Source organism: Methylobacterium brachythecii, from assembly GCF_014196345.1.
Lineage (GTDB): Bacteria > Pseudomonadota > Alphaproteobacteria > Rhizobiales > Beijerinckiaceae > Methylobacterium > Methylobacterium brachythecii.
Window position 1 is genome coordinate 274,680 of the sequence record NZ_JACIDN010000001.1, and the last position, 109,167, is coordinate 383,846.

Consider the following 109,167-nt stretch of genomic DNA (forward strand, 5'->3'; position numbering starts at 1 on the left):
TTGCCGCCGCAGCGTCTTGGTGCTTTCGGCCACGACCGGCGGATGGGCCTCTTCCTCAGAGTCGAAGTCGTCCTCATCGTCGTCCGGAGGGGCTGCCAGGACCGCGTAGGCCGCCTCGATGTCGGCCGGGCTGCGGCCACCATTGTGGCTCGCCGCGCCGTGGTCCTTGAGCCGGTGCTTGTAGCGGCGCAGGCGCTTCTCGAGCTTGTCCGCGGTCTGGTCGAAGCTCGCATGCGGATCATGGGCCGAGCCCGAGGCTTCGAGCGTCAGTCCCGAGGCGAGATGAACGACGCAGTCGGTGCGGTAGGCGGTGCCGTCTCGTCGGAGGGTGACATGGCCGGTGCAGGAGCCGCTCATGTGGCTGTCGAGATATTTCGAGAGCGTCGCCCCCATCCGATCGTCGACCCGGCTACGCAGCGCCTCGCCGAGGTCGACGCCGTGACCCGTAACCCGCAGACCTGCCATCGACATCTCCGTTTGACCAAAGACGATCAAACTAAGGATGCGTCGGAGGCGAAGTCAACGCGACCGGTCAGCGGGGCCGAGCACCCGGCTCAGGCGCTCAGCTGCGCGCCGGCCTGGGCCGAGCGCTCGCGGCGGCGTTCGATCGACGATGGAATTCGCAAGGATTCCCTGTACTTGGCGACCGTACGGCGGGCGATCTCGATCCCCTCGTCGTGCAGCCTCTGCACCAGCGCATCGTCCGAGAGGACGTCGTTCGCCTCGGCATCGACGAGCTGTTTGATCCGGTAGCGGACGGCCTCGGAGGAATGCGCGGCCGCGCCCGCCGCGCCGGGGATCGCGGCGGTGAAGAAGTATTTCATCTCCAGCGTGCCGCGGCTGGTGCCGATCGACTTGTTGGACGTCACTCGCGAGACCGTCGACTCGTGCATGCCGATCGCTTCGGCCACCGTCTTGAGGTTCAACGGGCGCAGATGCGTGACACCGTGGACGAAGAAGCCGTCCTGCTGGCGCACGATCTCCGTGGCGACCTTGAGGATGGTGCGCGCGCGCTGCTCCAGGGAGCGGGTCAGCCAATTGGCGTTCTGCAGGCATTCCGAGAGGAAGGTCTTGTCGCCGTCGGCCACCGCGCCCTTCGAGACGCGGGCGTAATAGGTCTGGTTGACCAGGACCCGCGGCAGCGCCTCGGAGTTCAGCTCGATCAGCCAGGACCCGTCTGGCGCGGCGCGCACGAACACGTCCGGAACCAGCACCTCGACCGCGCTCGTGCCGAAAGCCCGGCCCGGCTTCGGATCGAGCCGGCGGATCTCGGCCAGCATCTCGACGAGATCCTCGTCGTCGACGCCACAGAGCCGGCGGAGCGCCGGGAAATCACGCTTGGCAACGAGATCGAGCCGCGAAACCAGCGCCTGCATCGCCGGATCGAACCGGTCCTGCTCGCGGAGCTGGATGGCCAGGCATTCGGCGAGGTCACGGGCGGCGACGCCCGGCGGATCGAAGGTCTGAACGAGCTTCAGCATCCGCGCGACCTGGTCGAGGCTCGCACCGAGGCGGTCGGCAACGAGATCGAGCGATTCGCGGCAATAGCCGGCCTCGTCGACCGCATCGATCAGGAAGCCGCCGATCAGCCGGTCCTGCGGGTCGCGGGTGGCGAGGTCGAGCTGGGCGACGAGGTGCTCGCGCAGGGAGATTTCGGCGGTGAGGCTCGCCTCGAAATCGGGGAGTTCGCCGTCGAAGCTACCACCGGTGCTGCCATAGGGAGCCGGTGTCAGCGAGAGCGTGTCGCCTCCGCCCTGCTCGCGCGGCATCGGGGTCTCGTCGGCGAAGACGTTGTCGAGGCGCGTGTCGAGGGCGCCTTCCATGCTGGCCTGATCCGGCGCCGTGTCGCCGTTTAGCCAGGAATCCGCCTCGCCGCGCTCGGTTGCCTCGAACCGCTCGGGCTCCGCTTCGCCGCGATCGGTACCCTCTCCGACGGGATCGCCCTCGATCCGCTCCAGCAGCGGATTGCGCTCCAGCTCGGCATCGACGTAGGCGGCGAGATCGAGATGCGAGAGCTGCAGGAGCTTGATTGCCTGCAGGAGCTGAGGCGTCATTACCAGGGCTTGGCCCTGGCGCATCTCGAGCCGTTGCAGCAGACTCATCGGGAAGCCCGATTCTCCGTTGGCGAGCGATCGAGGTTCAGCCGGTCACGAGGCTGAGTCTCCCATCGGCACAATTCTTGCTTCATCCAGCTCTTCAAGGCTTAGACCCAACTGCATCGCGCGTCAAAGCGTGATCGCGGCCGAATGCCCGAATGCCGCGCGCGGCGGTAAAGCAGCCACAGAGCCAGACCCTGCGACCGCGCGTCAGCCTCGACCGCTGGCTCTCAAGAAAGGGTTTTCGGGATCGCGCCGTCCGGCCATTTGCGCGGGTTTCGGCTCGCGTGGTTCAGCGAGCCTTACCGCGATCGACGTGACTGGCGGTCATCGACCGCGGGCTACCAGGGCGTGAAGCTCAGTTCGCCGAAGTGACGAGGGTCCGCGCCGAACCGGAACGCAGTCTCGATCAATCCGTGGACTTCACCGATCGTCACGAGCCTGGTGTGGGAGCCCTTCCGCTCCACATCCGGAAAATCCATCAGGACGATCCGCAGGTGGCGCGCATCCTCGACCTCGTCGGGAATGCCGGCCTCGAAATAGAACTGCACCGTCCGGTCGCGGTCGTCGATCAGGCCGAGGAAGTTGCCCTCCACGCCGCGCCCGTCCGACCAGAGCCGGCAGGCCTCATCGAGAGCGATCGTCCTGGCCCGATCCGCGGGCAGCGCGTTGCCGCAATCGTTCCAGAACGCCTTCATGTCGTGACTACAGGCGGAAATCTTCGCCGAGATAGAGGCGGCGCGCCTCCGGATTCGCGACGATCTGCTCCGGCGTCCCCTCGGTGAGGATGCGGCCGGAATGGGCGATGTAGGCGCGGTCGATCAGGCCCAGCGTCTCGCGCACGTTGTGGTCGGTGATCAGCACGCCGATGCCGCGGCGCTTGAGATGACCGACGAGATCCTGGATATCGCCCACCGCGATCGGGTCGATGCCGGCAAACGGCTCGTCGAGCAGGATGAAGCTCGGGGATGAGGCCAGGGCCCGGGCGATCTCGCAGCGCCGCCGCTCACCGCCGGACAGTGCGATCGAGGGCGACTTGCGCAGGCGCGCGATGTCGAACTCTTCCAGCAGCGAGTCGAGCTTGCGGGCGCGCTCCTTGCGGTCGGGCTCGGCCACCTCCAGCACGGCGCGGATGTTGTCCTCGACCGTCAGGCCGCGGAAGATCGAGGCTTCCTGCGGCAGGTAGCCGATGCCGAGCCGGGCGCGCTGGTACATCGGCAGGTGGGTGATCTCCATGCCGTCGAGGCTGATATGGCCGCGATCGGCCACCACCAGCCCGGTGATCATGTAGAAGATCGTGGTCTTGCCGGCGCCGTTGGGGCCGAGCAGCCCAACGGCCTCGCCGTTGCGCACCGTGAGCCCGGCTTCATGCACCACCGTGCGTGCGCCGTAGCTCTTGCGCAGGCCGGTGACGTGCAGAATGCCGGGACCGCCGATCCCGTCGTGATCGCCCTGCCGCGTCTCCGCCTCGGGCGGCGCGCTGATGGCCCGATCCTGCCCGCGTCCGAGCAGACGCCGGACGAAGGAGCTCGCCTTCGGAAGGGCACCTTCGCCGGCGCGCAGAGGCAGCACGGCCGGAATGGTCGACAGGCCCGTCACGCTCAGTTCGCCTGCGCCCGCGATTTCGGCCCGGATTTGTCGCCTGCCGGCCGCTCCGGCGCGGGCGCCGCGGCCTCGGCCGGCTTTGGCTTGCCGGCGGTCGCGGGGGGCTGCTGGCAGCCCTTGGAACTCTTCCCGCCACCGTTGGCATCGGGCTTCTCGCCCGGCACGAACATCGCGGAGACGCGGCCGTTGCTGCCCGGGTCCATGTTCGCGCGGCCCGAATCCATGTCGTAGACGAGGCGCGAGCCGCGGGTGACGTTGCGGCACTGGCTGAGCACGACGTTGCCGGTCAGCACGATGCGCCGGGCCACCTGATCGAAGGTGGCGTTGTCGCCGGTGGCGACCTGATCCTTTTGCACGACAGTGACGGGACCGGCGCAGTCGACCTTGCGGATGCCGTTCTCGGCCATCTCGGCCTGACTCTTGCCGGCCGAGTCTTCGCCGCCCTTCGCGTCGTTCTTGCCGCGTTTGTAGAACACCGTGAGCGCCGAGCAGCGAATGGTGGCATCGCCCTGCACGGCGATGACGTTGCCGGCGAAGATCGCTTTGTTTTCCTTGTCGAACACGTCGAGCCGGTCGGCGTCGATCTTGATCGGCTCCTTGCCGCTGCCGCCCAGAGCACCGAGCGCCGAATCGGCCTTGTCCTTTGCCAGGGCCGGCCCCGCCAGCGGACTGAGCGCGAGGCCAAAGGCCAGAGCGAGAGAGATCACGCGCAGGCTCATCGCACGGCCTCCGAGTCCTTCGGCCCTTCCGCGGAGGAGGTGCGCACGCGCTCCGCGGCATCACCGTCCTCGGCGGCCGGCTTCTTGCCGCCCTGGAACTCGGCGTGGACGTTGCCGATGAAGGAGATCACCTTGCCGCTCTCGACCACGTCGAGGCTGTCGGCGGTGACGGAGCCGCTCGGCACCGAGACGGTCACGGTTTCGGAAGACTTCACCGAGCCGGCCTTGAAGTCGACGGAGGCGGATTTGAGCCGGGCCTCCTCGCCCTTGTCGGTCCAGAGGCGGATGTTCTCGTGCAGCGTCAGGGATTCCTTGCTCGAATCGAACAGCCCGCCCTTCGCCTCGAGATAAGCGAGGCCGCCCTTGTCGTCGGTGGCGATGTGGCCCTTCATGGCCTGGAGCTCGATCAGCGAGGGCTTCCGCACGTCCTGGAGCGCGGAATCGGCCGTTACCTCGTAGCCGCGCTCGCCCTTCTTGAAGCCGGATAGCTTCGGGTTCTCCATCGTCACCTTGGTGCCCTGCACGCTGATCGGGCCGACGCTGACGTTGGGGATGCTGCCCGCGAACGGGTTCCAGACCACCGCCGCGATGGCGAAGATGGCGACGCCCGCCATAACCGGGATGACCCGGCGCAACACCCGGACGCGTGCCGAATGACGCACGGCGCGGCCATGCGCCTGCGTGCGACGGGCATTCTCGTTTGCCGCGCCCGCGTGCATCTCGATGGTGTCGGCCACCTGCATCGGCTTCCTGAGAGGCTCCGTCCGGGGGGTGCGTCCTCTCCCACACCGACGGGTCGGGGCACGATCAGGGCAATGCCGACGGGCGGTGGCGAAGTTATGGCCTTCGCGATGGGCCATAATCAATGTCGGCAAAGTGCGCGGAAGCACATCCGCGCGTCACTGTGTGTTTCGTGACGCCGACGTGCAGCGGCTAGGTATGCGCGAAGATGTCGGCCTCGGCCCAGCCGGCGAGGTCGAGCCGGGCGCGGGTCGGCAGGAAATCGAAGCAGGCCTGGGCGAGATCGGTGCGGCCCTCGCGGGCGAGCATCGTGTTCAGCCGGTCGCGCGCGGCGTGGAGATAGAGAACGTCGGAGGCCGCGTAATCGAGCTGGGCCTGGCTCAGTGTCTCGGCGCCCCAATCCGAGGATTGCTGCTGCTTGGACAGCTCGACGCCGACCATCTCGCGGACCACGTCCTTGAGGCCGTGCCGGTCGGTATAGGTGCGCGCCAGCTTGGAGGCGATCTTGGTGCAGTAGACCGGACCCGGCATCACGCCCAGCGCCCGGTAGAGCACCGCGAGATCGAACCGCGCGAAGTGGAAGATCGTCTGGACGGCAGGGTCGGCGAGGACGCGTTTGAGATGGACCGGCTCGGGGCCGCCGGGCACGATCTGCACGACCTCGGCATTGCCGTCGCCGCGCGAGATCTGCACGACGCAGAGCCGGTCGCGATGCGGGTTGAGGCCGAGCGTCTCGGTGTCGATGGCGATGGCGGGGCCGGGATCGAAATCGGCGGGCAGGTCGCCGCGATGCAGTCGGATGGTCGGCTGGGCAGGCATGATCGATCGACGGTCGCTGGCGCGCGGCATGCGCATCCCGAGCGCCTATCACCCAGGGGAGCGACCGGACAAGTCTTGTAGCAGACGCCCGCGCGGGGATTTCGTGTAGCAGACGCCCGCGCGGGGATTTCGTGCCCCGCGCGGAAAGAGGATGATCGCAGACTACTTCTGCTTGGCGATGATCTGATCCTTGATCCCCGCATAGACGCCCTCGGGGATGATCTTCTTCTGCACCAGCTCGTCCTTGCCCTTGTAGGGGCGGCCCTTGACGATCGCGGCCGAGCGGACGTCGCCGATGCCCTTGAGCTTGCTCAGCTCTTCGGCGGTGGCGCTGTTCAGGTCGAGCAGCGGAGCCTTTGCGTCGGCGGCCGGGGCGGCGGGCGCAGCCTTCATCATCGCCGAAGGCGGAGCCTTCGCCGGAGGCGTGGCAGGGGCGGCGGACTGGGCGAGGACGGGCGTGGCGGCGAGGCAGGCCAGGACGGCCAGCGAGCGGATGGCAGACGAAATCATGATGGTCTCCCGACGGCGGGCATAGGGACGCCGCGCCGAACCATGCCGATTTAGGCGGCTGTGCTTGAACCGCGTTTGAACGAAACGCCCAGTCGCCGTCGCCGCGATGTAACCGAATGCCCGGCCGCTCCGTATGGGTTGCAAGGAGCCGCCCCGGCTCGCCCCGAGCCTGCTGGAGAGCCCCGTGAACGCGATCGTCCGTACCTTCATCGACGGCCCGGAGCGCCTGTCCCGCCCGCTGGTTTTCCTCGGACCGCTCGCGGCGCGTCTCGTCGTTGGCTGGGTTTTCCTCTGGAGCGGTTGGACGAAGCTCCACAACCTGCCGCAGATGATTCAGAACTTCTCGGATTGGGGCATCCCGTTTCCGGAGATCATGACGCCGTTCGTCTCGGGCGTAGAATTCGTCGGTGGCCTGTTGCTGTTGCTCGGCCTCTTCACCCGGATCGCGGGGCCAACCCTCGTTATCGTGATGATCGTGGCCGTCGTCTCGGCCAAGCTCGACCAGATTGATTCTCTCGAGACGTTGCTCGGCTTCGAGGAAGTTTCCTACATGGCCCTATTCGGTTGGCTCGGCGTCGCAGGCCCCGGCCCGGTCTCGCTCGACTACCTGTTGCAGCGCATGGCCGGCTCCAAGACGGCTGCGGATTCGGCCGCGCATCTTCACGCGGACCCATCTAGCCAGTCGGAGCCTGCGCGGGTATAAGCCGCGCCTCGAACCCCGAATTCCATTCGCGGTGCCGGCTTTCCGCCTCGACGAAGGTGGATCGCCAAGGCGCCGCTTTTTGCCTTGAGAAAACCCGATGGCCGTTCCGAAGCGTAAAACCTCCCCCTCCCGGCGCGGCATGCGCCGCTCGGCCGACGCCCTCAAGGCGCCGACCTATGTCGAGGACAAGGATTCGGGCGAGCTGCGCCGTCCGCACCACATTGACCTGAAGACCGGCATGTATCGCGGTCGCCAGGTTCTCAAGGTGAAGTCGGCCGAGGCCTGATCAGGCTCGATTGGAAGCCGGTGCGTTACGCGCACCGCTTCCCGCCGAAGGCGCCGGCCGCCCGCGCATAGAGCTCCGCTGCCGCCCGCGTCCGTTCCGAGCGCGCCACACGCAGCGCCGGATCCGTATCGACGATCAGCTGTGCCAGGAAGCCCGCCATCGGCCTGCCCGCTGCGAAGCGTCGAGCGGGCTCATCCGTGCCGTCCTGCGAATGGACGACGACGAGCGCGCGGCACTGAGTGTCCGCTGCTCTCTGCTCTTCCGTCCCACCCTGGCCCATGGCCGTCGCCTCTGCGCGCTGCATAGAGACAACTGCGCAAGGTCGAGGCCAGCCGCAAGGATTCTTTAGGTATCCTTGCGAAAAGGTTACCGGCCCGCCCGCCTACTTCTTGGCGAGAGCGTCAAGCCTAGCCTGCATCTCGAGCATCTGACGCTTCAGATCGTCGAAATCCGAAGCGGCCGGGCTGGCCGCGGCGGCCTGCGCTGCGGTGGCGTCGGGCTTCGCGCCGGTGGCGGCGAAGCTGCCGGTGAACATCTTCATGGCATCGCCGAAGAAGCTCATATTGGTGCGCACCTGCTCCTGCAGGGCCTGCTGGAAGGCGCCAGGCCCGAAGCTCTGGAAGCTCTGCGCGAACTTCTCCCGCAAGCCGTCCTGGTCCTTGGCGAAATTCGTCATGGAGAATTCGAGGAAGCTCGGCACCATGATCCGCATGCTGTCGCCATAGAAGCGGATCAGCTGGCGCAGGAATTCCACCGGCAGCAGATTGTCCTCGCCGGCCTTGTTCTCCTGCTCGAAGATGATCTGCGTCAGCACCGAGCGGGTGATGTCGTCGCCGGAGCGCGCGTCGTAAACGACGAAGTTCTCGCCGCTCTGCACCATGCCCGCGAGATCTTCGAGGGTGACATAGGTCGAGGTGCCGGTGTGATAGAGCCGGCGATTGGCGTATTTCTTGATGACGGTCTGGTGAGACTTGCCGCTCTCCGCCATCCCCGCGGCACTCCCCGCTCCGTTCGCCATGGCGCGCATCGACCCGTTGCCTCAAAAAATTGGCGGGCCTGCACCGGCTTTCCCGCAATGCGGAACCTTAAGGCACTCTCGGGGCGGCGAAAACAGCAAACTCGCCGACTCTCCCGCACAATATCGCTGAGTTCGAATTGTATTCAATTCGACTGCCGCTTCTGCCCGCAAGTCTCCTTGACATCGTAGAGACGAAGCCCTTTTTCCTCAGGGATTGGCAGGCGCCTCGATACTCGAAGCAAGACGCGCCGCGATGAGGAGACAATCGAGATGGCAAGCGAAGATATCGTCATCGTCGGAGCGGCCCGGACCCCGGTGGGTTCGTTCGCGGGTGCGTTCGGCTCGATGCCGGCCCACGAGCTCGGTGCGATCGCGATCAAGGCCGCGCTCGAGCGCGCCAAGGTCTCGCCCGACGAGGTCGACGAGGTGATCTTCGGCCAGGTCCTCACCGCCGCCGCCGGCCAGAACCCGGCTCGCCAGGCCGCCATGGCCGCCGGTATCCCGGAGAAGGCGACGGCCTGGGGCCTCAATCAGGTCTGTGGCTCGGGCCTGCGCACCGTCGCAGTCGGCATGCAGCAGATCGCCAGCGGCGATGCCAAGATCATCGTCGCGGGTGGCCAGGAATCCATGTCGCTCTCCCCGCATGCGCAGTATCTGCGCGGCGGCCAGAAGATGGGCGACCTCAAGCTCGTCGACACCATGATCAAGGACGGCCTGTGGGATGCCTTCAACGGCTACCACATGGGCCAGACCGCCGAGAACGTCGCTCAGGCCTTCCAGCTCACCCGCGAGGACCAGGACAAGTTCGCCACCGCCTCGCAGAACAAGGCCGAGGCCGCCCGCAAGGAGGGCCGCTTCAAGGAGGAGATCGTCCCGGTCACCGTGAAGGGCCGCAAGGGTGACACCATCGTCGAGGACGACGAGTACATCCGTGACGGCGCCACCATCGAAGCGATGGCCAAGCTCAAGCCGGCCTTCTCGAAGGAAGGCACCGTGACCGCCGCCAACGCCTCCGGCCTCAATGACGGCGCCGCGGCGCTGGTGCTGATGTCGGCCTCCGAGGCCGAAAAGCGCGGCCTCACTCCGCTCGCCAAGATCGTGTCCTGGGCCACCGCCGGCGTCGACCCGAAGATCATGGGCACGGGTCCGATCCCGGCCTCTCGCAAGGCCCTCGAGAAGGCTGGCTGGAAGCCGTCCGACCTCGACCTGATCGAGGCGAACGAGGCCTTCGCCGCGCAGGCGCTCGCCGTGAACAAGGACATGGGCTGGGACACCAATAAGGTGAACGTCAATGGCGGCGCCATCGCCATCGGCCACCCGATCGGTGCCTCCGGCGCCCGCGTGCTCATCACCCTGCTGCACGAGCTCAAGCGCCGCGACGCCAAGAAGGGCCTCGCCACGCTCTGCATCGGCGGCGGCATGGGCGTCGCGATGTGCGTCGAGCGGCCCTGAGCCGGCTCGCAGGAGGAGGCTTCGGCCTCCTCCACGCATCAAAGAAAAATTGATGCAAAACGCTTTGAGGCCCGCTGAAATTTAAATGCCGTGCCAACGGCAGTGGTCCCGGGCAAGAGATCGGCAGCTCTTGGCGCACGTGGCGCAGCGGGCAAGTCCGACGAATTCAATCAAAAACGACGGAGGAAACCATGGCTAGTGGACGCGTCGCCCTCGTGACGGGCGGAACGCGCGGCATCGGCGCCGCCATCTCGAAGGGCCTTCAGGCCAAGGGCTACAAGGTCGCCGCCAATTACGGCGGCAACGACGAGGCCGCCAACGCCTTCAAGGCCGAGACCGGCATCCCCGTCTTCAAGTTCGACGTCGGCGATTACGCCGCCTGCGAGGCCGGCATCAAGCAGATCGAGGCCGAGGTCGGCCCGGTCGACATCCTCGTGAACAATGCCGGCATCACCCGCGACGGCGCGTTCCATAAGATGAGCTTCGAGAAATGGCAGGCGGTCATCAAGACCAATCTCGACTCTGCCTTTACCGTCACGCGCCCGCTGATCGAGGGCATGCGCGAGCGTAAGTTCGGCCGCATCATCCTGATCTCGTCGATCAACGGCCAGAAGGGCCAGGCCGGCCAGACCAATTACTCGGCTGCCAAGGCCGGCGTGATCGGCTTCGCCAAGGCACTCGCCCAGGAGAGCGCTTCGAAGGGCATCACGGTCAACGTGATCGCGCCGGGCTACATCGCCACCGACATGGTGATGGCGGTCGCCGAGGACATCCGGAACAAGATCATCTCGACGATCCCGGTCGGCCGACTCGGCGAGGCGGAAGAAATCGCTCGCGCGGTGGAGTACCTCGCCGACGATTCCTCGGGCTTCATCACCGGCTCGACGCTCACCATCAACGGCGCGCAGTATATTACCTGATGTGAGTTGCCCCTGAGCGCAGAGCGCTCAGGGGCGTCCGCCGCACGCGCGGCGGCGCGCAGTCGCGCTTGCCTACGCGCTCCGCGCTTCGGGGCCTATCGAGCCGTCATTGCTTCGCTGCGCTGGCAATAACGGTGATTAGCCGTTGTCGACCTTGATGAAATCGATGAAGGCTCGCAGCGGCGGCGGCATGTGCTGCCTCTGGGCGTAGTAGAGGCGTGGCCCCGAGAACGGCGGCAGCCAGTCTTCGAGCAGCGGCACCAGTGCGCCCGTCGCCAAGCCCTCTGCCAGATACTCCTCGAACGTGCAGATCAACCCCAGCCCGGCGATGGCCGCCTGAGCTTCCAGCTCGGCTGACGTTGCGATGAGCTGCCCGGACGGCACGATCCGTATCGTCTCCCCATCCCTCTCGAACTCCCATTGGGCGGTCACCCGGCTGGCGAAGCGATGCCGGATGCAGGCATGGGCCAGCAGGTCGCGCGGGTGCTCGGGTACGCCCCGCGCCGCGAGATAAGCCGGTGAGGCTGCCAGCACGTAGCGCTGCATGCGCGGGCCGATCGGCACTGCGACCATGTCCCGCTCGACGCTCTCCTCGTAACGGATGCCGGCGTCGAATCCTTCGGCAAGGACATCAATGAAGCTGTCGTTGTTCTCGACCTCCAGGCTGATCCTCGGATGGGCCAGTAGGAAACGGCTCACGATCGAGGGCAGGATGTGGCGAGCGACGACGGTCGGCGCGTTGAGCCGCAGTGTTCCCGCCGGGACATCGGGTGAGCCGTTCACGGCTTCGAGCGCGCTGCCGATCTCGCGGATGGCCGGGGCGATACGTTCGAGGAGCTGGGCTCCTGCTTCGGTTGGCGTCACGCTGCGTGTCGTGCGGTTGAGGAGGCGCGAGCCGAGCCGTGCCTCAAGCCGGCGCAGGGCCTCGCTGAGCGCGGAGGCCGACATGCCTTTCAGCCTGGCCGCTCCTCGAAAGCTGCGGGCGCGGGCGACGGCGACGAATGCGTCGAGATCCGCGAGATCGGGATCGGGCATTGTGCGAAATTCCGGACAAGGCGTGCGGCTGAGGCCGGCTTATCGCACGACTGGCCTCGATGCATATCCGCTGCAACGGCTCATGGAGGCATGAGCCAGCGGAGAACGATCATGAAGCACAGGCAACTCGGCAAGACCGGCCCCGGGGTCTCGGCCCTCGGGCTCGGAGCGATGGGCATGTCGGATCTCTACGGGCCGTCCGACCGGGCGGAGAGCATCGCGACGGTCCACGCCGCGCTCGAAGCCGGGATGACGCTGATCGATACCGGCGACTTCTACGGCATGGGGCATAACGAGATGCTCATCGGCGAGGCCCTGAAGGGGCGCCGCGACGAGGCGCAGATCAGCGTGAAGTTCGGCGCCCTGCGCAACGCCGGCGGCGGCTGGAGCGGTTACGACGCGCGTCCCTTGGCCGTGAAGAATTTCCTCGCCTACACGCTGCAGCGGCTCGGCACCGACCACATCGATATCTACCGCCCGGCCCGGGTCGATCCGAACGTGCCGATCGAGGAGACGATCGGCGCCATCGCCGAAGAGGTGAAGGCCGGCCGCGTCAGGCATATCGGTTTGTCGGAAGCCGGATCCGAGACGATCCGGCGTGCGGCCGCCGTCCACCCGATCAGCGACCTGCAGATCGAGTACTCGCTGATCTCGCGCGGCATCGAGGACGACATCCTCGCCACGTGTCGTGAACTCGGCATCGGCATCACGGCCTACGGCGTGCTCTCGCGCGGCTTGATCAGTGGGCACTGGCAGAAGGGACAGGGCCAGGGCGACTTCCGTGGCATGAGCCCCCGCTTCCAGGGTGAGAACCTCGATGCGAATCTCGCCCTCGTCGAGGCTCTCCGCGCGATCGCCGAGGCGAAAGGTGTCAGTGTCGCGCAGGTCGCCATCGCCTGGGTCGCTGCGCAGGGTGAGGACATCGTGCCCCTGGTCGGGGCGAGGCGCCGGGATCGGCTGCAGGAAGCCCTCGGCGCCGTCGCGTTCAGCCTGAGCGCCGAGGATCTCGCGGCGATCGAGGGGGCCGTACCGAAGGGCGCCGCAGCAGGCTCGCGCTACCCCGCCGCGCAGATGGGCCATCTCGATAGCGAGAGGCCGCGCGGCTGATTCATCACTGGCGCGGCATCGGGCGCCAGTCCGGCGGCGCCATCTCGAAACCGGCGAAGTCGAAGCCGGGCGAGACGGTGCAGCCGACCAGCGTCCAGGCGCCGAGGCTCGCCGCCGTCTGCCAGTGACCGGCCGGCACGACGAGCTGGGGGCGCTGGCGGCGCAGGATGTCGGGGCCGAGATGGTGAGCCTCGGCATCGTGCCCGTTGCCGCTCATGGTGATGACCATCGGCGCGCCGGCATACCAGTGCCAGATCTCGGCGGCGTCGACCCGGTGCCAGGCCGAGACCTCACCGACGTCGAGCAGGTAGTAGATCGCCGTGCCGACCGAGCGCCCCTCGATCGTGCGGGGATCACGGAACGTCTCGCGATAATGGCCGCCTTCCGGGTGCGGCTTCAGGCCGAGGGTCGCGATCACCTCGATGACGCTGAGCCCCTCGATCATCGGCGATCCTCCCATTCCGGCACCAGCCAGCCCCTGTAATGCACCAGGAGCCCGACGAGGGGCAGGAGCAGGGCGACATCGAAACTGAAGCGACCGTGCTCGTCCACACGTTCGCTCGCCCGCGTCGCCGGACTCAGGGATCGCGGCAGTGGCAGGGGGCCGAGCCGCCAGCCCGTGACCGTCATGTCGAGGCCCTGCGCATGGGCGTTCACCGCGAGATCCATCGAGAACGGGCCGAAGCGCTCTCGAAACAGGCTGCGCCCCTCGCCGCCTGGCGCAAGGCTCATCACACTCGAGAAGCGTTCGCTGCCGAAGCGCCGCGTCCAGAGTTCGGTGCCTCTTTCCGGCCGGATCGTCACGCGCACCGGGCAGGCCGTCGTCGTGTGCGGCAGCCGAAAAAAGGTCGCGAGCAAGCCGACGGCGAGCCCGCTGCCTCGCGTCACCTCGGCCTCGCCCGCGAAGGTCAGTCCGCCAGTCGCGCCATGCAGCACGCGGATCGGGGCCGGCATCGCGGCGAAGCCGGCCCCGATAGCCCGCTCGAATAGGGGCTGGGGATGCCAGACATCAACGCGGCTCTCGATCCGTAGCCGGCGCATTTCAGCCTCGATTGCGGCGAGGGGCAGCAATCCGACACAAGCGCGTGCGCCGGACGGAACCGGAGCCGCGGCCGGATCGGCCATGCGCCGGATCGCCGCCAGGGCCGGCAACGTCGGCACGGAGGGACCGTCCCCCGCCTGTGCCACAAGGCTCCACGTTGCCTGGATCGGTCGGTCGTCGCGGTCCCGTCCCAGCGCCTCGACGACCATGCCGCCGCGATCGCTGCCGAAGCGGTCGAGCGCACCGGCCATGGCGAGGAAAGGCCGAGCGAAGGGAATCAGCGAGGGCAGAAGCCGCAGCCGCACCGGCAGGCTGGCGAGCCAGAGGCCGAGATGCAGGAGGCTCAATTCGAGCCCGGCGCGAAACACGACGCTGCGTGCCTGGGGCCATCGCGCCGGCACGATGTCGAGGTCGGGAGTTTCGCAGAGCGCCGCCCAACGGCGGCCGAGACCGGGAACGCCGATGCGCGTCAGCAATCCCCACCCGGGCCGTTGCTCCCACGCCCCGTCGCGAAACACGCGGACCGGCTGCCCGGCATAGGACAGGATCGCCCGCATCACCGAGAGCCCGCGCGGCGCGCGATTGCCCGGCACGATCGCCACGGAGACGGCCTCGACGCGGCGCCAGCCGGCGGTCAGGGCATCGAGCGCGGCGTTCGAGAGGGCCGGCGTCGAGCTGGCGCCCGTCAGTGCGGCGACACCGGCAGCCCGCGCCTCTCCGTCGAGCCGGTCGAAATCCGCGACGAAATCGCGGGCGTCGGCGAGGTCGAGATACGGCAGTCCGGCCGCGATGGCCGCGCGTGCGAGACGAGGCTCCGTACCCTGGAACGGGCCGGCCGCATCGACGACGAGGCGCAGGCAGAGTGCCGTCAGCGTTTCCGAGGTGACCGCGGCCGCATCGAGCCGGACGGCCCGCACCCGGCCGGCCGGGTGAAGCCGCGCCGTCGCCTCCGCCTTGCCGAGGTCGCGACCCGCGACGACCACCGGAACCGTCGTCGTCGCGACGAGGCCGGCGACGAGACGCGAGCCGAAGGCGCCGCTTCCACCGACGACCAGCACGGCCGGCTCGCGGGAAACGTCGCTCACTCGGAGATGGCGCCCTGCGGGATGTTGAACTGGCGCGGCGGCGCGGCGGTGCGGCCGGCTGGCGCCGTCCCACCGGCAGCTGCGCCGGCCGGCTCCTTGCGCGGCGCCTTCGGCTTCTTCTCTTTCTTCGCGTCTTTCTTGGCGACCGGCACAGGAGCCGCCTTGGCGGCAGGAGCGGTGCCGCATTCCTTGAAGCGCATCTGTGCGAGCGGTGCGTTCGCGTCCGACACGATCTCGAAGGAATCCGGAAGGGTGCCGAGCTGGGCATCCCAGCGGACCGGGCCGCCGAGCAGGCTCTCAAGCGCAGCCGGGGACGCCCCGCGGCGCAGTGAGGCGAGATCGCGGCCATAGGCGGTGGCGATCTTGTCGCCGATCACGAGCTGGACGACGCGGGTCACGTCCGGAGTCAACGGCCGAAGCGGGTTGTCGACCGTCACGGCACCGGTCCGGGTCACCCAGACCGAGAACTCCTTGGGCCCGTCATAGAGCACCGACTGGCCGGGGTCGCAGGCCACGGGAGGGCCGGAAACCGCTGCCGGGGTAGGAGGCGCTGCAGGCAGCAGCGGCGGCACGGCAGCCGCTCCCTGCGGCTCGCCGCCTCCGGTGCGAAGCGGCGGCTTGCCGGCATCAGGCTGCTCCGCTTGGGGTGCGGGTTTGGGCTTCGGTTTGGGTTTCGGGCGCGGCTTCGGATTCGCGGGCTTGGGCTGTGTCTGCTCGCCGGCCGGCGGAGAGGCGGCCTCCGGCTCCTGCGCCATGGCCCTTGCGGCCAGCAGCAGGGACGCCGCGACCAGCGCGGCCTTCAGGGGAACGCGCGCGATCATCGTCCCAGGCGCCCGCGCGATGCCTTCGGGTTCGTCCTCGATGGGCCGTCGATGAGCTTGGCTTCGATCATCTCCGCCTCGACGGATGTCGCATCGATCAGGTGACCGTCGCTCTCCCGGACCTCGGTCCAGTCGGCGTCGACGATCGGCTGGCTGCGGTCGATCGGGCTGCGCGGGGGCGGGCGCAGACTCCGGATCAGGAAATCCTCGCCGCCCTCGGCAAGGTCATCCTCCCGTTGCATCCGCAAGGGAGGACGGCGCGATCGTGCGGAAATCGCCGAGGCGAAGGCCAAGGCGAGACCGGCAACCGCAACCGCGCCGAGGATCAAGAGCGTTTCCATGGCCGCGATCAGCGTTACCCCACCTCGCCGGCCGTTGCACCCGCAGATCGTCGCAGGAAGCGTGGCCGCCATAGAGGAACGGTCCTTGCGTCGCAGGCCCGACGATGAGAACACCGCCGCCCCACGATGCGCGGGGCCGGCCGGAGCGGATGGGATGATCCGATGCCACTCGACGACCGCCTCGGGCGTGCCCCCTCTCTCGGCGAAGATCCGGTGACCGTGATGCGCGACGATCGCCCCACCATGCGCACGCCCTCCGTCACCGCGGAGGCGCTGGAAGCCGAGCTCTTGGAGCTGGTGGCGCAATCGCGCGCCCAGTCCGCCGACGATCCCTTCCGCAATCCGGTGCTCGCCGTGACGCTCGCGATCACGCGCCGTTTCGACCGCGAGGAGATCGGCGAGGATGATCTCGACGCGCTGTTCCAGAGCCTCCGTCGACATGCCCTTGACGAGCGGGCGGGCAGGCTGCGCGCCTATGTCGGCCTCGGACCGGATGCCGCCTCCGGCGCCGAGGCGGACCTCGCCGGGCGCCTCGTGGCGGGAATCGCGAGGCGCGAGGGCGACCTGAAGGTGTTTCGTGATCTGGTCGGGCGCACCGCCTTCGCGGCGGTCTTCACCGCGCATCCCACCTTCGGCATGCCGAAAGCCGTCGCGGCGACCCTTGCCGAGGCCGCCTCGACGACGGATCGAAACGCCCGCTCCGCGCTCGTCGAGAATGCGGCCGGTCTGTCGTCACGGCCGGATGCGAGCATCAGCCTGGACGACGAGTTCGAGCAGGCCTGCATCGCGGCTAATCACGGCCGGAGCGCCCTCGACCTGTTCAACGGTGCGCTCCTCGACGCCGCCCGCGAGCGCTGGCCCGACCGCTGGACCGAGATCGTCCCCAAGCCCCTCGCCATCGCCTCCTGGGTCGGCTGCGACACCGACGGCCGAACGGATATCGGCTGGTGGGACACGCTGCGGTACCGCCTGATCTCCAAGCGCATGCAGCTCGACCGCGTCATGCGTGACCTGCCCGACGTGCCCGCGACGAAGGTCGTGCGTGAGCTGACGGCCGGCGCCCTCGATTCCGTAAAGCGCCAGCTCGCCGGCGCGCCGCTGCTCGGCACCAAGCCCTCGCTCGAAGCCGTGCATCGCTTCGCGCTGGCTCTGATCATCGAGCGGGAGCGCGCGCAGGTGGATTCCGGCCCGCTGCTCGCCGGTCTCACCGCGGCGATCAGTGCCGCCGAGACCGACGAGGACCGGCGCGCCATCGCAGTGCTGCGCTCCGGCATCGCGGCGCATGGCTTGTCCAACGCCCTTCCGCATTTCCGGCTGAACGCCAGCCAGGTCCACAACGCGGTGCGCCGTGTGATCGACCTCGAAGGCGAGCCGACCGACACCGCGCACCGCCGCTCGCATCTCTCGACGATCAACACGCTGCTCAACGACGTGCAGCCGGTCGTGGTGGATTTCGGCGCGCTCGCCGCCGAACGCGCCTCGGCCGCACGACTGATGATGACGATCGCGCAGATCCTGAAACACGTCGACGGCACGCACCCCGTCCGCTTCCTGATCGCCGAGACCGAGACCGGCTACACCCTGCTCTCCGCGCTTTGGCTGGCGCGCCATTACGGCATCGCCGACCGGCTCGAGATCACGCCGCTCTTCGAGACCGCGAGCGCCCTCGAACAGGGTATCCGCGTCCTCGACGATGCGCTGCGCAACCCGCATTGGCGCCGCCATCTCAAGCGGCTCGGCCGGCTCTGCGTGCAGTTCGGCTACTCGGATTCAGGTCGCTACGTCGGCCAGCTCGCGGCGACCTTCTGGATCGAGCGACTGCGCCTGCGCATCACCGAGCTGATGGTGCAGAACGAGCTGACCGACGTCGAGCTCGTGATCTTCGACACCCATGGCGAGTCGATCGGCCGCGGTGCCCATCCGGCCAGCCTCGCAGACCGCCTCGCCTATCTCGCCCCCGAGGGCGCCCGCGAGAAGAACCAGGCCGACGGGATCAAGGTGCGGCTCGAATCGAGCTTCCAGGGCTCGGACGGCTACCTGATGTTCGGCTCGGCGGAGCTTGCCAGCGCCAGCGTCGCCCGCATCGCCGAGCATGTCTTCGCCGACGAACTGAGCGACGAGGACGCCTTCGCCGACTACGTCATGAACGATGCGCCGCGGGCCGGCGGCGCGGGCCGCGATCCGATCTACGCGGAGGCCGACTTTGCCGCCGAGTTCTTCCGGGCTGCGCGCCAGTCCATGGAAGAGTTGGTCGAGGATCCGGGCTATGCCGCGCTCCTCGGCACTTTCGGGCCGGGGCTGATCGACAAGACCGGCTCACGTCCTGCGGCACGCCAGTCCGACAGCGGCGGCCCTGTGATGATCACGCATCCGCGCCAGCTCAGGGCGATCCCCAACAACGCGATCCTGCACCAGCTCGGGTTTCTGGCGAACTCCCTGCACGGCATCGGCCGCGCGGCCTCGCGCTCGCCGGATCTCTTCCGGCTGATGCGGGAGGAATCGGTGCGGTTCTCGCGGGCTTTCCGTCTCGTCCAGCATGCGGCGAGCGTCGGCGATCTCGACGTGCTGCGCGCCTATATCGACACCCTCGATCCGGCGGTCTGGCTGGAGCGGGCGCGGCGCACCCGCCGTGACGCACGGCGCGACGAACTGATCGTCGTCGCCGGTGCGCTCGAACGCCTCAACCTCGCCCCGGACCTGCGCCGGTTGTTCGGGCGGCTGACCACCGACTGGCTCTCGCTGCAGACCGCCGCCCCCGACCTCGCCACGATGCCGGTGCGGCTGACCCTGCTCCACGCGATCCGGCTCGCCCTGATCCACCGGATCTGGTTCCTGGCCGTGCACATCCCGAGCTTCCGGCCGCAATCGGGGATCACGCGCGAGGCGCTGCTGGAGCGCTTCCTGCGCCTCGACATCGACGGCTGCCTCACTCTGCTCGACGAGGTATTTCCGATCACCCCGGACCCAACGCTCGGCCTGAATTTCGGCGAGCCACCCGGCCCGCGTGACGTCGGCACCTACGAGGCCGAGCACGCCACGCTGTTCCAGCCGATGCGCCGGCTGTTCCTGCGGGTGCGGGAGATCTCAGGCATGATCCAGCATGAGGTCGGAGCGTTCGGGTGACCATCATCACCCGTCATTCCGGGCCGCCGTAGGCGAACCCGGAATCCACCCGCGATGCGCGGCCGAAACCCATTGTCGAGGTCAGTCGTGGATTCCGGGTTCCGCTTCGCGGCCCCGGAATGACGGTGGTCAAATCTTCAAGTTCTCCAACGGCACGGGCGCCGCATGCGAGCGCCCCTCCAGCAAGCTATCGAGCAGCGCCAACACTTCGGGCCGGCCGCAATTCGCCGCCGGCTCGAAGGGTGTCCAGGTCTGGGTGAAATCGAGCCGCTCGAAGACGTCCCGGTAGCGTCTGAGTTCGTTCGGCGTCAGCGGCACGCCGCGCACGAAGGCCTTGTGGGCCGAGATCGTAAGCGCCCGGCGGAAGTCGGCCGGATCGAGCTCGAACTTGAAGGCATCGCCGCAGAAGCAGATCTTTCGCCCGCGATCGAACAGCACGGCGTGCCCATCGAAATGGCCGGCCGTGCGGTGCAGCTCCAGCCCCGGCAGCGGCTCCAGAAAGTCGTCGTAGGGCCAGGAGACCTGGAGCGCTGCGCTCCAGGTGAAGTCCGCAGCGGGCAGGCACAGCTCCGGGTCGAAGCGGTCCTGCAGCTGCACCAGCGCCCCATAGGAATGCGGGTGCGAGGCCGAGAGCACGTGCATCCCGCCGAGCCGCGCGATCTGCTCCAGGGCCGCCTCGCTGAAGACCGGGCAACCCTCGAAGCCCATGTTCCCGGCATCGGTCTGGACCAGGTAGGCGCTCGGGCCGATGCCGCTGACGGGATCGTTCCAGAAGCGCCAGACGCCCGGCTCCAGCTCCTGCCAGTGGCAGGGGAATTCCGCCTGCGCTTGGCGCTCGGTGAGGAAGCGCCAGCCCTTCTGCGGCACCACGTGGCGCGCATCGAGGCACATCGGACAGTACGGCGGCACCTCGAAATGCCGCTGCCAGAACCCGCAATTGTCGCAGGTGAAGCCCGGGAGCTGGAGCGCTCCCGCGAAGGGCAGGTAGCCGGGCACGGTCGGATCTTTCCGTCGCTACAGAAACCGGTGAAGCGCATCCCAGACGCGATCCGGGCGGCCCACACACCCTTATCCGCCGCCGCTGGGCAGGGCGAGAGGCACGGCGTTGCCAGTCCGCCTGCCCCATGCCAGGAGGCCCGCACCTGAGAAGCACGGCGCGGAGGCGACATGAGCGAACGGATGCGTGCGGGTTTGGATCTCGCCGCACCGGCTGGCGCCCGCCCTGCCCTGGTGATCTTCGATTGCGACGGTGTGCTGGTCGATTCCGAGCCGCTGAGCCTCGCAACGCTCACCGCCGGCCTGAACCGCATCGGCGTCGATATCGACGTCGAGACCGTGCGCCGACGCTTCGCCGGCACCTCCATGACCTCGATCATGGAGCACATCGCCCGCGACTATCCGGCCGTCACCGTGCCCGATGGCTTCGTCGACGCGGTGAAGATGGAGACGCTCGGGGTGTTCGATCGGGAGCTGCAGGCCATGACCGGCGCGGCGGAGGCCATCCAGGCGCTCGAGATCCCGACCTGTGTGGCGTCGAGCAGCGACCCGGTCCGTCTGCGCCACTCGCTGACGCTCACCGGCCTGCTGCCGCTCTTCGACGGTCGCTTATTCTCCTCGGCCATGGTCGCGCGCGGAAAACCGTTTCCCGATCTCTTCCTCCATGCCGCCGCCGAGATGGGTGCTGCGCCGGAAGACTGCCTCGTGATCGAGGACAGCGTGCCCGGCGTGATCGCGGCACGGGCCGCCGGGATGCGCGTCATCGGCTTCACCGGGGGCGGCCATTGGGGTCACGACCGGGATGGCAGGGATCTTGCTGAGGCTGGTGCGGGGCACGTCTTCCGCGATTATCGGCAGCTCGGCAAGCTGATCGGCGGATTGCCGACGGGGCTCCAACCGTCTCTTGCTTAGAGGCGGTTCGTCGTCCGTCTGTTGTCTAGTCTTGGTATGATTCCAGACGAAACCGCGTACTTGTAAGTTGGATCTGTTCGAGCCTTGACTGGCGCCGGGTTTCTTTCGCGATTGCAACAAACTTCGAAAGAACATTCCGTTGACCAAGGGAACCCGAATAGGCACCCTGATGTTGTGTGAGATCGTCATACCGCGGTGATTTGAAGTGGATAGCTTGCGCCGCGTCATCAAACGCTAAAGCATCACGAGGCGCCCGACGCCCCGTGGTCCTTCATCGAGGAGGACTTCCCGTGCTCCGTGCAACGAGCTTGAGACGTATTGTGAATATTTCCCGCCGGCCGGCCCAACTCTGTCGACGCTGAAGCTTTGCGAGACTTCGCCGTCCCGCACCCCGCTTTTTCGTCGTTTTTGGCCTTTGAAAGGTCGCCGGAGATCATTGATCCGATGTCAGCGTCAACCACGACTTCTATCAAGCCTGCCTTGAAGTCCCTGACCGACCCGACCCCGCACGACCGCATGACCGCGCGTGTGATCGAGGTTGGCGAAACCACTGCCGGCATCGCCGTACCGGAGCATGGCGGCGTGCGCTTCTACTCGTCCGAGCGCGGCTTCGACACGCTCGACGGCACCCTGTTCCGCAGCTTCGAGCAGGCGACCCGGGCTGCCCGCGAACGGTCGCGCCCGGGAGCCAGATCCGCCCGTCAGCCGCTGCTACAGGCCGTCTGATCGCCTGCGGGCGGGTCCGCAGAACGAAAAAAGCCGCCGGCCGAGATCATCGGTCCGGCGGCTTTTTGTCGGGAGCGGCCCGAACCGGCCTATTTGCACTCCTCACGCGCCCGCTTCACGGCATCGGCGAAGCCGCCCATCGCGTATTCGTCGCTCGTCGGCTTACCGCGTGCCGAGATGGTGTGAACGGTGGCGGTCTGCGCCTTGCCCATTTCCGCGACGATCCGGGCTTCCTCTGCTTGGTTCTGCACCCAGGCATTCTCGTCCTTGACCACGAGGCCAAAGCGCGTGCTGCCCAGCGCGATGTAGGGATCGGTCTTGGCCGCCGTCGCCCCCGGCTTCGCTTGGGCGGCGGCCGGCTTCGGCTTGAAGCCGAACATCACCGCAATCTCGTTCTGGACGTTCTCGCCCTTGCGGACGGTGACGAAGAGGTAGGCAGTGTCGCGCGCCAGGGTCTTCGGCGTGCGGGTCTGCGGCTGGGCGATGGCGTAGCAGACGCGGCCCTTGGCTTGCTGGCCGTTGGTGAAGACGTTCCAGTCGCCGAACGTCACCACCGGCGTGGCCTGCTGCATGCCCGGCGGCAGCGCGGGTCCCTTCGCGGCCGCCGCGGGCTTCTCGGCGCGTGAGTGACGGCCACGACGCCGGCCGCGGCTCGGCGCTTCCTCGGCAGCGGCGGGAGCCGCCTCCTGCGCTCGGGCGCCATCGACTGGGGCCGTGGCGCTCAAGCCCGCGACGGCGAGCAGGCCGGGCAGCGCGAGTCCGAGCAAGCCGGCAGAGGCGCGGCGGTAGAGATGAAGCATCGGCAGGGTTCCGGAACGCGAACGATCGCGCAACGGAACGTGCGCAACGGTGCGATTTTACGGCGAAACGCCGCGCTGTCGCCGTGGCGGCACAGATTTATCCACGCAGGGCCGCCGTTTGCCGGGCGGTCGGCCGTTCAGGCCGCCTGGATCTCGGCCGGCAAAGCGGAGGCTGCGAGCGCTGCGGCCTGCACCTCGATCGCGGGAAGCGCATCGGTCGAGATCGCGATGACCGAGACCTGTGCGGTCTTAGCCGAGCGCTTGCTGGCCGGTGGGTTGTAGGGCGTGTTGTAGGCCTTGCGGATGGAAGCCCAGTAGGCCTCGCGCTCAGTCGCCGAGATCCGGCTGAGACGACCCTCGATGACGGCCATGGCGGCTTCGGCGAGCGCCGGGGTCTCTTCGGGGGTGATCCAACTCTCGACGGCCATGGGCACGGTCTCCGCTACGCTTCCGCACACCCATACGGAGCGGCAGTTAGCTGAACCATGAACGCGCCGGCTTTCCACAGGTTGCCGGCGAGATTTTTTTAGGCATCCAGCGCCGCGAGCCAGCGTTCCGCCTGGGCCTTCACGTTCACCGGTGAGGTGCCGCCGTAGCTGGTGCGGCTCTTCACCGAGTTCTCGACGCCGAGGACATCGTAGATCGCATCCGTCAGGCGCGGCTCGACCTCCTGCATCGCCGGCAGCGTCAGCTCTTCGAGCCCGATGCCCTGGCCCGAGGCGAGGCCGACGAGGCGGCCGGTGACGTGATGCGCCTCGCGGAACGGCATGCCGAGCTCCCGCACCAGCCAATCGGCGAGATCGGTGGCGGTGGCGTAGCCGGAACCCGCGGCGCGCTTCATCACGTCGGCCACCGGCTGGAGGTCGCGCACCATGCCGGTCATCGCAGCGAGGCAGAGCGAGAGCGACTGCAGGGCGTCGAAGGTGCCTTCCTTGTCCTCCTGCATGTCCTTCGAATAGGCGAGCGGCAGCCCCTTCATCACGATCAGCAGGCCGGTCAACGCGCCGATGATCCGGCCGGACTTTGCGCGGATCAGCTCTGCCGCGTCCGGATTGCGCTTCTGCGGCATGATCGACGAGCCGGTGGTGTAGCCATCCGACAGCTTCACGAAGTTGAATTGGGCCGAGGTCCAGACCACCAGCTCCTCGGCGAGGCGCGACAGGTGGATCGCGCAGATCGAGGCGGAAGAGAGCGATTCCAGCGCGAAATCGCGATCGGCGACGGAATCGAGCGAATTCGCCGTCGGCCGGTCGAAGCCGAGCGCCGCCGCCGTGGCGTGCCGGTCGATCGGGAACGAGGTGCCGGCGAGTGCCGCCGCGCCGAGCGGGCACTCGTTCAACCGGGCACGCGCATCGCGAAAACGGCCGCGGTCGCGGCCGAGCATCTCGACATAGGCGAGGCAATGGTGGCCGAAGGTCACCGGCTGGGCCGATTGCAGATGCGTGAAGCCGGGCATCACCGTGCCGGCATGCTTCAACGCCGTCTGGGCCAGCGCGCGCTGCAGGTCGGCGGCTTGGGAGTCGAGGGAATCCAGGGTGTCGCGCACCCAGAGCCGCATGTCGGTGGCGACCTGGTCGTTGCGCGAGCGGGCCGTGTGCAGGCGTCCGGCCGACGGGCCGACGATCTGCGTCAGGCGGCTCTCCACCGCCATGTGAATGTCCTCGAGCGCCCGGTCGAAGACGAATTCGCCGCGCTCGATCTCGGACTCCACCGTCTTGAGCCCGGCCTGGATCGCTGCCACATCGTCCTTCGGGAGAATTCCGGCCTCGCCCAGCATCGCGACATGCGCCAGCGAGCCGCGGATGTCCTGGGGGGCCAGCTTCTTGTCGAACCCGATGGAGGCGTTGATCTCCTCCATGATCTCGGCGGGGCCGCTTGCGAACCTTCCGCCCCACATCCGGTTGCTCATGTCTGACGTCACCTTCCTGCCGGAGCACCGATCCTGATGACGAACCGCATGCCTCTCGTCGCGGGTGGCCTCGCCGCCGCGATCCTCGCTGGGCTCGCCCTATACGGGACCGGCTCGAAGATCGGCAACCTCGCCGCGGCCGAGCCGTGCCCGGGCGCGGCCGCCACCGTGAAGCGGATCGCCCCGCTCTCGCGCGGCGATGTCGCGGCCCTGGAGACGGCGGGCGAACCGAAGCCGGCCGCCGCCCTGCACTTCAAGGGCCCGGACGGCGCCGACATCGATCTCGCGGCGCTCAAGGGTAAGGCGCTGCTGGTCAATCTTTGGGCGACATGGTGCGCCCCCTGCAAGGCCGAGATGCCGGCCCTCGACCGGCTGCAGGCCGAGTTCGGCGGCGAGCGTTTTCAGGTCGTCACGATCAACATCGAGACCCGAAACCTCGACAAGCCGCGCAAATGGCTCGCCGACGCCGGTATCAAGGCACTGGCCTATTACGGAGATCCGGCCGGCAAGGTGCTGCCCGCCGTCCAGCAGCAGACCGGCTCGACCGGCCTGCCGACGACGATGCTGGTCGATGCCGGAGGCTGCGAGGTCGGCGTGATGAAGGGGCCGGCGGAGTGGGCGAGCGAGGACGGCAAGGCGCTGATCCGGGCGCTGATCGGGGGGGCGAGCTAAGGGGCGAGACCTGAGCCGATTGGGTCCAGGGCTGGCTCAGTCACACGCCGTCGCCCAGGGTGGCCAGAAGCTCGTCCAACTGTCCGAACTGCTCGGGCGCCGCGTCTTCCATGCCGACGAACGACTGGTCGAGCGCTTCCTTCGAGGGATAGAGTTCCTGCAGGACCAGCCGCGTGCGGCCGTCTTCCTCCTCGAAGGTCACCGTGGTCACGGCGCCCTCGTCACCGCCTTCGTCATTGGTCCAGACCAGGCGAGCGAGCGGCGACACCTCGAGATACTTGCCGAAGAAGGCTCTGGAATTCGCGACGTCGTGCCCGAATACGATGCGGTAGCTGCCGCCGGTGCGAACATCCATCTCGCAGGACAGCATGGGCACGGGGCTCGACTTCGGCGCCCACCAGAGCTTGAACAGTTCTGGCTTGGTCCACGCGTCGAAGACGAGGCGAACCGGGGCATCGAAGCTGCGCGTCACGGCGAGTTCGCGCTCGGACCTGCGTTCGACCGCCGTGCGGCCGTCACCCATCCTAGTTCCCATCGTTCGTCTCCTTCCGTTTGAGAGCCGCGACGACGTGGTCCAACGCGTCGAAGCGTTCATTCCAGATCCGTCGCCGGCCTTCGATCCAGGCCGCTTCTTCGTCCAGCCCGCTCAGGCCGAGCCGGCAGGTCCGCACGCGCCCGATCTTCCGCGTCGTGACCAGCCCCGCCTGCTCCAGGACGCCGACATGCTTCTTCATGCCCGTGAGGGTCATGTGGAATTTCTCGGCGAGCTCCGTGATCGAAGCATCCGCACTGCCGAGCTGCTCCAGGACGCCGCGTCGCGTGGCGTCCGAGAGTGCCGCGAAGGAGGCGTCGAGGCGCGCCGTCGAAAACTGTACCATATGGTTCAGTGTCTAGCGCGCAGAGGGGCGCCGCGCAAGGGCGCTGAGACCGGTCGCCGAGCGATTTGAGGGTACGAGCCCTCCGAACGGCCACCGAAGGTCGAAACCGGATGGGACCAGACGTTAAACGACGGTCACCCGCGGCATGACGGTTCGATTCCGCGACGGCGGATTGATCCTCCGGGTGATCGGCGGTCAGGTCGTCTCGTCATGCAGACAGCTTTCATGCCCATCTCGGGCCGCCAAGCCTGCAGCACTGGATCAACGACGGCCTTGATGGCCGTGTTCTTCCTACCGGTCGGACAGGATGCGGCGCGATCGCACAAAGGTGGCCGGCTCCAATCTCTGCTCATTGCTCAGGCAAGCTTGTCCCTTGGGTAACGAGCCTGCAAAAAAATCCAGCCGCGCCCCCTACGAGATCGGGCCGAGGATACGTGAACCGTAAGAGCACGACGCGAAGTCGCATCGTCGGGAGTAGAGGTTCACATGGATCAGGCCAGCATGACGCCCCGTCGCGGGCACCATCCGAGAGGAGCCGGCAGCGGCGCCGGGCTCTCGCAGCACATCCTGCCGAGCGCGGCGACGATGATCGGCGTCTGCACCACCTTCATCGGCCTCGTGAAGATCATCGAGGCACGCATCGGACCGAGCCACGTCGACGAGTATGCCGCGCTGACCGCAGTTCTGTTTCTCGCGAGTGCGGGCTCGTCCTACCTCTCGATGCGCTGGCCTGCCGAGAGCCGCCTCTCGATCCTGTTCGAGGCGGCCGCGGATGCCTGCTTCGTCCTGGGCTTGGTCAGCTTGTCGGTCATCTCGGTGCTGTTCGCCTACGAGGCGGTGTGACGCCGCGTCGACATCGGGCAGACACCGCGCCGTCGTTCGATTCCGCGACCGGCGGCCTTGCCCGCTGGCCGATCAGCGGGCAGGTCGTCTCGTCATGAAGCCACCGCCCAAGCCCGTTCGCGCGCTGTCCAAGCGCGCCCGCCGTCCCCTCTCCGCGCTGCGCTCATTCCTCGTGAGCGAGGCGGCTGGTGGCCTCGTGCTGATGGCGGCGGCCGCCGCGGCGTTGATCGTCGCGAATTCGCCGTTGGGCGAGGCCTATTCCCACGCGCTGCACGTCTATCTCGGGCCGCTGAGCCTGCAGCACTGGATAAATGACGGTCTGATGGCCGTGTTCTTCCTGCTGGTCGGATTGGAGATCAAGCGCGAGGCCCTCGACGGGCGCCTGCGGACCTGGCCGGACCGGGCGCTGCCCGGTCTCGCTGCTGCGGCCGGCATGGCGGCCCCGGCTCTGGTCTATCTCGCCTTCAACCTCGGCGCGGGCACGGAGCGCGGCTGGGCGATTCCCGCTGCGACTGACATCGCCTTTGCGCTGGGCGTGCTGGCGCTGCTCGGGCCGCGGGTGCCGGTGTCCCTCAAGATCTTCCTCAGCGCCGTCGCCATCGTCGACGATCTCGGCGCGGTGGTGGTGATCGCGCTGTTCTACACGGGCAGCCTCGACGGGATGATGCTCGCGGGCGCGGGCGCCGTGCTGCTGGCTTTGTTCGTGCTCAACCGGCGCGGCGTTCGGGCGCTGTGGCCTTATCTCGCGCTCGGGATCGTGCTGTGGGCGCTGGTGCTGCGCTCGGGCGTCCACGCCACGGTGGCTGGCGTGCTGCTCGCCCTGTTCATCCCGATCCGCCCGACGCCCGGCACGCCCGAGGACGCGGCGTCGCCGCTGCACCGGCTGGAGCACGGGCTCCATGCCTGGGTCGCCTTCCTGATCGTGCCGATCTTCGGTTTCGCCAATGCCGGCGTCCGGCTGATCGGCCTGCCGCTCGATGCGCTGGTCGATCCGGTGACGCTCGGCGTGGCGCTCGGGCTGTTTCTCGGCAAGCAGGTGGGCGTGCTGGCGAGCGTCGGCCTCGCCGTGGCGACCGGGATCGCAGCCAAGCCCGGCGGCGCGAATTGGGGCCAGATCTACGGCGTCGCCCTGCTCTGCGGCATCGGCTTCACCATGAGCCTGTTCATCGGCGGCCTCGCCTTCAGCGGCGGCCTGCACGAAACCGAGGTGAAGCTCGGCGTGCTGCTGGGCTCGCTGCTTTCGGGACTGGCCGGCGCCGCGGTTCTCGTGCTCGCCTCGGGGCGCTCCCCGCACGAAACGAAAAGGGCGCCCGTGTGAGGGGCGCCCGCGATCGTTTCGTCGTGACGGCTGCTTATTCGCAGACTTCGACGCGCTTGTATGTGAACTCGGCCTCGTCGAGCCAAACCTTGCGGCGCTCGTAGTGGCAGACCGGTCCGCGGCGGCGCGGCGCGACATAGACCGGAGCGGCCTCTTCCTCGACATAGACCGGGCGCGGACGCGGCGGGGGCGGGCTGTTGAGCGCGGCGCCGAGCGCGACGCCGCCCAGAAGGCCGGCGGCCGCACCGCCGATGATGGCGCCGGTATTGTCGCGCGCATGGGCATGGCCGATGGCGACGAGGCTCAGCGCGCCGATGAGGGCGGCGCGAAATCCGTGATGGACGAGGCCGAAAGAAGTGGGGGCACGCACGATCGCTATCTCCCGATGACGTAGCGCGAAACTAAGCAGCATCGCACTTAACAATCGGCAAACGAGACCCGCGCACGGCACAGATTTCGCCGCGCTCGGAAGGGACTCCGGACGGCGGTTCCGCATGTGCCGGGCGGCACGCGAAACCGGCGCGGAGTGCTCCATAGCCGTTGCCAATCATCGATGGCATCGCTCCTCTGTTAGGACGGGGCGCACGGGTGCCGGCGAGGCAAAGGGCGCGACATGAGAACGAAGGTCCTGCCCCTGCTGGTCTCGGCGCTGCTGATGGGCGCGAGCCCGCTGCGAGCGGCGCAGGCGCCGTCCCTCATGCTGGTCGGCCTCGACGGAAAGACCTTCTTCGACCCCGCCGGCGACCGCAACGGCCCGAACGGCGCCGATGCCGTCGCCTTCGTCGACGTGCGCGACGAGGCGCACCCGCAGGTCGTCACGACGATGCTGCTCGACAATTCGGTCTACGGACCGCCGACCAACCTGCAGATCACGCCGGATGGCCGGCTCGGCCTCGTGGCGAGCTCGGTGAGGATGCGGCAGGAGGAGCCCAAGGAAGAACCCAAGGAGGGCGAGGCGAAGCCGGGCGAGGGTCCGGACCGCCCCTGGTACGCGCAACCCGACGACCGGCTCCACGTCCTCGACCTGACCACCGACCCGCCACAGCTCGTCGAGACCATCACCGTGGGGCGCCAGCCCTCTGGCCTCGCCATCAACGGCGCGGGCGATCTCGCCCTGGTGGCCAACCGCGAGGGCCGGAGCGTCACCGTGCTCTCGATCACCGGCACCAAGGTGACGCCGATCGGCACGGTGGATGTCGGCGACGAGGCGGCGGCGGTGGCGATCTCGCCGAACGGCCAGCGCGGCTTCGTCGCCAAGAACAAGGCCGGCAAGATCGGCGTGCTGAAGATCGAGGGCACCAGCGTCACCTACGATCCGGCGCAGGACATGCCCGTGGGCGCGGGCGTCTACGGCATCGAGGTGACGCCGGATGCGCGGCTCGCCCTCACCGCCAATACCGGCGCCACGCCCTCCGACGGCAATGCCGACAGCGTCAGCGTGATCGACGCCAATCTCGGCACGCCGAAGGTGGTGGACTGGCTCGGCGTCGGCGACACGCCGGAATCCCTCGACATCGCCCCGGACGGCCGCCATGCCGCCCTCGCCGTGGTGCGCGGTTCGGCCGCCCCGCAATCGAGCCCGAATTTCGGGCCGAAGGGGCTCGCCGTGCTGCTCACCATCGATGCCGACGGCTCGGTGCACGTGACCGGCGCGGCCGAAGCCGGTGCGGTGCCGCAGGGCGTCGCCTTCTCGCCCTCGGGGCGCTTCGTCTATGTCGGCAACTACGTCGACCGCACCCTGCAGGTGTTCCGCGTGGAGGGGGATGCCCTCGTCGCCACCGGGATCAAACTGCAGCTCCCGGGCCAGCCGGCCTCGCTAAGGGGACGGGCGCGCGGCTGACACCGCGCCGTCATTGCGAGCGCAGCGAAGCAATCCAGGGCGGACGCGCTGACGTATGCGGGCGTAATCCCCCGCCTCACGCCAGCCCGGCGAGATCCTTCACCATCGCCACCGGCGGCAGGTCCGGATACTCGTCCGGCATGCCCTGGCGGTTCACCCAGACCGGGATGAACCCGAAGGCGGAGGCGCCTGCGACATCCCAGCGGTTCGAGGAACAGAACATGACCTCCGCCTCCGTGCCGCCGAGGCGGTCGAGCACGAGCTGGTAGGCCTTCGGCGACGTCTTGAAGACCTGCACGTCGTCGACCGAGAGCACGGCATCGAGCCGGTCGGCGAGGCCCGCGGAGGACACCGCGCGGTCGAGCATGGCCTGGTTACCGTTGGACAGGATCGCGATGCGCAGGCCCGCTTCGCGAAGCCGAGAGAGAACGTCCGGCACTTCCGGATAGGCATCCAGAGCGCGGTAGGCATCGAGCAGCGGCTGGCGCAGAGCCGGGTTCACCGTCGGATGCCGGGCGAGGGCGTAGTCGAGCGCCTGCTCGGTGAGCGACCAGAAGCTCTCGTAGCGGCCGATCAGCGAGAGCACCCAGCTATATTCGAGCTGTTTCACCCGCCACAGCGCCGAAAGCGAGGCCGCCTCGGGGCCGACCCTCTCCGCGTGACGCTGGACCGCCGAGTGCACGTCGAGGAGCGTGCCATAGGCGTCGAAAACGACGCATGATTTGCCGGCGAATGAGATTTCGTGAGGCATGGACGTGTTCATCGAACGAGCCTGGGTGTGCACCGGTCAGCCTAACACACCCACTCCCCGGGGCGAGCGGAGCCGTCATTGCGAGCGCAGCGAAGCAATCCAGAGCCAACGCGCCGAGGTCGCGGGTGTGGACCTGGATTGCTTCGGCTTCGCCTAGCAATGACGGTCGAGTCTATATTTTGCCGGCAAGATGTAGCGCGATCCCGGCGCAGGAGCAGGCGAGCAGCGTCGGGATCATGCCGAGCTTGAAGCGGAACACCGCGAGCACCGCCGCCGTCGTCAGGAGCAGCGCGGGGATGTTCACGCTCGCCGGCACCGGCCACTCGATCGCGAGGCCCAGACCGGGATGGAGCACCCGAACCTCTGCGAACAGCGTGTGCTGGCCGAACCAGACCGCGAGGTTCAGGATCACGCCGACAACGGCCGCGGTGATCGCCGCCAGCGCGCCCGAGAGCGCCCGGTTCCCGCGCAGGGCCTCGACATAGGGTGCACCCGCGAAAATCCAGAGAAAGCAGGGTACGAAGGTCACCCAGGTGGTGAGCAATCCGCCGAGGATGCCGGCGAGATACGGGTTCAGCGCGCCCGGCGATCGGAAGGCGCCGAGGAAGCCCACGAACTGCGTGACCATGATCAGCGGCCCCGGCGTGGTTTCGGCCATGCCGAGCCCGTCGAGCATCTCGCCGGGCTTGAGCCAGCCATAGGTTTCGACGCCGGCCTGGGCCACGTAGGCAAGGGCGGCATAGGCGCCACCGAAGGTCACCACAGCCATCTTCGAAAAGAACACGGCGATCTGCGCGAAGGCGTCGTCGGGGCCGGCGAGCCCGACGAGGAGCGCGACCGGCACAAGCCAGAGTGCCGCCAGGACGCCTCCGATGCGCAGCGACCAGGCGAGATCGGGCCGGGCATGCTCCGGCGCGCCCTCGCCGAGCAGGCTGTCGGCATCGGACGGACCCGCGACGCCGGAGCCGCCATGGCCGCCGCCGGCCGCGAAGGCCGGCGATCCGAGCCGGGTGCCGGCATAGCCCGCGGCACCAGCGGCCAGCACGATCAACGGAAACGGCACCGAGAGGACGAAGATCGCGACGAAGGCGAGCGCGGCGATGGCGCGCATCACGCCGTTGCGCAGGGCCCGCGCGCCGACGCGCATGACCGCCTGCAGCACCACGGCCAGCACGGCGGATTTCAGGCCGAAGAGCAGCCCCGCGACGATCCCGGTCTGGCCGAAGGTCACGTAGACGAGGCTCAACGCCATGATCGCGAGGGCGCCCGGCAGCACGAACAGGCCGCCGGCGATCAGCCCACCCGCCGTGCGGTGCATCAGCCAGCCGATATAGGTGGCGAGCTGCTGGGCCTCGGGGCCGGGCAGAAGGGTGCAGTAGGACAGGGCGTATAGGAAGCGCTCCTCCCCGATCCAGCGCCGCTCGTCGACGAGGATGCGATGCATCACCGCGATCTGGCCGGCCGGGCCGCCGAAGCTCAGAAGCGCGATCCGCGCCCAGACCCGCGTCGCCTCGGCAAGCGTGACGCCATGGGGCGGGGGCGGTCTCATACGGCGCCCGCGTGGATCTTTCGGACCCACCGCACCACTCCCCGGACGGGTGGAGCGATAGCGGAACCCGAGCCGGGGCCCAGCAGGCAGACGCCGCGAAGCGTCCGAACCGTTGCGCCATCCGCAACGAGCCGCTGACGCGGCCGGTCTTCCGCTGGGTCCCGGCTCGCCATCCGCTGACGCTCCAGGCGTCCGGGAAAGGGCGGCTTGACCGATCCGATCATCCGGAAGCGGCTCAGGCGGCCAAGCCGCCGGCTTCCGTGCGGAGCCAGGCCGCGCCGCAGGCCTTGGCCAGCTCGCGAACGCGCAGGATGTAGCTCTGGCGCTCGGTCACCGAGATCACGCCGCGCGCGTCCAGCAGGTTGAAGACGTGGCTCGCCTTGATGCACTGGTCGTAGGCCGGCTGCACCATCTTGTGGCGCTCGCCCTCGCCAGGATCGCCGGCATCGAGATAGCTCCGGCAGGCCTTCTCTGCGTCGGTGAACTGGCGGAACAGCATCGTTGTGTCGGCGGCCTCGAAATTGTGCCGCGAGTATTCCTGCTCGGCCTGCAGGAAGACGTCGCCATAGGTGACCTTTTCCGCGCCCTCGCCTCCGTTGAAGTTCAGGTCGTAGACGTTCTCGACGCCCTGGACGTACATGGCGAGGCGCTCGAGACCGTAGGTCAGCTCGCCGGCGACCGGCGCGCATTCGAAGCCGGCGACCTGCTGGAAATAGGTGAACTGGCTCACCTCCATGCCGTCGCACCAGCATTCCCAGCCGAGGCCCCAGGCGCCGAGGGTCGGGCTCTCCCAATCGTCCTCGACGAAGCGGATGTCGTGCAGGCGCGCATCGACGCCGATGGCCTCGAGGGAATCGAGATAGAGCTCCTGCAGGTTCGGCGGGTTCGGCTTCAGGATGACCTGGAACTGGTAGTAGTGCTGCAGCCGGTTCGGGTTCTCGCCGTAGCGGCCGTCCTTGGGCCGGCGCGACGGCTGGACGTAGGCCGCCTTCCAGGGCTTGGGGCCGAGCGCCCGCAGGGTCGTGGCCGGATGGAAGGTGCCGGCGCCCACTTCCATGTCGTAGGGCTGCAGGATCACGCAGCCCCGCGCCGCCCAGAAGCGCTGGAGCGTGAGGATCAGGCCCTGGAACGAGGTCTTGGGCGAGAGATCGGCGTCGCTCGACATGCGCGGTCCGGTTTTTTGCGAAGACGGCGCCGGTTTACGGGCGGGGGAGGGGCTGTCAAGCAAAGGCGCCGGGCGCGCCCTGCTCCGAGAGCCTGCACTGCTCCTGTAGCCAGCGAATGAACAGCTCCGTGAGCCGAGCCTCGGCCTGCGGCGTCGAATAGGCGAAGTACGATTTGCCCTTGGTGACCAGGTCGGGCAGCGGGCAGCGCATGCGGTACAGGTCGGGCGTGCCGCCGAAGAACTGCGAGGGCGCGATCGTCAGGCCGAGGCCGTCGCGGACGGCGTGAAGCGCTACGTGGAGATGGTCGAAGCGGTGGCCGCCTTCTACCAGCGGGTTTCCGAGCCCGGCCTGGGCGAACCAGGCCTCCCAGTCTCCCGGGCGGCTCGACGAGGCGATGGCCGTGTGTCCGCCGATATCGGCCGGCCCCCGCACGGGTTTATGCTCCAGCAGCGAGGCTGCGCCGACGGGCGTCAGCCTCTCTTCGAGCAGTGGCACCGGCGCGCCGATCCGGGCCGTGCTCTGCACGAGTTCGCCGCGGCTGATGACGAGATCGTGCCGGGAGAGATCGGCCTGCTGACCCGTCACGCTCGTCGAGATCCAGACGGACATGCCGTCATGCGCCGCCTCGAAGGCCTTGATGCGCGGCAGCAGGAAATACATCGCGAAGGTGGCCGGCGCCTCGACCGAGATCACCTTGCGCGTGCGGTCGCGGCGTACATAGGCGCAGGCCTCGGCGATGCCGCGCAGCGACTCGCCCACCCTGTCGGCGAGGATGCGGCCGTAGGGCGTGAGCTCGAGAGTGCGCTTGTGGCGTGAGAACAGGCTCTGGCCGAGCCAGTCCTCGAGCGCGACGATCTGCTTGCTCACCGCGCCGTGGGTGACGCCGAGCTGCTCGGCGGCCTCCGTCAGGTTTCGTGACCGCGCGGCGATGGCGAAGGCCCTGAGGGCGTTGAGGGGCAGCTCTCGTTCTCGCACGTCGATCGTCCTGGGGCGGTCCGGACCGCACTCCCATACTTCTACTAAATCTCACCTGTCAGTGCGATCTATTCGATCGATTCTCACAGGTGAGCTGCTATCTCGGCCGCATCCGGACCGTCACGCGTCCGCAGAACCACCGTCGCAATCGGGCGTCAGACTCACGCTCCGAGGTGCGAAGTAGATCGGACGACAGCATGGCTCTCTCGGCACCCGGCTCCCTCGCACAGGGGGGCGACCTGATCGAAGCGAACGGACGCAGCTACGCGCGGCCCCAGCGGCCGACCATCGTGATCTGCCTCGACGGCTTCGATCCCGACTACCTCAACCGCGGCATCGCCGACGGCACGCTGCCGACCATGGCCGCCCTCCAGAAGCGGGGCTATCTCGGCACGGCCCTAGCCTCGCTGCCGACCACGACGAACACCAACAACACCTCGATCGTCACCGGCGTGCCGCCTGCGATCCACGGCATCAACGGCAACTACTATCTCGATGCCGAGACCGGCGAAGAGATCATGGTGACCGACGCGCGCCGCCTGCGCTGCGGCACCATCCTCGGCGCGATGAGCCAGGCCGGCGTGCGCACCGCCGTGGTCACCGCCAAGCACAAGCTCCTGAAGGTGCTCGCCTACGAGATGGACGGCATCGCCTTCTCCTCGGAGAAGCCCGACAGCGGCGACCTCTCGGCGCTCGGCGTCTCGGGTGGTGAGGAACTCGTCGGCCGCAGCAGGCCCGACCAGTACTCGGCCGACCTCTCGCTCTTCGCCCTCGACGCCGGGCTGAAGCTGCTGGCTTCGTCGGCCAAGCCCAAGCTGATGTACCTGTCGACCTCCGACTACGTTCAGCACAAATACGAGCCCGGCGAGCCCGAATCCGACGCCTTCCACGGCGAGGTCGACCGGCGCATCGCGCGCATGATCGAGCTCGGCGCCACGGTGGCGCTGACGGCCGATCACGGCATGGCCGACAAGTCGACGGCCGAGGGCCAGCCGAGCGTGGTCTATGTCGAGGACGCGCTCAACGCGCGCTTCGGCGCCGGCAGCGTGCGGGTGATCTGCCCGATCGCCGATCCCTTCGTGCGCCACCACGGCGCACTCGGTGGCTTCGTCCGGGTGCACATGCTGAAGCCCGGCAATGTCGGCGAGATGATCGCTTTCGCGCGCTCCCTGCCCGGCATCGAACTCGTGCTCGACCGCGCCACTGTCTGCGAGCGCTTCCAGCTTCCGCCGGACCGCGAGGGCGATTTCGCGGTCTTCTCGGATCGCTCCACCGTGGTCGGCGCACGCCGCGAGGATCACGACCTCTCGGCCCTCGGCAACCATCGCCTGCGCTCGCATGGCGGCATCGGCGAGCAGCGCGTGCCCTTCCTGCTCTCGCGGCCTCTCAACCGCGACTACCGCGAGCGGGCCGAGACCGGCGTGCTGCGCAACCTCGACATCTTCGATTTCGCCCTGAACGGCGTCGCCTGAGCCGAAGGAACCAGACCCATGCGCACGATCTCATTCGGCGTTCTGGCGGTGATGGCCGTCGCGTCGATCCAGCCTGCCCGCGCCCAGACGATCCTCGGCACCGGATCCGCCTTCGCCCAGCCGCTCTATGCGAAATGGGCGCAGGACACGAAGGCAAGCACCGGCATCGCACTCAACTATCAAGCGGCAGGATCGAGCGTCGGACAGACGCAAGTGCTGAAGGGGCTGACTGATTTCGGGGCCTCGGACGTGCCGATGGAGGATGCGAAACTGCAGGAGGCCGATATTCTGCAGTTTCCCACCGCGGCCGGCGGCGTCGCGGTGGTGGTCAACATCCCCGGCGTGGCCCCAGGCCAGCTCCGGCTGACCGGTGACGTGATCGCCGACATCTACATGGGCCAGATCAAGAGCTGGGACGATGCGCGGATCGCGGCGCTCAATCCGGGCCTGAGCCTGCCGAAGCTCGGGATCGCGCCGTTCTACCATGCGGGCGGGTCGGGCACGACCTACGCTGTCGCCCGCTACCTAGCGAAGGTGAGCGAGCCCTGGCGGACGAAGATGGGCGTCGGGCTGACGCTCGACTGGCCGGTCGGCGCCGGCGTGAAGGGCAGCTACGGCGCCGCCACCACCGTCGCCCTGACCACCGGCGGGATCGGCTACGCCGAGAATTCCTATGCGATGGCCAATAAGCTCTCGACCGCGCAGCTCAAGAACCAGGCCGGCCGGTTCGTGTCGCCGAGCGGAGAGGCTTTCGCGGCTGCAGCCGAGAACGCGGACTGGGCGAAGGCGAAAAACTTCGCGGTCGACCTGACCTACCAGCCGGGGGAGCGTAGCTGGCCCATCGTCACCGCGACCTTCGTGCTCGTGCCGAAGAGCCCGGCCAAGGCGGCCTCCTCGGCGACGATCCTCAAGTTCTTCGGCTGGGCCTTCGCGCATGGCGACGAGGCGGCGAAGTCGCTGCAATACGTGCCGCTGCCGCGCAGCGTGAAAGCGCAGATCGAGGGGACCTGGGGCAAGCAGGCCGCCCGGTAACCGTCATTGCGAGGCGAAGCCGAAGCAATCCAGGGCAAACGGGCCAACGTCGCGGCTGTGGCTCTGAATTGCTTCGCGTTCGCTCGCAATGACGGAGAACGCGTCCCGACGCACGCCGCCGTATCAAGCGTCTCGTCAGATGCTGGGTGCCGCTCCCGCCGCGGCTAGCGGTCATCACTCTTTATTAACCCTGCTGCCCGGTCTGCCCGACTATCGGGGGACCGGGCGGGGGCGGGCTCGATTGACCCATCATGGTCATGTCGCTTCGAGCCTGGATCTCCGGTCTGCAAAATGAACGCGCCGCCGTCGAGGCCGAGGCGCGGAGGCTGATCGCGCGGCATGGTGCCAAGGCTCCCATCGTCGCCAAGGCGCTGGCCGGCGCACCGGGTCGGCGGCATACGGGCTTCGGTGCGAAAGTCCAAAAGCGCGTCGATAGGCTGGCCAAGGCTGGGCGCTCGTAACGGAATCGGGCGCGGCAGCGAACCTGGATGCACGATCATCTAGGGAGTCCTCCATGCGTGCGCTTCTCGTTGCCGTCGCTCTTCTTGCGGCGCCCTTCCCCGCCATTCAATCAGCCGTGGCCGCCGAGCGCCCTGTCGTCGTCGAGCTGTTCACCTCCCAGGGCTGCTCGTCCTGCCCGCCGGCCGATGACCATCTCCGGACACTGGCGCAACGCCGCCGCGACGTGCTGCCGCTCGCCTTCCACGTCACCTACTGGAACGGCCTCGGTTGGCGTGACCCCTACTCGCTCACGGCGGCTACGGAGCGTCAGGCGGCCTATAGCGACCGGCTCGGCGAGAGTTCGTTCACCCCGCAGGCCGTCGTCGACGGGCAGGCCAGCATCGTCGGCTCGCGGGGTGGCGAGGTCGATGCGGCGATTGCCGCCGCCCGGTCTCGGGCTCAGGCGGCGGTGCCGCTGGCGATCCGCCGCGCGGGGGGCGGAGTGACCATCACGGCAGGCGCCGGCTCGGGCCGGGGTCGCCTGCTCCTCGTCGGGTTCGACCGCGAGCACACCACGGCGATCGGCCGCGGCGAGAATGGCGGCCGCCGGCTGACGGAGGCGAACATCGTGCGTTCGCTGCGGGAGGTTGGTTCCTGGAACGGCACGGCGCTGACGCTCTCCGAGGCCGCGCCGGCCGGAGAGGACGCCGCGCTCCTCCTCCAGGCGCCGGACGGGCGGATCCTCGGTGCCGCGCGTCTCTGAGAGACGAAACGTAACCGTCGCGGGTGGCGGCGCGAAAAGGGATGCAGGACGCCGAGAACGGCAGCCCTTCAGGCCATCGCCACATCAGGAGATCGATCATGCGCCATTCCTTCGCCACCGCCGCTTGCGCCGCCTTCCTCGCCCTCTCCGCCCCGGCTCTCGCCGAAGACGCCAAGCCGGCCGGCGCCGCCACCGAGAGCATGAAGGCCGATCACATGAAGTCCGGCCAAACCGATTCCATGAAGGCCGACGCGCCCAAGGGCGACGGCGCGATGATGAAGAAGGACACGGGCGGCGCCATGATGAAGAAGCAGCCCGGCTCGACGGATTCGATGAGCAAGCACTGACGGCATCACGGCGGGAGGGCGGCGATGGGACTCGCTACGACGACGATGGCGGGTTTCGATCGCGGCCTGTATGGTCCCGCCGCGCGGCCGCTCTTGGCTGGCCGCGCGAGGTCTTCCGCGACCGGAATGGACAGGCACGGCAGGTCTGCGATCTTGCTGGAAGATGCGCTCTCAGCAGCCATGACGGCAGCCCAGGCCGGCGACGCGGCGGCTTATCGGACGCTGCTGCGCGATTGCATGCCGGTGATCGCCTCGGCGGCGCGGGGCAAGGGCGTACGCGGAGAGGCCGTCGACGACGTCGTGCAGGAGACGCTGATCACCCTTCACCGCGCGCGGGCGAGCTACGATCCCGCCCGGCCGTTCCTGCCCTGGCTGCGCGCCATCGCCCAGCGCCGCGCCATAGACGCGCTACGCCGTGACAACCGCCGCCCCAAGGAAGTCGACGACGCCGTCGCCTACGAAGCGCATGCCGACGACTCGATCCGCGAGGCGACGCACGGTCTCGAGGCGCGCGAGAGCGAAACTCGTCTCGCCCAGGCCGTCGCGGCCCTGCCGGCCGGGCAGCGTCAGGCCGTGGAAGAACTCGGCTATCGCGAGCGGTCCCTTGCCGAGACCGCGGCCTTGACCGGGCGTAGCGCCGGCGCCCTCAAGGTCAACCTTCACCGGGCGCTGAAGGCCCTGCGCGGCTCGCTCACCGACGCGCGGAGGGACGGCGATGTCTAATCTCGACCTCCTCGTCGACAGCCTGTCGGCCGATCTGCGGCCCGTGCGCCCGCTCGCTCCCCCCTCGATGCGGACGCTCGGCTGGTTCGCCGCCGTGCTCGGGCTCGGGGCCATCATGATGCCCTTCGCCGATCTCCACGCCGTCGCCGAGCGCCTGCACGTGCCGGACCTCTGCGTGGCGGCGATCGGAGCCGTGCTCACGGCCTTGTGTGCCTCCTTCGCCGCGTTCCAGACCAGCGTGCCGGGCCGCTCGCGGCTCTGGGCTCTGTTGCCGCTGCCGCCGCTGGCGCTCTGGATCGGCGCGAGCAGCCTCGGCTGCCTACGGGCCTGGATCGCACCGGGTTCCGACATCCCCGACGGCGCGGAGATCCGCGGCTGCATGACCTTCCTGGTCAGCGTCTCGCTGCCGCTCTCGGTGCTGCTGGTGCTGATGCTGCGCCGGGCCGCCCCGATGCGGCCGAACCTGACGGCTTGCCTCGCGGGCCTCGCCACGGCCGCCGCTGCCGCGGCCCTGCTGGTGCCGTTCCACCCGCACGACGCGACGGCGAGCGACCTGGCGATGCATGCCGTGGCGGTGAGCATCATCATCGCGCTCAACGGCCTCGCGGGCGGCCGGCTGCTCGATCGCGGGGCGTTGCGGATCTGACGCTCCATCGGGGCGGGACCCCCTTCCCGGATCACCCTCCGCTTCGCTCCAGGCGTCCGGGAAGGGGGTCGAGCGAGCCGATCCGGCGCCGCTCAGCGGCTGCCTGAATCCGGAAGGTTCGTCAGGATCGTCAGCGGCACGTCTCCGCCGCCCTCCGGCGCGAAGCGCGGGTTCAGCACCACAACTGCGAAAATCTGGCGGCTGTCCGGGCTGATGAAGGCGAAGGACCAGGTGCTGCCGTAATCGGCCAGCGGAAATTCTTTCCACCCGCGCCCGCCCGCCAGGGCCTTCTCGTAATGCTCCTTGATCGGAAGCGGTTCGGCATCGCTGTCGACCCGGCGGGGCAGGATGCGCAGGTCCCGGCCGAAGCGCGAGGCGAGCTGGTCGAGCACCTCCTTCTGCGCCTGCTTGTCGGCGACGCGCACCGCGTCCGTGAAAGCGTCGTCCTTGGCCGCGGACACGCCCGGCGCGTCTGGCGGCACGACGGCCGGGGCCTCGCTGCAGGCGGCCGTGGTCAGGGAGAATGCGGTCACAGCCAGCAGCGAGAGGGCCTGCCGGCGTGTCGTCGGGCCGTGCGGCATCAGGGTTCCTGGAAGGGGTCGCCCGTCACTACCACCGGCTTCGGCGGCCGGTGCCAGGCGCCGGGCTGGTCGTCCGATCCGGTGCCCAGCGGGCACTGGACCATGACGCTGTCGCTCCAGCGGCCGAACTTGTAGCCGATCGCCGGCAGCAGGCCGACGCGCACGAAGCCGCAGGCCTCGTGCAGACGCAGGGAGGCTTCGTTCTTCGCGTCGATATAGCCGATCATCTGGCGGTATCCGCCCGCCGCGCAGGCTTCGATCAGCGCCGGCAGGAGGCGACGCCCGATGCCGGAATGCAGGTGGTCCGGGTGCACGTAGATCGAGTGCTTCAGCGCGTAGCGATAGGCCGGGCGTTTGCGGAACGGCACCGCATAGGCGTAGCCGGCTACCAGCCCTTCGCACTCGGCGACGAGGTGGGGCAGGCGCTTCTTGCGCATGGTCTTGCGCCGACGCTTCAGGTCGTCCGGAAGCAGGCGCTCTTCCTCGAAGTCACCGACATCGCCGACGCCGCGGCGGATGTGGTGCTCGTAGATCGCCACCATCGCCGTCACGTCTGCGTCGGAGGAGGGCCGGATCACGATCTCCGGCCAGGAGGCGGGTTTCGGCCGGGCGGCCGAGGCCTCCGCCGTCATGCCCCCTCGCGCAGCACGTAGGTGAAGAACCGGATGCGCCCGTCCGGCTCGACCTGGCGGTAGACGCCCTGGATCTCGGCCTCGAAGCCAGGGAACAGGTTGGCCGAGCGCTCGAACATCTTGAAGTAGTCCAGCATGGGCTTGGAGCGCTCGTCGATCCGCTCGCCCGGCAGCACGGTGCCGATTCCGGGCGGGTAGACCAGAAGCAAGGTCGTGGCCACGCGGCCTTCGGCTTCCGCGATCGGCACGAAGTCGACCTTGTTACGGGTCAACATCTGCGCCGCGGCCTTGGGCGGCATTACCATCGTAGGCAGGTGCTCGGGCATGAACTGCCGGCGCTGGAGCCCCGAGGTGTTGTGCTCGCGATGGAAGGCGTGGAAGTCCGCGCAGAGGTCGCGCAGGCGGACGCCCTGGTAGCGCTGCGGGCGCTTGCGCACGAATTCCGGCATGGCCTCCTCGAGCGGCACGTTGTCGTCGTGCAGCCGCTTGAAGGCGACGAGGCCCGAGATCAGCGTGCCGGCCTTCGAGGATTCGACGCCGGGGGTGAGCAGGAAGAGCAGGGAGTTGAGGTCGTTCTTCTCGGCGACGATGCGGTTCTCACGCAGATACTGCGCGACGATCGGCGCCGGGATGCCGTGCTCGGCATATTCGCCCGTCTTCCGGTCGAAGCCGGGGGTGAGCACGGTGAGCTTGTTCGGGTCGGTGATGGCGTAGCCGGGCGCGACCTTGGTGAAGCCGTGCCAGCGGGCGCCGGGCTTCAGCTCCCAGTGCTTGACCTCGGAGGCGAGCACGTCCGTCGGCAGGCTCTCCCAGGGCACCTCCTCGCCGTCCGAGTCGATGGCGACGTCGGGCACGAAGGCGTCGAAGAACCAGCGGCGCTTCTTGTCGCCCTCCTTCTCCTCGAACTCCTTGCGGATGGCGCGCACCTTCTTGCGCCACTCGATGCCGAGCCGGATCGTGTCGTCCCACAGGATCATGCCCGAGCGGCCCTTCATCATCTGCGCGCCGACGTCGAGCGAGGCGAAGAGCGGGTAGAAGGGAGAGGTCGAGGCGTGGACCAGGAAGCTCTCGTTCAGCCGGCGATGCTCCACGCGCCGCGTCTGGCCGCGGATGTGGCTGTCCTTGGTGTGGATCTGCGAGGCCTGGGAGAAGCTCGCGAGCTGCTTGTGGGTCGATTGCGTGGCGATGATGCCGGGCGAGGTCTCGTCGAGCCCGGTCAGGCCCATGGCGAAATGGCCGGCGAAGAGCGGGTGGAACTTCATGAAGCCCGCCCAGGCCTCGTCGAACAGGATGTAGTCGCAGAGGTGGCCGATCTTCTCGACGATCATCCGCGCGTCGTAGATCGTGCCGTCATAGGTGCATTGCTCGATCACGGCGACGCGGAACGGGCGCTCACGGCTCCAGGCCTCCGGGTCGGTGATTAGCGGGTTGTTCTTGATTTTTTCCCGGATCTTCGTCTCGTCGAGAGCATCGTGGAAGATCGGGCCGATCAGGCCGTAGGCGTTGCGGTCGGTCTCTAGGAAGATCGGGATGCCGCCGGCCAGCATCAGTGCGCCGTGATGGGCGGCCTTGTGGTTGTTGCGATCGAACAGCACCAGGTCGCCCTCGGCGACGAGCGAGCCGAGCACCACCTTGTTCGAGGCCGAGGTGCCGTTGAGGACGAAATAGGTCTTTTCCGCGCCGAAGATCTGCGCGGCCTCTTTCTGCGCCTTCAGCGCCGGACCCTCGTGGGTCAGCAGGTCGCCGAGATCGAGCACCGAGTTGTCGAGGTCGTCTCGGAAGACCGCCTCGCCGAGATGCTCGACGAAGATCCGGCCGATGGGCGAGCGGTTGTAGAAGATGCCGCCATTGTGGCCCGGGCAGGTCCAGAGCTGGTTGCCCTCCTCGGCGTAGTCCACCAGCGCGCCAAAGAACGGCGTCTTCAGCGTCTCGGCATATTGCGTGACGCGGCTGACGAGGCCGCGCGCGATGAATTCCGGGGTCTCTTCCGCCAGGAAGATGTAGCCGTCGATGAAGTCCAGGAGCTCGACCGGGATGTCCTCCAGGCGCTTCCGGCGGACCATGATGACGATCGGCATTTCGAGGCCGCGCTTCCTCATCATGTCGATGAGCGAAGCCGCCTTGCCGTCGAGGCCGCGCTTACCCCAATCCACCACGAGGCAGCCGACGGCGGCATCGGTCTGCACGGTGATCGAGGCGTCCTCGACGCGCCGGGCGCGCACCACCTCGAAGCCGCGTTGCTCGACCGCCGCCACGATCTGCGCGACACGGGCGCCTTCGAGATCGTCCGGATCGAAGGTCGGCGTGCACATCAGCACCGTGAAACGGCGATGAAAGTCCATGGGCGGGCGGCTCCGGTTTCGTGGAAGGCGGACAGATGCCCGTCTCACGATGACGATGCAATGACGGAGCGGAGAAGAATGCTTTCCCGGCTTCACAATCGGCGGAGCGGATGGCCACGGCCACGCTCGGTGCCGCCCCGCACCGCGTCGTCGGCGAGGCCGGTCATGATGCTCACACCATCGGGTGAAAGATGCTCATGGCGAACCAGTCTCGGCGCGCGGCGGCATGGTGCCTCGTCCTCACGCTGCTCGCGATCTCACCGGCTCTGGCCGAGCCAAGGCCGCCCTTCGTGGCCGCAGCCCGCGCCCAGATCGGCAAGACGCTGATCTACGATCCGGCCTACCAGCGGATCGCCTTCCCGAATGGCGACGTGCCCGAGGAGCGCGGCGTCTGCACGGACGTCGTCATACGCGCACTGAGGGTGGCCTACGGCTACGACCTCCAGCGCGAGCTGAACGCCGACATTCGCAAGAAGCCCTCGGCCTATCCGCGCCGCTGGGGGCTTCGGGGCGCCGACACCAACATCGACCACCGCCGAGTGCCGAACCAGCAGGCCTTCTTCCGTCGCAAGGGCTGGGAGTTGCCGGTGACCCAAGAGCCGAAGGACTACCGGGCGGGCGATCTCGTCACGCAGATGCTGCCGGGCACCCTGCCGCATATCGCGATCGTGTCGGATCGTGTCTCGGCGGATGGACGGCCGCTGGTGATCCACAACATCGGCGCCGGGGCGCGGGAGGAGGATACGCTGTTCGCGTTCCCGATCACCGGGCACTACCGGTTCGTGAAGCTGTGACGGGTGAAAAGGCGTTCTGGATCAGAGATTTACCCGCTTCGTCATTGCTTGGCGACGCTCGCAATGACGGGGCGGTCACGCCGTCGCGACGTCGAGCTTCCTACAAAGCGCCTCGAACTCGTCCGCGTTGCTGTAGCGGATGCGGATCTCGCCCTCGCCGGTCGGCTTGGCCTTCACGGCGACGCCGAAGCCGAGGGCACGGGCCAGCGTCTGCTCTAAGGTGCGGATCTCGGTATTCTTCTCGACCACGCGGCGGGTCTGCATCGCCTCGGGCTTTTCAGCCCCGCTCGCTTCGGCTTCCGCAGCAGCGATTGCCTCGATCTCGCGAACGGACAGCCCTTCGGCGACGATCCGCTTGGCGACAGCCTCGGGGTTGCGCACGGAGAGCAGGGCGCGAGCATGGCCGGCGCTGATCTCGGCATTGACCACGCGATCCTGGATCACCGGAGAAAGCTGCAGCAGCCGCAGGGTGTTGGCGAGATGGCTGCGGCTCTTGCCGAGGATCTCGGCGAGCTCGCGCTGAGTGTACTTAAACTCGGTCATCAGGCGCTCGTAGCCCGAAGCCTCCTCGATGGCGTTGAGGTCTGCACGCTGGACGTTCTCCAGAATCGCGTATTCGAGCGAGGCCTTCTCATCGAGATGCAGGACGACGATCGGGATCTCGGTATGGCCGGCGATCTGTGCGGCACGCCAGCGGCGCTCGCCGGCGACGATCTCGTAGGTGCCGGGCACGCCGGGCAGCGGGCGCACCACCACCGGCTGGATGACGCCGCGCATGCGGATCGACTCGGCCAGCTCCTTGAGCTCGGTCTCCGAGAAGCTGCGTCGCGGGTTGCGCGGATTGGGTCGCAGGAACTCGACCGCGACCTTGCGCTGCTCGCGATCGTAGCTGCCGCGCGCCTCGGTCGGGAAGTCGCCGATCAGCGCCGCGAGGCCGCGTCCAAGCCGGGGCCGTGCCGCATCGTCCGCCATCATGGGGATACTCCGCTACTCTTTCGTTTTCAGGCGGCCGCGGCGGGCGGCGGCATGCGGCCCTCGCGCTGGATCACCTCGGAGGCGAGGCGCAGATAGGCCTGGGCGCCTGCGCATTTGAGGTCGTAGAGCAGCACTGGTTTGCCGTGCGAAGGCGCCTCCGAGACGCGCACGTTGCGCGGGATCGTGGTGCCGTAGACCTTGTCGCCGAGGAAGCCCCGGACATCGGCCTCGACCTGGGTCGAGAGGTTGTTACGCGGGTCATACATGGTGAGCACCACGCCCTGGATCTCCAGCCGCGGGTTCAGCGCCGACTTTACTTGATCGACGGTCCGCAGAAGCTGGCTCAGACCCTCCAAGGCGAAGAACTCGCATTGCAGCGGCACTAGCACCGCATCGGCCGCGGCGAGCGCGTTGATGGTCAGCAGGTTCAGCGAGGGTGGGCAGTCGATCAGGATGTAGCTGACGTTCTGCGTGGCAGGGTTGGTGTGGATGTCTCGCAGCACCCCGCGCAGGCGATGAGCGCGATCAGGCAGGCTCGCCATCTCCAGTTCGAGGCCGAGCAGGTCCATGGTCGAGGGGGCTACCGAGAGGCGCGGAACCGCCGTCGGTACGACGGCCTGCGCCAGCGAGGCCTCGCCCGCCATGACGTGATAGGTCGAGATTTCGCGGCTTCGCCGATCGATGCCGAGGCCGGTCGAGGCGTTGCCCTGCGGGTCGAGATCGATGACCAATACTGTCTCGCCGATGGCGGCGAGTGCCGTGCCGAGGTTGATCGCTGTGGTCGTCTTGCCAACGCCGCCCTTCTGGTTGGCAAGGGCCAGGATGCGAAGAGGCCGTCTGGGATCGTTCATGAGTCCCTGCGAGAGAGGGCCGTGATGCGCAGGATCTGGGCCTGCGGATCGGTCCGGCTCGGGATCGAATCGTAGGTCAGACTCCACTTACCCACAGCTTCGGTCAATTCCGCAGATGCATCACGTCCCTTGGGAAACAGACCAGTTATCCCAGTTTTCAACAGGGGTTCGGTCCACGCGAGAAGTTGGTCCAAGGAAGCCAGCGCGCGAGCGCAGACCACGTCCGTATCGTGGTGCTGGTCGATCACTGTTTCGATGCGTGCGTTGATGATGGTCGCCGGCGCGCCGGTCAGACGAGCGGTTTCGGTGAGGAAGGCGCATTTGCGCGAATTGCTCTCAAGAAGTTTCACGTGAAACATTTCACGGTCGCGGCCGGCAATAGCGAGGATCAGGCCGGGGATTCCGGCGCCCGAGCCGAGGTCGAGCCACCGGGTGGCGTTCGGCATCGCATCGAGCAGTTGCAATGCGTCGGCGACGTGCCGGGTCCAGACCTCTGAGAGTGTCCCGGGCCCGACGAGATTTTTCACCGCCTGCCAGCGCGTGAGCTGTTCGACGTAGATGTCGAGCAGCCGCGATGTTTCACGTGAAACATCGTACTGGGCAAGGATGCGATCCCGGTCGTCGGCTGCCATCTTATTCTGAATCGTCCCGGCTCGCTGTCGCCGGCACGTTCTGTATGGCCTCGACCGCGCTCAGTACAGGCTGCCTCTCAAAGAGCAGCTCCGGCGCCTTTGCCGCGCCGTCCATGCGCCGCCAGCAAGGTCAGCGCAGCCGGCGTCACGCCCTCGATCCGGGCGGCTTGGCCGAGCGTGGCAGGGCGGACCGCTTCTAGCTTGACGCGCATCTCGTTCGACAGCCCGGCGATCGCATCGTAGGCGAGATGGGCTGGCAGCCTGACCGCTTCGTCCCGGCGGAAGGCGGCGATATCGGCGTCCTGACGGTTGAGATAGACAGCATAGGTCGCGTCCGTCGTCAGGCGCTCTGCTACGGGCCTCGGCACATCCGCCAGCTCCGGCCAGACGGCGGCGAGCCGGTTCCAACCAATCTCCGGATAGGACAAGAGCTGGAAGGCGCTTCGGCGTAGCCCGTCGCGGTTGAGCGTAATGCTGTGCCCCGCGGCCTCGTTCGGCGTCAGGCTCAGCGTATCTAGCCGAGTGCGCACGGCTGCAAGCGCCGACTGCGATTGCGCAAAATGCTCGGCGCGTCGCTTGCCGACGCAACCCAGTGCGAGGCCGCGTCCCGTCAGCCGCTCGTCGGCATTGTCGATACGCAAGGACAGCCGATACTCGGAGCGCGACGTGAACATGCGGTACGGCTCGCTCACACCCTGGGTGACGAGGTCGTCGATCATCACGCCGAGATAAGACTCGGCCCGGTCGAACACGGCGAGGTCCGAGCCGCCGGCAAGCCGCGCGGCGTTCAGCCCGGCGACGAGCCCCTGAGCGGCCGCCTCCTCGTAGCCAGTGGTGCCGTTGATCTGGCCGGCGAGGAACAGCCCCGGCAGGCGGCGTGTCTGGAGCGTCGGGTCGAGCTCGCGCGGATCGACGTAATCGTATTCGATGGCGTAGCCCGGACGCACGATCCGCGTGTGCTCGAGGCCCGGGATCGCGGCGATGATCGCAGCCTGGATCTCTTCCGGCAGGGCCGTCGAAATGCCGTTCGGATAGACAGTCGTGTCGTCGAGTCCCTCGGGCTCCAGGAAGATCTGGTGGCCCTCACGGTCACCGAAACGCACGACCTTGTCCTCGATCGAGGGGCAGTAGCGCGGCCCGCGGCTACTGATGCCGCCGGAATACATCGGCGAACGCTGCAGGTTTTCGCGGATGAGATCGTGCACGCGCAACGTCGTGCGCGTCACGCCACACGCGATCTGCGGGTTGGTGATCCTGTCGGTGAGCGAGGAGAACGGTACGGGGTCCTCATCCGCGTGCTGCATCTCCAGCGAGGACCAGTCGATCGTGGTGCCGTCCAGCCTTGGCGGCGTGCCCGTCTTGAGGCGCCCTAGCCGGAAGCCATGACGGTCGAGCGTCTGCGCCAGGCCGATGGCCGGTCCTTCTCCGATGCGGCCGGCGGGGATTTGCTGCTCGCCGATATGGATGAGGCCGCGGAGAAATGTGCCTGTCGTCAGCACGACGGCTCGCGCGCCGATCCGGCGGCCATCCGACAACACCAACCCGGCGACGGTGCCGTCTTGCAGAATGAGATCGTCCGCCTCACCCTCGACGACGGTCAGGCCAGAGGTCTCGGCTACGGCGGCCTGCATCGCGGCGGCGTAGAGCTTGCGGTCGGCCTGGGTGCGGGGCCCGCGCACGGCCGGTCCTTTCCGCCGATTGAGCAACCGAAACTGGATGCCGGCCGCATCGGCGACCCGACCCATCAGGCCATCCAGAGCATCCACCTCGCGCACCAGATGCCCCTTGCCGAGGCCGCCGATCGCGGGATTGCACGACATCGCGCCGATGGTTGCCGCTTTATGCGTCACCAAAGCAGTGCGTGCGCCGGCGCGCGCCGAGGCCGCCGCCGCCTCGGTGCCGGCATGGCCGCCGCCGACGACGATGACGTCGAAGCTCTGGAAGGGGATCTGGGACATGGGCGTGATTAGGCGTCCCCGAGCCGAATCGTCAACGGAACCAGCACTCCGGCTCACCGCTCTGCGCGGCTCGGCAGGACTGCCTCAGTGAGTGTTCGCCGCGGTCTGGCATCGTCATTGCATTAACGATGTCTGAACAGTCTTCGCTTTCGCCGTTCGAGCCCGAGGGAAGAGCTGTTCTGGTCGACGATGACCGTGGTCTCAACGACGAGACGGAGGCAAGTGTATGGGTGTGGTGACGATCGGCCTCGGTGCGATGCTGTGTGGCAGCGGTGCCGTGGCGCATTTCGCGAACAAGAAGCATCACAACGAGACCTTACTGGCGCTCGGCGGCTTCTGCTTCCTGCTCGCCGGATTGTTCGTGACCCGGTCCGGCCACTTCTAGCCACGCCGCCGCGCGGCTTCCCCGGCGATCCGCAGAAGCGCCGAGGAAGCATGGGCATGGGCGAGATCGGCATCCGCTCGCCGGCAGGCGAGGACGGATTCCTGCAGCGCCGCCACCGCGTGCCGCAGGGCGCCGGGCGACCAGCGGGCGAGCTGCGTTTCCACCAACGACTTTCTTCGGAAATGAAGGCCACGCCAGTTCGCGACCAGCGTGCTGGCGCTCGCTGACGGATCGTCGAGCTTGGCATTGAGCAGGGCGAGGGCGTGCCGCAGGGCCGCGCCGAGCATTGCCGAGGGGTCGAGCCCCTCCTGCCGGAAGCGACGTGCCTCGCGCTCAGTTTCGGCCATCCGCCCCGCGAAAGAAGCGTCGATCAGCGTATTGAGAACGCTCGCCCCGACATCGCAGACGATCGCCTCGACGTCGTCCAGTTCCACCCGCTCGCGGCCCTGGGCATAGAGCGCGAGCTTGTCGATCTCGGAGAGGCTGGCGCGGCGGTCGGCGCCCAGGCTCTGGGCCAGCAACTCGCGCGCGTCCCGGTCGATTCCGAGGCCGCGCTCCCGCAAGGTCGTCTCGATCAGCTCCGACAACGTCCGCGCATCGTCGGGGTAGCAGGGGATGGCGAGTGCCCGGGACGACTTCTCGCAGAGCGCCCGCAAGGGTGAGGATTTTGCGAGATCGCCGGCCTCGACGACGATGCACGCACCGTCCGGTTCGCTCTTGAGCACGGCGTCGACGGCGGGCGCATAGTTGCGGGAGCCCGAGCGCACCCAGATCGTGCGGCTTCCGCCGAACAATCCGATGGTGCCGGCCTCGTCGACGAGGCGGCCAGGATCGGAAGCGAGAGCGTCCCCGTCGAGCTTCACCAGGGCGAAGGGGTCGTCCGGATCGGATGCCATTCCCTTGACCAGCCGCGCGGCGCGGTCGGCCACGAGGCCGATATCGGGACCGTAGACGAGCACGAGCAAAATGCGCGGGTCGGGGCCACGCCGCAGCAGGCCTTCGATGTCGCCGGGGCGGACGGCGGTCATGCCGACGCCGTGTCGTCATTGCTTCGATACGCTCGCAATGACGGCGAGGGGACCGTGAGATTCCCGATCGACCATCGACTCATGTCCGCCTCCGCCTCACCGAGGCTCGATAGCAGGAGTCGCGGTCGATGACACCGCAGCCGCCGAGAAGACCGGCGGCTGCGTGTGCCTACGTTTACTCGGCCGAAGCGACTTCGACGACGTCGCCACTGCGCTTGAAAGCGATGGTGGTCTCGTTACCGTCGGCGCCGATGGTGCCGGGGATCGAGAGGTGCACCGTCTGGTCGGCCTTGAGCGTGGTGGCAAGGCGGATGACCTGCGGCCGGTCGGCACCGGAATTCACGGCGGCGAGGGTGGCGACCACGCGGTAGCCGTCCTTCTCCACGGTGTAGAAGGCCGAGCCACGGAAGGAGCCGAGATCGATGGACTTGCCGGCGGCGGGCTTCCACTCGGCAGCCGAAGCGGCGGTGGCGAGCGTCATGACGGCGGTGGCGAGTGCGAGCGTGCGCATGTGGGTGGTCCTGTGCGGTTACTGTCCGCCGGGAGTGCCCGTACGGAAAGCCGGTAGCACCGGGAGCCCCGAATATGCAGGCCGATTGCTGCACTGCGAAGATGGAGATTTTGCAGTGCGTCAATGCTTAAATTGCATATCAAAATGATTTTTCGGCTATGCAACCGCCTCTCATGCATACATCCAGCGGCAGCCGCTATGCGGCCGCCAAAGGCTTCGAGACGTCCTCCAGCGACCGGCCTTCGGCAGCCGTCCCCCAAATCCAGCCGACGACAGAAGCCACCGCCATCAACGCGGCACCGATGAGGTAGCCGACGAAGACCCAGTCGCGGGAGCCCGTCTCCACCAGCGCGCCGAACAGCAGCGGCCCCGACACGCCGCCGATCCCCGTCCCGATGGCGTAGAAGGCGGCGATGGCGAGCGCCCGGATCTCCAGCGGAAAAGTCTCGGCGACGGTGAGATAGGCGGAGCTGGCCGCAGCGCTGGCAAAGAAGAACACCACCATCCAGGTCGTGGTCTGACCGACCGGCCCGAACACCTCGATCTTGAACAAGTAGCCCGCGCCGGCGAGCAGCAGGGCCGAGATGCCGTAGGTGAAGGCGATCATCGGCCGGCGTCCCACCGTGTCGAACAGGCGTCCGAGCAGCAGAGGTCCCATGAACGAGCCCAACGCGAAGGGCAGCAGGTACCAGCCGACATGGCCGCCGGGCACGCCGTAGAAGCGCTCCAGCACCAGGGCGTAGGTGAAGAACAGGGCGTTGTAGAAGAAGGCCTGGGCGATCATCAGGGCGAGCCCGACGAAGGTCTGGGTCCGGCTCGTCACCAGCATGGCATTCGCCACCTCGGAGAGCGGCGTGTGGCTGCGGGTCTTCAGCTTCATGCGACGGCTCTTGTCCACCGGCGGCAGGGTGATGCCCTCGTCGGTGAAGCGCTTCTCGATGCCGGTCACGACCCGGTCCGCTTCCGCCGTATAGCCGTGGGTTGCGAGCCAGCGCGGGCTTTCGGGGATCCATGTCCGCAGGAGCAGGATGACCAGGCCGATGCCGCCGCCGACGAAGAAGGCGATGCGCCAGCCATAGGTCGGGTCGATCCATTCGGGCTTGAGCACGGCGATGGACAGGAAGGAGCCGAGTGCCGCGCCGATCCAGAACGAGCCGTTGATGACGAGATCGGTCCAGCCGCGGACGCGGGCCGGGACGAGCTCCTGGATGGTCGAGTTGATCGCGGTGTATTCGCCGCCGATCCCCGCCCCCGTCAGGAAGCGGAAGACGCAGAAGCTCCAGATGTCCCAGGACAGGCCCGAGGCCGCCGTCGCCGCGAGGTAGAGGGCGAGCGTGATGAAGAACAGCTTCTTGCGGCCGATCCGATCCGTCAGCCAGCCGAAGCCGAGGGCGCCCACCACGGCACCGACGAGGTAGGAGCTCGCGGCGAGGCCGACATCGAACTCGGAGAAGGACATCGGCGGGTTGCGCAAAGCTCCGACGAGGGCACCGGCCAGCGTCACCTCGAGCCCGTCGAGCACCCAGGTGATGCCGAGGGCGATGATGACCAGGACGTGGAAGCGGCCCCAGGGAAGGCGATCGAGCCGGGCGGCGATGTCGGTGTCGATCACCGTCCCCATCGGAGCCTGTTCCGGCGCCCCGGATCCCCCTTGTCCCTCGACCTTGCTCGCCATGACGCCCCATTAACTTCAATTCAACGCAGCTGTTGGGAACGCGTCGCGACCCGATTCGACCACCTCAGGCTGGAAAGATTTCGCATGGCTGAATGAGCCCATCGCTCGGGCCATTCCGTCATGACCACCTCGCTTCGGATCACCACGCTGTTCCTCGCCGCCGGCTTCACCGGCGCGCTGGGACTGACCGCCGCGCCGCCCCAGGCGGCCGACGGCACGCTGGGCCGCGACCGTGAGGTCGTCGATCTTTCAGGCGCCGAACGCTGGGCCTTGCGGCCGACCCGCGTCAGCACTGCGGCCACCTTCGTGCAGCGGCCGGGGCTCAAGGAGACGCCGCTCGCGAAACTCCCGACCGAGCGGCGTGCCGTCCGTGTGGTCTACCAGGGTTATTTCGAAGGAAGCGCGGTCAGCCCGGCTCACTGAGCCTCGGATCGAGGGCATCGGCGAGGCCGTCCCCGAGCACGTTCAGCGCGACGAGACTGACGACGAGGAAGCCGGCGGGTGCCCCGAGCATCCACGGAGCGGATTCAAGCGCCCGCGAGCCCTCGGCGATCAGCACGCCCCAGGAGGTCGCGGGCTCCTGCACGCCGAGGCCGAGGAACGACAGGAAGCTCTCCAGCAGGATCACCCGCGGCACCAGCAGCGTCGCCGCCACTACGATCGGCCCGATGGTGTTCGGCACGATGTGACGGACCAGAATCGCCGGCGTCGTCAGGCCGAGGGCCTGGGCGGCCCGCACGAAATCGCGGCCCTTAAGGCTGAGCGTCTGGGTCCGGACGATGCGGGCCATGTCGAGCCATTCGACGGCGGCGATCGCCACCAGGACCAGCCAGAGCCCGGCTCGGAAGAACACCAGCAGGACGATCACGAAGAAAACGAAGGGCAGGGCGTAGAGGATGTCGACCAACCGCATCATCAGGGCATCGACCGCGCCGCCGATTAGGCCCGAGACGGCTCCGTAGCTGACGCCGACGATGAGCGCGACGAGGGTCGCGGTAAGACCGATCAGCAGCGAGATGCGGCCCGCGACGAGGCAGCGGGTGAAGAGATCGCGCCCCACCACATCGGTGCCGAGTAGGAAATAGAACCGCTGAATCCGCGTCTCGACGACGAGACGGCGGCCGTCCCCCGAGCGCTCTAGAATCTTGGGCGGACCGAACAGGTCGGAGCGCGGGAGGTAGCTCAGGCTGCGCTCGTTGATCGGCTTCGGCGACGTCAGGGTGAGGCGGACCGTCCCGTCCTTCACCGCGAAGTCCTCGACGGCGAGGCGCATCCGGAAGGCGAGCCGGTCGATGGCCGGCCGCACGGCATCTGGCTGCGGGTGGGCCGCGAGGCCCGGCTTCATCCGCACGAGATCCGGATAGATCCGGCCCGGCGCATGTCCGGTGAGGAAGGGACCGGCGAGACAAGCCAACGCCACCACGATCAGCGTCACCAGCGCGGCCAGAGCCGGCCGGTTGCGCAGCAGGCGTCGCCGGGCGAGGGCGGCAAGGGAGGTTGCGCGGGGGCGGTGCACGGCCGTCATCGGGCGCGAATGTTCCACGTGAAACACTCACGCTTGCGGGCGCTGCCTCTCACGCCCCCAGCCTCAGGCGCGGGTCCACGATCGCAGCCAGGAGGTCTGCGATGAGATTGAACGTCACCACCATCACCGCGACAAGGACCACCGTGCCCATGACCAGGGTGTAGTCGCGGTTCAGCGCTCCATCGACGAAATATCGCCCGATCCCCGGCAGGCCGAAGATCGTCTCGACCACAACGGAGCCCGTGAGAAGCGCCGCCGCCACTGGTCCGAGGGTGCTGATCACCGGCAGCAGAGCGCCGCGCAGCGCTTGCAGGGCGACGCGATGGGGTGGGAGTCCCATGGCACGGAGCGTCCGGATATGCGGCTGGACCAGGACCTCGTTCAGGGCCGAGCGGGTGAGCCGCGCGACGGCCGCGACCTGCGGCAGAGCCAGCGTCAGCACGGGCAGCACCAGGTTGCGTGGGCTGCCGCCCTCCCAGCCGCCGACCGGGAGCCAGCCGAGGCTGAGACCGAACCCGATCTGGAGCAAAGGCGCCGTGACGAAGGTCGGCACCGCCAGGCCGAGGGAGGCACCGAGCCCGACCAGGCGATCCGCCAATCGCCCGCGCCGGAACGCGGCCAGCGTCCCGAGGGCCAGCCCGAGCGCGAGGGCGACGATCAGGGCAAGGGCTCCGAGCGTCGCCGAGACGGGAAGGCCGCGGGCGAACAGATCGTTCACGGTGAGATCGCGGAACGAGAAGGACGGGCCGAGATCACCCTGGGCCAACGAGAGCAGGTAGCGCCCGTACTGCACGATCAGTGGCTGATCGAGGCCGTAGAGGCGCTTGAGGTTTTCCATCGCCGCCGGAGGAAGAGGCCGCTCCAGGTCGAACGGCCCGCCCGGCGCCAGCCGCATCAGGAAAAAGCTCAGGGTCACCACGACGAAGAGCGTCGGGATCGCCTGGAGCAGCCGTCGCAGGGCGTAGCCGATCATTGGCGTCCTACCCCGCCGTCATTGCGAGCCGAAGGCGAAGCAATCCAGGGCCACACCCGCGAGATCAGCCCATTGGCCCTGGATTGCTTCGCTTCGCTCGCAATGACGGAGTTGGAGGTCATGACAGCGACAGGAAGCGCGTTGGCGCGACGTTGCGCAGGTTCGGATGAATGCCGTGCAGGCGGGGCGAGACCAGCGCCTTCGAGCGGTAGTGCAGCACCGGGATCCAGGGCAGCTCGCTCACCACGATCCTCTCGGCCTGGAAGAGCATGTCGGCCCGCTTGCCGACCTCCCGCTCCGCGGCGGCCTGGTTCAGCAGACCATCGTATGCGGCATTCGACCAGTGCCCGGCATTGAAGCCGACATTCCCCGTCCTGAGCAGAAACAGGAAGTTCTGCGGGTCGGAATAGTCGGCGTACCAGGACATGCGCGCCAGATCGAAATCGCCGCCGTCGCGCAGATAGGCGAAATGGGTCTTCGCGTCCGTGTTGACGAAGCGCGTCTCGATGCCGATGCCCCGCCAGAAATCGGCGAGCGCGATCGCCGTGTTGCGATTGTTGTCGGTGGTGTTGAAGCGGTACTCGAGCGTGAGCGGCGCCTTGCCCGGCCCGTAGCCAGCCTCGGCCAGCAGCGCCCTCGCCTCCTCCTCCCGGTCGATCGGCAGGGTCTCGCGACCGGCGAGCTCGGGCGGGTCGCGATAATTGTCGAGGCCCGGCGGGCAGAGCGAGTAGGCCGGAGCCATGGTGTCCCCCCAGACGGCCTGGGCCAGGAACTCTCGGTCGATGACGAGTGACAGCGCGCGGCGGACACGGATGTCGTCGAAGGGCTTCTTGCGCGTGTTCACCGCGATCGCCAGCAGGCCCAGCGCCGGGCTGAGTTGGACCTGATCGCCGAAGCGCGCCTTCAGCGAGGGCATCTGGTCGGCGGGGAGATCGGACAGCGAGTCGATCTCGCCGGCCGCGTAGCGGCGCACGGCCGAGGAGAGGTCCGGCGTCGGGATGAAGGCAACCTCCGAGATCGCGATCGTGCCCGCGTCGCGAAAGTGCGGGTTCTTTCGAAGCGTGATGCGGTCGTTCGGCACCATGTCGACCAGGGCGTAGGGGCCGTTGGTGACGAGCCGGCCCGGACGGGTGAAGGCGTCGCCGTATTGGGCGACCGAGGGGCGATGCACCGGCAGCGAGGTCTGGTGCGTCAGAAGTTCGAGGAGGTAGGGCACCGGCTCCGCCAGCGTGACCACGACGGTAGCGGCATCGAGTGCCGCGACGCCGAGCGTCTCCGGTCCCGCCTCCCCGCGGTTCACGGCCGCCGCGCCCCGGATCGGATAGACCACCTCGGCATATTTCGCCGCCGTCTTCGGGTCGAGGATGCGGCGCAGGCCGAAGACGAAATCCTCCGCCGTCACCGGGTCTCCGTTCGACCAGCGGCCGTCCGCTCTTAGGGTGAAGGTGTAAGTCAGGCGGTCCTCGGAGACCGTCCAGGAGGCCGCCGCGCCGGGGATCATGCGGCCGTGATTGTCATAGGTGAGCAGGCCCTCGTAGAGGTCGCGCAGCAGATGCGCTTCGGCGACCGTCGAGGTCTTGTGCGGATCGAGCGTCTCCGGGTCGGCATCGTTGCCGCGGCGGTAGAGCGAGGTGGCGGCGCGAGCCGGCGTGCCGAGCGATAGGCCGAGCCCGAGTGCAGCACCGCCTTTCAGCCAGGAGCGCCGGGCGATGCTCATGCTCTAAAGGCCCCGTCCGTCATTGCGAGCGAAGCGAAGCAATCCAGGGCCGACGCGCAGACGTCGCGGGTGGTGCTCTGGATCGCTTCGCTTCGCTCGCAATGACGGCATGGGTGGACGCTCAGGCGCCGGTATCGCCGTTGAAGCCAGCCGCCTCGATGCCGGCGAGCGCGCAGATCTCGTCGTTGTCAGAGGTGTCACCCGAGATACCCACGGCGCCAACCACCCGGCCCTCCCCGTCCCGGACCAGCACGCCGCCCGCCACCGGCACCAGCGCCTCCGGGCCGACGACGTGGCTGACCGCCGCGACGAATTCGGGCTGCTCCTGCGCGCGCTTGGCGATCGCTCGCGATCCGAGCCCAAGTGCCAGCGCGCCGTTGGCTTTGCCCCGCGCGATCTCGCCTCGGCGCAGCGAGGTCCCGTCCTCGGCGGCGAAGCTCTTGAGAGCGCCGCGCGCGTCGTAGACCACGACGCAGAGCGGCTTCAGGTTCCGCTCGCGCGCCGTCCGGAGGGCGGTGGCGACGAGGGTCTGTGCCGCGGCGAGCGTCAGGTCGGACATTCGGTTTCCCTTGCTGGGCCCGGAAGAAGGGCCGCCGTCGATAGCGCGGATGGGCAGGGTTGCAAACACGCGCCCTGCCCTGGCCGTCGCGCGAGCGCGGTCCAGTTACGGCCGTCGATCCCGTTGCGAAGAAAGACCCGCATGGCCGCCAGCGAACGCCCCCACGTCATCTGCCACATGACGAGCTCGGTCGACGGCCGCATCAAGGTGCGCCGCTGGACGACGCTCGACGCCGACGATCACTACGAGACGATCCACAAGCGCCTCGCTGGCGATGCCTGGATGTGCGGCCGCATCACCATGCAGGGCTACGCCGACAGCGCGAAGCCGCTGGAACAGACACCCGACACCACGCAGCCGATCGATCGCGAAGACCACGTCGCCCGAACCGACGCCGCCGGCTACGCCATCGCGCTCGATGCCCGCGGCCGGATGGATTGGGGCGCTCGCAACGATATCGAGGGCGACCACGTCGTCGTGCTGCTCTGCAGCTCCGTGCCGGATGACCATCTGCGGCGGCTGCGGGCCGGCGGCCAATCCTACATCCTCGCCGGTGAGACCGATGTCGACTTTCCTCTCGCGCTGCAGAAGTTGCGCCGACATTTCAGGATCGAGCGCCTGCTCCTCGAAGGCGGCGGCGGCATTAACGGCTCAATGCTGAAGGCCGGCGTCGTGGACGAGCTGAGCCTGCTCCTGGTGCCGGCAGTCGACGGGCTGAAGGGCACACCGGCCGTGTTCGATGTCGAGGGCACGGAAGACCAGACCCTGGCGAAAACCCGGCGGCTGACGCTGAAGAGCTGCGAACAGCTCGAGGGCGGTACGGTCTGGCTGCGCTACGAGATCAGCGCTGTGGAATAGCTCTATTGTCCGCCGTCATTCCGGGGCTCGCCGAAAGCGAGAACCCGGAATCCATGACTGACCTAGTCGTTTCCGCAGCTACGCATCACGGGTGGGTCCCGGGTTCCGCTCCGCGGCCCCGGAATGACGGTGATTTCACTGAGCCGCCCCGCAGGCGCTCACCACCGCGCGAAAATCATCCTCGGCGACGTCGTTGCGCTGGAGTGCAACCTTCTTCGGTCCGGCCTGGAGCCGAACCTCGTTCGCGCTCCAGATCGCAACCCAGATCTCGCGCGCTTTCTCCAGGCTGACGCCGGTGACGTCCCAGTTGAAGGTGTAATCGGATAGGGTGACCTTGGTGACGTGCAGCGGCCAGCTCTGGCCTCCGACCGTGACGCTGCCCTTGCCGGCCGCCTTGTCGAAGACGGCGGCCGTCTGCTTGGGATCCAGGTTGAACGTCGTCGCGTAGAAGTCGCCGGGGCCGGTGCAACCGATCTCGGCGATGAGGCATTCGAGCGAATTGTCCTCGTCGCAGAGCGAATCGTAGACGACGATCTTGGCGGCGCCGTCGTCCTTGACGATGCGCGTGCGCGGCGCGGCCTCGGCACAAAAAGACGTCAGGCAGAGCAGCGCGCCTGCGAGAGGGACGACGAGCCGCTGGACCACGGTTGCGATCTCCCGACGGTCGCCCCTCGACCGCCGGCCGAACGATACCGCCGATATGGTTAAGGCGTCGCAACCTCGAGGACGCGCTCGTCCTCGGCCTCTTCCTCGGCCTGCTGCAGCGCCTTGCGGGCCTCGTCTTCCTGCCGCTGCCGGTTCCAGAGGGCGGCATAGACGCCGTCTCGGGCGAGCAGCGTCGAGTGGTCTCCGCGTTCGACGATGCGGCCATGGTCGAGCACCAGGATCTCGTCGGCATTCACTACGGTGGAGAGCCGGTGGGCGATGACCAGCGTGGTGCGGCCGCGGCTGACGCGGTCGAGGGCGGTCTGGATCTCGCGTTCGGTGAAGGAATCGAGCGCCGAGGTCGCCTCGTCGAGGACGAGGATCGGCGGCCCCTTCAGGATGGTGCGGGCGATGGCGACGCGCTGCTTCTCGCCGCCCGACAGCTTGAGCCCGCGCTCGCCCACCGGCGTGTCGTAGCCCTCGGGCAGGCTCTCGATGAAGCGGTCGATCTGGGCCGAGCGGGCCGCCTCGCGCAGATCGGTCTCGCTCGCATCCCAGCGGCCATAGCGGATGTTGTAGCCGATGGTGTCGTTGAACAGGACCGTGTCCTGCGGGACCATGCCGATCGCCGCCCGCAGGCTGTCCTGGCGGACCCCAGCGATGTCCTGGCCGTCGATCAGGATGCGGCCTTCTTGTGGCTCGTAGAACCGGAAGAGCAGGCGCGACAGCGTTGATTTGCCGGCTCCCGATGGCCCGACGATGGCGACGGTGCGTCCGGCCGGCACCTCGAACGAGACGCCGCGCAGGATTGGCCGGCTCGGGTTGTAGGCGAAGCGCACGTCCTCGAAGCGTACGCTGCCGCTCCCGACTCGCAGAGCGGGCGCGTCGGGCCGGTCCGCGATCTCGGGGTTCTGGTCGAGGATGCGGAACATGTCGTCGATGTCGATGAGCGCCTGTTTGATCTCGCGGTAGATCATGCCGACGAAGTTCAGCGGGACGGCGAGCTGCACCAGCATGGTATTCGCCAGCACGAAGCCGCCGATCGTCGCGCGCCCGGCCATGATGTCGCTCGCGGCGAGCCACATCACGCAGGTCATGCCGAGGGTGAAGATCACCGCCTGCCCGGCATTAAGCACGGCGAGCGAGACGTAGGTCTGCGTCGAAGCCTTTTCGTACTTCGCCATCGAGCCGTCGTATCGCTCGGTCTCGCGGGCCTCGGCGCCGAAATACTTCACGGTCTCGTAGTTCAGGAGCGAGTCGACCGCCTTGGTGTTGGCGTCGGTGTCCGACGCGTTCATCCGCCGCCGGATGCCGATCCGCCACTCCGTCGCCTTCCAGGTGTAGAGCAGGTAGGCGGCGATGGTGACGGCGACGACCGCCGAATAGTGCCAGTCGAACTCGTAGGTGAGCAGGCCGAGCACCAGCACCAGCTCGACGATGGTCGGCACCAGCGTCAGCACCATGAGGCGCGACAGTTCCTCGATGCCAGAGCGCCCGCGCTCCAGCACGCGGGTGAGGCCGCCGGTCTTGCGCTCCAGATGGAAGCGCAGCGACAGCCGATGCATATGCGCGAAGGTGCGCAAGGCGAGCCGCCGAACGGCATGCATCGCCACCTTGGCGAAGAGCCCGTCGCGGATCTGGGTGAGGCCGGCCATGGCGATGCGAGCCCCGCCGTAGAGCGCGATCATCGCCGCCGGAATGGCCCAGATGCCGGTCGGAATCGTCCCGCCCAGGGCGCCCTGGCTGCCGCCGACGGCGGCCACGAGCGCGTCTGTCGCCCATTTGAAGGTAAAGGGCATCACCATCGTCACGCCCTTGACCACGAGGATCAGGCCGAAGGCGATGAAGATGCGGCGCTGCAGATCGGGGCGGCCGGCCGGCCAGAGATGAGGCCAGAGCCGGCGATAGGTGGCGAGCAGACCCGGCCGCTGCTGTGCGGCCGGGGCACTCTCCGCCGCGGGGGCGGGTGTGGATGTCATTGGAAACGTTCTTATGAGGCGAGGGTTAGCCCCGCATATAAGGGCCGCTGCGCGCGAGCGCAGCCGTCGCGACCGTCACACCACCGATGCGGCAGCCTCAACCGCGCTTCGCACCCTGGCCGTCCGCGGCCGGGGTGCCGTCCTTCGGCATCACGAAGATCTGGCCCGGATAGATCAGGTTCGGATCGCGGATCTGGTCGCGATTCGCCTGGTAGATCACGGTGTAACGCTTGCCGTCGCCGTAGCTCTTCCGGCTGATCTGCCAGAGGTTGTCGCCACGGATGATCTTCGCGGTTTCAATCTCGGGCACGAAGACCGCGGCGGCCTGATCGGACGACTTGGGCGTCGTCTTGGCGGTCAGCTCGGTCGGGGCACCGGCCGTGCCGGGCGTCGTGATCCGGCCGGCACCATCAATCGTGACAGAGGCGACCGGCTTGGCCTCAGCCTCCGGAGCCCTGGCGGCGTTCGGCAGCTTCGGTGCCAGGGCCTCGGCGGTGCGGCGGTCGGCGTCCTGAGACGGAAGCGTCTGGTCCGAACGCCCTGCCGCGGCGACGGCCGGCGTCTCGGTGGTCACGGCCGCCGCAGCGGCAGGCCTCGCCTTCGGCTGGGCCTGATCTTTCGCAGCGAGCTGCATCGGGACGGTGAAGGCGACCTGCGCGCGGTTGGCGACCTTGCCCGCCTCTGACTCAACTTGATCGAGCCGGATCTGATAGGCGCCGGGCCGCACGCCGCGCCCGATCGTGAAGGCGATGCGGCCGTCCGCTCCTGTCCTGCCCGACGCCACTAGGGTGTCGTTGAGGTAGAGGCGCAGGGAGGCCCAGGCGGCGCCCTGCCCCGAAACGAACAAGCGCCCACCGTCCTGTGCGTCGATGCTGACGATCTTCACCGGAGCAGATTTGGTAGCGTCGGAGGCTGTGCCCGGGAGCGCCGCCTCGCGATGAGGCGGTATGGCGGGCGGCGTCGCGTTCGATCCCGACGCCTTGGTGGCCTCGGCGACCGGACCCGGCATCGACAGGACGCGGGTCGGCTTGTCGGGCTCGCTGACGGCCACGAGGGGCTGCGCCTTCCTATCCTTGTCGATCACCACCACCGCGCTCGCCTTGCCCTCGGTGGTCTTGCCGTCGGGGGTGGTGCTGTGCAGGGTCAGCTCGCTGTTGCCGGGCGGAAGCGAGAGGCTGTCGATGGCGAACTGGCCGGATTCGTCCGCGGTGACGCGAGCGACGGTCTGGTTGTCGCGCCGCAGCTCGACTGCTGCCTTCGGCGTCGTGCGGCCGGCCAGGACCGCGTCGCCCGACGGCTCCACGCGCAGGATGTCGAACTTCGGCGTCGTGTCGTCGCCCTGGTGGGTTTCCGCTTGCGAGGCCCCGCCGGGAGCGGCAAGAGCATCCTTGCCCGGGTCGATGGCGGCCTGGTCACCGGGGGCCTTGGGCGTCGATGTGCCGGGAGCGGCGTCGCCATTGGTCTTCGGCAGGTCGGTCGTCGCGCGGGAGGTCTCCGTCGGCGGCTGGGCGCCGCGAAAGCGTTTCAGGAGGTCTCCGCCGCCGAAGACCATCGCGACGACGGCGAGGCCGACCACCACACCCGTGCCGGCGAGGGCCACCATTCGTCCCGTACCCGCCGTCATGGCGCTCCACTCCTTCAGCCGGCCGAGCCGACACAGGCCCCTACGCGGGCTTGTCGACAACCCGTCTAAAACTCATGGCATATTACTGAACATGATAGGAACACCAAGGCATAGGCGCGCCCACGGGGGCGAATACCGAGGGGTAGGACGGATCTCTTCCGTTCTTTCCCCCGAGGATTGCGGTCTCGGGACGGCCAAGACTGGTACCGATCTCGCGGGACGGGGGGAGATGGGCTCGTGCGTCTGAATTCGGTTTGCGTCTATTGCGGTTCGGGCTTCGGCGGCGATCCGGCCTTCAAGGACGCTGCGGTCACCGTCGGCCGTGCGCTGGGCGAGGCCGGGATCAACCTCGTCTACGGTGGCGGCAATGTCGGGTTGATGGGCACCGTGGCCCATGCGGCCCTGCAGGGCGGCGGCCACGTCACCGGTATCATCCCGGATTTCCTGAAGTCGCGCGAGCGGATGCTCGAGGACATCCAGGAGACGGTGGTCGTCGGCGACATGCACACCCGCAAGAAGCTGATGTTCGACCGCGCCGACGCCTTCGTCGCCATGCCGGGCGGTATCGGCACGCTGGAGGAGTTGATCGAGCAGATGACCTGGGCGCAGCTCGGCCAGCACGCCAAGCCGATCCTGCTGCTCTCGATCAACGGCTTCTGGGACCCGCTGCTGACGCTCCTCGCCCATATGCGCGGCCACGGCTTCCTGCGCCCCGGCCTCGACCCGGCCTTCCTGGTCACCACCGACCCGGCGGACGTCGTCGGGATGCTGCGGGATGCGGTCGCCAAGCGCGCGCCCTCCCCCGAAGAAGAGGCGCTGGTGCGGGAGCGGCTTTAGCACCACGGTTGCGTCGCTGCGGCCGCCATGACGGGTTTGGAACGGCGATCTACTTGATCACGCTCCACGTGGTCGTGCCGTCCTTGCTGTCCTTGACCGCGACACCCATGGCCGCGAGGCCGTCGCGTGCTCGGTCGGAGGCGGCCCAGTCCTTGGCGGCTCGCGCGGCACGGCGTTCCTCGATGAGCCGCTCGACCGCTGCGACGTCGATACCCGCCGCCTGAACGCTGGCCTGTTCGCGCCCGCTTCGCGTCTGTCCGAGCAGTCCGAGCAAACCCGCACCGGCTTTCAGCGATGCAGGGTCGTCGAGGCGATGGAGCTCGGCAAGCGCCGAGGCCGTGTTGAGATCGTCGAGCAGTGGCTCGAGCACCGCTGCAGGAAGCTCTCGAGCTGGCGAAACGTCGCCGACGAGGCCGTACCAGCGGTCGAGCGTCCGGTTGGCTTCTTCGAGCCCGCGCACGGTCCAATCGATCGGTTGGCGATAGTGGGTCTTCAGCATCGCGAGGCGCACGACCTCGCCCGGCCAGTCGTTCAGCACCTCGCGGATGGTGATGAAGTTGCCGAGCGATTTCGACATCTTCTCCCCCTCCACCTGGAGGAAGCCATTGTGCATCCAGACGTTGGCCATCACCGGCGTGCCGAAGCAGCAGCGCGACTGCGCCACCTCGTTCTCGTGATGGGGAAAGATCAGATCGATGCCGCCGGCATGAATGTCGAAGGTCTTGCCGAGATGCTTCCACGACATTGCGGAGCACTCGATGTGCCAGCCAGGACGCCCAGGCGCGGCGATGCCCGAGGGTGAGGACCAGGACGGCTCGCCGGGCTTCGAGGGCTTCCAGAGCACGAAATCGAGGGGCGAGCGCTTGTAGGGCGCCACCTCGACACGGGCGCCGGCTTCCATCTCGTCGAGCGGGCGCTTCGAGAGGCTCCCGTAATCCGCCATCGAGGGCACGTCGAACAGCACGTGATCTTCGGCGACATATGCGTGGCCGGCGGCGACCAGCCCCTCGATCAGGGTCACCATCTCGACGATGTGGTCGGTGGCGCGCGGCTCGATGAAACGCGGGCGCTCGCCCGGCATGTTTACATCCTCCGGCATTAGCACGCCGAGGTCGCGGACGTCCTTATGAAACGTCGCCAGCGTGCCGTCGGTCAGCTCGCGGATGGTGATGCCGCGCTCGGCGGCGCGTGCGTTGATCTTGTCGTCCACGTCCGTGACGTTGCGGGCGTAGGTGACGTGCGCTTCGCCGTAGAGGTGGCGCAGCAGCCGAAACAGCAGGTCGAAGACGATGATCGGGCGCGCATTGCCGATATGGGCCGCGTCGTAGACCGTCGGGCCGCAGGCATAGACCCGGACGTGGCCGGGATCGATCGGCGCGAAGGGCGCCTTCTCGCGTGTCAGCGTGTTGTAGAGCCGCAACATCGGCGCCATCGACGTTTTTCCTGCAGGGGGCGCCCGATCCCCGCGCCGCCGGCGCCGGGCAGGGCCCCTAACCTCTTGTGCCGTGGCGGTTTCCGGGTCGGGCCGCAACGCAGCCCGATCCCGTCTGCCACCATCCCGCCCCATTGCCCGCTGCCGCTGTGGCGTGAAGGCGACGGTCGGATTCGCCTGCTTCCGCTACCCCAAAAGCGTGATCGATTCGAGAACGAGCCGTTCGATCGCCGCCGCTCTTTCGATTGTGAGCGGCATCGTGAAGCCTTTGTTTACCGAGCCGTCAGAACACTCCGCAATCGCGTCATCCGATTTTCGAGGTCCCGACCATGCGCCTTCAGGCCGCTGCCTTCCTCGCCCTTGCTCTGGTTTCATCCGCCGCCGTTCCGGCCTTTGCCGGCGAGAGCGCCGCCACCCAGCATGTCGAGAAGGCCTTCCTGATCCCAGCTAACGACGGCTACGGCACCGGTGAATGCCTGACCAACGGCAAGAGCGAGTGCGGCCAGGTCGTCGCCAACGCCTGGTGCGAGTCCCAGGGCTTCGCCTCCGCGGCGTCCTACGGCGTTGCCGACCGGGACGAGTACACCGGCGCCATCGACGCGATCCCGGTCAGGCAGGCCGCCGAGCGCCCGATCCGCATCACCTGCCAGGACTAATTTTTCGGGGTTGGCAGCCGGTTTTCACGAGCCGGTGAGAGTTGCCGCCAAACTCGTCCGATTGGTGGTCGCGTCGGATCACCAGCTCGGATCGCTTCGTCTACCGCGTCGAAGGCAACGGAGCTGGCCATTTCCTAGAAATCGCCTCCTGCCGTTGGCACTACGAGCGTTAGGGAAGATCACTCATTTCACGAACTCCGCGCATTTCTGCGGCGGCTCCGTACCCCAGGGCATGAGCGGCACGGCCGAGGTCGAGTTCTTCGGCGAGCCCTGGATCACCCGGTCCGAATAGACCATGTAGATCAGCGTGTTGCGCTTCACGTCGCAGCCGCGCACGATCTGCATCGACTTGAAGATCAGCGAACGCCTTTCGCTGAAAACCACCTCGCCCTGCTTGAATTTCTCCTTGAACTGCACCGGGCCGGTCTGCCGGCAGGCCAGCGAGATGTCGGAGACGTCCTCGGCCAGCCCGAGCGTGCCCTTGATGCCGCCCTTTTCTGGCTGTGTGTACCAGCAGGCGACGCCGCCCACGACGGGATCGTCGACCCCGTAGACCACGAGCTTGTCGTTGGGCGTCAGCGGGCGCCACACCGTCGATTTGTCGAAGATCCGATCGGGGTCGTCGGCCCGTGCCGGAGCGGTGGCACCGGCCATCAGCGTCGCCGCGAGCAAAACCATTCCAAACTGCATGGTGCCCGTTCGCCACATCATCGAACCATTCCCTCCCAAACTCGGCCGTAACGATGTGGTGTGCCTGTCGCCGCTGCGCGAGGGGGGCTATCACGTATGCCAGTCGACACGGCCGCGCCCCGATTCCTACGCGCCGGTTACCGCCTTTCCGTGACACTCATCGCGTTCCTGCCATGCCGCTGATCGCCTCGAAGCTCCACCGAAGCGCCGTCGCCGCCCTCGCCCTGCTCTGCATCGGCGCGGCCTTGCCGGCTTCGGCCAACCCCTTCGCCTGCCAGCGCTACAAGGCCGAACTCGCCAGCCTGAACGACAACGGCTCGACGCAGCGCGCCCTGCAGAGCGAGATCGGCCGGCTCGAATCCTATTACCGCTCGCTCAATTGCGAGGGTGGCAAGTTCCTGTTCTTCGATACGCGCCCACCGCAATGCGGCGCCGTCGAGCAGCGGATCAAGGCGCTGAATGCCGGCTACGGAGCGCAGAACGGCGAGGTCGTCGCGGCCCGCCGCCGACAGCTCATCGCGGCGATCGGCACCGCCTGCGCCGACACGCCCGACGTGCCGTCCGACGGCTCGCCGATCCAGCAGACGGCGCGGGGCGGCCACAAGGTGATCTGCGTCAAGACCTGCGACGGCTCGTACTTTCCGATGAACAACCTGCCGGACGGCCGGGGCGGGGCTGACGACATGTGCCAGGCGCTCTGCCCGGGCACGCAGGCCGTCGCCTACTCGATGCCGGAGGGTGACGAGGCCCTGCGCTCGGCGGCCACCGTCAAGGGCAACCGCGCCTATACGGCGCTGGCGACCGCCTTCAAGTTTCGCACCAGCTTCGAGCCGAACTGCAGTTGCAAGCGCGAGGGTCAGAGCTGGGCGCAGTCGCTCGCCAAGGCCGAAAGCATGCTGTTCCGGCACAAAGGCGACATCTTCGTCACGCCGATGCAGGCCGAGCGCCTCTCGCGGCCGCCGAAGGTCCGCCTGACCCTGGTTGGACGGGCGGACAAGACCGCTGCGACACTGGCGGCCGACGCGGCGAACCGCAACGGTGCTGCCAGCGAGACCGCGGGTGACGTCACCGCCACCGGAACGGCAGGCCCGGCGGACGCCTCGGTGGCCGTCGCCAAGGCCAATGCGGACCGCTCGTCCGTGCGGGTGATCGAGCCCTCGATGATCCCGGTTCCGGCTCGGACGGGAGCGCCTTGAGCGCTGATTCGAGCCGCCGTTCGATCCGTGATCGACTCGTCGGGTTTCCCTCCGTAGCGCGGGCCCCAACCAACTGATCCGGCAGGTTTTTGCCTGATTCGGCAGCGCCCCAGCCACGCTGGTGCGGGACCTGCCGCGATTTGACGCCTCGGTTTTCGGAACCATATCGGCCCGACGCCGTTCGGACCCGCCGATCGCGTTTCGACGATTATGGACGAGGCTCACTGAATGCGGATGACCCGCTCGCTGCTCCTAACCGGCACGATGCTGCCGACCCTCCTCTTGTGCGTACCGGTGCAGGCGCGCTCTCCAAGCGAGGGAGCCTCCGCGCGGATGGAGCTGGCGCAGGTCGGCGAGGAAGGCCCGCGCGGCGGTCGCGGCGGTGGAGCGGAGCGCGGTGGCGGCGCTGGCGAGCGAGGCGGCGGTGCCGCCCGTGAACGGCCCGACGCGCCGGCGGCGCGCGAGCGTCCCGAGCCGAGACAGGCTCCCGCAGCCCGTGAACGCCCCGAAGCGCCGGCGGCCCGTGAGCGCCCCGAGCCGAAGCAGGCTCCGGCAGCCCGTGAGCGGCCGGAGGCTCCAGCGGCCCGCGAGCGGCCTGAACCTCGTGAGGCCCCCGCAGTGCGCGAGAAGCCCCCCGCAGCGCGCGAGAGGCCCGAAGCGCCGGCCGCGCGCGAGCATCCCGAGCCCAGGCAGGCTCCGGCAGCCCGGGAGCGTCAGGAGGCGCCTGCGACCCGTGAGGCGCCCGAACGCGCCACGCCGCCGACCCAGCGTCAGGCGCCCGAGCGGCCAGCCGCGCCCACACAGCCGACGCGTCCGACCCCGCCCACCAGCGAGGAACCCTCCCGCACGGCGCCGACGCGTCCGACCACGCCACCGGCGGCCCAGCCTCAGACGGCTCCTGCGCCCGCCCAGCGCCGCGCTCCGGATGCGCCGACCCAACCGGGTGCCACGCCCCCCACGACGCCGCAGCCGCAGCGCCCGGCCAGCCCGGACGCTCCTGCGCAGCCGAATGCCGCGACACCGCAGGGCCGAACCCAACCAGGCGCCGCGTCGCCCGAAGTCGCGCCAGGTGCAGCGCCCACCGCCCCGAACCAGCGTCCGGGCGTGCCGGGACGGCCGTTCACGCCGCAGGGCCAGCAGCCGAACGCTGCTCAACCAGGTCAGCCGGGTGTGCAGCCGGGCCAGGATCCGAACCAGTTCCGGCGCGATCAGCAGCCGGGCCAATTGCCTCCGGGCCAGACACAGCCGGGCCAGCAGCCCAATCAGTTCCAGCAGAACCAGAACCAGCTCCAACCCGGGCAACAGCCGGGCGGAGTGGGCCGTGACGGCCGTGGTGGACCGGGCTTCGACAACGATCGCCGCGGTGACGGCCGCTACGGCGACGACCGACGCGGCGGCTTCAACCGGCCGGGCGCTCCCGGCTACATCCCCGGTGGCTTCCGAGACAGCCGCGAGGACGACGAGATCCGCGACTACGACCGGATCCGCCGCGATCGCCAGGAGTACAATGTCGACGGCCGCAACTATTACCGCGAGCCGGGCCGCATCATCGTGCGCGACCGCGACAACTACTACATCCGCCACGACGAGAACGAGCGCTTCCGCGATCTCGACAGGCGCGCCTATCGCAGCGAGCGGCGCGGCGCCGAGACCTACAGCTACATCGACCGTCCCGGCGGCGAGCAGATCGTCACCGTGGTGGACGACGATGGGCGCCTCGTGCGCCGCTATCGCCGCTATCGCGACGGCCGCGAGCTGATGATCATCAACAACGGCTACGGAGCTCGCGGCCCGCGCCCGATCTACGAGGACGTGGTCGACCTGCCACCGCCCGACATCCGCATCCCGCGCGATCGATATGTCGTCGACTACGAACGCGCCGATGCGCGCGCCGTCTACGGGGCGCTGACCGCGCCACCGGTGACGGCGATCGACCGGCGCTACTCCCTCGATCAGGTGCGCTACAGCCCGCAGCTGCGGGCCCGGATGCCGAGCGTCGACATCAACACGATCACGTTCGACTCAGGGTCGTTCACGGTCACGCCGGAGCAGGGGCGCCAGCTGAAAAACATCGCCGACGCGATCAATCAGGCGGTGCAGGCCAATCCGCAGGAAGTCTTCCTGATCGAGGGCTACACCGATGCGGTGGGGGCCGACATCGACAACCTCTCGCTCTCCGACCGTCGCGCGCAATCGGTGGCGACGATCCTGACGCAGAACTTCCAGGTGCCACCGGAGAACCTGACCACCCAGGGCTACGGCGAGCAGTACCTGAAGGTGAACACGCAGGAGGCCAACCGCGAGAACCGCCGCGTCACCGTGCGACGGATCACGCCGCTGCTGCAGCAGCAGGCCGACCAGGGCCAACAGGGCGGTTCCCCGCCTCCGCCCCCGCCGCGCTGAACGACCCCGATCCCGCCCGCAGCCGATGCGGGCGGGATTTTTCGTCATGCGGGTGCGACAGGTCGGCCTTGTGCGTCCTCACCTGACCGTGAGGGGTATAGGGGTCAAATAGCGCCTATACCGATGATGGCGTCCGGCATTCCGCTGGCCCACGGCGCGACGGACGAAGGGTTTCAAGAACCATGGACGGAGAGGTGGGGCACCGGTTGATCGAAGCCGGGACGCCGGAATTCCGCCGCACCACCGTCGCCCTCTTCGCTGCCGGCTTCTCGACCTTCGCGGTTCTCTACGGCGTGCAGCCGCTGATGCCGGTCTTCGCAGACGCCTTCTCCGTCTCGCCGGCCGAAAGCAGCCTCGCGCTCTCCCTGCCCTGCGCGACGCTCGCGATCTCGCTGCTGGTCGTCAGCCCGCTCTCCGAGGTCTGGGGCCGCAAGCCGGTCATGGCGATCTCGCTGTTTCTCTCGGCCCTCCTCACCATCGCAGCGGTGATGATGCCGAGTTGGCACGGCTTCCTGGCCCTGCGGGCGCTCACCGGCATCGCTGCCAGCGGCCTTCCGGCGGTCGCCATGGCGTATCTCAGCGAGGAGATGCACGGCCGCGCCATCGGGCTCTCCATGGGCCTCCTGATCGGCGGCAATGCCCTCGGGGGCATGGTCGGCCGGCTCATCGCCGGCATCATCGCCGATCATGCCTCCTGGCGGCTCGGGTTGGGCGTCATCGGCGCGCTGGCGCTGCTGGCGGCCTTCGCGTTCCAGTTCGCCCTGCCCGCCTCCCGCCACTTCAAGGCGCACCGGATGCGCTGGCGCGAGGTGCCGGCGAGCTTCGGGCACCACTTCCAGGATGCCGGCTTGCCCTGGCTGTTCTGCGAGTCGTTCCTGCTGATGGGCGGGTTCGTCTGCGTCTACAACTACATCGGCTTCCGCCTGCTCGAGCCGCCCTACTCCCTGAGCCAGACGGCGATCGGCGCGATCTTCGTGGTCTATCTTGCCGGTACGGCGAGCTCGGCGATCACCGGCGAGATCGCCAGCCGGCTCGGACGGCGCAGGGTGCTGTGGCTCGCGATCCTGGTGGGGCTCGGTGGCATCACGCTCACCCTGTCGTCCCATCTCGTCCTGATCATCGCCGGCATCGTCGTGGTGACGGTGAGCTTCTTCGGCGCGCATTCCGTGGCCTCGAGCTGGATCGGCCGTCGCGCCATGGTCGACCGGGCGCAGGCCTCGTCGATCTATCTCTGCCTCTACTATCTCGGCTCCTCGGTGCTCGGCACGACGGGAGGCTGGTTCTTCGCCCATGCCGGCTGGCCCGGTGTGGCCGGCTTCTTCGGAGGGCTGTACATTCTCGCCCTGCTGATCGCGATCCGGCTCTCGCGATTGGCGCCTCTGCCGGAGCTCATCGCGGCCGAGATCCCGAAACCCTGAGGAGGGGGCCATGGCAGGGCACGAGGCCAACGTCACCGGGCAATTCGAGGCGCGCGCCGCCGATTATGTGACGAGCGCCGCCCACGCCGCCGGCGACGATCTGGCCCAGCTCGCCGACTTGGCGCGTGCCTCTCCGGACGCGGCCGCGCTCGATCTCGGCTGCGGCGGAGGCCACGCCACCTACGCGATCGCGCCGCATGTCCGCTCGGTCACCGCCTTCGACCTGTCGCCGGCGATGCTCTCGGCAGTGTCCGAGGAAGCTGGGCGGCGCGGCCTCTCCAACATCCGGACAGAGCAGGGCACCGTGCAGGCCCTGCCCTTCCGCGACGAGAGCTTCGACCTCGTGGTGTCCCGCTTCAGCGCCCATCACTGGACCGATCTCGTCGCTGCGCTGACCGAAGCGCGCCGCGTGCTCTCGCCGCGCGGCCGGCTCGTCATGATCGACACGGCCGCGCCGGAGAACCCGCTCCTCGACACGCATCTCCAGAGCTGGGAGCTGCTGCGCGACCCCTCGCACGGCCACAACTACGCGCCGTCCCAGTGGCGGGCGATGCTGGCACGCGCGGGCTTCGTGCCGGGCCGCGAGACCCTGCGCCGCCTGCGCCTCGATTTCGCGTCCTGGATCGCCCGGATGGGAACGCCGGAGGCCGACACGGCCGCAATCCGCCGCCTGCAGCAGCGCGCGCCGGAATCGGTGCGCACCTATTTCGCTCTGGAAGACGACGGGACCTTCACCCTCGACACGCTGACGATCGAGGCCGATCCGGACGGGGCATCGGGCTGAGGCTTCCCATGCAGGACAAGCGGTTCCGAATCCGCGGCGCCGCATACAGGCAGGTCCGATCGGCCAGAAACGTCGCGTCAATGTGGGGCTGACGAAACGGAGCCGGCGGACCGGCGAAGCCGGGGGCTTCGTCGGGTCCGCCGACCACTCCGCGACCCGACTGGGGGGATCTCGGGACGCGTCGTGATTCGAAGCTACGCCGCCAATGATTCCGAATTATTTCCGCGCCGAGGCCGTCGCCGCGTCCGAATTCGGACGGTTCACCGATCCGAAAATCGGCCTCTGCGGCATTGCTCCTCACCGACGCCCTTCGGGGATTGTGTCCCTCGCGCAGCGTGTCGCCGGTTCTGCAGCGAATGATCGAAAAAGGGCCGCTTCGAGGGGCCGATGCACGTCCAGGATGAGCCTGCATCCCCCATATGGGTGATGAAACATCCAAGGCTGCGTGCTTTCTCCTTTCCATACTTGGGGGAAAACCGATGCGACACAGCGAGACGTTACCGGCTTGGGCCGCGCGCCAGCGCAGCCGCCGTCTGGGCCGACACAGCGACGAGAAGGTCATTCGCTGGATCAATCAGGGCATTCCGGCGAAGGAAGACACCCCTCGGGACAACGCGGTGACCAGCAACGACAACGTCGTCGCCTTCACCCCGGGACGGTCCACCCCGACACACTGATCCCGTACTGGATTGCCGCACACGGCCCGCTCCGCATCCCGCGGGCGGGCCGTCGTCGTTGCGAAAAGATGATTCGCGAAATCGGCGGTCGCGGCGGCTTGCGGGTCTTGGCACCCGCATCGGCAGGGTTCATGCTCCTGAAAACGGCCCGCCAAAGAAGTGGGCTCAACCCGGAGGTCGCCCATGCTCGCTGCCAACCGTCTGATCAAGTCCGCCTGGGTCGCGGTCGAACTCGACCACGAGCGCTGCGAACGCATCCTCGTCGTCGAGGCCTACATCGCCGTCAGCCCGCTGGAGAAGGATTACGATCCGGTGCGCTACCAGAAGGTCGTCGAGGACGTCCGCCGCGTGCTCGCCGAGAACCCGGATCTCGACCGAGCCTCGATCCTCAGCATGCACCGCGACGCGGCCTGCACGGCCCTGTTCCGGTCCTCGCCGGCCAAGGCGCCGGCCGCCATGGCGCCGGCCTGAGACCCAGCCGCGTCAGCGGATCTCGATGGCGACCGGCTCCCAGGTGGCCACGCGATCGCGGCCTTCGTCGGTGATCTGCCAGACGGCGAAGGTGCCGCCGAGGTGAGGGCCGGCCTGTGTGCCGACCCAGCGCAGGTTCCCCTTGCGCTCGAGGACCCGCAGGCGGGCATGGTCGCGCGGCCAGTCGCGGCTGGTGTTCTGCTTGATCGAGATCCGGCCCTCGATGGCGAGCGCCGCCTTGGACAGAAGACGTCGGGAATGAAGGGGCATCGCGGCTCCTTGGTTCGAGAAGTCTCGGTGGTTCTGGAAGGCTTGCAGTGTCTGGAACGCGGGTATGGTCGTGAGAGCGGGTCGTGACCCGCCCGGCCTCGGCGCTTCTTGTCCCGTCACTCCGCCCGGTCGTCCAAGACCTCGGCGTAGCGGGTTCGCTGCATGGATCCGGCAGACCCCGCGCAGGGGCTGTCGATCGGTGAGCGTCAATGCGTGACGGCAGCCCCGGGTTGCATCCGGCCCACCGTGCGGTTGCTGTCAGCCGAGAGGCCTAGTGCGAGCCTGGTCGAGGGCTCGGCCCCCAGGATCGCGCGGCGCCGGTTCCGGCGCGGTCTCGCCGCAGGCATGCCGATCGAATCGGCGGCCCGGTGCGTGAGAGAAGCTTAGCCATTCGATGCTCGAGCGCAACCCGGCACGACTCCGCGCGACCATGAAGCGGCGATAGCTTGGCCGCACGGCACGGCTCGTGCCATGGAGGAGGATGAGCCCCGGAGACCGGCGATGAAGGCCAGGATGCAGGAATTGCTCGGGCTGCTCACGCTGGTCGTCGAGCGCGTCCGGGCCGCGAACGAGCGCTCGGAGCGCGCCGAGGCGCGGGCAGAACAGATGAGCGTGTTGCTCGACGCCTTGTCCGACGAGAACGCGGCCTTGCGCACCGAACTGGACCAGGCCGAGGCCGCCGCATCCGAGGCGCAGGCTGCGATCCGCGCGCTGCAGGATCAGGTCGATGCCGGCAGCCGCCTCGCCGAGGCCCTGGAGGCGCGTTCGGCCGAGGCCGAGCTGCGCATCCACCGTGCCGCCGACGCCCTCGGGCTGGCCGCCGCCGGTTCGCCCCTCCCGGCCGGGGAGGTCCCCGGCACCTCGCTCGCCCTGCACTGACGGGCGGCGCCCTACCGCGCGACCACGCGCGGCTTGATGGTCTCGTAATCCTGCCGTTTGAGCACGCGCCGCGTGACGAGGTCCTCCGGCGAGGCGTAGGGCCGGTTCGCGACGATGGTCTTGCCGATCATGCCGGCGCCGAGGGCGTTCAGGGCTTCGATCGGTGCCGAATTCAGGTCGATCCCGTCTCCCGCCGCCTGCTCGGCCGGCGATTGGGCCGCCGGCTGTTCGGGGGCAGGCGCCGGCTCGACCGGGGCCGGGGCGATCGCTGCCGGGGTCTGCCGGGCCGTGGGCGAGGGGACGCTCTCCGGTGAGGCCGGACGCGCCGCCGCCGTCGGCCGTCCGCCGGGATAGACCGAGCGCACGCCGGGTTCGGTCGGTTCGGCCAGGTTGGGCTGCAGGGGCTTCGGCCGCTGCGCGGGAGCCACGGCCACGGAGGACGGCGCGGCGGGCCTCGGCGCACGCGGGCCGAAGGCCTGCCACAGGCCGGCGCCGGCCATGGCGAGGGCGACGAGGGTGAAGCCGAGAAACAGGGTGGAGGCCTTCATGCGCGGCGCTCGAATCCTCTCGTTGGCGTGAAACCCGGAGGCGGCCTTATCCGGGATGCGGGCGGCCGAGGCCACCCCCACGCCGCCCCGTCAGCCTCTCCGGCCGCCGGCCCGGCGCGGGTCGCCGGGGCCCATCTGATCGAGCGTGCCGGCGATCGTGCGTGCGATGGCGACCAGCGCCGTCACCATCGGCGTCGCCGGCTCCCGGCGCGGGGCGACGAGGCCGATGACGTGGGTCAGGTCCGGCTCGACGATCGGGATCGAGCGCACGCCCTCCGTCGGTCCGAGCGCGTCGGCCAGGATCGCCGGCATGATGCTCGCCCATTGCAGGGTGCGCACATGGGTCATCAGCACGATCATCGAGTTCGATTCGAGCGTCGGCGCCGGTTCGGTCCCGGCGATGCGGAGCTGCTGGTCGATGATCCGCCGGTTCTGCATGTTCGGCGTCAGCAGGCAGAGGGGCACGCGCCCGGCCTCGGCCCAGGTGATCGAGTCGCGGTCGTCGTAGGGTCCGCCGGCCGCCGTGAGCAGCCGGTAATGCTCGGTGTAGAGCGGCACAGTGATGACCCGGCCGGTCGGCTCGTTGTCGAGATAAGTCAGTCCGGCATCCGCCTCGAGCCCGTCGAGGAGCTGGAAAATGTCGGCGGAGGTGGTGGATTCGATGGAGAAACGGACGCCCGGATGGCGCTTGCGGAAGGGCGTGGTCAGCGCCGCGACCATCGGCAGCGCGGTCGGCACGGCGGCGATGCGCAGCGTCCCGGCGAGGCCCCGCTTCAACGTCGAAACATCCTCGTGCATGGCGCGGGCATCGGCGACGATGCGGCGGGCCCAGGCCAGCACACGCTCGCCCTCGGGCGTGAAGCCCTGGAAGCGGGAGCCGCGCCGCACGAGTTGCACGCCAAAGCGGTTTTCCAGCTGCTTCACGCCGGCCGAGAGCGTCTGCTGGCTGATGTTGCAGGCTTCCGCCGCGCGCCCGAAATGCTCCTCGCGCGAGAGCGCGAGCAGGTAGTCCAGCTTCTCGATCACCGCGTCCACCGGCCGGGACGTCCGCGTAGGCGGACCTCACGGTGGTAGCAGATGTACCAACCGGCTCAACAGCCGGAAACGGAGGGTGGGGCCGCCCTGCGCGCCGTGCCGGTCAGGCGCTCACCAGCCGGAGCGCGCGGCCTTCCGCGCGGGGAGGGGGGACCGGCGCGCTGCAGGTTCTGTTCCGGCCGGTCGCCTTGGCCTCGTAGAGGGCGGCGTCGGCCCGGCGGAACAGGTCGGGGTCGTCGACACCCGAGGCGACGCCGATGCTCACCGTGACGGCGCCGCGGCCGATACCGGCCGAGGGGACCGTCAGGCCCTTCATCTGGTCGTGGACTTCGTCCGCGACGCGGAGCGCTCCGGCTTCGTCGGTGGCCGGCAGCAGCAGAACGAACTCCTCGCCTCCGACGCGGCAGACCATGTCATTCGGCCGGTGCACGCTGGCGGAGAGGCGTCGCGCGAGGTCCCTGAGCACCTCGTCGCCGACGGCATGCCCGTAGCGGTCGTTGTAGCGTTTGAAATGGTCGGCATCGACCACGAGCAGCGAGACGGGCAGCCCCGTGCGCCGGGCGTCCTTGGCGGCCCCGTCGAGGGCATCCTCGAAGCTGCGGCGGTTGGCGAGGCCGGTCAGCGGATCGGTGCGCGAGAGCCGGGCGAGCTCGACCTGCATCGCGGCCCGGCGCCCGAGCTCGCGGCCGAACAGCAGCGACAGCGCAATGGCCAGGCCGCACAGCGTGAGGACGGCGGCGCCGATCACCAGGGCCTTGGTCCACCAGTCGGCCTCGATCTCGCGCGTCGACAGGGCGACGTTGAGGATCAGCGGCAGGTCGGCGATCCGGGTGAAGGTGTAGTAGCGCTCGATCCCGTCGCGGACGGAGGTCTTCACGATGGTCCCGGAGCGCTGGCTCGTGAATTTCGCGAAGATCGGCGTGCCGGCTAGGCTCGCGCCGATATCCGCATCGACGAAGGGCTGCCGCATGATGCGGGTGCCGTCGCGCAGATAGAGGTTGATCGCGCCGTCCTGTCCCAGCCCGATCTGGTCGAACAGATGGGAAAAGTAGGCGAGATTCATCGTTCCCAGCACGACGCCGCCGAAGGAGCCGTCCGGCTTGTCGACGCGGCGGCTGAACGGGATCATGCGCTGGCCGGTCAGCCGCGAGATCAGGGGCTGCCCGATATAGAGCCCGACGCCGGCCCGGTTCTTGTGGGCCAGGAAATAGTCGCGGTCGGCATAGTTCGCCTTGCGCGGCGGCAGGGCGCTGGCGTCGATCGCGATGTCGCCGTGCTCGTCGATGACGAGCAGCACGCCCATGTCCCGCGCCGTGGCGGCGCGGTCGAACAGCACCAGCTGGCGCATCGCGGGGTCAATCCCGTCGATGCCCGGTGTGCGCAGATTCTCGACCACCGCCTGAAGCGAGAGGTCGAAGATCTCGACGTTTCGGGCGATGTCGCGGGCGATGACCTGCAGGAGGTTCGTGGAGGTCTGCTCGGCCTTGTCCCAGGCGTCCCTGCGCATGTCGAGCAGCATCAGCCCGGACAGGACCAGCATGCCGGTCGGCGCGAGGATGCCGAGCACGATCCAGGTGCGCGCGGAGCGGAGGGCTTGCGCGATGCGGACTGGCAGAACCATCGGTGGGCGCTCCCAGGCGCGAGGTGGCTGCCCGTTTTCTAACGCGTGGACCTTTTACGAGGCGTCTCGCGCGGGCTTGGTCTCGGCCTATTCACGCGTTCATCCCTAACACCGGGTTTCCCGAGCCGCGCGGATCGTCGCGATCGTCGGCTGACTCGGCGATCCGATGCCGTCGCGCGCTCTCACCGGTGAGGGCTGGCCTCCTCAGCCGTCCTCGTTCTTCGGGTCGTCGATGGCTTTGCGGATCTCCGGCTTGGCCTGGTAGAGCTTTCTGAGACACCGTTCCTCGGCGTGGAGCCGCTCGCAGCCCAGCGTCTTGATCGCTGTGGCGATGTCGCGGCCGCGTGGGGCGTCGTAGGCGTCCTCGCCCTCCCAGTGATTGCAGCCTCTGCGGCGCTCGACATACGACGCGACCTCCATCGGGAGGTCGGCCTTTTTCGATGGAGGCGAGGCGGGCTCCACGGCCGGGGCGGCCTGACTTCGACAAGCCGCGGCCGCGAGTAGCGCCGCCAAAAGCATCGTCGCGCAACGAGCCATCCGGCCATCCCTCTGCTGGAAGAGTGGCAACGCCTAGCAGAGAACGCCGCGGATCCGGAAGCACACGAAGGCGTGGTCGGGCTCGGAACGCGAATGGTCAAGCTGCGTTAAGGATAAGCTTGGGAGGCGCCGATGCTGTACAGGCTGCTGTCCGTGTTCATCCGCCGCGAAGTGGTCGTGGTGCGCATCGTCACCGCCCTCGACGAGGGTGAACCCTCCGAGACGAGCCCCTGCCGGGACGACCCACTCGCCGGGCTCTGTTCCGATCTGGAACGCGAGCTGATCGCCGCCGGCTATCTTCGATAGCCGCGCTGCTTTCTGGCTTCAGCCTGCGTCGCTGGCGCCCAGTCCTGCGAGCTGCGGATCGTGCGTCGCCGGCCGGACCGGGCTCTCGCCGGCAGGCCGCTCGCCGTCCAATGCCTTGACGACATAGGCGTCGAGTTTGTCCCCAGCCACCGGGATGTGGGCCGTGAGATCACGGATCATCTTCGGCGCCCAGAAGGACACGAGGTGCTTGTGGATGCCCGCGACCGCCTCGTCTTCCGGATAGGTCCGGAAGAACGCGGCGATCTGGTTGGCCATCCGGACGAGCCGGTCTTGATTGGTCGCTGCGCCCATTTTTCTTACGCTTACTCTGCCGCTGCCTGGGCGATACGGGTCAGGGAGAAGTCCTCCTCGTAGAACTTCGCCTGCCAATCCGACGGACGATTGGTCCGCCGCACCTGCACTGCCGTCACCTTGTATTCAGGGCAGTTGGTCGCCCAATCCGAATAGTCCGTGGTGATGACGTTGGCGCCGGTCTTGGCGTGGTGGAAGGTGGTGTAGACCACACCCGGCTGCATCCGCTCGGTGATCCTCGCCTTGAGGGCGATGTCGCCGGAACGGCTCTCCAGGGCGACGAGATCGTCGTTGACGATGCCGCGCAGCTCGGCGTCGAACGGGTGGATCTCCAGCACGTCCTCCTCATGCCAGCGCGAGTTCTCCGTGCGGCGGGTCTGCGCGCCGACATTGTACTGCGACAGGATGCGGCCGGTGGTGAGGATCAGCGGGAACTTGGCGCCGGTCCGCTCGTCGGTGGCGACGTATTCCGTGATCATGAAGCGACCCTTGCCGCGCACGAACCGGTCGACGTGCATCATCGGGGTGCCGTTCGGCGCCTTCTCGTTGCACGGCCACTGGATCGAGCCGAGCTCGTCGAGCTTGGCATAGGAGACGCCAGTGAACGTCGGGGTCAGCCGGGCGATCTCGTCCATGATCTCGCTCGGGTGGTCGTAGTGCATCTCGTAGCCGAGCGCCTTGGCGAGCAGGATGGTGCCCTCCCAGTCGCCGTAGCCGCCGAGCGGCGACATCACCTTGCGGACGCGGCTGATGCGGCGCTCGGCATTGGTGAAGGTGCCGTCCTTCTCGAGGAACGACGCGCCCGGCAGGAAGACGTGGGCGTATTTCGCGGTCTCGTTCAGGAAGATGTCCTGGATCACGATGCACTCCATGGCCTTGAGGCCGGAGGTCACGTGATGGGTGTCGGGATCGGACTGCGCGATGTCCTCGCCCTGAATGTACATGCCCTTGAATGAGCCATCGACGGCCTCGTCCAGCATGTTGGTGATGCGCAGGCCCGGCTCGTTCGAGAGCTTGGCGCCCCAGAGAGCCTCGAAGGTCTCGCGGGTGGCGTCGTCCGAGACGTGGCGGTAGCCGGTGAGCTCGTGCGGGAACGAGCCCATGTCGCAGGAGCCCTGCACGTTGTTCTGGCCGCGCAGCGGGTTCACGCCGGCGCCTTCCTTGCCGATGTTGCCGGTGGCCATGGCGATGTTGGCCATGCCCATCACCATGGTCGAACCCTGGCTGTGCTCGGTCACGCCCAGGCCGTAGAAGATGCCGGCATTGCCGCCGGTGGCGTAGAGGCGGGCTGCAGCACGCAGATCCGCCGCGTTGACGCCCGTGTACTGCTCGGATGCCTCCGGCGAGTGGCGCTCGTCGGCGATGAAGCGAGCCCAGGACTCGAACTCGGCGAGGTCGCAGCGCTCGCGGACATAAGCCTCATCGACCAGACCCTCGGTGACGATGGTGTGGGCGAAGGCGTTGATGAAGGCGACGTTGGAGCCCGGCTTCAGCGGCAGGTGGTAGTCGGCCTTGATGTGGGGCGACTTCACGAGGTCGATCTTGCGCGGATCGGCGACGATGAGGCGGGCACCAGCGCGCAGGCGCTTCTTCATGCGTGAGCCGAAGACCGGGTGGCCGTCCGTCGGGTTGGCGCCGATGACGAGGATGACGTCGGCGTACTCGACCGACTTGAAGTCCTGCGTGCCGGCCGAGGTGCCGAGCGTCGACATCAAGCCGTAGCCGGTCGGGGAGTGGCAGACGCGGGCGCAGGTATCGACGTTGTTGTTGCCGAAGGCGGCGCGGACGAGCTTCTGGACGAGGTAGGCTTCCTCGTTCGTGCAGCGCGACGAGGTGATGCCACCGACCGAGTCGCGGCCATACTTGGCCTGGATGCGCTTGAACTCGGACGCGGCGTGGTTGATCGCCACCTCCCAGCTCACCTCCTGCCAGGGATCCGTGATCTTTTCGCGGATCATCGGCTTGGTAATGCGGTCCTTGTGGGTGGCGTAGCCGTAGGCGAAGCGGCCCTTGATGCAGCTATGGCCCTCGTTCGCCTTGCCGTCCTTGTAGGGCACCATGCGGACGATCTGGTCGCCCTGCATCTCGGCCTTGAAGGCGCAGCCGACACCGCAATAGGCGCAGGTCGTCACGGCCGAGTGGTCGGGCTGGCCGAATTCGTGGATCGACTTTTCCTGCAGAGTCGCGGTCGGGCAGGCCTGCACGCAGGCGCCGCAGGACACGCACTCGGACTGCATGAAGTTCGTCGGACCGGCGGCGACGCGGCTGTCGAAGCCGCGGCCCTCGATGGTCAGCGCGAAGGTGCCCTGCACCTCCTCACAGGCGCGGACGCAGCGGTTGCAGACGATGCACTTCGACGGGTCGTAGGTGAAGTAGGCGTTCGACTCGTCCTTCGGCAGGTAGCGCTCGGAGGTCGGCTTGACGTGGTTGTCGCCATCGTAGCCGTAGCGGACGTTGCGCAGGCCCACCTGCCCGGCCGTGTCCTGCAACTCGCAATCGCCGTTGGCGGCGCAGGTCAGGCAGTCGAGCGGGTGATCGGAGATGTAGAGCTCCATCACGCCCTTGCGAAGGCGTGCCACCTTCGGCGTCTGCGTATGGACGACCATGCCTTCTTCGGCCGGCGTCGTGCAGGAGGCCGGGGTGCCGCGGCGGCCCTCGATCTCGACGAGGCACATGCGGCACGAACCGAAGGGCTCCAGCGAGTCGGTCGCACAGAGCTTCGGGATCTTGGTGCCCATCTGCATCGCAGCGGCCATCACCGAGGTGCCGGCGGGGACGGAGACCTGCTCGCCGTCGATGGTGAGCGTCACCGTCTTCTCGCTGACGCGGATCGGCGTGCCGTAGTCGATTTCCTTGATGAGGGTCATCGTGTGTTCCTCACTCGGCGGCCACGGGGAAGGACTGCTGTCCCGGGCCCGTGAAATCTTCGGGGAAAAAGTTGATCGCGCTCATCACCGGCATGGGAGTCAAACCCCCCATGGCGCAGAGCGATCCATCGGTCATGATCTCGCAGAGATCCTTGACCAGCTCGACATGGGCCTCGGCGCGCTCGCCGCGGATGACCTTGTCCATGGTCTCGACACCGCGCGTCGCACCGATGCGGCAAGGGGTGCACTTGCCGCAGGATTCGGCGGCGCAGAACTCGAAAGCGAAGCGGGCTTGCTTGGCCATGTCGACGGTGTCGTCGAAGACCACGATGCCGCCATGGCCGACGAGACCCTTGGCCGCCGCCATCTTCTCGTAGTCCAGCGGCGTATCGAGCAGGCTGTCGGGGAAGTAGGCGCCGAGAGGGCCGCCGACCTGAACCGCGCGCACCGGTCGTCCCGACAGCGTGCCGGCGCCGAAATCCTCGATCACCTCGCGGATGGTGATGCCGAAGGCATACTCGATCAGGCCGCCCTGCTTGATGTTGCCGGCGAGCTGGATCGGCAGTGTGCCGAGCGAGCGACCCATGCCGTATTCGGCATAGGCCTTGGCGCCGTGCTCCAGGATCCACGGCACGGCCGTGAAGGTCATGACGTTGTTGACGAGCGTCGGCTTGCCCAGGAAGCCCTTGAGTGCCGGGATCGGCGGCTTGGCGCGTACGATGCCGCGACGGCCCTCGAGGCTCTCCAGTAGCGAGGTCTCCTCGCCGCAGATATAAGCGCCTGCGCCGAGGCGGACCTCCAGATGGAAGGTCTTGCCCGAGCCCATGATGTTCTCGCCGAGCGTGCCCGCCTTGACGCCGTTGGCGATGGCATCGCGCATCGTGCGGAAGGCCTGCGGGTACTCGGAGCGGCAATAGATGTAGCCGCGGGTGGCGCCAACCGCGACCGCAGCGATGGTCATGCCCTCGATCAGGTTGAAGGGGTCGCCCTCCATCATGATCCGGTCTGCGAAGGTGCCGGAATCGCCTTCGTCCGCGTTGCAGACCACGTATTTCCGCTCGTCCTCGGCGAGCATCACCGTGTTCCACTTGATGCCGGCCGGGAAGCCCGCGCCACCGCGACCGCGGAGGCCCGAATCCTTCACCTGGGCGACGACGTCCTTGGCGTCCATCTTCAGTGCGGCTTCGAGACCGCGATAGCCGCCATGGGCGCGGTAATCCTCGACCGAGACCGGATCGACCACGCCGCAGCGGTGGAAAGTGATACGGTGTTGACGCTTGAGGAAGGGGATTTCTTCCGGCTTGCCGAGGCGCAGCGCATGCTCGCCACCCTCATGCAGGCCGGCATTGAGCAGACCCTCGACGTCGGCCGGGGTCACCGGGCCGTAGGCGATGCGTCCCTCGGCCGTGGCCACCTCGACCATCGGCTCCAGCCAGAGCAGGCCGCGGGTGCCGGTGCGGACGATCTCGACGTCGAGACCGCGCTGCTCGGCGCCGTTGAAGATCGCGCGAGCGACACGGTTGGCGCCGAGACCCAGCGCGACGGCGTCCTGCGGAACGTAGATCTTGATGCTCATGCCCGCGACTCCTTCAGCGCGGCTTCGAGGCCGTCGGCGGTGAGACGCGCGAGGGGCTCCTCGCCGATCATCGCGGCGGGGCCGTTGGCGCAGAGGCCAAGGCAGTAGACCGGCTCCACGGTGACGTCGCCGTCAGAGGTGGTGCCATGCCAGTCGACACCCAGACGTTGCAGGATTTCGCCATGCAGCTTGTCCGAGCCCATCGCCTGGCAGGCTTCGGCGCGGCACAGCTTCACCTGGTGACGGCCGGCCGGCGCCTTGCGGAAGTCGTGATAGAAGGTGATGCAGCCGAAGACCTCGGCCTTCGACAGGTTCAGCGCATCGGCGATCAGCGGCACAGCCGCCTCGTCGACGTAACCGAACTCTTCCTGCAGAGCGTGCAGGATCGGGAGCGTCGCACCTTCGAGATGCTTGTGCTCGGCGACGATCCCAGCGGCGCGGTCAGCGCTCCAAGGCTCGGGACTTGCCATGCTTTCCAACCCAAATTGGTCTTGTTCTAAAAGCCAATTGAACAGGAAAGGCGATATAATTCAATCAAGCGGACCCGTCATTCGACAAAGGAATCCTGTCAAGCACGGTCGGTCTGCGGGAGGCGGGTGGCTTCCAGGCCCGGCATGAGGTGCATGACCGAGCGGGCATATTCGTATTTCGCCACCGCGATGCCGTTGGTCCAGTCCGGCAGCGGCACGGCCATCAGCTCGGTGATGTCGAGGCCGCGCTCGAAGCCGTCGCCGATCTGCGCCTCGATGGTGTCGAGCCAGCGCTGGGTCTGCTCGATGCCGCGCGCGCCCGGCTCCACAGGGCCGTGCCCCGGTACGAGCAGCTTGTGGCCGATCCCCTTCAGCCGCTCCAAGGAGCTGCGCCAGGTGTCGATCTTGGCATCAGGCGTGGTCGCGGCGCGATCGAGGAAGACCAAGTCCCCAGGGAAGAGCAGCCCTGTGCTCTCTTCATAGAGGCAGAGGTCCTCGCTGGTATGGCCGGCGAGCGGCATCAGCCGGAAGCTGCGATTTCCTACCGCCTCGACGCCCTCGCTCACCTCGCGGCCGGGCTGGGGGACGTCGGTCCCGCGCATCCAGTCGCCGGCGACCCGGTACATCGCGTTGGTGAGGTCGTTGCCGATCGTCTTGAGGTCGGCGGTGAGCGTCTTGCCCGCCGACACGGTGCCGCTGTCGAAGGCGGTGGCGCCGAGCACGTGGTCGGTATGGTAATGCGTCAGGTAGACGCGCACGACCGGCTTGCCGGTGAGTTCGACCGCCTTGGCCTTCAGCGCCTCGCCGTAGCGGTGCGAGGGGCCGGCATCGATCAGCACCGTGCCCTCGCTCGTGTCGAAGATGGTGATGTTGGCGATGGCGCCGCCATTCTTGGCGGTGATCGGCTCGGGCAGGCCGTAGATCGTCCAGACGCCGGGCGCGATCACGACCGGGTTCAGGGCGTATTTGAGCACGGCCGCCTCGGCCGCCCCCGGAATCACGGGCAGCGTCGCCGCGGCGAGGCCGAGGGCGAGCCATTCGCGGCGATTGATGCCGGACATGAGCGATCCTGCTGTCGTCGAGGTCATAGCCGGCCCTCCCGCATGCGTGGAGCCGCGGCCGGAATCGGGACGGTGGCCTTGAAGTCACCGCCGTTGTTGTCGCGCGCCGCGACCTTCAGGACCTGGCCGTCCTTCGGGATCTCGGGAAGCAGCGTCAGGGTCGGGTTGGCCGCGATCGCCTCGCTGAGCTGCAGCTTGGCCAGCGGCGCGCCGCTGGCATCGGTCACGTTCAGGGTCTCGATGAAGAAAGCCGGGATGTTGGCGATCATGCCGTTATCCATCGGGTGGAGCAGGCGCATCCGCACGCGGGCACCGCCATCCGCCTCGCGCCAGGCGCGTGCGCGGATCTCGCCGACATGCTCCCAATCGATCTTGGCGATGACCGCCGGCGGCACCGAGCAGCCGCCGCCGGCCGCATCGAGATAGCGGCCGCCGACATACCAGGTGTCGCCCTGGCGCGCGGCGGCTCGGACCGGCGTGCCCTGCTCGATCTTCTGGCGATAGACCACAAAGGGCTGTGCCGCGATCGGCTCCATGCGCAGGGGCTGCGGGAAGGGATGCAGGTCGACGATGACCAGGATCTCGTCGACCTGGCCGAGAGCGCGGGCATCGATGGTGATCGGAACCTGGGTCTGGTTCTCGGTGACCGGCGGCAGGATTACCTGCACGCGATCGTCGAACACCACCGTGCGCCCGGAGAGGTAGCGCTTGGAGAGATCGTTCCACATCGGCGAATCGAGGGGGTCGCGCGTCGTGGTCTCCGCCGCCACGGCCGTGGCCGGGGAGGGCGATTTCCGGAATGGGACCATCATGGCGGCGTCACCTCGTCCATTCTCTTCTCGGTCGGGCGCCCGTCATCGCGCGTCTTGGCCCGGCCAACCTGCATCATGCTGCGACAACCGTTGCGCGTCATCCAACCCATTGGTCGATGATGGTGCAGTCGCGCATCGTCTCTACCAACTGATCGGTAGACGTGCGAGCCGGTGCCGGCAAGGAATTTTACTTCCGGTTTGCGTCCTCATGCGAGCCGGCCTCAATGGCCCGCCAGCGCCGGGACCGGCGTCGGCGTGGCTTCGATCAGGGCTCGGTCGGCGTCGTTCCAGCCGTCGCTGCCATCGGCGTACCAGTAGACGCGGCTGTAGCCGAGTTCCGAGGCCCGCTTCACCGCGTTCCAGGACATCCAGCAATCGGCCTTGCAGAAGATGATCAGTGGTTGCGCCTTGTTGCCTTTCGTGAGCCGGCTCAATGCATCGCTGAAATAGGCGGCGAGCCGCGGTTCGACTTGGCCTGTGCCGGTATTGGGAAGCCAGGTCGCGCCGGGAAGGGTCTCGTGCTTGTCGACCATGCGCCATCCGCCGGTGGCCGGATCGTAGCCGCCGCGCTGGGGCATCACGTCGACGAGGATCGCGCCCTTTTTCGTGAGCGCGTCGACCTCCGGAGTCTCGACCCGCTTGCCACCCTGCACGGGCAGATTCACCGGCGAGCGGTAGTTCTGCATCCGGTAGCCGGTAGTCTCGTCGTTGTCGAAGGCGCTCAACTCCGTTCCGGCCCCGAGCAATGTGAGGCAGGCGATGCCGATGGCGGCGGCGAGCAGGCGCGATCTCATCAACTACCCCGGCGTCTGGGTCGGGCCTCGTCCGCCGAGCATCCGCCCGAGTGTGGCGTCACCCGCGCGGGTTTGATGCAGCAGGGCCGCGGCGACGTGAAGGGCGATCGCGCCGGCGAGCACGAAGGCCATCTTGTCATGAATGGTGGAACTCGCCGCGTAAAGCAGCTCCTGCTTGGTCTCGAAGAGCTTGGGGATGACGGGGAGCCCGAAGACGGTGACCGGCCGCGCATAGGCGAGGGAGCGCAGGATGCCGGAGATCGGCATCAGCAGCGTCGCCGCGATCAGGCAGGCGTGGAGCGTGATCGCGCTGCGGCGCTCCCAGCGGCGATGCGGTCCGGCGGGCTCGGGAAAGCCTTCGCGCCAGCGCCAGGCAACGCGCGCCAGCGCCAGCGCGAAGACCAGCATTCCGAAGGATTTGTGGATCTGGACGTAGGGCGCCTTCCCGGCACCGGACGGCAGCGTCTGAAGCCAGAAGCCGTAGCCGAGGAGGCCGAGTACGCCGAGCCCGACCAGCCAGTGCAGCAGGAGTGTCGGCGCGCTCAGGCGCATCCCCCCGTTCCTCGGCTCGGCGATGTCAGGGCCGCTCGCGCTGATGCTCATCCTGCTCCACCGGTCTCATGTGATGGAGGTGCCGGAACTCGCGCTTCTCCGTCACCATGGTGCAGTCACGCTCGTCCTCGGTGTCGGGGCAGAGGATCTCGACGCCGTCCGGGTAGTGCGTGACGTTCTCACAGGTCGCGAAGAACCGGTCCCTCCCGTCCTTCTCCGAGATCTCGAGCCCGCTGGTCCCGCATTCGGTCTTCAGCAGGAGCATCCGCCGGATCTGGTACTCCTTGACGGTGGCCCGCGCGGTGATCGGCCACGTGACCGCGAGCAGAAGGCCCGCGATCACCGGAAGCGTGCGATCGAAGGGGCCGCCGCTCAATTGACCTTCGCCGCCAGGGCGGGATCCTTCTGGGCCTCGCTTTCGATGTAGGTGCGGATCGCCCAGATGGCTTCCTGGCTCAGGATCTCGCCGAAGGGAGGCATCCGGTAGCGGCCGTCGCGCTGGGCGCCGCCGCGGACGCGGGTCAGGAAGTAGGTGTCGGTCGCCTCGCTCTTCTCGAGCTCGCGCAGGTCGGGCGCCATGCCGCCGGACTTGGCATCGAGGCCATGGCAGCGAGCGCAGTTCTTGTTGTAGCCCGAGGCGCCGATCTCGATCGCCTTCGGATTGCCCTCGTAGGGGTTCTTCTCGCGGTCGGTGTCGCCGAGAGACTCGAGACCCGTCGTGTCGATCGGCGAGGGGGCGCCGTCGCCATGGGCGTGGACGAGGGCCGGGGCCGCCATCAGCAGCGGTGCGCCGATGAGAAGCACCTTCAGAAGTTTGGACATGGTCGCTACCCTTCTTCTTGTTGGGAAGATCGTCGGGATGGTCAGCTCATCGGGTCGAGCCAGATGCGCCAGGATTCGGAGCCGCTGACCTGGAGCGAATAGGTGCCGGGCTTCTCGATGACGTAGGTCGAGGTGCCGCCGCCCCCGATGTGAAGGTTCTGGACGATGCCGCCTCGTCCATCCTTGAGGTACATGACGAAGATCGGCCCATCGCTCTCGTAGCGAAGCACGGTGGGCGCGGTGACCTCGAAGTTCTCGGTCTGGGCCGTCAAGCGCCCCTGCCAGCGCGGCGGCGAGAGCAGGTTGGTGAGCTTGTCGTAACAGCGCAGCCGCTCGTGCTCGTCTTCGAGCGCCCGGCATTTGGCGAAGCCGTGCCGGATGGTGTTGTCGGCCCCGGGATCGGTGGCGAATGCAGGGCCGGCTAACACGGTGACGAGACCCAGCAGCGAAACCGTGACGGTTCCCCTCACTGGGCTGCCTTCTCGTCGCTCTCGTCGTGCTGCGGCGCGGGCGCCTCCGGGTAGAGTTCCCAGACCGGCTTATCGCTCTGCCAGTGGACCGGGCAGCCCTTGCAATCCGGCATCCAGGCATCCTGGAAGATCGCGAACCGGATCTTGGCGCCGTCCATCACGGCACCTTTCAGGTTCGCCTCGTAGAACTTGGCTTCCTGCATGTCCGTGTTGACAAACTTGGCACCGACGAACTGGGCGCGCTTGGCCTGGACCATCTCCAGGTCCGCGACCGTGAAGTCCGAGCCGCTGAAGTCGCCTCCGGCGATGCGGGCATGATCGAAATTCGCGCCGACGAAAGAGGCGTTCGTCGCCTTCACGCCCTGCATGAAGGCGATCTGGAGCTGGGCGCCGCCGAGATTCGCCCCGTCGAGGCGGCTGCCCCTCAGGTTCGCGCCGCGCAGGTCGGCCCGGGCGAGGTTGGCGCCGGTGAGGTCTGCCCCACCGAGATCGGCATTCTTGAGGTCCGCGTGGCGGAGATCGGCGCCTGGGCACTTCGCCTTCGGGCCGATGGTGCAGCCGTTGATCACCCAGGGATCGGGCCGTTCTTCCTTGTTGTTGATGACGTTCTGCGCGACGGCCGGAAACGGGGCGGCGATGGCGAGGCAGAGGCTGGCGATCAGAAACGCGCGGGATGAGGTGCGGCGACGGGCCGACATGGGTCAGCTCCTGAATGGTGACGCGAAAGACAAGGGTCCGGACCCGTTCGAACTCTCCCGAATGTCGACCGCCCGGACGGCGAAGCCCGGGGATGCGTGCAGCATCCCCGGGCTCGTTTTCACGCGCTCACTCGGCGGAAGCCGTGTCGCTCGGCAGTTCGAACACCCAGAACGAGCCGCCCTGAGAGACGAGCTTGGTCTGGTCGGCCATGTCGCCGCCCCACAGCGGCACGGCGCCGCCGTAGCCGGACGAGATGCCGACGTACTGCTTGCCGTCCATCTCCCAGGTCGTCGGAACCGAGACCACGCCGGAGCCGGTCTGGAAGGCCCAGAGCTCCTTGCCGTTCTTGGCGTCGAAGGCCTTGAAGAAGCCGTCCGAGGTGCCCTGGAAGACCAGGCCGCCCTTGGTGGTCATCGAGCCGCCCCAGAGCGGCATGTGCTCGAGGTGCTCCCAGACGATCTTGCCGGTCTTCGGGTCGAGGGCGCGCAGGGCACCGACGTGGGTGTCGAACTTGCGGTGGATGCGGAAGCCCTGACCGAGATAGGCCGAACCCGCCTTATAGGTGACGTTCTCGGTCCAGTAGTCTTCCTTCCAGTCGTTCGACGGGATGTAGAACAGGCCCGTCTGCTGGGAGTAGGACATCGGCGACCAGTTCTTGCCGCCGAGGAAGTTCGGCGTCACCTCGATCGACTTGCCCTTGGTCTGGCCCTCTTCCGGCATCGGCGGACGCTGGCCCTCGTTCTCGATCGGACGGCCGGTCTTCAGGTCGAAACCCTTGGCCCAGCTGATGTCCTTCACGAAGGGGTAGGCGGCAACGAGCGAGGTCGGCTTGTTGATTTGGCCGTCACGGGCGGTGAGCTTGTCCGTGTCGGTCAGGAAGAAGAAGCCGTTGCGGTCGGCGTGCGCGCCGAGACGCACTTTCTTGCCGTCCTTCTCCATGTCGAAGAGGATGATCTCGTTGTTACCCGAGAAGTCCCAGGCGTCGTTCGGGGTGTGCTGGAAGAAGCCCACCGGCTCGCCCGTCGACGGCTCGATATAGACCTGACCCGAGGTGTAGAGGCTGTCGCCCGGGGACCGGTAGTGGGTGTTCCACGGAGCCGGGTTGCCGGTACCGATGATGAAGGTGTTGGTCTTCTCGTCGTAGACGCCGGTCTGCCAGGGAGCGCCGCCGCCGTGGTGCCAGGCCTCGACCTTCTTGCCGTCCTTCTCGGGCCAGGACGGAGCCTTGGCATCGCCCGTCGTCACGGAGTCCTTGCCGTTGAGGCGACCCATATGGCCCTCGACGAGGGGGCGCATCCAGATCTCTTCGCCGGTCTCGGGATCGCGGCCGTAGAGCTTGCCGACGGCGCCGAACTCGTCGCCCGAATTGCCGTGGATCAAGAAGACTTTGCCAGTCTTCTTGTCCTTGATGATGTTCGGAGCGCCGGAATACGCGTAGCCGGCGGAGTGATCGTCGAACTTCTTGCTCCAGACCACCTTACCGGTCTTGGCATCGAGCGCGTACATCGAGGCATCGAGCGTCCCGAAATAGATCTTGCCGTTGTAGATCGCAGCGCCGCGGCTGACGACGTCGCAGCAGGGGCGGATGTCGTCGGGAAGACGGGCGGCGAAGCCCCAGATCTTCTTGCCGGTCTTGGCGTCGAGGGCGAAGATGCGCGAGTAGGACGCCGTGATGTAGATGATCCCGTCATGGACCAGCGCTTGGCCTTCCTGGCCGCGCTGCTTCTCGTCTCCGAACGAGAACGACCATTTCGGCTTCAGCAGGCCGACGTTCTTGGTGTTGACCTTGTCGAGGTTCGAATAGCGCTGGGCCTTGATGCCCATGCCGTACATCAGGATGTCCTTGTCGGTCTCCTGATCGTGGAGGATGTCCTCCCAGGTGACGTTGCTGGCCGATGCCTTCTGGGCCGTCTCGGCAGCAGTCGGACCCGCCAGCAGCAGGCCGGACAGGATCAGCGACGACGCGGTCGCAAGCATCAGCGTCCGGGGCAGATGCCCCGCGTTCTTCCTGGCCATGCGTTTCTCCCTCCCGGTCTTGATCACGAGGTCGGACCGGCTGTTGGCGTTGAGATGTTCGCGTCGATGGTTCGACGTCGCAGTCTTGGATCGTCGTGCTTCACCGCCAGCGTTGCGGCTCACACCTGGACCGCCATTCGGAGCGGCCTCGACGCAACCTATGACGGAAGATCAGGCAACCGCATCCTAACTTTTGGCTATAACGCTTATTGTGCTCTTATGAACGGGAACATTGCGCAATGCTAATTGCCAGCAGTCAATGTTCGCGAGACTTGTTGTAAATAAGCGATTTGTTAAAGCCGAAAGACTTGACGGCGTTCGTGCCGCTCGAACTATTTTATGCCGCGCTGCTGATACCGACCGATGGACCGGTCCGTTCCGTGCCGAGGCGATCGGAACCGTCGACCAGGGAGCATCCCGTGCACTTCATCCTCGTCGACGATCATCCGCTGTTCCGCGAGGCGCTGCGCAGCATGATCCGCCTCGGCCTTCCTCACGCGAGGATCGACGAGGCCGACTCGATTCAGGCGGCCAAGACCGTCCTCGGCGACCGGCCGGCCGTCGACCTGATCATGCTCGACCTGTCGATGACGGGCGTGACGGGCTTTGACGGGCTCATGTCCCTGCGCATCGCCTATCCGCGCATCCCGATCGTGGTGGTCTCGGCGCTGGACGAGCCCCGGATCGTGCGCGAGGCGCTGCAGCTCGGCGCCGCCGGCTTCGTCCCGAAATCGTCCGGCAAGTCGGTCTACATGCAGGCGATCCAGGAGATCGTCAGCGGCTCGATCTTCGTGCCCGCCTCGGTGAATTTGAGCATGGATCGCACCGATCCACGCCGGCACGAGGCTCCGCCCGCCGCCGAGCGGATACGCACTCTGACGCCGGCCCAGATGAACGTCCTGACCCTGATCAAGCGGGGCAAGATCAACAAGCAGATCGCCTACGAACTCGGAATCGGCGACTCGATGGTGAAGGCGCATGTCTCCGAGATCATGCGCAAGCTCGGCGTGAGCAACCGGACCCAGGTCGCGATCTGCGCCTCCTCGCTCGACTTCGACCGCGTCGGCCTCTGACGGCGCGCTCCGTCCTCGGCGATCGCCCGGCGACGGCTTTTCTTTACGGTTCTCCCCGCAGTATCGCGACCGCACGCCACGGCCCTCGAGGGGTGCCGCGCGGCCGCGACGGCCGCGTCCGGGAACCGAGACGGCATGAGCCAAGGGCCCGTTCCCCCCCCCGACGACCACGGCGTCGCCGACTGGCCCGAGGGCTCCGCGCCGGCGCCCCTGCCCGATTCCCTGCCGGATGGTCGCCCTTGGCCATTGATCGCCGTCACGGTCGTCCGGGACGATGGCGGTGCCGCCCTCGCGGCGACGCTCGCCTCGCTCGACGGCCAGGCCTATCCACGGCTTCATCATGACGCCCGCGAGGTTGCCGCGGCCGAGACCGATCCCGCGGATCGGATCGATGCGGATTACCGGCTCTGGCTGCGGGCGGGCGACCTGCTGGCACCGGGGGCGCTCTCGGCGCTCTGCCTGGAGGCGGAGCTGTCGGGCGCGGGCGCGGTAGCTGGCCTGCGCGTGTTGTTCGCGGGCGAAGTCCACGGTCTGGACTTGCTCGGCGCGCCGGGCGTCGCGTCGTGCGGGGAGGGGGAGCCGTTCGACTGCGGCGACATCCTGGTCTCGCGCGAATCCCTCGGCCATCTCGGACTCCTCGCGAGCTCCGCTCCACCAGCCTCGGAGAGCCTCTGGTCTCGCCTGGCCGCGGCCGGAGTCCGGACGTCGCGGATCGGGCGCCCGGTGCTGCTTCGGCGCGAGCCGGCGGGCGGCCCTCCGCCATCCGGGCTGTCCGTCGCGTCGCTGACCGATCTTGGCCATGGCGGCGGCGCCGGCATCGCCCATCGCCGCCTCGGCGAGGCGCTTGAACTGGCCGGTCACCGGATCGCGCATCTCAGGCTGGCCGACGAATCGCCCCCGGCCGCGGCCGAGTGGAGCGACCGTTTTTCGCGCACCGAAGCGGCGATCGTGTCCGGCAGTTACGACCTCGTGCTCGCGGGCAACCTCCACGGGGCGACGCGGGGCGGAGGCTTCGTCGGACGCCTGGCCGCCGCGCTGCCGACGGCGATTGCCCTGCACGATCTCTTCCCGCTGACCGGGCGGTGCGCGCATCCCAAGGATTGCCCGGTGATCGCGAGCGGCTGTGACGCGCGCTGCCCGACGCCCACCGAATATCCGCAACTCGCCCCGGGCCGCATCGCCGGCGCCTTCGCTGCGAAGCGGCAGGCCCTCGCCGCGCCGCTGCTCCTCGCCAATTCGGACTGGACCGAGAGCCGTGCCCGGGCGCTCGCGCCCGCGGGCACGGCCATCGCCCCGATCCGGCTGGCCTTTCCCACCGGCGTGTTTCGCCCACGCGACCGGGCGGCGCTGCGCCGCGAGCTCGGGTTGCCGGAGCACGACGTCCTCGTGCTGTTCGCCGCGGTGATCGCCGATGCGCCGGACAAGGGTTTCGACGACCTCGTCGCCACGATCGCGCAGGTGGCGCGACCGGGTGTGGGCTTCGTCGCGGTCGGCCGCCTCGACGATCCCGGCGTGTTCGGGCTTCCCGGCCTGCATGTGCCCGGCCTGATCGGCGACGAGGAGACGCTGGCGCAATGGTACGGGGCCTGCGACGTCTACCTCACCGCGAGCCGGCTCGAGACCCTCGGCCAGACCCCGATCGAGGCAGGCCTGTGCGGCACGCCAACGGTGGCCTACCGGTCCACAGGCCTGACCTCGGCGGTGATCGATGGCGTCACCGGCCTCCTCGTCGAGCCGCGCGAGGACGCGCTGGCGGAAGGCCTGGACCGGCTGATCGCCGATGCGGCCCTACGGCGGCGGCTCGGCGCCTTCGCCCGCATCGTGCTGGAGAGCCGTTTCAGCCACGCCGCCGCCGCCGTGTCGCTGAACGACGCCCTCGCCGGCTGGCCGGGAATGCCGGGCATGGCGCCGGAAACAAGGCTGCGCTTCCGCCCCGAGATGCTCCGGCATTTCGCCTTCGCCAGGGATCGGCAGGCCGGAGCGCGCGGCCTCGTCGCCGTTCCCTCGCGGCCAGCGGTCCGCCTGCTGCGCCGGGCGAAGCAGGCTGTGCTCGGCCGCGGCATGCCGCTCTGGATGCGCCGGGCACTCTACGCCGCTGCCCTGCTCCGCCGTAGGGTCTCCCGATGACAGCCCCCGCCCCGCGCCGCCTCTACATCGACCAGACCAACATCCGCGGGCCCGTCACCGGAATCGAGCGCGTCGCCCTCGACCTGTTCGCCCCCGAGCGTCTGGCGCCGCACGAGGTTCGCCTGTTGCGCTCCCCGAATCTCCCCCGGATGATCCTCGATCAGCACTTGGCCCTGCCTGCGCGCGGGCTCGCCGACTCGTCGGCGCTGTTCCTGTTTCCCGGCTTCCCGCCGGGACCGCTCGCCCTGGCGCTCGGCCGGCGCTGCGTGACCTACATCCACGACACCTTCCTGGTGACGCGGCCGCAGGATCTGAACTGGCGGGCGCGTGCCTACATGGCGCCGAGCTTCGCCCTGGCCGCGCGGTTCGGGCGGACCTTCCTCGTCAACTCCCGCACCACCGGCGAGGACCTGCGCAGGCTGTGCCGGCGCGATGCGCTGGTGGCGCTGCTGCGGCCGGCGGTGCGCGACGTGTTCGGCCTCGGCGATCTCGCAGGGCCGGCCGCCTTTCGGCCGGGCGAGCCCCTGCGGCTGCTGGCAATCGGCACGATCGAGCCGCGCAAGAATTACCCGTCCGCCGTCGCGATCGCCGCCGCGCTCAACGCGGCTGGCATTCCTGCCGAGTTGCACCTCGTCGGCCGGGTCGGCTGGGGCCAGTACGCCTTCCTCGACGCGCCGCCGCCCTTCCTCACCCTGCACGGATATCTCGACGATACCGGGCTGCGCAGCCTGGCGCGACGCTGCCACCTTCTGCTCTCGACGGCGAAGGCGGAAGGGCTCGGCCTGCCGCTCCTCGAGGTGCAGCACGGCGGCCTGCCGGTGGCGGCGCCTGCCGCGCCGGTCTTCTCCGAGGTGCTCGGCTCCTCGGGCCTGTTCATCGATCCTGAAAAACCCGAGGACGCGGCCCGGGCGCTTCTCGACGTCGCCCGCTCGGGCCGCCTCGCGCAGGCCGCTGCGGCCTCCCGCGACAACGTCGCCCGTTGGAACGGCCTCGCGGCCCGGGATTTCGCCCGGTTCCGCGCCTTTCTGGATCAGGGCGCTACTGCCTATGGCGACCCGGAGGCCGTCGTCCCCGCAGCGTGACGGCGCGGTCCCAGGACCGAAATGCGCGTCCACATGGCGCAACGTATTAACTACGTACCCAATGTACAGCCAAGGGCAGCCGGACGTGAAACCTGGCTTGTTTCAGGCTGGCACACATGAGACGGCAAGATCGGGCCTCTTCCAGTGCCGAATATGGTTAACGTTATTTTACCGGGACTCTAAAGCACTCGCTGACATCGCGGTGAGGCCACATTAGCGTGGATATGTCCCGTCTCAGTGCGAAGATCGTCTTGGCATCGGCGTTGCGCATGGTTTCCCATTCATTACCGGACCGTGCCGCGTCGGCACAGATGGTGATGAGCCGAGACCAACGCCGACCCGCCGGCGGTCCCCGTGACCGACCGGTGGCTGTCGAACCGAGGCAAGAGTGAAATGTTCGATTTCGCCAGTCCCCTGCGCGGCGAGCCGGTGAGGATGGTGATGGCCGAGCCGGCCGCGCCCAGCCTCAGCCTGTCCGCTGCCGCGCGGCGCCTGTGGCGCGGGTCGGGCTTCATCGTGCTGGGCGGCCTCTTCATGGTGGCGACGACCGTCGCCATCCTCGGCATGCTCACTCCGTCCTACGTCTCGAGCATCCAGATCCTGATCGACCCGTCAGACCTGCGCAGCGTCGACAACGACGTCACCGTGCGTTCGCCCCAATCCGATGCCGGCGTCTCGCTCGCCGAGAGCCAGACCAAGGTGATCCAGTCTGACAGCGTCCTGCGCCGCGTCGTGACCAAGCTTGGTCTCGACCACGACGACGAATTCATGAAGCCGGACTCGACCAATCCGGTCGTTGAATTCCTGAAGAATGCGCTCGGGATGATGCCTCCCCCGGCGAGCCGCGATCCGGTCAACATGGCGCTCGACACCTTGCGCCAGAATGTCCTGGTGCGCCGGCCAGAGCGGACCTTCGTCATCGACGTCCAGGCGAAATCCAAGGATCCGCAGAAGGCCGCCACCATCGCCAACGCCATCGGCGAGGCCTATTTCGCGGAGGAGGCCAATGCCCGCACCGAGGCCGCCAAGCGCGTCTCGGACTCGCTCACCTCGCGCCTGACCACGCTGCGCGAGGCGTTGGAGGAGGCCGAGGGCAAGGTCGCGACCTATCGTGCGACCAACAAGCTGGCCACCTCCACCGGACGGCCGTTCAGCGACCAGCAGCTCGGCGACCTCAATCAACAGCTCGTCACGGCCTCGATCCGCACGGCCGAGGCGCGCTCCCGGCTCGACCAGGCCAAGAAGATGACCTCCAGCGATGCCGGCACGGCGCTGCCGGAAATGCTGCAATCGCTGGAGATGCAGGCCCTGCGTCAGCAATATGCGACGCTGTCGCGCAACACTGCGGAACTCGCGACCCGTCTCGGCTCTCGCCATCCGGCCATGACCGAGATGGAGGCTCAGCAGCGCGACCTGCAGCGGCTGATCCAGGTCGAGAAGACCCGGATCATCGAGTCGACGCGCAAGGATTACGATCGCGCCGCGGCGAGCGAGGCTGCGATCCATAAGAACATCGACCAGGTGAAGACCGATCTCTCGAAGACCGACCGCGCCAGCGTCGGCCTGCGCGAACTGGAGCGTGCCGCTGATTCCCGCCGCAGCGTCTACGAGGCCTTCCTGAAGCGCTCGCGCGAGGCCGGCGAGCAGGAGCGGCTCAACAACACCAACGTGCGCATCATCTCGACCGCGACGCCGGCCCGCATCCGCGCCTGGCCGCCCTCGCCGCGGATCGCCCTGCCGATCGCCCTGATGATCGGCCTGATGCTGGGTGCGGCGATCGCCCTGATGCTCGGGGCCGACAGCGACCGCAAGCGTGCCCGCAAGGCCCGGCGCCCGACCCAGGACGCACGCAGCCTGAGGGCAGTCGATGCGTGAGCCGACGCCCTCACTCGGTCGCGACGAGACCGTGATGGCGCGCGGCCTCGGCCACCGTCATCACCGGGACGCCGTGCTCGGCGAGCACGTTCAGCGTCTCGTCGAGCAGGCGCGGCGTGACGCCCATCGCCGTCGGCTCGTCCGCGACGTCGTGCGCATACAGGATCAGCCAGCCCCGGTGCGCCACCGTCCTGCGCACGATCCGGCTCAGCCGGTCGCGATCCATCACGGAGTCGAACAGGCCGTAGGCGCCGAGCATGGCCGGGTCGACGCGGCCGGTATTCGGATGCTCGTAAATCGTCCGGCAGGTGTCGAAGCGCCGGCCGAGCATGCGCTTCTGGATCAGGCCGACATCGCCGAACGGGTAGCAGAAATTACGCGGCGTCCGGCCGCAGATCTCGGCGATCATGGCGCTGGACACCTCGCATTCCCGCAGGAGGTCGAGGCCGCGCAGCGACTGCACGTTGACGTGCCGGGCGGTGTGGCAGCCGATCTCGTGGCCGGCCTCCGACAAGTCGCGGATACGCGCGCGGTCGGCGACGCGCCAGTAGCGGTCCTGGCGCCCGCACAGAGCGGTGGCGACAAAGTAGGTCGCGCGGGTGTCGTGCCGATCGAGGATCGCGGCGCCCGTCGTGGCCGCGCTCTCGGGCACGTCATCGAAGGTGATGCTGGCGACCGGGCCATCTCCGCGAAGGGTCTGGCGTTGCCCGGGGACGGCACGGGCGAGAAGCCGCCAGAGCTGCCGGTCGCGGCCACCCGACCAGCCTCGTTCGACCGCGCCCATCGGCTTGCCGTTCAGAGCCCGCTGATCCACGTCGCGTTCAACGCGCCGCCGGAGACGGGATGGCCGCGGTCCAATGCCGTTTCCTCGGGATCGTCAACATGAGTGTTCGCCTGTTCGGGACGACGTTCACCACGGCGAGCGCCGACGAGGTGCTCGCCGCCGCGGCCGCGCTGCCGCGCACGTGTCCCCGTCTCATCGTCACGGCCAATGTGGACCACGTCGTCATCCTGGCCGAAAACGCAGCGTTTCGAAAGGCCTATGACGGGGCTGCAATGCGCACCCTGGACGGCATGCCGCTGGTGTGGCTGGCCCGGATCACCGGAGCGCGCAACGTTCGCCGCATCACCGGCCACGAGCTGATCGCAGCCGCCCTGACCGCCCCTCAGCCGAGCGAGCGCCGGGTCTTCCTGATCGGGTCGAGCGATCTCGTCGGCACGCGGGCCGCCGCCGCCTTCACAGCCGCCGGACTGGCTCCCGAAGCCATCGCCAACGCGACGCCGCCCTTCGGGTTCGAGGGGGACGAGGTCTATTCGCGACGCCTGGCGGCCGAGATCCGCGCGCACGGGACGACCTTGCTCATCCTGGGCGTCGGCGCGCCGAAATCCGAGATCTGGGTCGACCGCTACGGGCCGCTCCTGGGCGATCCGGTGACGCTGGCCGTCGGCGAAGCCTTGAACGTCGCGACGGGCCTGGTGCCACGCGCGCCGGTCCTGATGCAGCGGCTGGGCCTCGAATGGTTCTTCCGGTTCCTGCACGCGCCGCGCCGGCTGTTTTCGCGCTACTTCCTGCGCTCGTGGCGCTTCCTCAGAATCGTCGCCGCCTCGCGCGGCCGCGACAGCCTCGATTCGGCCCTGGGGCGGCACCGCCGCACCTCGTCCTGGTCCCCGGCAGCCTTCATTCGCGCCAGGGGGGCGCCGCTGCCGGTCAGGCCGAAGTAACGAGTTCGGGCCGGGCGACGACGACCCGTCCGAACAGGCCCGGATGCCGCAGCCGCAGAGCGAGAACGAGCGTCAGGGTCTTCATGTCGGTGATCTCGCCGGCATCGCTCATTGCGGCGAGGGTCGAGAGCGGCATCTCGACCACCGTGATGTCCTCGCCCTCCTCGGCCAGACCGCCGCCCTCGCCGATCCTGTCGCTCTCGCGATAGGCGCCGAGGAAGAGCTGCATTCGCTCCGTCGAGATGCCCGGCATGCTCCAGACCGACGCCACCGGCTCGAGCCGCCCGAGCCGGAGGCCGGTCTCCTCGTAGGCTTCGCGGCGCGCGCCTTCCTCGGCATCGGCCTCGTCGAGCAGGCCGGCCGGCGCCTCGACCAGATCGGTGACGCCTTCGGCATAGAAGAGCGGCGCCCGGAACTGCTGGATCAGCAGGGCGACCCGGCGCTCGGGATCGTAGGGCAGCACGCAGACCGCCCGGCCATGGTCCTCGATCTCGCGGCTGCGGCGCGTGCCATCGGGCATGGTCAGGTCGGCGACGAGGACGGTGCTCCAGCCCTCGTGGACCGTGCGGGTGCCTCGGATCGAGGGGGCCATGGCGTCTCCGGTGAAGGCTGTGTTCGAGGCGCGTCCTAGGAGGCGAACCGTGCGCCAATGAGGCAACCCGGTGACCGCGGCACGAAACCTGGCCGGCTGTGGCTTTTGCTCAACGGGAGGCTGCGCGGATCACGAACCGAGTCACGGCGCCGTCCCGCTCCTGGGCCTCGACACGGGCGCCCTCCTCGCGGGCGGCGTTGGGGATGTCGATCGTGGCGAGCGGATCGGTCGCGGTCACCGTGAGCCGGCCGCCTGGCGACAGGCTGCGCAGAGCCTTGCGGGTGCGCAGGGCCGGCAGGGGGCATTTGAGGCCGGTCAGGTCGAGCGCAATCGGCGCCGCCTCTGTGATCTCGGGCATGGCCGGCCTTATCACGAAAAACCCCGCCGACCGTCTTGGTCGTCGGCGGGGCTTTTCAGGATCGCTCAGCTCGGCTCAGTAGCCGTAGGGATAGTAGCCGTAACCGTAGGCCGGATACCCGTAAGCCGGGTAGGCGTAGGCCGGACGGCGATAATAGCCGTAATCGTAGTAGCCGTAGCGCGGGGCCGAACTCGCCGCGATGGCGCCGCCGATGATGCCGAGCGCCGCGCCCGCAGCGAGGGCTCCGCCGTAGCCGCCGCGGCGATAGCCGTAATAGCCGCCCCGGCGCCAGTAGACGTGGTCAACGCTGGTATTGGCCCCTCCGACCTTGGCGGAGTTCAGCGCCGGGAGCGGCGCTGCTTGGGCTGCAGGAAGGGTCGCTGCCGTCATGCCCGCCGCGGTCAGTCCGGCAAGGGCAAAAGTGGTGAAGCGCGACATGGCGCGTGTCTCCATCGGTTGATCAAACCACCTTGACAATTCGCATGTCCCGCCCTGCGTTCCCAAGCCGTCCCCGACTGCGCAGAGCGTGTGTGGCGGCGCACGTCGCGGCTCGCGGCCGGGATCGTGGGCCGGCCTCAGAACGTGCAGGCGTCGAAGGCGGGCTCGACGGATTTCTGCCAGGGGCCGTCGTAATCGGCGAGACGGTCTTCCGCGTGGGTGCGGCCCGCAACGACAATCGCTTCGAGTGGGCGCAGGTAGACGGTCTCGTCGCGCCCGGTCCCATCGCGCCGCGCCCGCGCCTGTAGCCCGGCCCGGCTGATCGCCAGGGCCTCGGCCGCGACGGCGCCGAGGCTCTTGCCGGCGAGCGATGCGGCGAGCCCGAGCCGGGGCACCGTCGCCCGGGCGCATTCGCGATCCTCGGCGCTCCAGCCCTTCACGAGGTCCCAGGCCGCGTCGAGGGCGGTGGGATCGTAAAGCAGGCCGACCCAGAAGGCGGCCTGCGCGGCGATCATCGCCGGGTTGCCGACATCCGAGCCACGCATCTCCAAAAAGCGCTTGAGACGGACCTCCGGAAACACCGTCGAGGCATGGTTCGCCCAGTCCGAGACCGTGGCGAACTCGCCCGGCAGTTGGTCGAGCCGCCCCTGCATCAGGTTGCGGAACGAGGCGCCGGAAACGTCGTGATAGGTCTCGCCACGCTTGACGAAATACATCGGCACGTCGAGCAGCCAGTCGACGTAGCCCTCGTAACCGAACCCGTCCTCGAAGGCCTGCGGGAACATGCCGGTGCGGTCGCGGTCCGTGTCGCGCCAGATCTCGGAGCGCCGCGAGAGGAAGCCGTTGGGCCGACCGTCGGTAAAGGGCGAATTGGCGAAGAGCGCGGTCGCCACCGGCTGCAGGGCGAGCGAGACGCGCAGCTTGCGCACCATGTCGGCCTCTGACGAGAAGTCGAGATTCACCTGCACGGTCCCCGTGCGCAGCATCATGTCGTGGCCGAGGGTGCCGACCTTCGGCATGTAGCCGTGCATGATCCGGTAGCGGCTCTTTGGCATCAGCGGGGTCTCTTCCCGCGTCCATTTCGGGCTCATGCCGAGGTCGAGAAAGCCGATGCCGAGAGGGTCGGCGGCGCACATCAGGGCGTAGAGATGCGCGCGCAGCTCGCTCATGGTCTTGTGGACGTCGGGCACCGGCGCGCCAGACAGTTCGAACTGGCCGCCCGGCTCGATCGAGATGGCGCCGCCGCCGCGCGTCGAGGCCAGCCCGATGATGTTGCCGGCGTCGAGGATCGGGTCCCATCCGGTCTCGCGGCCGAAGCCTTCGAGCAGCTTCCGGATGCCGCGCTCGCCCTCGTAGGGCACTGGCGCATGGGTGTCGCGGTAGAACGGAATCGCCTCGTGCTCGGTGCCGATGGCGAACTGCTCCGGCGGTTTCTCCCCGACGGAGAACCACTCGATCAGTTCGGCCCGCTTGGTCAGCGGCGTCGTGTCGGAGGTATCGCGCGCCATGCGCAGGCTTCCCGGTCGAAACAGTCGGACGATACGGGCGAGGCGCGCGAGCCCGCAGCGTCGTGCCGCGGAGAAGACCGCGACCGGCCCGACGGAGATGTCGTGTGCTTAATCCGTTGCGCAAGCCCGGACAACGCGGCGTCGATGGCCGGCCCGGCTTGCACCCGGCGAGGGGGCGATCTACGCCGACGCCGTCCAGCAACGGGAGGCGACGATGACCCAGCGCAATCGTCACGACGATCCGGCCTGCTTTCGAGGTTACCTCTAAGCGCCGAAAATCCTTTTCCGAGCGAGAGCCGGGTCAAGACCGGCATTCGCGTCGTCCATGGCGACGTGGCGCTCGAGGAAAAGCTCGGCCGCAACGATCCCTGTCCCTGCGGCTCCACACGGAGCTTTCAAGCGCTGCTGCATGCGCTCGGGCCGGCATGACGGGGTGAACCGTCACAGCTACGTCCGCGATCGTTGAACTCAGCGCGCGTCGCCGAGCACCGCCTGCACCAGGGCGAGCACGGCGACGGCGGCGGTGTCCGCGCGCAGGATGCGCGGGCCGAGCGAGAGCGCGACCGTGGCGGGGCGGCCGGCGATGCGCTCGCGCTCGTCCGGGCTGAAGCCACCCTCGGGGCCAACCAGCACGGCGAGCGGGGGCGGGGATGCCGGGTCGGCTGCGGCCCGAAGCGCCGCCACCGGGTCGGCGACAGCGGCGTCCTCGTCGCAGAACACCAGCAGGCGGCCGGGTTCCAGGGCGTCGAGCGCCTCGGGCAGGCGGGCCGGCTCGGCGATCTCCGGGATGGCAAGGATGCCGCACTGCTCGGCCGCCTCGATCGCGTTGGCGCGGAGCCGATCGAGCTTGAGCCGCTCGCCTTGCGTGTAGCGCGTGAAGACCGGGCAGATCAGGCCGGCGCCCATCTCCACGGCCTTCTGGGCCATGTAGTCGAGCCGTCCGGTCTTAAGCGGCGCGAAGAGATAGTGAAGGTCGGCCGGCGCCGGCTGCGGCCGGGTCTGCTCGATCAACGCGAGATCGGCGCTCTTGCGGCCGTTAGGCCGGATCTCGGCGCGCCACTCGCCGTCGCGCCCGTTGAAGAGGTGGACGCGGTCGCCCTCGGCCTTGCGCAGCACGGTGAGAAGGTAGCCGGCCTGGGCTCTTTCGAGGGGCAGCACGAGGCCCGCTCGAAGGTCCGCCTCGACGTGGAGACGGGGGGCAGTGAAGTCGTAGGCGGCCATTCCGCCTCCCTCGCGTGGGGCTCGATCCGAGTCAACGCGACCGGCAGTGATGCCAAAAGATCACGCGTACCGGCTTTCGGCCGAGTCGAGCGTGTCATCCCCGTTGCGATGTCGATGACGCGATTGCCGCCACAATCCTGTGCGGAATCGGCCGTCATCACGGGCGAGAGAGCCATCCAGCAGGATCGGGTGCCGGTCCTATGGGACAGGCAGTGCCGCATTCCGAAGGGCCGAGACCCGCGGAAGCGGCAGGGGAGAGGGATACAAGGGTCATGTCGAATAGGACGTCGAACGGGCTCACGTCGTCGAAGGCCGTCCCGGCCATGCTCGGGGCCCTGGGCCTCCTGCTCGCGGCCGGCCCGGCTCTCGCGCAGCAGAGCATGTTCCAGCAGATGCCGGATACCGCTCCGGAGGCTCCCGCACCTGCAGCCGCCCCGGCGCCGGCCGCAGCGGCCCCCGCCATGTCCATGGGCATGGGCGTCCCAGCCCCGTCGCCGATGGGCTCGCCCGCGGCACGATCGGTCGGCGGACAGAGCAACGTCGATTGCAACGCGATCCAGCACACTCTGAATGAGCGTAAGGCTCTCGTCGCGAAGGCGAACGCAGCCTCGCAGTCGAAGCAGAAGATGACGCCGGCCCAGGCCTGCTCGCTGTTCGGCAAGCTCTACGCCAACGGCGTTAGCGGCGTGAAGTGGATCACCGCCAACAAGGAATGGTGCTCGATCCCCGATTCCTTCTCGACGGGCTTCAAAACCGACAACGACAAGGTCGGCGGCATCAAGACCAAGGTCTGCGGCATGGCTGCCCAGGCAACGAAGATGGAAGCCCAGGCCCGCGAAGGCGGCGGCGGCGGTGGCCTGCTCGGCGGTCCCGGCCTCTCCGGCAGTTTCAAGATGCCCCAGGGCGCGCTCTGAGCGCCTCTTCTTGAGCCGATAAAGTACCGAGTTCGTGCCCTCCGGCGAGCGCGCGGAGGCGAACCGCGGCGATCTGCCCCCCTCGGGCCAAGTCGCCGACGCGGTCGCCGGCCATTGGGCCGACCGCTGGGCGCCGCGTGGCTGGCGCCCTTACCTGAGGCTGGCACGGATCGAGCGCCCGATCGGCTGGTGGCTCCTGTTGCTGCCATGCTGGTGGTCCGCGGCGCTCGCCGCGACGGCCGACGACCGGCTGTTTCCCGATCCCCGTCACCTCCTGCTGTTCCTGATCGGCGCCATCGCGATGCGTGGGGCCGGCTCGACCTACAACGACATTGCCGACCGCGACCTCGACGGGCGCGTGGAGCGGACCCGCTCGCGCCCGCTGCCATCCGGGCAGATCGGGACACGCGCCGCCGCCGTCTTCCTGGTGGCCCAGGCCCTGGTGGGCCTCTGTGTGCTGCTGCAGTTCAACAACACGGCGAAGCTGGTGGGAATCGCCTCGCTCGTGCCGGTGGCGATCTACCCCTTCATGAAGCGCGTGATGCCGATGCCGCAGGCGGTGCTCGGCCTCGCCTTCTCCTGGGGCGCGCTGATGGGCTGGGTAGCCTTATTCGGCCGGCTCGATCCACCGGCCCTTTGGCTCTATGCCGGGACCATCGCCTGGGTGATCGGCTACGACACGATCTACGCGGTCCAGGACATTGAGGACGATGAGATTGCCGGGATCAGCTCCTCGGCACGGCTGTTCGGAAGCCGGCTCATCACTGCCGTGGGCGCGTGTTACGCCGTCGCCGTGCTGTTCATGGCCCCGGCCCTCTGGCTCGCCGGAGCGGGCCTCCTCGGCTGGCTCGGCCTGGCGCTGTTCGGGGGCCATCTCGCCCGACAGGTCCTACGGCTGGAGCCGCGCGACGGCGTCAGTGCCTTGAAACTGTTCCGCTCGAACCGGAATGCCGGCCTGATCCTGTTCGCAGGCCTCGCCGCGGATTGCCTTTGGCAGGCCCTTGCCGGGGTCTGACCCGTCTCAGGAGCGGGCGATGATCTCGTTCTCGTTGCGGTAGATCTGCGGGCGGGCCGGCAGGCGGGCGGACTTGCGGCGGACCAGGAAGCGCGGGCGGCGGCCATTGAGCAGGCCGTGGCGGCGGCGCTGGCGGGTGGTGCCGAGCGCCACCCGGCCGAGCTGGTGCGAGACCGTGCTGAGGCCGCCGCCTTCACGGATGATCATGCGCGGCAGGCCGGACTTCGCCGCGAAATCGCGCCACAGCGCAACAATGTCGTCCTCGCCGAACGGTCCGAGACGGCTGAGGACCTCGCCCTCGGCATCGACGACGAGCAGGCTGAAGCGATCCTCGCCGCCCTCGTCGGAGCCGTGGTCGGCGAAGCCGAGCACGATGCCGGCCGCCTCGCCGGGCACGATCATTGCGAGCGGGCTGGCCGAGAAAACACCGTTCACCGCGAAAGCGGCGGCGTCGACGCCGTCCTGGGCCAGGTCGTCCCGAACCGTGTTCGGACAGTCCTGATCGGAGTGCAGGAAAGTGTTCATCGTGTCGACGCCCTGTATCAGTTGGCGGCCTCTGTCGGGCCGTCCGTCATGACAAGCACAATCGCCTCGCATCTCCTCAAACTGGCTTAAGAGCGAGCGTTAAGCGATCGTGGACATGGGTGATGTGTTGGGAATGCTCAACGGATCCTTGCGATGATTGGCGCAACTCGATGCTTCCCGCATCCATGGGCCTCGATGAGCCGCGATGCGCCACCATCCTTGTGACCGCGGGCGGATGCCGCCTACAACGAGCGCCTGCTCCGCCCTCCCGCAGCGACAGCATCCGGATCGCATGGCCGAAACCGTCCTTCCCGCCGAGACGCGCGCCTACGCCGCGTCCCTTCTGCCGCGCGTCCGCGAGATCGTGCGCGAGGCATCGGGGCTCGCCAGGCCATTCTTCCGCGAGGGAGGCCAGACCCGCGCGCGCGTCTGGTCCAAGGCGGGCGGTTCTCCCGTTACCGAAGCCGACGTCGCCGTGGACACCTTCCTCAAGGCCCGTCTCGAAGACATCGAGCCGCGGGCGGCCTGGCTCTCGGAGGAGACCACCGACGATCCGGTCCGCATCGACAGCGAATGGGTCTGGATCGTCGACCCGATCGACGGCACCCGCGCCTTTGTGTCCGGCCATTTGGACTGGTCGATCGCGGTGGCGCTGCTGGTGAAGGGCGTGCCGGTAGTCGGCATCGTCTACGGGCCGGCCTTGGGCGCACTCTACGAGGCGACGGCAGGCGGCGGGGCGAGTTTGAACGGCGCGCCGATTCGCGCTTCGGCGGCGACGGGGCTCGACGGTATCCGCATCACTGGCCCCAAGCCGCTCCAGGACCGCCTGGTGCGCGGCGCAGCCCGGCTCGGCAGCCGGCCGGAGCTGACCCGGGTCGAGCGTATCCCGTCCCTGGCCCTGCGCGTCGCGCGCATCGCGGAAGGGGCGATCGATCTCGGATTGATCTCGGGGGATTCCCGGGATTGGGACCTCGCCGGCGCGGATCTCATCCTGCGCGAGGCCGGCGGGGTCGTTTGTAATCTGGATGGCGAGCCGGCGCGCTACAATCGGCCGGAGCCCCGGCACGGGGAGCTGATTGCGGCTCCCCGGGCCTTGTGCGAACCGGCTCTGGCGGCCCTCAGGGCCGCGGGCTGAAGCCGCGGCGGCTCGTCTCGGTCAGACGGATCGCGGCCGGGCTGGTGCCCAGGCGCTCGGCGAGATGCCAGCGCAACTCCCGGCTCGAATGGTAGCGATAGGACTGGTCGATCAGGTGGCTGATGTCGGACTGGGAGGCGTCGTCAAAGGCGCCCTGCTTCAGCCGCTCCACCCGGAAGGTCGCCCCGTCGGTGACGGACGAACGCCCGCTGTGGCGGGGGGTGTACTCGAACTGCATGTTTATGTTTGCTTTTCTTTCTTAGGGCCGTGTTTCTCGACTCCGTCGAGATCGACCTCGTTTCTGGTTGATTGCAATGACGTCGCGATGAACGTGGACGCCGTGACGGTCATGAGGCCCGGTGGCAAATGGCCGGGCACCGTCGCGGTCGCCGGTCCGGTGCCGGCCTGAAGGCCGGCACCGAGGGGCAGGCGTCAGAGAGCCTGGAGGTTGCCAGCGGAATCCTTGCCGCTGCGCTTGTCCTGGAGGACCTCGTAGGAGACCTTCTGGCCTTCTACGAGCGTGCGGAAGCCCGCGCGCTCAACGGCTGAGATATGCACGAAGACGTCCTTGCCGCCGTCATCGGGCTGAATGAAGCCGTAGCCCTTGGTCTCGTTGAACCACTTAACAGTACCGGTATCCACGTAGAATTCCTCGTCGTCATCTCGATGAACCATAAGCGCGCGCCTGCCCGGCGCGAGCATGTGGTCCGTGTCCGAATAGTGTGTCGGATAAGCGGGTGCCGAGGCGACTTGATGAATGCGCGCTCGGAGCGATTAAACCCGCTTCGCATGATGTAGGCGATCCGAGTGGCCACAACAAGGCGGAAAGCTCGCTTTCCGGGCTGCGACCCTGCCGGTCGCGGGGCCACGCTGCTTCCCCGGCCCTGTCGTTTTGCCCGGCGCCGGTCCATATACGGTATGGCTCAGGCAGTTAGGCATTCCATGGCGGGTATCTCGGTTTCGCTCGAAGGCGCGAACATCCAGTTGTCGTTTCAGAAAGACGATCAGTCGACCGCCGTCGTGATGGATTCCCGCGCCGCCCGCGCCCTCGTGCGCGCCGTGGGCCAGCTTCTGACCGCGATCGACGACGGCGACGAGCCTGCCCTTCCCGAGGATCTCGACGGGGAAGACGTGGCGATGCTCGACGTCACCTCCTCGGCGATCGAGGTCGGCACCGACGAGCAGGGCCAGCCCGTCGTCGCGCTGCAGGCGGGTGCCTTGCCGCCTTTCCAGCTTCGCCTGACCGACGAGGAGGCCCGCCACGTGGCCACCAGTCTCGCCGAGATCCTGGCTGCTCCCCGCGACGTGCGGACCTCTCACGGCGGCCATTGAGGTCGCGAAAAAGCCCTCGCACCGATCTGGGCACGAGGGCTTGGTTGTAGGCGTTCCGGGCGGCGTGTCAGAGCCTGATACCGGGGTCGGTCGGGCCGCCGGGCAGGTAATCCGGTTCCGAGCCCGGACCCTTCGGTTCGTCGATATCGGGATCGTCGACCGGATAGGGCGAGCGTGGCCCGGTCGGGCCGATATCGGGCAGATCGTCGGGGTCGTTGGGCGGCGGCAGGTCGCCGGGGATCTTGCCGCCGGGATTCGGCTCGGGGGTCGGCATGCCGGGATTGGCCATGGTCCGTCTCCTCGATCGATGGTGGGGGTATGACGGACCAATCCCGCGTCGGAGGCAGAGTTCCTTGGCGCGGCCGCCCCGAAATGACGCGGGAACATCGGTACGAGGCCCTGGTTGGCCGGGAAATCCACTCGATTTCCAGGAGCTGCCCATGCCTGACATCACCCAGGCCAAGATCCTCATCGTCGCCACCGACGGTTTCGAGCAGAGCGAGCTGACCGTGCCGCAATCCAAGCTCTCGCAGGCCGGCGCCACCGTGCACGTGGCCGCACCGCCATCGCGCCACTCGAAGGACGCGATCAAGGGGTGGGACAAGACGGACTGGGGCAAGAGCGTGAAGGTCGACAAGGACCTGGAGAACGTGAACCCGGCCGATTACGACGCCCTCGTGCTGCCCGGCGGCCAGATCAACCCGGACAAGCTGCGGCTCGAGCCCAAGGCGCTGGAGATCATCAAGAGCTTCCTGACCTCCGGCAAGGTCGTCGCCGCAATCTGTCATGCGCCCTGGCTCCTGATCGAAACGGGCGCGGTGAAGGGCCGCAAGCTGACCTCCTTCGGCTCCATCAAGACCGACGTGAAGAATGCCGGCGGTGAATGGGTCGACGAGCAGGTGGTGACCGATGGCGGCATCATCACCAGCCGCAATCCCGGCGACCTCGACGCATTCTGCGCCAAGATCGTCGAGGTGGTGGAGGAGGGCCGGCACGAACCGCGCCAACTCGCCGCCTGATCGTTCCGCCGCACGCTCCGAGCGCCGGTCGCCTTCGCGGGCGACTGGCGCCCTGTGCGTATGGCACAGATTGATCCGCGGGCCGCAGACGGACACAATCGGCCATCAGGATCGAGCGTGTGACCGACAACAGCCCCTTCTTCTCACCCCAGCAGCAGGCCCTCGCCCTCGCGACGCTCAACGAGCGCTCGCGCGAGATCTTTCGCCAGATCGTCGAGAGCTACCTCGTCACGGGGGAGCCGCTGGGCTCGCGCAATCTCGCGCGCACCCTACCGATGGCGCTGTCGCCCGCGTCGATCCGCAACGTGATGTCGGATCTGGAGCATTCCGGGCTGATTTTCGCCCCGCATACCTCGGCCGGCCGCCTGCCGACCGAGCAGGGCCTGCGCTTCTTCGTCGACGCGATGATGGAGCTCGGAGATGTCGGCCAGGAGGAGAAGACGCGCATCGAAGCGCAGATGCGCGCCGCTGCGTCGGGCCACACCTTCGATTCCGCGCTCGCCGAGGCGTCCAGCCTGCTCTCCGGCATTTCTCGGGGTGCCGGCGTGGTTCTGACCACCAAGGCCAACGCCCAGCTCAAGCACATCGAGTTCG

General features: G+C 68.1%; 118 protein-coding genes (2 of these 118 running past the window's edge). 45 read left to right on the top strand and 73 right to left on the bottom strand.

What is annotated here, in order from left to right; all coding sequences use genetic code 11:
• The 8 genes from hpf to GGR33_RS01385 all read right to left on the bottom strand — a co-directional run.
• Positions 1–465, bottom strand: the 5' portion of a protein-coding gene (hpf, locus tag GGR33_RS01350; RefSeq protein WP_183501581.1) for a ribosome hibernation-promoting factor, HPF/YfiA family. Its footprint begins 144 nt before the window's first position; 465 of the gene's 609 nt are visible here — the first part of the coding sequence; the start codon lies at positions 463–465; its stop codon lies beyond the left edge, outside the window.
• 89 nt (positions 466–554) lie between these two features.
• Complete coding sequence (gene rpoN, locus GGR33_RS01355) at positions 555–2,102, bottom strand: RNA polymerase factor sigma-54 (RefSeq protein ID WP_183501582.1); 1,548 nt, start codon at positions 2,100–2,102, stop codon at positions 555–557.
• 335 nt (positions 2,103–2,437) lie between these two features.
• On the bottom strand, positions 2,438–2,794 hold the full coding sequence (locus tag GGR33_RS01360; protein WP_183501583.1) for an ATP--guanido phosphotransferase: 357 nt from the start codon (positions 2,792–2,794) through the stop codon (positions 2,438–2,440).
• Positions 2,795–2,801: 7 nt separating this feature from the next.
• Complete coding sequence (gene lptB / locus GGR33_RS01365; RefSeq protein WP_183502119.1) at positions 2,802–3,677, bottom strand: LPS export ABC transporter ATP-binding protein; 876 nt, start codon at positions 3,675–3,677, stop codon at positions 2,802–2,804.
• A gap of 20 nt (positions 3,678–3,697) precedes the next feature.
• Positions 3,698–4,420: an LptA/OstA family protein gene (locus GGR33_RS01370; RefSeq protein ID WP_183501584.1), complete on the bottom strand. Its 723-nt coding sequence runs from the start codon at positions 4,418–4,420 to the stop codon at positions 3,698–3,700.
• The gene (locus GGR33_RS01375) at positions 4,417–5,163 is read right to left on the bottom strand and encodes a lipopolysaccharide-assembly, LptC-related protein (protein ID WP_183501585.1); all 747 of its coding nucleotides are present in this window, start codon (positions 5,161–5,163) and stop codon (positions 4,417–4,419) included. Before GGR33_RS01375 ends, GGR33_RS01370 begins: the two co-directional genes overlap by 4 nt.
• 190 nt (positions 5,164–5,353) lie before the next feature.
• On the bottom strand, positions 5,354–5,980 hold the full coding sequence (locus GGR33_RS01380; protein WP_183501586.1) for a ribonuclease D: 627 nt from the start codon (positions 5,978–5,980) through the stop codon (positions 5,354–5,356).
• A 162-nt stretch (positions 5,981–6,142) separates the two neighbouring features.
• Positions 6,143–6,490, bottom strand: coding sequence for a ComEA family DNA-binding protein (locus tag GGR33_RS01385; RefSeq protein WP_183501587.1), 348 nt, complete (start codon positions 6,488–6,490; stop codon positions 6,143–6,145).
• 184 nt (positions 6,491–6,674) lie between these two features.
• Between GGR33_RS01385 and GGR33_RS01390 the strand changes: the two genes are divergently transcribed.
• Together GGR33_RS01390 and rpmF are read left to right on the top strand one after the other, a co-directional pair.
• The gene (locus GGR33_RS01390) at positions 6,675–7,193 is read left to right on the top strand and encodes a DoxX family protein (RefSeq protein ID WP_284212012.1); all 519 of its coding nucleotides are present in this window, start codon (positions 6,675–6,677) and stop codon (positions 7,191–7,193) included.
• A 97-nt stretch (positions 7,194–7,290) separates the two neighbouring features.
• Positions 7,291–7,479 (top strand): 50S ribosomal protein L32, encoded by a 189-nt coding sequence (rpmF, locus tag GGR33_RS01395; protein ID WP_003601373.1) that lies wholly within the window; start codon positions 7,291–7,293, stop codon positions 7,477–7,479.
• 25 nt (positions 7,480–7,504) lie between these two features.
• On the opposite strand, the gene GGR33_RS01400 is transcribed toward rpmF, so the two are convergent.
• Together GGR33_RS01400 and phaR are read right to left on the bottom strand one after the other, a co-directional pair.
• Positions 7,505–7,783: a hypothetical protein gene (locus tag GGR33_RS01400; RefSeq protein WP_246412706.1), complete on the bottom strand. Its 279-nt coding sequence runs from the start codon at positions 7,781–7,783 to the stop codon at positions 7,505–7,507.
• Between the two features lie 78 nt (positions 7,784–7,861).
• Complete coding sequence (phaR, locus tag GGR33_RS01405) at positions 7,862–8,467, bottom strand: polyhydroxyalkanoate synthesis repressor PhaR (RefSeq protein ID WP_183502121.1); 606 nt, start codon at positions 8,465–8,467, stop codon at positions 7,862–7,864.
• Between the two features lie 300 nt (positions 8,468–8,767).
• Here phaR and GGR33_RS01410 point away from each other — a divergent pair, with 300 nt between their 5' ends.
• Positions 8,768–9,949 (top strand): acetyl-CoA C-acetyltransferase, encoded by a 1,182-nt coding sequence (locus GGR33_RS01410; protein ID WP_183501590.1) that lies wholly within the window; start codon positions 8,768–8,770, stop codon positions 9,947–9,949.
• Positions 9,950–10,140: 191 nt separating this feature from the next.
• On the top strand, positions 10,141–10,869 hold the full coding sequence (phbB, locus tag GGR33_RS01415) for an acetoacetyl-CoA reductase (RefSeq protein WP_183501591.1): 729 nt from the start codon (positions 10,141–10,143) through the stop codon (positions 10,867–10,869).
• 138 nt (positions 10,870–11,007) lie between these two features.
• Here phbB and GGR33_RS01420 read toward each other — a convergent pair whose 3' ends face one another.
• On the bottom strand, positions 11,008–11,904 hold the full coding sequence (locus GGR33_RS01420) for a LysR family transcriptional regulator (protein WP_183501592.1): 897 nt from the start codon (positions 11,902–11,904) through the stop codon (positions 11,008–11,010).
• A gap of 111 nt (positions 11,905–12,015) precedes the next feature.
• Between GGR33_RS01420 and GGR33_RS01425 the strand changes: the two genes are divergently transcribed.
• Positions 12,016–13,011: an aldo/keto reductase gene (locus tag GGR33_RS01425; RefSeq protein WP_183501593.1), complete on the top strand. Its 996-nt coding sequence runs from the start codon at positions 12,016–12,018 to the stop codon at positions 13,009–13,011.
• A gap of 4 nt (positions 13,012–13,015) precedes the next feature.
• Here the strand turns inward: GGR33_RS01425 and GGR33_RS01430 are convergent, their stop codons facing one another.
• Genes GGR33_RS01430 through GGR33_RS01445 form a run of 4 tightly spaced genes read right to left on the bottom strand, consistent with a single transcriptional unit; the run spans position 13,016 to position 16,252 of the window.
• Positions 13,016–13,456 (bottom strand): cupin domain-containing protein, encoded by a 441-nt coding sequence (locus GGR33_RS01430; protein WP_183501594.1) that lies wholly within the window; start codon positions 13,454–13,456, stop codon positions 13,016–13,018.
• Complete coding sequence (locus tag GGR33_RS01435; protein ID WP_343068367.1) at positions 13,453–15,138, bottom strand: DUF4166 domain-containing protein; 1,686 nt, start codon at positions 15,136–15,138, stop codon at positions 13,453–13,455. The genes GGR33_RS01430 and GGR33_RS01435 overlap by 4 nt, the downstream gene beginning before the upstream one ends.
• Positions 15,135–15,959 carry a hypothetical protein gene (locus GGR33_RS01440; RefSeq protein ID WP_183501595.1) on the bottom strand — a complete coding sequence of 275 codons (825 nt, stop codon included), beginning with the start codon at positions 15,957–15,959 and terminating at the stop codon, positions 15,135–15,137. The genes GGR33_RS01435 and GGR33_RS01440 overlap by 4 nt, the downstream gene beginning before the upstream one ends.
• A complete protein-coding gene (locus tag GGR33_RS01445) occupies positions 15,956–16,252 on the bottom strand; it encodes a hypothetical protein (RefSeq protein ID WP_210301799.1) in 297 nt (98 codons plus the stop codon). Before GGR33_RS01445 ends, GGR33_RS01440 begins: the two co-directional genes overlap by 4 nt.
• Positions 16,253–16,522: 270 nt before the next feature.
• Here GGR33_RS01445 and GGR33_RS01450 point away from each other — a divergent pair, with 270 nt between their 5' ends.
• The gene (locus GGR33_RS01450) at positions 16,523–19,423 is read left to right on the top strand and encodes a phosphoenolpyruvate carboxylase (RefSeq protein WP_425488738.1); all 2,901 of its coding nucleotides are present in this window, start codon (positions 16,523–16,525) and stop codon (positions 19,421–19,423) included.
• A gap of 129 nt (positions 19,424–19,552) precedes the next feature.
• Here the strand turns inward: GGR33_RS01450 and GGR33_RS01455 are convergent, their stop codons facing one another.
• The gene (locus GGR33_RS01455; RefSeq protein ID WP_183501597.1) at positions 19,553–20,419 is read right to left on the bottom strand and encodes an MBL fold metallo-hydrolase; all 867 of its coding nucleotides are present in this window, start codon (positions 20,417–20,419) and stop codon (positions 19,553–19,555) included.
• 171 nt (positions 20,420–20,590) lie between these two features.
• Here GGR33_RS01455 and GGR33_RS01460 point away from each other — a divergent pair, with 171 nt between their 5' ends.
• Positions 20,591–21,331, top strand: coding sequence for an HAD family hydrolase (locus GGR33_RS01460; RefSeq protein ID WP_246412708.1), 741 nt, complete (start codon positions 20,591–20,593; stop codon positions 21,329–21,331).
• 480 nt (positions 21,332–21,811) lie between these two features.
• Positions 21,812–22,057, top strand: a complete 246-nt coding sequence (locus GGR33_RS01465; protein ID WP_425488725.1) for a hypothetical protein — start codon at positions 21,812–21,814, stop codon at positions 22,055–22,057.
• 89 nt (positions 22,058–22,146) lie between these two features.
• On the opposite strand, the gene GGR33_RS01470 is transcribed toward GGR33_RS01465, so the two are convergent.
• The 3 genes from GGR33_RS01470 to argH all read right to left on the bottom strand — a co-directional run bounded on the left by GGR33_RS01470 (position 22,147) and on the right by argH (position 24,766).
• Positions 22,147–22,857 carry an invasion associated locus B family protein gene (locus GGR33_RS01470; protein ID WP_183501599.1) on the bottom strand — a complete coding sequence of 237 codons (711 nt, stop codon included), beginning with the start codon at positions 22,855–22,857 and terminating at the stop codon, positions 22,147–22,149.
• Positions 22,858–22,994: 137 nt separating this feature from the next.
• On the bottom strand, positions 22,995–23,285 hold the full coding sequence (locus GGR33_RS01475) for a hypothetical protein (protein WP_183501600.1): 291 nt from the start codon (positions 23,283–23,285) through the stop codon (positions 22,995–22,997).
• A 98-nt stretch (positions 23,286–23,383) separates the two neighbouring features.
• Complete coding sequence (gene argH / locus GGR33_RS01480) at positions 23,384–24,766, bottom strand: argininosuccinate lyase (RefSeq protein ID WP_183501601.1); 1,383 nt, start codon at positions 24,764–24,766, stop codon at positions 23,384–23,386.
• Positions 24,767–24,802: 36 nt separating this feature from the next.
• Here argH and tlpA point away from each other — a divergent pair, with 36 nt between their 5' ends.
• On the top strand, positions 24,803–25,438 hold the full coding sequence (tlpA, locus tag GGR33_RS01485; protein WP_183501602.1) for a thiol:disulfide interchange protein TlpA: 636 nt from the start codon (positions 24,803–24,805) through the stop codon (positions 25,436–25,438).
• Between the two features lie 40 nt (positions 25,439–25,478).
• Here tlpA and GGR33_RS01490 read toward each other — a convergent pair whose 3' ends face one another.
• Positions 25,479–25,973, bottom strand: coding sequence for an SRPBCC family protein (locus tag GGR33_RS01490; protein WP_183501603.1), 495 nt, complete (start codon positions 25,971–25,973; stop codon positions 25,479–25,481).
• Positions 25,963–26,316, bottom strand: a complete 354-nt coding sequence (locus GGR33_RS01495; protein ID WP_183501604.1) for an ArsR/SmtB family transcription factor — start codon at positions 26,314–26,316, stop codon at positions 25,963–25,965. The genes GGR33_RS01490 and GGR33_RS01495 overlap by 11 nt, the downstream gene beginning before the upstream one ends.
• Positions 26,317–26,802: 486 nt before the next feature.
• Here GGR33_RS01495 and GGR33_RS01500 point away from each other — a divergent pair, with 486 nt between their 5' ends.
• Together GGR33_RS01500 and nhaA are read left to right on the top strand one after the other, a co-directional pair.
• Positions 26,803–27,159, top strand: coding sequence for a hypothetical protein (locus GGR33_RS01500; protein WP_425488726.1), 357 nt, complete (start codon positions 26,803–26,805; stop codon positions 27,157–27,159).
• Positions 27,160–27,253: 94 nt separating this feature from the next.
• Positions 27,254–28,477: a Na+/H+ antiporter NhaA gene (gene nhaA / locus GGR33_RS01505; protein ID WP_183501605.1), complete on the top strand. Its 1,224-nt coding sequence runs from the start codon at positions 27,254–27,256 to the stop codon at positions 28,475–28,477.
• Positions 28,478–28,511: 34 nt separating this feature from the next.
• Here the strand turns inward: nhaA and GGR33_RS01510 are convergent, their stop codons facing one another.
• Positions 28,512–28,847, bottom strand: a complete 336-nt coding sequence (locus GGR33_RS01510; RefSeq protein WP_183501606.1) for a hypothetical protein — start codon at positions 28,845–28,847, stop codon at positions 28,512–28,514.
• Between the two features lie 243 nt (positions 28,848–29,090).
• On the opposite strand from GGR33_RS01510, the gene GGR33_RS01515 reads away from it, so the two are divergent.
• The gene (locus tag GGR33_RS01515; RefSeq protein WP_183501607.1) at positions 29,091–30,317 is read left to right on the top strand and encodes a YncE family protein; all 1,227 of its coding nucleotides are present in this window, start codon (positions 29,091–29,093) and stop codon (positions 30,315–30,317) included.
• A gap of 76 nt (positions 30,318–30,393) precedes the next feature.
• Here GGR33_RS01515 and GGR33_RS01520 read toward each other — a convergent pair whose 3' ends face one another.
• The 4 genes from GGR33_RS01520 to GGR33_RS01535 form a co-directional block, all read right to left on the bottom strand.
• Entirely contained in the window at positions 30,394–31,080 is a 687-nt protein-coding gene (locus tag GGR33_RS01520; protein ID WP_246412711.1) for a haloacid dehalogenase type II, read from the bottom strand.
• 160 nt (positions 31,081–31,240) lie between these two features.
• Positions 31,241–32,617 carry a chromate efflux transporter gene (chrA, locus tag GGR33_RS01525; RefSeq protein WP_183501609.1) on the bottom strand — a complete coding sequence of 459 codons (1,377 nt, stop codon included), beginning with the start codon at positions 32,615–32,617 and terminating at the stop codon, positions 31,241–31,243.
• Positions 32,618–32,852: 235 nt separating this feature from the next.
• Positions 32,853–33,782, bottom strand: coding sequence for a glycine--tRNA ligase subunit alpha (locus GGR33_RS01530; RefSeq protein ID WP_183501610.1), 930 nt, complete (start codon positions 33,780–33,782; stop codon positions 32,853–32,855).
• Positions 33,783–33,837: 55 nt separating this feature from the next.
• A complete protein-coding gene (locus GGR33_RS01535; protein WP_183501611.1) occupies positions 33,838–34,758 on the bottom strand; it encodes a LysR substrate-binding domain-containing protein in 921 nt (306 codons plus the stop codon).
• Between the two features lie 197 nt (positions 34,759–34,955).
• Here GGR33_RS01535 and phnA point away from each other — a divergent pair, with 197 nt between their 5' ends.
• The 7 genes from phnA (at position 34,956) to GGR33_RS01570 (ending at position 40,182) form a co-directional block, all read left to right on the top strand.
• The gene (gene phnA / locus GGR33_RS01540) at positions 34,956–36,230 is read left to right on the top strand and encodes a phosphonoacetate hydrolase (RefSeq protein ID WP_183501612.1); all 1,275 of its coding nucleotides are present in this window, start codon (positions 34,956–34,958) and stop codon (positions 36,228–36,230) included.
• 18 nt (positions 36,231–36,248) lie between these two features.
• A complete protein-coding gene (pstS, locus tag GGR33_RS01545; protein WP_183501613.1) occupies positions 36,249–37,262 on the top strand; it encodes a phosphate ABC transporter substrate-binding protein PstS in 1,014 nt (337 codons plus the stop codon).
• Between the two features lie 251 nt (positions 37,263–37,513).
• Positions 37,514–37,723 carry a hypothetical protein gene (locus GGR33_RS01550; RefSeq protein ID WP_210301801.1) on the top strand — a complete coding sequence of 70 codons (210 nt, stop codon included), beginning with the start codon at positions 37,514–37,516 and terminating at the stop codon, positions 37,721–37,723.
• Between the two features lie 53 nt (positions 37,724–37,776).
• A complete protein-coding gene (locus GGR33_RS01555; RefSeq protein WP_183501615.1) occupies positions 37,777–38,466 on the top strand; it encodes a DUF1223 domain-containing protein in 690 nt (229 codons plus the stop codon).
• Positions 38,467–38,564: 98 nt separating this feature from the next.
• On the top strand, positions 38,565–38,813 hold the full coding sequence (locus tag GGR33_RS01560) for a hypothetical protein (protein WP_183501616.1): 249 nt from the start codon (positions 38,565–38,567) through the stop codon (positions 38,811–38,813).
• Between the two features lie 180 nt (positions 38,814–38,993).
• Positions 38,994–39,536, top strand: coding sequence for an RNA polymerase sigma factor (locus GGR33_RS01565; RefSeq protein ID WP_246412713.1), 543 nt, complete (start codon positions 38,994–38,996; stop codon positions 39,534–39,536).
• A complete protein-coding gene (locus GGR33_RS01570) occupies positions 39,529–40,182 on the top strand; it encodes an NrsF family protein (protein ID WP_183501617.1) in 654 nt (217 codons plus the stop codon). The genes GGR33_RS01565 and GGR33_RS01570 overlap by 8 nt, the downstream gene beginning before the upstream one ends.
• A gap of 92 nt (positions 40,183–40,274) precedes the next feature.
• Here the strand turns inward: GGR33_RS01570 and GGR33_RS01575 are convergent, their stop codons facing one another.
• The 3 genes from GGR33_RS01575 to GGR33_RS01585 are packed head-to-tail and all read right to left on the bottom strand — an operon-like array spanning position 40,275 to position 43,737.
• Complete coding sequence (locus GGR33_RS01575; protein ID WP_183501618.1) at positions 40,275–40,763, bottom strand: hypothetical protein; 489 nt, start codon at positions 40,761–40,763, stop codon at positions 40,275–40,277.
• Positions 40,763–41,395 (bottom strand): GNAT family N-acetyltransferase, encoded by a 633-nt coding sequence (locus GGR33_RS01580; protein WP_183501619.1) that lies wholly within the window; start codon positions 41,393–41,395, stop codon positions 40,763–40,765. The genes GGR33_RS01575 and GGR33_RS01580 overlap by 1 nt, the downstream gene beginning before the upstream one ends.
• Positions 41,392–43,737, bottom strand: coding sequence for an Orn/Lys/Arg family decarboxylase (locus GGR33_RS01585; protein WP_183501620.1), 2,346 nt, complete (start codon positions 43,735–43,737; stop codon positions 41,392–41,394). Before GGR33_RS01585 ends, GGR33_RS01580 begins: the two co-directional genes overlap by 4 nt.
• Positions 43,738–43,934: 197 nt before the next feature.
• Here GGR33_RS01585 and GGR33_RS01590 point away from each other — a divergent pair, with 197 nt between their 5' ends.
• On the top strand, positions 43,935–44,531 hold the full coding sequence (locus GGR33_RS01590; protein WP_246412715.1) for a DUF1287 domain-containing protein: 597 nt from the start codon (positions 43,935–43,937) through the stop codon (positions 44,529–44,531).
• 75 nt (positions 44,532–44,606) lie between these two features.
• Here GGR33_RS01590 and GGR33_RS01595 read toward each other — a convergent pair whose 3' ends face one another.
• From GGR33_RS01595 to mnmG, 4 genes are all read right to left on the bottom strand, one after another.
• Entirely contained in the window at positions 44,607–45,503 is an 897-nt protein-coding gene (locus tag GGR33_RS01595; protein ID WP_183502133.1) for a ParB/RepB/Spo0J family partition protein, read from the bottom strand.
• Positions 45,504–45,532: 29 nt separating this feature from the next.
• Positions 45,533–46,357, bottom strand: a complete 825-nt coding sequence (locus tag GGR33_RS01600) for a ParA family protein (RefSeq protein ID WP_183501622.1) — start codon at positions 46,355–46,357, stop codon at positions 45,533–45,535.
• Positions 46,354–46,989: a 16S rRNA (guanine(527)-N(7))-methyltransferase RsmG gene (gene rsmG / locus GGR33_RS01605; protein ID WP_183501623.1), complete on the bottom strand. Its 636-nt coding sequence runs from the start codon at positions 46,987–46,989 to the stop codon at positions 46,354–46,356. Before rsmG ends, GGR33_RS01600 begins: the two co-directional genes overlap by 4 nt.
• 77 nt (positions 46,990–47,066) lie before the next feature.
• Positions 47,067–48,947, bottom strand: a complete 1,881-nt coding sequence (mnmG, locus tag GGR33_RS01610; RefSeq protein WP_183501624.1) for a tRNA uridine-5-carboxymethylaminomethyl(34) synthesis enzyme MnmG — start codon at positions 48,945–48,947, stop codon at positions 47,067–47,069.
• Positions 48,948–49,173: 226 nt separating this feature from the next.
• Between mnmG and GGR33_RS01615 the strand changes: the two genes are divergently transcribed.
• A complete protein-coding gene (locus tag GGR33_RS01615) occupies positions 49,174–49,332 on the top strand; it encodes a hypothetical protein (RefSeq protein WP_183501625.1) in 159 nt (52 codons plus the stop codon).
• Here the strand turns inward: GGR33_RS01615 and holA are convergent.
• The 3 genes from holA to GGR33_RS01630 form a co-directional block, all read right to left on the bottom strand.
• The gene (gene holA / locus GGR33_RS01620) at positions 49,329–50,360 is read right to left on the bottom strand and encodes a DNA polymerase III subunit delta (protein WP_183501626.1); all 1,032 of its coding nucleotides are present in this window, start codon (positions 50,358–50,360) and stop codon (positions 49,329–49,331) included. The two genes, GGR33_RS01615 and holA, sit on opposite strands and share 4 nt — an antisense overlap.
• 175 nt (positions 50,361–50,535) lie before the next feature.
• Complete coding sequence (locus GGR33_RS01625; RefSeq protein WP_183501627.1) at positions 50,536–50,871, bottom strand: hypothetical protein; 336 nt, start codon at positions 50,869–50,871, stop codon at positions 50,536–50,538.
• A 196-nt stretch (positions 50,872–51,067) separates the two neighbouring features.
• Positions 51,068–52,546 (bottom strand): MFS transporter, encoded by a 1,479-nt coding sequence (locus GGR33_RS01630; RefSeq protein ID WP_183501628.1) that lies wholly within the window; start codon positions 52,544–52,546, stop codon positions 51,068–51,070.
• 120 nt (positions 52,547–52,666) lie between these two features.
• Between GGR33_RS01630 and GGR33_RS01635 the strand changes: the two genes are divergently transcribed.
• Positions 52,667–52,969 (top strand): hypothetical protein, encoded by a 303-nt coding sequence (locus GGR33_RS01635; RefSeq protein ID WP_183501629.1) that lies wholly within the window; start codon positions 52,667–52,669, stop codon positions 52,967–52,969.
• Here GGR33_RS01635 and GGR33_RS01640 read toward each other — a convergent pair.
• From GGR33_RS01640 to GGR33_RS01655, 4 genes are all read right to left on the bottom strand, one after another.
• Complete coding sequence (locus GGR33_RS01640) at positions 52,953–54,071, bottom strand: ABC transporter permease (protein WP_183502134.1); 1,119 nt, start codon at positions 54,069–54,071, stop codon at positions 52,953–52,955. The two genes, GGR33_RS01635 and GGR33_RS01640, sit on opposite strands and share 17 nt — an antisense overlap.
• A 49-nt stretch (positions 54,072–54,120) precedes the next feature.
• Entirely contained in the window at positions 54,121–55,044 is a 924-nt protein-coding gene (locus GGR33_RS01645; RefSeq protein WP_183501630.1) for an ABC transporter permease subunit, read from the bottom strand.
• Between the two features lie 118 nt (positions 55,045–55,162).
• Positions 55,163–56,761 (bottom strand): peptide ABC transporter substrate-binding protein, encoded by a 1,599-nt coding sequence (locus tag GGR33_RS01650; RefSeq protein WP_183501631.1) that lies wholly within the window; start codon positions 56,759–56,761, stop codon positions 55,163–55,165.
• A gap of 121 nt (positions 56,762–56,882) precedes the next feature.
• Complete coding sequence (locus GGR33_RS01655; RefSeq protein ID WP_183501632.1) at positions 56,883–57,320, bottom strand: GlcG/HbpS family heme-binding protein; 438 nt, start codon at positions 57,318–57,320, stop codon at positions 56,883–56,885.
• A gap of 141 nt (positions 57,321–57,461) precedes the next feature.
• Between GGR33_RS01655 and GGR33_RS01660 the strand changes: the two genes are divergently transcribed.
• Entirely contained in the window at positions 57,462–58,178 is a 717-nt protein-coding gene (locus GGR33_RS01660) for a dihydrofolate reductase family protein (protein WP_183501633.1), read from the top strand.
• Between the two features lie 135 nt (positions 58,179–58,313).
• Here GGR33_RS01660 and GGR33_RS01665 read toward each other — a convergent pair whose 3' ends face one another.
• The 3 genes from GGR33_RS01665 to GGR33_RS01675 form a co-directional block, all read right to left on the bottom strand.
• Positions 58,314–58,823, bottom strand: coding sequence for a hypothetical protein (locus GGR33_RS01665; RefSeq protein WP_183501634.1), 510 nt, complete (start codon positions 58,821–58,823; stop codon positions 58,314–58,316).
• 59 nt (positions 58,824–58,882) lie between these two features.
• On the bottom strand, positions 58,883–60,802 hold the full coding sequence (locus tag GGR33_RS01670; RefSeq protein WP_183501635.1) for an ABCB family ABC transporter ATP-binding protein/permease: 1,920 nt from the start codon (positions 60,800–60,802) through the stop codon (positions 58,883–58,885).
• A 97-nt stretch (positions 60,803–60,899) separates the two neighbouring features.
• Complete coding sequence (locus tag GGR33_RS01675; protein WP_183501636.1) at positions 60,900–62,426, bottom strand: LysM peptidoglycan-binding domain-containing protein; 1,527 nt, start codon at positions 62,424–62,426, stop codon at positions 60,900–60,902.
• A 243-nt stretch (positions 62,427–62,669) separates the two neighbouring features.
• On the opposite strand from GGR33_RS01675, the gene GGR33_RS01680 reads away from it, so the two are divergent.
• Positions 62,670–63,263, top strand: a complete 594-nt coding sequence (locus GGR33_RS01680; protein WP_183502135.1) for an LOG family protein — start codon at positions 62,670–62,672, stop codon at positions 63,261–63,263.
• Between the two features lie 49 nt (positions 63,264–63,312).
• Here the strand turns inward: GGR33_RS01680 and cysS are convergent, their stop codons facing one another.
• The gene (cysS, locus tag GGR33_RS01685) at positions 63,313–64,695 is read right to left on the bottom strand and encodes a cysteine--tRNA ligase (RefSeq protein WP_183501637.1); all 1,383 of its coding nucleotides are present in this window, start codon (positions 64,693–64,695) and stop codon (positions 63,313–63,315) included.
• A 329-nt stretch (positions 64,696–65,024) separates the two neighbouring features.
• Between cysS and GGR33_RS01690 the strand changes: the two genes are divergently transcribed.
• Positions 65,025–65,351: a hypothetical protein gene (locus GGR33_RS01690; protein WP_183501638.1), complete on the top strand. Its 327-nt coding sequence runs from the start codon at positions 65,025–65,027 to the stop codon at positions 65,349–65,351.
• Positions 65,352–65,392: 41 nt separating this feature from the next.
• Positions 65,393–65,524 (top strand): type II toxin-antitoxin system YoeB family toxin, encoded by a 132-nt coding sequence (locus GGR33_RS01695; protein WP_183501639.1) that lies wholly within the window; start codon positions 65,393–65,395, stop codon positions 65,522–65,524.
• A 10-nt stretch (positions 65,525–65,534) separates the two neighbouring features.
• Here GGR33_RS01695 and GGR33_RS01700 read toward each other — a convergent pair whose 3' ends face one another.
• On the bottom strand, positions 65,535–66,062 hold the full coding sequence (locus GGR33_RS01700) for a CreA family protein (RefSeq protein WP_183501640.1): 528 nt from the start codon (positions 66,060–66,062) through the stop codon (positions 65,535–65,537).
• Between the two features lie 152 nt (positions 66,063–66,214).
• Here GGR33_RS01700 and GGR33_RS01705 point away from each other — a divergent pair, with 152 nt between their 5' ends.
• From GGR33_RS01705 to GGR33_RS01730, 6 genes are all read left to right on the top strand, one after another.
• Positions 66,215–67,237 carry a DUF2865 domain-containing protein gene (locus GGR33_RS01705; RefSeq protein WP_183501641.1) on the top strand — a complete coding sequence of 341 codons (1,023 nt, stop codon included), beginning with the start codon at positions 66,215–66,217 and terminating at the stop codon, positions 67,235–67,237.
• A gap of 228 nt (positions 67,238–67,465) precedes the next feature.
• Positions 67,466–69,640, top strand: a complete 2,175-nt coding sequence (locus GGR33_RS01710) for an OmpA family protein (RefSeq protein ID WP_183501642.1) — start codon at positions 67,466–67,468, stop codon at positions 69,638–69,640.
• Between the two features lie 182 nt (positions 69,641–69,822).
• Complete coding sequence (locus GGR33_RS01715) at positions 69,823–71,058, top strand: MFS transporter (RefSeq protein WP_183501643.1); 1,236 nt, start codon at positions 69,823–69,825, stop codon at positions 71,056–71,058.
• A gap of 10 nt (positions 71,059–71,068) precedes the next feature.
• On the top strand, positions 71,069–71,842 hold the full coding sequence (locus GGR33_RS01720) for a class I SAM-dependent methyltransferase (RefSeq protein WP_183501644.1): 774 nt from the start codon (positions 71,069–71,071) through the stop codon (positions 71,840–71,842).
• A 479-nt stretch (positions 71,843–72,321) separates the two neighbouring features.
• On the top strand, positions 72,322–72,519 hold the full coding sequence (locus GGR33_RS01725) for a hypothetical protein (protein WP_183501645.1): 198 nt from the start codon (positions 72,322–72,324) through the stop codon (positions 72,517–72,519).
• Between the two features lie 183 nt (positions 72,520–72,702).
• A complete protein-coding gene (locus tag GGR33_RS01730) occupies positions 72,703–72,990 on the top strand; it encodes a hypothetical protein (protein ID WP_183501646.1) in 288 nt (95 codons plus the stop codon).
• A gap of 12 nt (positions 72,991–73,002) precedes the next feature.
• Here the strand turns inward: GGR33_RS01730 and GGR33_RS01735 are convergent, their stop codons facing one another.
• Positions 73,003–73,260, bottom strand: coding sequence for a hypothetical protein (locus tag GGR33_RS01735; RefSeq protein ID WP_183501647.1), 258 nt, complete (start codon positions 73,258–73,260; stop codon positions 73,003–73,005).
• 501 nt (positions 73,261–73,761) lie between these two features.
• Between GGR33_RS01735 and GGR33_RS01740 the strand changes: the two genes are divergently transcribed.
• Positions 73,762–74,139 (top strand): hypothetical protein, encoded by a 378-nt coding sequence (locus GGR33_RS01740; protein ID WP_183501648.1) that lies wholly within the window; start codon positions 73,762–73,764, stop codon positions 74,137–74,139.
• Between the two features lie 11 nt (positions 74,140–74,150).
• Here GGR33_RS01740 and GGR33_RS01745 read toward each other — a convergent pair whose 3' ends face one another.
• From GGR33_RS01745 to GGR33_RS01760, 4 genes are all read right to left on the bottom strand, one after another.
• Positions 74,151–74,687, bottom strand: a complete 537-nt coding sequence (locus GGR33_RS01745; RefSeq protein WP_183501649.1) for a ComEA family DNA-binding protein — start codon at positions 74,685–74,687, stop codon at positions 74,151–74,153.
• Between the two features lie 90 nt (positions 74,688–74,777).
• Positions 74,778–75,713: a LysR family transcriptional regulator gene (locus GGR33_RS01750; RefSeq protein WP_183501650.1), complete on the bottom strand. Its 936-nt coding sequence runs from the start codon at positions 75,711–75,713 to the stop codon at positions 74,778–74,780.
• A gap of 112 nt (positions 75,714–75,825) precedes the next feature.
• A complete protein-coding gene (locus GGR33_RS01755) occupies positions 75,826–77,343 on the bottom strand; it encodes a sensor domain-containing diguanylate cyclase (protein ID WP_183501651.1) in 1,518 nt (505 codons plus the stop codon).
• 204 nt (positions 77,344–77,547) lie between these two features.
• Entirely contained in the window at positions 77,548–77,763 is a 216-nt protein-coding gene (locus tag GGR33_RS01760) for a hypothetical protein (protein WP_246412716.1), read from the bottom strand.
• A 249-nt stretch (positions 77,764–78,012) separates the two neighbouring features.
• Between GGR33_RS01760 and GGR33_RS01765 the strand changes: the two genes are divergently transcribed.
• Complete coding sequence (locus GGR33_RS01765) at positions 78,013–78,186, top strand: hypothetical protein (RefSeq protein WP_183501652.1); 174 nt, start codon at positions 78,013–78,015, stop codon at positions 78,184–78,186.
• Positions 78,187–78,204: 18 nt separating this feature from the next.
• Here GGR33_RS01765 and GGR33_RS01770 read toward each other — a convergent pair whose 3' ends face one another.
• The 13 genes from GGR33_RS01770 to GGR33_RS01830 form a co-directional block, all read right to left on the bottom strand.
• Positions 78,205–78,462: a formate dehydrogenase subunit delta gene (locus GGR33_RS01770; protein ID WP_425488727.1), complete on the bottom strand. Its 258-nt coding sequence runs from the start codon at positions 78,460–78,462 to the stop codon at positions 78,205–78,207.
• A gap of 47 nt (positions 78,463–78,509) precedes the next feature.
• The gene (gene fdhF, locus GGR33_RS01775; RefSeq protein WP_183501654.1) at positions 78,510–81,365 is read right to left on the bottom strand and encodes a formate dehydrogenase subunit alpha; all 2,856 of its coding nucleotides are present in this window, start codon (positions 81,363–81,365) and stop codon (positions 78,510–78,512) included.
• Positions 81,366–81,375: 10 nt separating this feature from the next.
• Positions 81,376–82,941, bottom strand: coding sequence for a formate dehydrogenase beta subunit (locus GGR33_RS01780; protein ID WP_183501655.1), 1,566 nt, complete (start codon positions 82,939–82,941; stop codon positions 81,376–81,378).
• Positions 82,938–83,411, bottom strand: a complete 474-nt coding sequence (locus GGR33_RS01785) for a formate dehydrogenase subunit gamma (protein WP_183501656.1) — start codon at positions 83,409–83,411, stop codon at positions 82,938–82,940. The genes GGR33_RS01780 and GGR33_RS01785 overlap by 4 nt, the downstream gene beginning before the upstream one ends.
• A gap of 98 nt (positions 83,412–83,509) precedes the next feature.
• Positions 83,510–84,472 carry a quinoprotein relay system zinc metallohydrolase 1 gene (locus GGR33_RS01790; protein WP_246412718.1) on the bottom strand — a complete coding sequence of 321 codons (963 nt, stop codon included), beginning with the start codon at positions 84,470–84,472 and terminating at the stop codon, positions 83,510–83,512.
• 23 nt (positions 84,473–84,495) lie between these two features.
• A complete protein-coding gene (locus tag GGR33_RS01795) occupies positions 84,496–85,284 on the bottom strand; it encodes a quinoprotein dehydrogenase-associated SoxYZ-like carrier (protein WP_183501658.1) in 789 nt (262 codons plus the stop codon).
• A 221-nt stretch (positions 85,285–85,505) separates the two neighbouring features.
• Entirely contained in the window at positions 85,506–86,078 is a 573-nt protein-coding gene (locus GGR33_RS01800; protein WP_183501659.1) for a rhodanese-like domain-containing protein, read from the bottom strand.
• A gap of 3 nt (positions 86,079–86,081) precedes the next feature.
• The gene (locus tag GGR33_RS01805) at positions 86,082–86,630 is read right to left on the bottom strand and encodes a cytochrome b (protein WP_183501660.1); all 549 of its coding nucleotides are present in this window, start codon (positions 86,628–86,630) and stop codon (positions 86,082–86,084) included.
• A gap of 25 nt (positions 86,631–86,655) precedes the next feature.
• Complete coding sequence (locus tag GGR33_RS01810; protein ID WP_183501661.1) at positions 86,656–87,006, bottom strand: hypothetical protein; 351 nt, start codon at positions 87,004–87,006, stop codon at positions 86,656–86,658.
• Positions 87,003–87,452, bottom strand: coding sequence for a cytochrome c-550 PedF (pedF, locus tag GGR33_RS01815; RefSeq protein WP_183501662.1), 450 nt, complete (start codon positions 87,450–87,452; stop codon positions 87,003–87,005). The genes GGR33_RS01810 and pedF overlap by 4 nt, the downstream gene beginning before the upstream one ends.
• A 41-nt stretch (positions 87,453–87,493) precedes the next feature.
• Positions 87,494–87,922, bottom strand: coding sequence for a hypothetical protein (locus GGR33_RS01820; protein ID WP_183501663.1), 429 nt, complete (start codon positions 87,920–87,922; stop codon positions 87,494–87,496).
• Positions 87,919–88,620, bottom strand: coding sequence for a pentapeptide repeat-containing protein (locus GGR33_RS01825; RefSeq protein ID WP_183501664.1), 702 nt, complete (start codon positions 88,618–88,620; stop codon positions 87,919–87,921). The genes GGR33_RS01820 and GGR33_RS01825 overlap by 4 nt, the downstream gene beginning before the upstream one ends.
• A gap of 127 nt (positions 88,621–88,747) precedes the next feature.
• On the bottom strand, positions 88,748–90,637 hold the full coding sequence (locus GGR33_RS01830) for a PQQ-dependent methanol/ethanol family dehydrogenase (protein ID WP_246412720.1): 1,890 nt from the start codon (positions 90,635–90,637) through the stop codon (positions 88,748–88,750).
• A 419-nt stretch (positions 90,638–91,056) separates the two neighbouring features.
• Here GGR33_RS01830 and GGR33_RS01835 point away from each other — a divergent pair, with 419 nt between their 5' ends.
• The 4 genes from GGR33_RS01835 to GGR33_RS01850 all read left to right on the top strand — a co-directional run bounded on the left by GGR33_RS01835 (position 91,057) and on the right by GGR33_RS01850 (position 96,794).
• Positions 91,057–91,710, top strand: coding sequence for a response regulator (locus GGR33_RS01835; RefSeq protein ID WP_183501665.1), 654 nt, complete (start codon positions 91,057–91,059; stop codon positions 91,708–91,710).
• A 135-nt stretch (positions 91,711–91,845) separates the two neighbouring features.
• Positions 91,846–93,837 carry a glycosyltransferase gene (locus GGR33_RS01840; protein ID WP_183501666.1) on the top strand — a complete coding sequence of 664 codons (1,992 nt, stop codon included), beginning with the start codon at positions 91,846–91,848 and terminating at the stop codon, positions 93,835–93,837.
• The gene (locus tag GGR33_RS01845; protein ID WP_183501667.1) at positions 93,834–94,919 is read left to right on the top strand and encodes a glycosyltransferase; all 1,086 of its coding nucleotides are present in this window, start codon (positions 93,834–93,836) and stop codon (positions 94,917–94,919) included. Before GGR33_RS01840 ends, GGR33_RS01845 begins: the two co-directional genes overlap by 4 nt.
• Before the next feature lie 393 nt (positions 94,920–95,312).
• A complete protein-coding gene (locus tag GGR33_RS01850; protein ID WP_183501668.1) occupies positions 95,313–96,794 on the top strand; it encodes a GumC family protein in 1,482 nt (493 codons plus the stop codon).
• A 10-nt stretch (positions 96,795–96,804) separates the two neighbouring features.
• Here GGR33_RS01850 and GGR33_RS01855 read toward each other — a convergent pair whose 3' ends face one another.
• Positions 96,805–97,608 (bottom strand): polysaccharide deacetylase family protein, encoded by an 804-nt coding sequence (locus GGR33_RS01855; protein WP_183501669.1) that lies wholly within the window; start codon positions 97,606–97,608, stop codon positions 96,805–96,807.
• Between the two features lie 29 nt (positions 97,609–97,637).
• Between GGR33_RS01855 and GGR33_RS01860 the strand changes: the two genes are divergently transcribed.
• Entirely contained in the window at positions 97,638–98,516 is an 879-nt protein-coding gene (locus tag GGR33_RS01860) for a WecB/TagA/CpsF family glycosyltransferase (protein ID WP_183501670.1), read from the top strand.
• On the opposite strand, the gene GGR33_RS01865 is transcribed toward GGR33_RS01860, so the two are convergent.
• The 5 genes from GGR33_RS01865 to GGR33_RS01885 form a co-directional block, all read right to left on the bottom strand.
• A complete protein-coding gene (locus GGR33_RS01865) occupies positions 98,503–99,108 on the bottom strand; it encodes an NUDIX domain-containing protein (RefSeq protein WP_183501671.1) in 606 nt (201 codons plus the stop codon). The genes GGR33_RS01860 and GGR33_RS01865 overlap by 14 nt on opposite strands.
• A 109-nt stretch (positions 99,109–99,217) precedes the next feature.
• A complete protein-coding gene (locus GGR33_RS01870; protein ID WP_183501672.1) occupies positions 99,218–99,466 on the bottom strand; it encodes a sulfurtransferase TusA family protein in 249 nt (82 codons plus the stop codon).
• Between the two features lie 75 nt (positions 99,467–99,541).
• A complete protein-coding gene (locus tag GGR33_RS01875) occupies positions 99,542–99,904 on the bottom strand; it encodes a hypothetical protein (RefSeq protein WP_183501673.1) in 363 nt (120 codons plus the stop codon).
• A 137-nt stretch (positions 99,905–100,041) separates the two neighbouring features.
• Positions 100,042–101,412: a glutamate--cysteine ligase gene (locus tag GGR33_RS01880; RefSeq protein ID WP_183501674.1), complete on the bottom strand. Its 1,371-nt coding sequence runs from the start codon at positions 101,410–101,412 to the stop codon at positions 100,042–100,044.
• A 468-nt stretch (positions 101,413–101,880) separates the two neighbouring features.
• Positions 101,881–102,633, bottom strand: coding sequence for a 16S rRNA (uracil(1498)-N(3))-methyltransferase (locus GGR33_RS01885; RefSeq protein ID WP_183501675.1), 753 nt, complete (start codon positions 102,631–102,633; stop codon positions 101,881–101,883).
• A gap of 272 nt (positions 102,634–102,905) precedes the next feature.
• Between GGR33_RS01885 and GGR33_RS01890 the strand changes: the two genes are divergently transcribed.
• The gene (locus tag GGR33_RS01890) at positions 102,906–103,547 is read left to right on the top strand and encodes a hypothetical protein (protein WP_246412724.1); all 642 of its coding nucleotides are present in this window, start codon (positions 102,906–102,908) and stop codon (positions 103,545–103,547) included.
• 34 nt (positions 103,548–103,581) lie between these two features.
• Complete coding sequence (gene ubiA, locus GGR33_RS01895) at positions 103,582–104,562, top strand: 4-hydroxybenzoate octaprenyltransferase (protein WP_284212021.1); 981 nt, start codon at positions 103,582–103,584, stop codon at positions 104,560–104,562.
• Positions 104,563–104,568: 6 nt separating this feature from the next.
• Here the strand turns inward: ubiA and GGR33_RS01900 are convergent, their stop codons facing one another.
• Entirely contained in the window at positions 104,569–105,087 is a 519-nt protein-coding gene (locus GGR33_RS01900; RefSeq protein WP_183501676.1) for a DUF6101 family protein, read from the bottom strand.
• 292 nt (positions 105,088–105,379) lie between these two features.
• On the opposite strand from GGR33_RS01900, the gene GGR33_RS01905 reads away from it, so the two are divergent.
• Complete coding sequence (locus GGR33_RS01905; RefSeq protein ID WP_183501677.1) at positions 105,380–106,222, top strand: inositol monophosphatase family protein; 843 nt, start codon at positions 105,380–105,382, stop codon at positions 106,220–106,222.
• Here the strand turns inward: GGR33_RS01905 and GGR33_RS01910 are convergent.
• Positions 106,206–106,460 (bottom strand): AsnC family transcriptional regulator, encoded by a 255-nt coding sequence (locus GGR33_RS01910; RefSeq protein ID WP_183501678.1) that lies wholly within the window; start codon positions 106,458–106,460, stop codon positions 106,206–106,208. The two genes, GGR33_RS01905 and GGR33_RS01910, sit on opposite strands and share 17 nt — an antisense overlap.
• Positions 106,461–106,654: 194 nt before the next feature.
• Positions 106,655–106,864: a cold-shock protein gene (locus GGR33_RS01915; RefSeq protein WP_183502140.1), complete on the bottom strand. Its 210-nt coding sequence runs from the start codon at positions 106,862–106,864 to the stop codon at positions 106,655–106,657.
• Between the two features lie 300 nt (positions 106,865–107,164).
• Between GGR33_RS01915 and GGR33_RS01920 the strand changes: the two genes are divergently transcribed.
• Positions 107,165–107,554 carry a hypothetical protein gene (locus GGR33_RS01920; RefSeq protein ID WP_183501679.1) on the top strand — a complete coding sequence of 130 codons (390 nt, stop codon included), beginning with the start codon at positions 107,165–107,167 and terminating at the stop codon, positions 107,552–107,554.
• A gap of 67 nt (positions 107,555–107,621) precedes the next feature.
• Here GGR33_RS01920 and GGR33_RS01925 read toward each other — a convergent pair whose 3' ends face one another.
• On the bottom strand, positions 107,622–107,843 hold the full coding sequence (locus GGR33_RS01925) for a hypothetical protein (RefSeq protein WP_183501680.1): 222 nt from the start codon (positions 107,841–107,843) through the stop codon (positions 107,622–107,624).
• Between the two features lie 151 nt (positions 107,844–107,994).
• On the opposite strand from GGR33_RS01925, the gene GGR33_RS01930 reads away from it, so the two are divergent.
• Positions 107,995–108,573, top strand: a complete 579-nt coding sequence (locus tag GGR33_RS01930; RefSeq protein ID WP_183501681.1) for a type 1 glutamine amidotransferase domain-containing protein — start codon at positions 107,995–107,997, stop codon at positions 108,571–108,573.
• Positions 108,574–108,692: 119 nt separating this feature from the next.
• Positions 108,693–109,167, top strand: the 5' end (the start) of a protein-coding gene (hrcA, locus tag GGR33_RS01935; RefSeq protein ID WP_183501682.1) for a heat-inducible transcriptional repressor HrcA. 620 nt of this gene lie beyond the right edge of the window; 475 of the gene's 1,095 nt are visible here — the first part of the coding sequence; its start codon is at positions 108,693–108,695; the stop codon falls past the right edge of the window.

Coding starts and splice junctions, on each gene's coding strand:
- cysS (WP_183501637.1), bottom strand. CDS start 64,695: ATGGCGCCGATGTTGCGGCTCTACAACACGCTGACACGCGAGAAGGCG.
- nhaA (WP_183501605.1), top strand. CDS start 27,254: ATGAAGCCACCGCCCAAGCCCGTTCGCGCGCTGTCCAAGCGCGCCCGC.
- GGR33_RS01635 (WP_183501629.1), top strand. CDS start 52,667: ATGACCACCTCGCTTCGGATCACCACGCTGTTCCTCGCCGCCGGCTTC.
- GGR33_RS01530 (WP_183501610.1), bottom strand. CDS start 33,782: ATGTCGAGCGACGCCGATCTCTCGCCCAAGACCTCGTTCCAGGGCCTG.
- GGR33_RS01640 (WP_183502134.1), bottom strand. CDS start 54,071: ATGACGGCCGTGCACCGCCCCCGCGCAACCTCCCTTGCCGCCCTCGCC.
- GGR33_RS01400 (WP_246412706.1), bottom strand. CDS start 7,783: ATGCAGCGCGCAGAGGCGACGGCCATGGGCCAGGGTGGGACGGAAGAG.
- GGR33_RS01495 (WP_183501604.1), bottom strand. CDS start 26,316: ATGGTACAGTTTTCGACGGCGCGCCTCGACGCCTCCTTCGCGGCACTC.
- GGR33_RS01760 (WP_246412716.1), bottom strand. CDS start 77,763: ATGGAGGTCGCGTCGTATGTCGAGCGCCGCAGAGGCTGCAATCACTGG.
- GGR33_RS01590 (WP_246412715.1), top strand. CDS start 43,935: ATGGCGAACCAGTCTCGGCGCGCGGCGGCATGGTGCCTCGTCCTCACG.
- GGR33_RS01410 (WP_183501590.1), top strand. CDS start 8,768: ATGGCAAGCGAAGATATCGTCATCGTCGGAGCGGCCCGGACCCCGGTG.
- GGR33_RS01385 (WP_183501587.1), bottom strand. CDS start 6,490: ATGATTTCGTCTGCCATCCGCTCGCTGGCCGTCCTGGCCTGCCTCGCC.
- tlpA (WP_183501602.1), top strand. CDS start 24,803: ATGACGAACCGCATGCCTCTCGTCGCGGGTGGCCTCGCCGCCGCGATC.
- GGR33_RS01475 (WP_183501600.1), bottom strand. CDS start 23,285: ATGGCCGTCGAGAGTTGGATCACCCCCGAAGAGACCCCGGCGCTCGCC.
- GGR33_RS01370 (WP_183501584.1), bottom strand. CDS start 4,420: ATGAGCCTGCGCGTGATCTCTCTCGCTCTGGCCTTTGGCCTCGCGCTC.
- GGR33_RS01645 (WP_183501630.1), bottom strand. CDS start 55,044: ATGATCGGCTACGCCCTGCGACGGCTGCTCCAGGCGATCCCGACGCTC.
- GGR33_RS01890 (WP_246412724.1), top strand. CDS start 102,906: ATGTCGAATAGGACGTCGAACGGGCTCACGTCGTCGAAGGCCGTCCCG.
- argH (WP_183501601.1), bottom strand. CDS start 24,766: ATGAGCAACCGGATGTGGGGCGGAAGGTTCGCAAGCGGCCCCGCCGAG.
- GGR33_RS01735 (WP_183501647.1), bottom strand. CDS start 73,260: ATGCCCCTTCATTCCCGACGTCTTCTGTCCAAGGCGGCGCTCGCCATC.
- GGR33_RS01825 (WP_183501664.1), bottom strand. CDS start 88,620: ATGTCGGCCCGTCGCCGCACCTCATCCCGCGCGTTTCTGATCGCCAGC.
- GGR33_RS01565 (WP_246412713.1), top strand. CDS start 38,994: ATGACGGCAGCCCAGGCCGGCGACGCGGCGGCTTATCGGACGCTGCTG.
- rpoN (WP_183501582.1), bottom strand. CDS start 2,102: ATGAGTCTGCTGCAACGGCTCGAGATGCGCCAGGGCCAAGCCCTGGTA.
- GGR33_RS01730 (WP_183501646.1), top strand. CDS start 72,703: ATGCTCGCTGCCAACCGTCTGATCAAGTCCGCCTGGGTCGCGGTCGAA.
- GGR33_RS01425 (WP_183501593.1), top strand. CDS start 12,016: ATGAAGCACAGGCAACTCGGCAAGACCGGCCCCGGGGTCTCGGCCCTC.
- GGR33_RS01520 (WP_246412711.1), bottom strand. CDS start 31,080: ATGAACACGTCCATGCCTCACGAAATCTCATTCGCCGGCAAATCATGC.
- GGR33_RS01785 (WP_183501656.1), bottom strand. CDS start 83,411: ATGGCAAGTCCCGAGCCTTGGAGCGCTGACCGCGCCGCTGGGATCGTC.
- GGR33_RS01765 (WP_183501652.1), top strand. CDS start 78,013: ATGCTGTACAGGCTGCTGTCCGTGTTCATCCGCCGCGAAGTGGTCGTG.
- GGR33_RS01795 (WP_183501658.1), bottom strand. CDS start 85,284: ATGATGGTCCCATTCCGGAAATCGCCCTCCCCGGCCACGGCCGTGGCG.
- GGR33_RS01440 (WP_183501595.1), bottom strand. CDS start 15,959: ATGATCGCGCGCGTTCCCCTGAAGGCCGCGCTGGTCGCGGCGTCCCTG.
- pstS (WP_183501613.1), top strand. CDS start 36,249: ATGCGCACGATCTCATTCGGCGTTCTGGCGGTGATGGCCGTCGCGTCG.
- GGR33_RS01500 (WP_425488726.1), top strand. CDS start 26,803: ATGGATCAGGCCAGCATGACGCCCCGTCGCGGGCACCATCCGAGAGGA.
- GGR33_RS01715 (WP_183501643.1), top strand. CDS start 69,823: ATGGACGGAGAGGTGGGGCACCGGTTGATCGAAGCCGGGACGCCGGAA.
- GGR33_RS01910 (WP_183501678.1), bottom strand. CDS start 106,460: ATGCAGTTCGAGTACACCCCCCGCCACAGCGGGCGTTCGTCCGTCACC.
- GGR33_RS01905 (WP_183501677.1), top strand. CDS start 105,380: ATGGCCGAAACCGTCCTTCCCGCCGAGACGCGCGCCTACGCCGCGTCC.
- GGR33_RS01375 (WP_183501585.1), bottom strand. CDS start 5,163: ATGCAGGTGGCCGACACCATCGAGATGCACGCGGGCGCGGCAAACGAG.
- GGR33_RS01705 (WP_183501641.1), top strand. CDS start 66,215: ATGCCGCTGATCGCCTCGAAGCTCCACCGAAGCGCCGTCGCCGCCCTC.
- GGR33_RS01850 (WP_183501668.1), top strand. CDS start 95,313: ATGTTCGATTTCGCCAGTCCCCTGCGCGGCGAGCCGGTGAGGATGGTG.
- GGR33_RS01720 (WP_183501644.1), top strand. CDS start 71,069: ATGGCAGGGCACGAGGCCAACGTCACCGGGCAATTCGAGGCGCGCGCC.
- GGR33_RS01470 (WP_183501599.1), bottom strand. CDS start 22,857: ATGCTTCATCTCTACCGCCGCGCCTCTGCCGGCTTGCTCGGACTCGCG.
- GGR33_RS01885 (WP_183501675.1), bottom strand. CDS start 102,633: ATGGCCGCCTACGACTTCACTGCCCCCCGTCTCCACGTCGAGGCGGAC.
- GGR33_RS01460 (WP_246412708.1), top strand. CDS start 20,591: ATGAGCGAACGGATGCGTGCGGGTTTGGATCTCGCCGCACCGGCTGGC.
- GGR33_RS01880 (WP_183501674.1), bottom strand. CDS start 101,412: ATGGCGCGCGATACCTCCGACACGACGCCGCTGACCAAGCGGGCCGAA.
- GGR33_RS01560 (WP_183501616.1), top strand. CDS start 38,565: ATGCGCCATTCCTTCGCCACCGCCGCTTGCGCCGCCTTCCTCGCCCTC.
- GGR33_RS01650 (WP_183501631.1), bottom strand. CDS start 56,761: ATGAGCATCGCCCGGCGCTCCTGGCTGAAAGGCGGTGCTGCACTCGGG.
- GGR33_RS01860 (WP_183501670.1), top strand. CDS start 97,638: ATGGCCGCGGTCCAATGCCGTTTCCTCGGGATCGTCAACATGAGTGTT.
- GGR33_RS01900 (WP_183501676.1), bottom strand. CDS start 105,087: ATGAACACTTTCCTGCACTCCGATCAGGACTGTCCGAACACGGTTCGG.
- GGR33_RS01570 (WP_183501617.1), top strand. CDS start 39,529: ATGTCTAATCTCGACCTCCTCGTCGACAGCCTGTCGGCCGATCTGCGG.
- GGR33_RS01840 (WP_183501666.1), top strand. CDS start 91,846: ATGAGCCAAGGGCCCGTTCCCCCCCCCGACGACCACGGCGTCGCCGAC.
- GGR33_RS01660 (WP_183501633.1), top strand. CDS start 57,462: ATGGCCGCCAGCGAACGCCCCCACGTCATCTGCCACATGACGAGCTCG.
- GGR33_RS01670 (WP_183501635.1), bottom strand. CDS start 60,802: ATGACATCCACACCCGCCCCCGCGGCGGAGAGTGCCCCGGCCGCACAG.
- GGR33_RS01515 (WP_183501607.1), top strand. CDS start 29,091: ATGAGAACGAAGGTCCTGCCCCTGCTGGTCTCGGCGCTGCTGATGGGC.
- GGR33_RS01585 (WP_183501620.1), bottom strand. CDS start 43,737: ATGGACTTTCATCGCCGTTTCACGGTGCTGATGTGCACGCCGACCTTC.
- fdhF (WP_183501654.1), bottom strand. CDS start 81,365: ATGACCCTCATCAAGGAAATCGACTACGGCACGCCGATCCGCGTCAGC.
- GGR33_RS01450 (WP_425488738.1), top strand. CDS start 16,523: ATGCGCGACGATCGCCCCACCATGCGCACGCCCTCCGTCACCGCGGAG.
- GGR33_RS01800 (WP_183501659.1), bottom strand. CDS start 86,078: ATGAGATCGCGCCTGCTCGCCGCCGCCATCGGCATCGCCTGCCTCACA.
- GGR33_RS01920 (WP_183501679.1), top strand. CDS start 107,165: ATGGCGGGTATCTCGGTTTCGCTCGAAGGCGCGAACATCCAGTTGTCG.
- phaR (WP_183502121.1), bottom strand. CDS start 8,467: ATGGCGGAGAGCGGCAAGTCTCACCAGACCGTCATCAAGAAATACGCC.
- GGR33_RS01360 (WP_183501583.1), bottom strand. CDS start 2,794: ATGAAGGCGTTCTGGAACGATTGCGGCAACGCGCTGCCCGCGGATCGG.
- GGR33_RS01625 (WP_183501627.1), bottom strand. CDS start 50,871: ATGCGCACGCTCGCACTCGCCACCGCCGTCATGACGCTCGCCACCGCC.
- GGR33_RS01615 (WP_183501625.1), top strand. CDS start 49,174: ATGGGTGTGGTGACGATCGGCCTCGGTGCGATGCTGTGTGGCAGCGGT.
- phbB (WP_183501591.1), top strand. CDS start 10,141: ATGGCTAGTGGACGCGTCGCCCTCGTGACGGGCGGAACGCGCGGCATC.
- GGR33_RS01600 (WP_183501622.1), bottom strand. CDS start 46,357: ATGAACGATCCCAGACGGCCTCTTCGCATCCTGGCCCTTGCCAACCAG.
- GGR33_RS01420 (WP_183501592.1), bottom strand. CDS start 11,904: ATGCCCGATCCCGATCTCGCGGATCTCGACGCATTCGTCGCCGTCGCC.
- GGR33_RS01690 (WP_183501638.1), top strand. CDS start 65,025: ATGCGCCTTCAGGCCGCTGCCTTCCTCGCCCTTGCTCTGGTTTCATCC.
- GGR33_RS01875 (WP_183501673.1), bottom strand. CDS start 99,904: ATGTCGCGCTTCACCACTTTTGCCCTTGCCGGACTGACCGCGGCGGGC.
- holA (WP_183501626.1), bottom strand. CDS start 50,360: ATGACCGCCGTCCGCCCCGGCGACATCGAAGGCCTGCTGCGGCGTGGC.
- GGR33_RS01555 (WP_183501615.1), top strand. CDS start 37,777: ATGCGTGCGCTTCTCGTTGCCGTCGCTCTTCTTGCGGCGCCCTTCCCC.
- GGR33_RS01790 (WP_246412718.1), bottom strand. CDS start 84,472: ATGTCCGGCATCAATCGCCGCGAATGGCTCGCCCTCGGCCTCGCCGCG.
- GGR33_RS01430 (WP_183501594.1), bottom strand. CDS start 13,456: ATGATCGAGGGGCTCAGCGTCATCGAGGTGATCGCGACCCTCGGCCTG.
- GGR33_RS01870 (WP_183501672.1), bottom strand. CDS start 99,466: ATGCCCGAGATCACAGAGGCGGCGCCGATTGCGCTCGACCTGACCGGC.
- rpmF (WP_003601373.1), top strand. CDS start 7,291: ATGGCCGTTCCGAAGCGTAAAACCTCCCCCTCCCGGCGCGGCATGCGC.
- GGR33_RS01930 (WP_183501681.1), top strand. CDS start 107,995: ATGCCTGACATCACCCAGGCCAAGATCCTCATCGTCGCCACCGACGGT.
- GGR33_RS01630 (WP_183501628.1), bottom strand. CDS start 52,546: ATGGCGAGCAAGGTCGAGGGACAAGGGGGATCCGGGGCGCCGGAACAG.
- mnmG (WP_183501624.1), bottom strand. CDS start 48,947: ATGTCCCAGATCCCCTTCCAGAGCTTCGACGTCATCGTCGTCGGCGGC.
- GGR33_RS01925 (WP_183501680.1), bottom strand. CDS start 107,843: ATGGCCAATCCCGGCATGCCGACCCCCGAGCCGAATCCCGGCGGCAAG.
- GGR33_RS01725 (WP_183501645.1), top strand. CDS start 72,322: ATGCGACACAGCGAGACGTTACCGGCTTGGGCCGCGCGCCAGCGCAGC.
- GGR33_RS01845 (WP_183501667.1), top strand. CDS start 93,834: ATGACAGCCCCCGCCCCGCGCCGCCTCTACATCGACCAGACCAACATC.
- chrA (WP_183501609.1), bottom strand. CDS start 32,617: ATGAGACCGCCCCCGCCCCATGGCGTCACGCTTGCCGAGGCGACGCGG.
- GGR33_RS01490 (WP_183501603.1), bottom strand. CDS start 25,973: ATGGGAACTAGGATGGGTGACGGCCGCACGGCGGTCGAACGCAGGTCC.
- GGR33_RS01755 (WP_183501651.1), bottom strand. CDS start 77,343: ATGGTTCTGCCAGTCCGCATCGCGCAAGCCCTCCGCTCCGCGCGCACC.
- GGR33_RS01805 (WP_183501660.1), bottom strand. CDS start 86,630: ATGCGCCTGAGCGCGCCGACACTCCTGCTGCACTGGCTGGTCGGGCTC.
- GGR33_RS01740 (WP_183501648.1), top strand. CDS start 73,762: ATGAAGGCCAGGATGCAGGAATTGCTCGGGCTGCTCACGCTGGTCGTC.
- GGR33_RS01380 (WP_183501586.1), bottom strand. CDS start 5,980: ATGCCTGCCCAGCCGACCATCCGACTGCATCGCGGCGACCTGCCCGCC.
- GGR33_RS01865 (WP_183501671.1), bottom strand. CDS start 99,108: ATGGCCCCCTCGATCCGAGGCACCCGCACGGTCCACGAGGGCTGGAGC.
- GGR33_RS01675 (WP_183501636.1), bottom strand. CDS start 62,426: ATGACGGCGGGTACGGGACGAATGGTGGCCCTCGCCGGCACGGGTGTG.
- phnA (WP_183501612.1), top strand. CDS start 34,956: ATGGCTCTCTCGGCACCCGGCTCCCTCGCACAGGGGGGCGACCTGATC.
- GGR33_RS01745 (WP_183501649.1), bottom strand. CDS start 74,687: ATGAAGGCCTCCACCCTGTTTCTCGGCTTCACCCTCGTCGCCCTCGCC.
- rsmG (WP_183501623.1), bottom strand. CDS start 46,989: ATGGCAGCCGACGACCGGGATCGCATCCTTGCCCAGTACGATGTTTCA.
- GGR33_RS01575 (WP_183501618.1), bottom strand. CDS start 40,763: ATGCCGCACGGCCCGACGACACGCCGGCAGGCCCTCTCGCTGCTGGCT.
- GGR33_RS01550 (WP_210301801.1), top strand. CDS start 37,514: ATGGTCATGTCGCTTCGAGCCTGGATCTCCGGTCTGCAAAATGAACGC.
- GGR33_RS01710 (WP_183501642.1), top strand. CDS start 67,466: ATGCGGATGACCCGCTCGCTGCTCCTAACCGGCACGATGCTGCCGACC.
- GGR33_RS01830 (WP_246412720.1), bottom strand. CDS start 90,637: ATGGCCAGGAAGAACGCGGGGCATCTGCCCCGGACGCTGATGCTTGCG.
- GGR33_RS01700 (WP_183501640.1), bottom strand. CDS start 66,062: ATGATGTGGCGAACGGGCACCATGCAGTTTGGAATGGTTTTGCTCGCG.
- pedF (WP_183501662.1), bottom strand. CDS start 87,452: ATGTCCAAACTTCTGAAGGTGCTTCTCATCGGCGCACCGCTGCTGATG.
- GGR33_RS01595 (WP_183502133.1), bottom strand. CDS start 45,503: ATGGCGGACGATGCGGCACGGCCCCGGCTTGGACGCGGCCTCGCGGCG.
- GGR33_RS01780 (WP_183501655.1), bottom strand. CDS start 82,941: ATGAGCATCAAGATCTACGTTCCGCAGGACGCCGTCGCGCTGGGTCTC.
- GGR33_RS01655 (WP_183501632.1), bottom strand. CDS start 57,320: ATGTCCGACCTGACGCTCGCCGCGGCACAGACCCTCGTCGCCACCGCC.
- GGR33_RS01770 (WP_425488727.1), bottom strand. CDS start 78,462: ATGGCCAACCAGATCGCCGCGTTCTTCCGGACCTATCCGGAAGACGAG.
- GGR33_RS01580 (WP_183501619.1), bottom strand. CDS start 41,395: ATGACGGCGGAGGCCTCGGCCGCCCGGCCGAAACCCGCCTCCTGGCCG.